The 115,343-nt window shown below is 57.3% G+C and carries 94 protein-coding genes, 3 tRNA genes and 1 other RNA gene (2 of these 98 only partly in view); 44 read left to right on the top strand and 54 right to left on the bottom strand.

Annotation, left to right across the window (positions count from 1 at the left end):
• On the top strand, positions 1–15 hold the 3' end of the coding sequence (locus JMN36_RS06730; RefSeq protein WP_221924061.1) for a GNAT family N-acetyltransferase. The gene continues 597 nt to the left of window position 1, outside the view; 15 of the gene's 612 nt are visible here — the last part of the coding sequence; its start codon lies off the left edge, out of view; it ends in the stop codon at positions 13–15.
• Positions 16–31: 16 nt separating this feature from the next.
• Here the strand turns inward: JMN36_RS06730 and JMN36_RS06725 are convergent, their stop codons facing one another.
• A complete protein-coding gene (locus JMN36_RS06725; RefSeq protein WP_236883013.1) occupies positions 32–1,051 on the bottom strand; it encodes a methylenetetrahydrofolate reductase in 1,020 nt (339 codons plus the stop codon).
• A 235-nt stretch (positions 1,052–1,286) separates the two neighbouring features.
• Here JMN36_RS06725 and JMN36_RS06720 point away from each other — a divergent pair, with 235 nt between their 5' ends.
• The 3 genes from JMN36_RS06720 to JMN36_RS06710 are packed head-to-tail and all read left to right on the top strand — an operon-like array spanning position 1,287 to position 5,625.
• Positions 1,287–2,372, top strand: a complete 1,086-nt coding sequence (locus JMN36_RS06720) for a polyprenyl synthetase family protein (RefSeq protein WP_221924060.1) — start codon at positions 1,287–1,289, stop codon at positions 2,370–2,372.
• Positions 2,369–4,105 carry a phytoene desaturase family protein gene (crtI, locus tag JMN36_RS06715; protein ID WP_221924059.1) on the top strand — a complete coding sequence of 579 codons (1,737 nt, stop codon included), beginning with the start codon at positions 2,369–2,371 and terminating at the stop codon, positions 4,103–4,105. The genes JMN36_RS06720 and crtI overlap by 4 nt, the downstream gene beginning before the upstream one ends.
• Positions 4,102–5,625: an alpha-(1->6)-mannopyranosyltransferase A gene (locus tag JMN36_RS06710; protein ID WP_204088330.1), complete on the top strand. Its 1,524-nt coding sequence runs from the start codon at positions 4,102–4,104 to the stop codon at positions 5,623–5,625. Before crtI ends, JMN36_RS06710 begins: the two co-directional genes overlap by 4 nt.
• Here the strand turns inward: JMN36_RS06710 and JMN36_RS06705 are convergent.
• Complete coding sequence (locus JMN36_RS06705) at positions 5,581–5,982, bottom strand: Rv2175c family DNA-binding protein (RefSeq protein ID WP_204088329.1); 402 nt, start codon at positions 5,980–5,982, stop codon at positions 5,581–5,583. The two genes, JMN36_RS06710 and JMN36_RS06705, sit on opposite strands and share 45 nt — an antisense overlap.
• 88 nt (positions 5,983–6,070) lie before the next feature.
• Here JMN36_RS06705 and JMN36_RS06700 point away from each other — a divergent pair, with 88 nt between their 5' ends.
• Both JMN36_RS06700 and JMN36_RS06695 read left to right on the top strand, forming a co-directional pair.
• Positions 6,071–8,233, top strand: a complete 2,163-nt coding sequence (locus tag JMN36_RS06700) for a protein kinase domain-containing protein (RefSeq protein ID WP_236881642.1) — start codon at positions 6,071–6,073, stop codon at positions 8,231–8,233.
• Positions 8,234–8,354: 121 nt separating this feature from the next.
• Positions 8,355–11,441 (top strand): glycosyltransferase family 87 protein, encoded by a 3,087-nt coding sequence (locus tag JMN36_RS06695; RefSeq protein WP_204088328.1) that lies wholly within the window; start codon positions 8,355–8,357, stop codon positions 11,439–11,441.
• Positions 11,442–11,511: 70 nt separating this feature from the next.
• Here JMN36_RS06695 and JMN36_RS06690 read toward each other — a convergent pair whose 3' ends face one another.
• Together JMN36_RS06690 and JMN36_RS06685 are read right to left on the bottom strand one after the other, a co-directional pair.
• On the bottom strand, positions 11,512–12,939 hold the full coding sequence (locus JMN36_RS06690) for a class II 3-deoxy-7-phosphoheptulonate synthase (RefSeq protein ID WP_204088327.1): 1,428 nt from the start codon (positions 12,937–12,939) through the stop codon (positions 11,512–11,514).
• A 93-nt stretch (positions 12,940–13,032) separates the two neighbouring features.
• Positions 13,033–13,536: a polyadenylate-specific 3'-exoribonuclease AS gene (locus JMN36_RS06685; protein ID WP_046203013.1), complete on the bottom strand. Its 504-nt coding sequence runs from the start codon at positions 13,534–13,536 to the stop codon at positions 13,033–13,035.
• Positions 13,537–13,763: 227 nt separating this feature from the next.
• Between JMN36_RS06685 and JMN36_RS06680 the strand changes: the two genes are divergently transcribed.
• From JMN36_RS06680 to JMN36_RS06670, 3 genes are read left to right on the top strand one after another with little or no spacing between them, the layout of a single operon-like run.
• On the top strand, positions 13,764–15,068 hold the full coding sequence (locus JMN36_RS06680) for a glycosyltransferase 87 family protein (protein WP_221924058.1): 1,305 nt from the start codon (positions 13,764–13,766) through the stop codon (positions 15,066–15,068).
• Between the two features lie 6 nt (positions 15,069–15,074).
• Complete coding sequence (locus tag JMN36_RS06675; protein WP_221924057.1) at positions 15,075–16,676, top strand: glycosyltransferase 87 family protein; 1,602 nt, start codon at positions 15,075–15,077, stop codon at positions 16,674–16,676.
• A complete protein-coding gene (locus JMN36_RS06670) occupies positions 16,658–17,959 on the top strand; it encodes an acyltransferase family protein (RefSeq protein WP_204088324.1) in 1,302 nt (433 codons plus the stop codon). The genes JMN36_RS06675 and JMN36_RS06670 overlap by 19 nt, the downstream gene beginning before the upstream one ends.
• An 89-nt stretch (positions 17,960–18,048) precedes the next feature.
• Here JMN36_RS06670 and JMN36_RS06665 read toward each other — a convergent pair whose 3' ends face one another.
• The 5 genes from JMN36_RS06665 to JMN36_RS06645 form a co-directional block, all read right to left on the bottom strand.
• A complete protein-coding gene (locus JMN36_RS06665) occupies positions 18,049–18,774 on the bottom strand; it encodes a lysophospholipid acyltransferase family protein (RefSeq protein WP_204088323.1) in 726 nt (241 codons plus the stop codon).
• On the bottom strand, positions 18,767–19,747 hold the full coding sequence (locus JMN36_RS06660; protein ID WP_204088322.1) for an ROK family protein: 981 nt from the start codon (positions 19,745–19,747) through the stop codon (positions 18,767–18,769). Before JMN36_RS06660 ends, JMN36_RS06665 begins: the two co-directional genes overlap by 8 nt.
• A gap of 96 nt (positions 19,748–19,843) precedes the next feature.
• The gene (locus JMN36_RS06655) at positions 19,844–20,992 is read right to left on the bottom strand and encodes a glycosyltransferase family 4 protein (protein WP_221924056.1); all 1,149 of its coding nucleotides are present in this window, start codon (positions 20,990–20,992) and stop codon (positions 19,844–19,846) included.
• Positions 20,993–21,021: 29 nt separating this feature from the next.
• On the bottom strand, positions 21,022–22,056 hold the full coding sequence (locus JMN36_RS06650) for an NlpC/P60 family protein (RefSeq protein ID WP_221924055.1): 1,035 nt from the start codon (positions 22,054–22,056) through the stop codon (positions 21,022–21,024).
• A 313-nt stretch (positions 22,057–22,369) separates the two neighbouring features.
• The gene (locus tag JMN36_RS06645; RefSeq protein ID WP_204088319.1) at positions 22,370–23,020 is read right to left on the bottom strand and encodes a C40 family peptidase; all 651 of its coding nucleotides are present in this window, start codon (positions 23,018–23,020) and stop codon (positions 22,370–22,372) included.
• Between the two features lie 505 nt (positions 23,021–23,525).
• On the opposite strand from JMN36_RS06645, the gene JMN36_RS06640 reads away from it, so the two are divergent.
• Entirely contained in the window at positions 23,526–25,376 is a 1,851-nt protein-coding gene (locus JMN36_RS06640; protein ID WP_204088318.1) for a DEDD exonuclease domain-containing protein, read from the top strand.
• A gap of 155 nt (positions 25,377–25,531) precedes the next feature.
• On the opposite strand, the gene qcrB is transcribed toward JMN36_RS06640, so the two are convergent.
• From qcrB to ctaE, 4 genes are all read right to left on the bottom strand, one after another.
• A complete protein-coding gene (qcrB, locus tag JMN36_RS06635; protein ID WP_012731362.1) occupies positions 25,532–27,169 on the bottom strand; it encodes a cytochrome bc1 complex cytochrome b subunit in 1,638 nt (545 codons plus the stop codon).
• On the bottom strand, positions 27,166–28,401 hold the full coding sequence (gene qcrA / locus JMN36_RS06630) for a cytochrome bc1 complex Rieske iron-sulfur subunit (RefSeq protein WP_221924054.1): 1,236 nt from the start codon (positions 28,399–28,401) through the stop codon (positions 27,166–27,168). The genes qcrB and qcrA overlap by 4 nt, the downstream gene beginning before the upstream one ends.
• Entirely contained in the window at positions 28,398–29,309 is a 912-nt protein-coding gene (qcrC, locus tag JMN36_RS06625; protein WP_082089890.1) for a cytochrome bc1 complex diheme cytochrome c subunit, read from the bottom strand. The genes qcrA and qcrC overlap by 4 nt, the downstream gene beginning before the upstream one ends.
• A 62-nt stretch (positions 29,310–29,371) precedes the next feature.
• Positions 29,372–29,983, bottom strand: a complete 612-nt coding sequence (gene ctaE, locus JMN36_RS06620; protein ID WP_041628783.1) for an aa3-type cytochrome oxidase subunit III — start codon at positions 29,981–29,983, stop codon at positions 29,372–29,374.
• A 314-nt stretch (positions 29,984–30,297) separates the two neighbouring features.
• Here ctaE and trpD point away from each other — a divergent pair, with 314 nt between their 5' ends.
• Positions 30,298–31,389 carry an anthranilate phosphoribosyltransferase gene (trpD, locus tag JMN36_RS06615; protein ID WP_204088316.1) on the top strand — a complete coding sequence of 364 codons (1,092 nt, stop codon included), beginning with the start codon at positions 30,298–30,300 and terminating at the stop codon, positions 31,387–31,389.
• Positions 31,390–31,533: 144 nt separating this feature from the next.
• Here trpD and ctaF read toward each other — a convergent pair whose 3' ends face one another.
• Positions 31,534–31,965 carry an aa3-type cytochrome oxidase subunit IV gene (gene ctaF / locus JMN36_RS06610; RefSeq protein ID WP_012731357.1) on the bottom strand — a complete coding sequence of 144 codons (432 nt, stop codon included), beginning with the start codon at positions 31,963–31,965 and terminating at the stop codon, positions 31,534–31,536.
• Positions 31,966–31,983: 18 nt separating this feature from the next.
• Positions 31,984–33,099, bottom strand: coding sequence for an aa3-type cytochrome oxidase subunit II (ctaC, locus tag JMN36_RS06605; RefSeq protein ID WP_204088315.1), 1,116 nt, complete (start codon positions 33,097–33,099; stop codon positions 31,984–31,986).
• A gap of 526 nt (positions 33,100–33,625) precedes the next feature.
• Here ctaC and asnB point away from each other — a divergent pair.
• Positions 33,626–35,563 carry an asparagine synthase (glutamine-hydrolyzing) gene (gene asnB, locus JMN36_RS06600; RefSeq protein ID WP_221924053.1) on the top strand — a complete coding sequence of 646 codons (1,938 nt, stop codon included), beginning with the start codon at positions 33,626–33,628 and terminating at the stop codon, positions 35,561–35,563.
• A 94-nt stretch (positions 35,564–35,657) separates the two neighbouring features.
• Here the strand turns inward: asnB and erpA are convergent, their stop codons facing one another.
• The gene (gene erpA, locus JMN36_RS06595; RefSeq protein ID WP_012731354.1) at positions 35,658–36,002 is read right to left on the bottom strand and encodes an iron-sulfur cluster insertion protein ErpA; all 345 of its coding nucleotides are present in this window, start codon (positions 36,000–36,002) and stop codon (positions 35,658–35,660) included.
• A gap of 221 nt (positions 36,003–36,223) precedes the next feature.
• On the opposite strand from erpA, the gene JMN36_RS06590 reads away from it, so the two are divergent.
• The 4 genes from JMN36_RS06590 to JMN36_RS06575 are packed head-to-tail and all read left to right on the top strand — an operon-like array spanning position 36,224 to position 39,743.
• Entirely contained in the window at positions 36,224–37,048 is an 825-nt protein-coding gene (locus JMN36_RS06590; protein WP_204088668.1) for a DUF3043 domain-containing protein, read from the top strand.
• A 51-nt stretch (positions 37,049–37,099) separates the two neighbouring features.
• Positions 37,100–37,705 carry a bifunctional adenosylcobinamide kinase/adenosylcobinamide-phosphate guanylyltransferase gene (locus tag JMN36_RS06585; RefSeq protein WP_221924052.1) on the top strand — a complete coding sequence of 202 codons (606 nt, stop codon included), beginning with the start codon at positions 37,100–37,102 and terminating at the stop codon, positions 37,703–37,705.
• 50 nt (positions 37,706–37,755) lie between these two features.
• The gene (gene cobT, locus JMN36_RS06580) at positions 37,756–38,865 is read left to right on the top strand and encodes a nicotinate-nucleotide--dimethylbenzimidazole phosphoribosyltransferase (RefSeq protein WP_221924051.1); all 1,110 of its coding nucleotides are present in this window, start codon (positions 37,756–37,758) and stop codon (positions 38,863–38,865) included.
• Entirely contained in the window at positions 38,865–39,743 is an 879-nt protein-coding gene (locus JMN36_RS06575) for an adenosylcobinamide-GDP ribazoletransferase (RefSeq protein ID WP_221924050.1), read from the top strand. The genes cobT and JMN36_RS06575 overlap by 1 nt, the downstream gene beginning before the upstream one ends.
• A gap of 99 nt (positions 39,744–39,842) precedes the next feature.
• Here JMN36_RS06575 and JMN36_RS06570 read toward each other — a convergent pair whose 3' ends face one another.
• Positions 39,843–40,946, bottom strand: a complete 1,104-nt coding sequence (locus JMN36_RS06570; RefSeq protein WP_046203027.1) for a branched-chain amino acid aminotransferase — start codon at positions 40,944–40,946, stop codon at positions 39,843–39,845.
• 203 nt (positions 40,947–41,149) lie between these two features.
• Here JMN36_RS06570 and sucB point away from each other — a divergent pair, with 203 nt between their 5' ends.
• The 4 genes from sucB (at position 41,150) to JMN36_RS06550 (ending at position 45,758) form a co-directional block, all read left to right on the top strand.
• Complete coding sequence (gene sucB / locus JMN36_RS06565) at positions 41,150–42,967, top strand: 2-oxoglutarate dehydrogenase, E2 component, dihydrolipoamide succinyltransferase (RefSeq protein ID WP_221924049.1); 1,818 nt, start codon at positions 41,150–41,152, stop codon at positions 42,965–42,967.
• A 122-nt stretch (positions 42,968–43,089) separates the two neighbouring features.
• On the top strand, positions 43,090–43,857 hold the full coding sequence (lipB, locus tag JMN36_RS06560; RefSeq protein WP_046203029.1) for a lipoyl(octanoyl) transferase LipB: 768 nt from the start codon (positions 43,090–43,092) through the stop codon (positions 43,855–43,857).
• 39 nt (positions 43,858–43,896) lie between these two features.
• On the top strand, positions 43,897–44,940 hold the full coding sequence (gene lipA, locus JMN36_RS06555; protein ID WP_221924048.1) for a lipoyl synthase: 1,044 nt from the start codon (positions 43,897–43,899) through the stop codon (positions 44,938–44,940).
• A gap of 47 nt (positions 44,941–44,987) precedes the next feature.
• A complete protein-coding gene (locus JMN36_RS06550) occupies positions 44,988–45,758 on the top strand; it encodes a DUF4191 domain-containing protein (protein ID WP_046203031.1) in 771 nt (256 codons plus the stop codon).
• A 3-nt stretch (positions 45,759–45,761) separates the two neighbouring features.
• Here JMN36_RS06550 and JMN36_RS06545 read toward each other — a convergent pair whose 3' ends face one another.
• On the bottom strand, positions 45,762–46,307 hold the full coding sequence (locus tag JMN36_RS06545) for an RDD family protein (protein WP_221924047.1): 546 nt from the start codon (positions 46,305–46,307) through the stop codon (positions 45,762–45,764).
• A 255-nt stretch (positions 46,308–46,562) separates the two neighbouring features.
• Between JMN36_RS06545 and glnA (JMN36_RS06540) the strand changes: the two genes are divergently transcribed.
• Positions 46,563–47,999, top strand: coding sequence for a type I glutamate--ammonia ligase (gene glnA / locus JMN36_RS06540; protein ID WP_046203033.1), 1,437 nt, complete (start codon positions 46,563–46,565; stop codon positions 47,997–47,999).
• Between the two features lie 122 nt (positions 48,000–48,121).
• On the opposite strand, the gene thrC is transcribed toward glnA (JMN36_RS06540), so the two are convergent.
• Together thrC and JMN36_RS06530 are read right to left on the bottom strand one after the other, a co-directional pair.
• A complete protein-coding gene (thrC, locus tag JMN36_RS06535) occupies positions 48,122–49,570 on the bottom strand; it encodes a threonine synthase (protein WP_221924046.1) in 1,449 nt (482 codons plus the stop codon).
• A gap of 87 nt (positions 49,571–49,657) precedes the next feature.
• A complete protein-coding gene (locus JMN36_RS06530) occupies positions 49,658–51,415 on the bottom strand; it encodes a pyruvate dehydrogenase (RefSeq protein ID WP_012731341.1) in 1,758 nt (585 codons plus the stop codon).
• Between the two features lie 360 nt (positions 51,416–51,775).
• Between JMN36_RS06530 and JMN36_RS06525 the strand changes: the two genes are divergently transcribed.
• A complete protein-coding gene (locus JMN36_RS06525; protein ID WP_221924045.1) occupies positions 51,776–52,291 on the top strand; it encodes a MarR family winged helix-turn-helix transcriptional regulator in 516 nt (171 codons plus the stop codon).
• Here the strand turns inward: JMN36_RS06525 and JMN36_RS06520 are convergent.
• From JMN36_RS06520 to glnA (JMN36_RS06510), 3 genes are all read right to left on the bottom strand, one after another.
• A complete protein-coding gene (locus tag JMN36_RS06520; protein ID WP_046203035.1) occupies positions 52,288–52,899 on the bottom strand; it encodes a GtrA family protein in 612 nt (203 codons plus the stop codon). The genes JMN36_RS06525 and JMN36_RS06520 overlap by 4 nt on opposite strands.
• A gap of 144 nt (positions 52,900–53,043) precedes the next feature.
• Positions 53,044–56,424, bottom strand: a complete 3,381-nt coding sequence (locus JMN36_RS06515) for a bifunctional [glutamine synthetase] adenylyltransferase/[glutamine synthetase]-adenylyl-L-tyrosine phosphorylase (protein WP_221924044.1) — start codon at positions 56,422–56,424, stop codon at positions 53,044–53,046.
• 36 nt (positions 56,425–56,460) lie between these two features.
• Positions 56,461–57,798, bottom strand: coding sequence for a type I glutamate--ammonia ligase (glnA, locus tag JMN36_RS06510; protein ID WP_204088303.1), 1,338 nt, complete (start codon positions 57,796–57,798; stop codon positions 56,461–56,463).
• Positions 57,799–57,977: 179 nt separating this feature from the next.
• Between glnA (JMN36_RS06510) and panB the strand changes: the two genes are divergently transcribed.
• Positions 57,978–58,835, top strand: a complete 858-nt coding sequence (gene panB / locus JMN36_RS06505) for a 3-methyl-2-oxobutanoate hydroxymethyltransferase (RefSeq protein WP_204088302.1) — start codon at positions 57,978–57,980, stop codon at positions 58,833–58,835.
• Between the two features lie 28 nt (positions 58,836–58,863).
• Positions 58,864–59,607 carry a CYTH domain-containing protein gene (locus JMN36_RS06500; protein WP_221924043.1) on the top strand — a complete coding sequence of 248 codons (744 nt, stop codon included), beginning with the start codon at positions 58,864–58,866 and terminating at the stop codon, positions 59,605–59,607.
• 33 nt (positions 59,608–59,640) lie between these two features.
• Here the strand turns inward: JMN36_RS06500 and JMN36_RS06495 are convergent, their stop codons facing one another.
• Positions 59,641–59,835 carry a hypothetical protein gene (locus tag JMN36_RS06495; RefSeq protein WP_046203038.1) on the bottom strand — a complete coding sequence of 65 codons (195 nt, stop codon included), beginning with the start codon at positions 59,833–59,835 and terminating at the stop codon, positions 59,641–59,643.
• A 181-nt stretch (positions 59,836–60,016) separates the two neighbouring features.
• Here JMN36_RS06495 and JMN36_RS06490 point away from each other — a divergent pair, with 181 nt between their 5' ends.
• Entirely contained in the window at positions 60,017–61,327 is a 1,311-nt protein-coding gene (locus JMN36_RS06490) for a hypothetical protein (protein WP_221924042.1), read from the top strand.
• 58 nt (positions 61,328–61,385) lie between these two features.
• Here JMN36_RS06490 and rnpB read toward each other — a convergent pair.
• The 5 genes from rnpB to cobC form a co-directional block, all read right to left on the bottom strand.
• Positions 61,386–61,845: RNase P RNA component class A (gene rnpB, locus JMN36_RS06485), an RNA gene on the bottom strand.
• An 11-nt stretch (positions 61,846–61,856) separates the two neighbouring features.
• Positions 61,857–62,534, bottom strand: a complete 678-nt coding sequence (locus JMN36_RS06480; protein ID WP_221924041.1) for a histidine phosphatase family protein — start codon at positions 62,532–62,534, stop codon at positions 61,857–61,859.
• A complete protein-coding gene (locus tag JMN36_RS06475) occupies positions 62,534–63,283 on the bottom strand; it encodes a zinc ribbon domain-containing protein (RefSeq protein WP_204088297.1) in 750 nt (249 codons plus the stop codon). Before JMN36_RS06475 ends, JMN36_RS06480 begins: the two co-directional genes overlap by 1 nt.
• Positions 63,284–63,440: 157 nt before the next feature.
• A complete protein-coding gene (locus JMN36_RS06470; protein WP_221924040.1) occupies positions 63,441–64,559 on the bottom strand; it encodes a Nif3-like dinuclear metal center hexameric protein in 1,119 nt (372 codons plus the stop codon).
• Positions 64,560–64,633: 74 nt separating this feature from the next.
• Positions 64,634–65,806: a pyridoxal phosphate-dependent aminotransferase gene (gene cobC / locus JMN36_RS06465; RefSeq protein WP_236881641.1), complete on the bottom strand. Its 1,173-nt coding sequence runs from the start codon at positions 65,804–65,806 to the stop codon at positions 64,634–64,636.
• A 222-nt stretch (positions 65,807–66,028) separates the two neighbouring features.
• On the opposite strand from cobC, the gene JMN36_RS06460 reads away from it, so the two are divergent.
• Together JMN36_RS06460 and JMN36_RS06455 are read left to right on the top strand one after the other, a co-directional pair.
• Complete coding sequence (locus JMN36_RS06460) at positions 66,029–66,526, top strand: low molecular weight protein-tyrosine-phosphatase (RefSeq protein WP_221924039.1); 498 nt, start codon at positions 66,029–66,031, stop codon at positions 66,524–66,526.
• 2 nt (positions 66,527–66,528) lie between these two features.
• Complete coding sequence (locus tag JMN36_RS06455; RefSeq protein WP_221924038.1) at positions 66,529–67,653, top strand: SURF1 family cytochrome oxidase biogenesis protein; 1,125 nt, start codon at positions 66,529–66,531, stop codon at positions 67,651–67,653.
• A 17-nt stretch (positions 67,654–67,670) separates the two neighbouring features.
• On the opposite strand, the gene JMN36_RS06450 is transcribed toward JMN36_RS06455, so the two are convergent.
• The 5 genes from JMN36_RS06450 to JMN36_RS06430 form a co-directional block, all read right to left on the bottom strand.
• Positions 67,671–68,624, bottom strand: coding sequence for a CobD/CbiB family cobalamin biosynthesis protein (locus JMN36_RS06450; protein WP_221924037.1), 954 nt, complete (start codon positions 68,622–68,624; stop codon positions 67,671–67,673).
• Positions 68,618–69,595 (bottom strand): hypothetical protein, encoded by a 978-nt coding sequence (locus tag JMN36_RS06445; RefSeq protein WP_221924036.1) that lies wholly within the window; start codon positions 69,593–69,595, stop codon positions 68,618–68,620. Before JMN36_RS06445 ends, JMN36_RS06450 begins: the two co-directional genes overlap by 7 nt.
• A gap of 32 nt (positions 69,596–69,627) precedes the next feature.
• Positions 69,628–70,626 carry a hypothetical protein gene (locus JMN36_RS06440; RefSeq protein ID WP_221924035.1) on the bottom strand — a complete coding sequence of 333 codons (999 nt, stop codon included), beginning with the start codon at positions 70,624–70,626 and terminating at the stop codon, positions 69,628–69,630.
• Between the two features lie 200 nt (positions 70,627–70,826).
• A tRNA-Val gene (locus tag JMN36_RS06435) sits at positions 70,827–70,899 on the bottom strand.
• Positions 70,900–71,098: 199 nt separating this feature from the next.
• Entirely contained in the window at positions 71,099–71,479 is a 381-nt protein-coding gene (locus tag JMN36_RS06430; protein ID WP_082089925.1) for a DUF3052 domain-containing protein, read from the bottom strand.
• Between the two features lie 303 nt (positions 71,480–71,782).
• Here JMN36_RS06430 and aceE point away from each other — a divergent pair, with 303 nt between their 5' ends.
• Entirely contained in the window at positions 71,783–74,503 is a 2,721-nt protein-coding gene (gene aceE, locus JMN36_RS06425; protein WP_204088291.1) for a pyruvate dehydrogenase (acetyl-transferring), homodimeric type, read from the top strand.
• Positions 74,504–74,618: 115 nt separating this feature from the next.
• The gene (locus JMN36_RS06420; RefSeq protein ID WP_046203045.1) at positions 74,619–74,846 is read left to right on the top strand and encodes an acyl carrier protein; all 228 of its coding nucleotides are present in this window, start codon (positions 74,619–74,621) and stop codon (positions 74,844–74,846) included.
• A gap of 44 nt (positions 74,847–74,890) precedes the next feature.
• On the opposite strand, the gene JMN36_RS06415 is transcribed toward JMN36_RS06420, so the two are convergent.
• The 5 genes from JMN36_RS06415 to JMN36_RS06395 form a co-directional block, all read right to left on the bottom strand.
• The gene (locus JMN36_RS06415; protein ID WP_221924034.1) at positions 74,891–75,379 is read right to left on the bottom strand and encodes a DUF3145 family protein; all 489 of its coding nucleotides are present in this window, start codon (positions 75,377–75,379) and stop codon (positions 74,891–74,893) included.
• Between the two features lie 115 nt (positions 75,380–75,494).
• On the bottom strand, positions 75,495–76,289 hold the full coding sequence (locus tag JMN36_RS06410; protein ID WP_221924033.1) for a serine hydrolase domain-containing protein: 795 nt from the start codon (positions 76,287–76,289) through the stop codon (positions 75,495–75,497).
• Complete coding sequence (locus JMN36_RS06405; protein ID WP_221924032.1) at positions 76,213–76,971, bottom strand: trimeric intracellular cation channel family protein; 759 nt, start codon at positions 76,969–76,971, stop codon at positions 76,213–76,215. The genes JMN36_RS06410 and JMN36_RS06405 overlap by 77 nt, the downstream gene beginning before the upstream one ends.
• 70 nt (positions 76,972–77,041) lie before the next feature.
• Positions 77,042–77,115: transfer RNA gene (locus JMN36_RS06400), tRNA-Ile, on the bottom strand.
• Between the two features lie 148 nt (positions 77,116–77,263).
• Positions 77,264–77,336 (bottom strand) — tRNA-Asn (locus JMN36_RS06395).
• Positions 77,337–77,546: 210 nt separating this feature from the next.
• Here JMN36_RS06395 and JMN36_RS06390 point away from each other — a divergent pair.
• Both JMN36_RS06390 and JMN36_RS06385 read left to right on the top strand, forming a co-directional pair.
• Positions 77,547–78,254 (top strand): hypothetical protein, encoded by a 708-nt coding sequence (locus tag JMN36_RS06390; RefSeq protein ID WP_204581985.1) that lies wholly within the window; start codon positions 77,547–77,549, stop codon positions 78,252–78,254.
• 156 nt (positions 78,255–78,410) lie between these two features.
• A complete protein-coding gene (locus tag JMN36_RS06385) occupies positions 78,411–78,818 on the top strand; it encodes a hypothetical protein (protein ID WP_204581986.1) in 408 nt (135 codons plus the stop codon).
• 520 nt (positions 78,819–79,338) lie between these two features.
• Here JMN36_RS06385 and JMN36_RS06380 read toward each other — a convergent pair.
• Both JMN36_RS06380 and JMN36_RS06375 read right to left on the bottom strand, forming a co-directional pair.
• The gene (locus JMN36_RS06380; RefSeq protein ID WP_221924031.1) at positions 79,339–80,382 is read right to left on the bottom strand and encodes a hypothetical protein; all 1,044 of its coding nucleotides are present in this window, start codon (positions 80,380–80,382) and stop codon (positions 79,339–79,341) included.
• Between the two features lie 156 nt (positions 80,383–80,538).
• Positions 80,539–82,995, bottom strand: a complete 2,457-nt coding sequence (locus JMN36_RS06375; RefSeq protein ID WP_236881637.1) for an MFS transporter — start codon at positions 82,993–82,995, stop codon at positions 80,539–80,541.
• A 357-nt stretch (positions 82,996–83,352) separates the two neighbouring features.
• On the opposite strand from JMN36_RS06375, the gene JMN36_RS06370 reads away from it, so the two are divergent.
• Both JMN36_RS06370 and JMN36_RS06365 read left to right on the top strand, forming a co-directional pair.
• A complete protein-coding gene (locus JMN36_RS06370) occupies positions 83,353–84,225 on the top strand; it encodes an aldo/keto reductase (protein WP_236881636.1) in 873 nt (290 codons plus the stop codon).
• 39 nt (positions 84,226–84,264) lie between these two features.
• Entirely contained in the window at positions 84,265–84,522 is a 258-nt protein-coding gene (locus JMN36_RS06365; RefSeq protein WP_204583077.1) for a hypothetical protein, read from the top strand.
• An 82-nt stretch (positions 84,523–84,604) separates the two neighbouring features.
• On the opposite strand, the gene dnaG is transcribed toward JMN36_RS06365, so the two are convergent.
• Positions 84,605–86,542 carry a DNA primase gene (dnaG, locus tag JMN36_RS06360; protein WP_204581988.1) on the bottom strand — a complete coding sequence of 646 codons (1,938 nt, stop codon included), beginning with the start codon at positions 86,540–86,542 and terminating at the stop codon, positions 84,605–84,607.
• 75 nt (positions 86,543–86,617) lie between these two features.
• Between dnaG and JMN36_RS06355 the strand changes: the two genes are divergently transcribed.
• Positions 86,618–87,178, top strand: a complete 561-nt coding sequence (locus JMN36_RS06355; protein ID WP_204581989.1) for a guanyl-specific ribonuclease — start codon at positions 86,618–86,620, stop codon at positions 87,176–87,178.
• A 7-nt stretch (positions 87,179–87,185) separates the two neighbouring features.
• On the opposite strand, the gene JMN36_RS06350 is transcribed toward JMN36_RS06355, so the two are convergent.
• Positions 87,186–88,496 carry a deoxyguanosinetriphosphate triphosphohydrolase gene (locus tag JMN36_RS06350; protein WP_204583078.1) on the bottom strand — a complete coding sequence of 437 codons (1,311 nt, stop codon included), beginning with the start codon at positions 88,494–88,496 and terminating at the stop codon, positions 87,186–87,188.
• 60 nt (positions 88,497–88,556) lie between these two features.
• Complete coding sequence (locus tag JMN36_RS06345) at positions 88,557–89,207, bottom strand: YdcF family protein (RefSeq protein WP_204581990.1); 651 nt, start codon at positions 89,205–89,207, stop codon at positions 88,557–88,559.
• A 98-nt stretch (positions 89,208–89,305) separates the two neighbouring features.
• On the opposite strand from JMN36_RS06345, the gene JMN36_RS06340 reads away from it, so the two are divergent.
• Positions 89,306–91,600, top strand: a complete 2,295-nt coding sequence (locus tag JMN36_RS06340) for a TPM domain-containing protein (RefSeq protein ID WP_221924030.1) — start codon at positions 89,306–89,308, stop codon at positions 91,598–91,600.
• Positions 91,601–91,668: 68 nt separating this feature from the next.
• Here the strand turns inward: JMN36_RS06340 and JMN36_RS06335 are convergent, their stop codons facing one another.
• Both JMN36_RS06335 and JMN36_RS06330 read right to left on the bottom strand, forming a co-directional pair.
• The gene (locus JMN36_RS06335; protein ID WP_221924029.1) at positions 91,669–92,364 is read right to left on the bottom strand and encodes a hypothetical protein; all 696 of its coding nucleotides are present in this window, start codon (positions 92,362–92,364) and stop codon (positions 91,669–91,671) included.
• Positions 92,365–93,747 (bottom strand): glycine--tRNA ligase, encoded by a 1,383-nt coding sequence (locus JMN36_RS06330; protein WP_204583079.1) that lies wholly within the window; start codon positions 93,745–93,747, stop codon positions 92,365–92,367.
• A gap of 203 nt (positions 93,748–93,950) precedes the next feature.
• Between JMN36_RS06330 and JMN36_RS06325 the strand changes: the two genes are divergently transcribed.
• The 3 genes from JMN36_RS06325 to JMN36_RS06315 all read left to right on the top strand — a co-directional run bounded on the left by JMN36_RS06325 (position 93,951) and on the right by JMN36_RS06315 (position 102,958).
• Positions 93,951–94,844, top strand: a complete 894-nt coding sequence (locus JMN36_RS06325; protein WP_221924028.1) for a hypothetical protein — start codon at positions 93,951–93,953, stop codon at positions 94,842–94,844.
• A gap of 215 nt (positions 94,845–95,059) precedes the next feature.
• On the top strand, positions 95,060–98,923 hold the full coding sequence (locus tag JMN36_RS06320) for an ABC transporter ATP-binding protein (protein ID WP_412728571.1): 3,864 nt from the start codon (positions 95,060–95,062) through the stop codon (positions 98,921–98,923).
• A 180-nt stretch (positions 98,924–99,103) separates the two neighbouring features.
• Positions 99,104–102,958, top strand: a complete 3,855-nt coding sequence (locus tag JMN36_RS06315; RefSeq protein WP_412728570.1) for a multifunctional oxoglutarate decarboxylase/oxoglutarate dehydrogenase thiamine pyrophosphate-binding subunit/dihydrolipoyllysine-residue succinyltransferase subunit — start codon at positions 99,104–99,106, stop codon at positions 102,956–102,958.
• Positions 102,959–103,089: 131 nt separating this feature from the next.
• Here the strand turns inward: JMN36_RS06315 and JMN36_RS06310 are convergent, their stop codons facing one another.
• Positions 103,090–103,872 (bottom strand): type 1 glutamine amidotransferase family protein, encoded by a 783-nt coding sequence (locus JMN36_RS06310; protein ID WP_204088278.1) that lies wholly within the window; start codon positions 103,870–103,872, stop codon positions 103,090–103,092.
• A gap of 19 nt (positions 103,873–103,891) precedes the next feature.
• Positions 103,892–104,221, bottom strand: a complete 330-nt coding sequence (locus JMN36_RS06305; protein ID WP_012731301.1) for a hypothetical protein — start codon at positions 104,219–104,221, stop codon at positions 103,892–103,894.
• A 132-nt stretch (positions 104,222–104,353) separates the two neighbouring features.
• Here JMN36_RS06305 and JMN36_RS06300 point away from each other — a divergent pair, with 132 nt between their 5' ends.
• A complete protein-coding gene (locus tag JMN36_RS06300) occupies positions 104,354–105,526 on the top strand; it encodes a magnesium and cobalt transport protein CorA (protein ID WP_204088277.1) in 1,173 nt (390 codons plus the stop codon).
• Positions 105,527–105,543: 17 nt separating this feature from the next.
• On the opposite strand, the gene JMN36_RS06295 is transcribed toward JMN36_RS06300, so the two are convergent.
• Positions 105,544–106,065, bottom strand: a complete 522-nt coding sequence (locus JMN36_RS06295) for a general stress protein (RefSeq protein ID WP_204088276.1) — start codon at positions 106,063–106,065, stop codon at positions 105,544–105,546.
• A 55-nt stretch (positions 106,066–106,120) separates the two neighbouring features.
• Here JMN36_RS06295 and JMN36_RS06290 point away from each other — a divergent pair, with 55 nt between their 5' ends.
• From JMN36_RS06290 to JMN36_RS06280, 3 genes are read left to right on the top strand one after another with little or no spacing between them, the layout of a single operon-like run.
• Positions 106,121–107,581, top strand: a complete 1,461-nt coding sequence (locus JMN36_RS06290; RefSeq protein ID WP_236881632.1) for a magnesium transporter MgtE N-terminal domain-containing protein — start codon at positions 106,121–106,123, stop codon at positions 107,579–107,581.
• A 21-nt stretch (positions 107,582–107,602) separates the two neighbouring features.
• The gene (locus JMN36_RS06285) at positions 107,603–108,190 is read left to right on the top strand and encodes a DUF1003 domain-containing protein (RefSeq protein ID WP_204088275.1); all 588 of its coding nucleotides are present in this window, start codon (positions 107,603–107,605) and stop codon (positions 108,188–108,190) included.
• A 12-nt stretch (positions 108,191–108,202) separates the two neighbouring features.
• Positions 108,203–109,339: an Mrp/NBP35 family ATP-binding protein gene (locus JMN36_RS06280; protein WP_204088274.1), complete on the top strand. Its 1,137-nt coding sequence runs from the start codon at positions 108,203–108,205 to the stop codon at positions 109,337–109,339.
• Between the two features lie 40 nt (positions 109,340–109,379).
• Here JMN36_RS06280 and JMN36_RS06275 read toward each other — a convergent pair whose 3' ends face one another.
• The 3 genes from JMN36_RS06275 to sigE all read right to left on the bottom strand — a co-directional run bounded on the left by JMN36_RS06275 (position 109,380) and on the right by sigE (position 111,398).
• Entirely contained in the window at positions 109,380–110,057 is a 678-nt protein-coding gene (locus JMN36_RS06275; RefSeq protein WP_204088273.1) for a twin-arginine translocase TatA/TatE family subunit, read from the bottom strand.
• A gap of 81 nt (positions 110,058–110,138) precedes the next feature.
• Positions 110,139–110,696: an anti-sigma factor family protein gene (locus JMN36_RS06270; protein ID WP_204088272.1), complete on the bottom strand. Its 558-nt coding sequence runs from the start codon at positions 110,694–110,696 to the stop codon at positions 110,139–110,141.
• 117 nt (positions 110,697–110,813) lie between these two features.
• Positions 110,814–111,398, bottom strand: a complete 585-nt coding sequence (gene sigE, locus JMN36_RS06265; RefSeq protein WP_204088271.1) for an RNA polymerase sigma factor SigE — start codon at positions 111,396–111,398, stop codon at positions 110,814–110,816.
• A 313-nt stretch (positions 111,399–111,711) separates the two neighbouring features.
• On the opposite strand from sigE, the gene JMN36_RS06260 reads away from it, so the two are divergent.
• A complete protein-coding gene (locus JMN36_RS06260) occupies positions 111,712–112,368 on the top strand; it encodes an O-methyltransferase (RefSeq protein WP_204088270.1) in 657 nt (218 codons plus the stop codon).
• A gap of 9 nt (positions 112,369–112,377) precedes the next feature.
• Here JMN36_RS06260 and glgC read toward each other — a convergent pair whose 3' ends face one another.
• On the bottom strand, positions 112,378–113,613 hold the full coding sequence (gene glgC, locus JMN36_RS06255; protein ID WP_012731291.1) for a glucose-1-phosphate adenylyltransferase: 1,236 nt from the start codon (positions 113,611–113,613) through the stop codon (positions 112,378–112,380).
• Positions 113,614–113,726: 113 nt separating this feature from the next.
• On the opposite strand from glgC, the gene glgA reads away from it, so the two are divergent.
• Complete coding sequence (gene glgA / locus JMN36_RS06250; protein ID WP_204088269.1) at positions 113,727–114,905, top strand: glycogen synthase; 1,179 nt, start codon at positions 113,727–113,729, stop codon at positions 114,903–114,905.
• A 107-nt stretch (positions 114,906–115,012) separates the two neighbouring features.
• Here glgA and JMN36_RS06245 read toward each other — a convergent pair whose 3' ends face one another.
• On the bottom strand, positions 115,013–115,343 hold the 3' portion of the coding sequence (locus JMN36_RS06245; protein WP_204088268.1) for a MarR family winged helix-turn-helix transcriptional regulator. 569 nt of this gene lie beyond the right edge of the window; only the last 331 of its 900 coding nucleotides appear in the window; its start codon lies beyond the right edge, outside the window; the stop codon is at positions 115,013–115,015.

Raw genomic sequence — 115,343 nt, 5'->3', positions numbered from 1 at the left:
TCATCACTGATTTAATGACGCACTGTAGCGGTCATCGGACCGCATCATGTCCGTGATCAGTCCCCCACGCCGGCGCCATCCCTAAATTGTGCAGCACTTCCTGCGTCGCACGCGCAAAGTTCAACGTCATAAAATGCAGGTCAGGCGCACCTTCACTGATCAGACGCTCCGCCATCGCCGTCGTATGAGCAATCCCGATCTTCCGAATTTCCTGGCGGACGCGCGGATCAGAGGGATCACCAGTGGCAGTAGCTTTTTCCAGACGTTCCTCAAGATCTGCCGGAACACGGCACCCCGCCAACTCACGCTGCCTGCGAAGAGACTTCAGCGAGGTGATGGGCATGAGCCCGGGAATCACGGGTTTGGCTCCATGGACCGGATCTGCTGCCGCCAGTCGATCACGGAGACGCAGGTAATACTCAACATCGAAGAACATTTGAGTAATGGAATAGCTCGCGCCGGCCCGGAGTTTCGCGATCGTGTAGGCGGTATCCGAATCCAGATCGGTGGCACGATAGTGCTTATCAGGAAATGACGCGATACCGATCTCAAATTGTCGCTGTGTATCGCACTCTTGGATGAGCTTGATCAGGTCGATGGCATGTTCCAAACCACCCGGCGTGGAGACCCATTCACCCGTGGGATCGCCTGGTGGATCGCCACGCAACGCCAAAATATTCGTTAGCCCACATTCCTGGTAGCTTGCGATAATCTCCTTCAGCTCATCCACCGTGTGCTGCACCAACGTCAAGTGAACCAGCGTCGTCAAAGGCGTATGTGCCAGCTCCTGGCCGATTCGAATAGTACGGCTACGGCTCGAGCCGCCTGCTCCATAGGTCACCGAGACAAAGCTCGCACCAAGATCATGAAATGTCGCCGCAGCGTCATTGAGGCAACGTTCCGCAGCGTCATCACGCGGGGGCATAAATTCCACGGAAAACGGCACAGGACCCGGCGTCGGCAAGGAAATAGCCTGGGAAACCGGGACTTGCTGATAAATAGGCCGAGGTGGACGATTCGTGGGCGTATGCGCCGAGTTGGGCGAGGACATAAATAGGTATCTTAGAAAAAGAAAGGTGCGACAACCAGTAAAACTGTCAGCTAATGGCGCGACAAATACGTCGGTGTTGGATCCATGGTGCTGGTCATGGTGATCAACCGGGTTAGCTCGGCGCGTCCATGGTGCCGTGTAGTTTTACCTTTATGCTCCTCAACCGCCCATATCCCATACGTGAATCGTGAGTGAGTTCGCTATCGTGACTGATCAAATAGGTGCTACACCATCTATGCCGCGTTCTATTGACGACGTACCCCGCTGTGTCGTCGCGCACCTTAATGAGTTCTTCATGGCACGTCAGTCAGCCATGAAAGCCATTTCCCCCGTGGCAGACGAAGCAATGACCGCCCTCACCGATTTCACGGTCAACGGCGGCAAACGTATCCGACCAACATTTGCCTGGTTGGGGTGGATGGGTTCCTTGCAGTTGACGTTCCCGGAGGCAGCGGACCATCCGGACGCCGACGCTGTCATGCATGCGGTGTCCTCATTGGAACTATTACAGTCCTGTGCCCTGATTCATGACGACATCATTGATTCATCGGCAACACGACGCGGAATGCCCACCGTTCATGAGCACTTCAAGCAGTCTCATTCAGCTCAAGCGTGGCATGGCCGGGGAGAAAACTACGGGAATGCGGTCGCGATCCTCATCGGAGATCTGGCCTTGAGCTGGGCAGATGACATGTTTATGGAAGCCGCATTACCTCCAGCCCAGCGCGATCGTGCGTGGCAGCCCTGGCAAGACATGCGCACGGAAGTGGTCTGCGGCCAAATCATGGATGTCACTGCCGAGGCCCGGGGAGACGGGTCGTTACGTACAGCAGAGCGGGTCAACCGATATAAGACGGCGGCATACACCGTGGAGCGTCCACTCCATATCGGGGCCGCTCTGGCGGGGGCACCACAGGACACGGCGACAGCGCTGCGCACTTTTGGACGTGACATCGGTGTGGCGTTCCAGTTACGCGATGACCAGCTGGGTGTTTTCGGCGATCCTGAGGTCACTGGGAAACCTTCCGGAGATGACCTGCGCGAAGGAAAGCGCACCACCTTACTGGCTCTCACGCTGGACAATGTCTCGGAGTCGGATCGCGAGACGGTGGAATCTAGTTTGGGCCAGCCCTTAAGTGAGCAGGACGTTGATCATCTACGCGCGATTATCAAAAAATCCGGCGCCTATGACCGCGTTGAAAAGCAGATCGATAGCTTAGTGACATCCGCCGTCCACGCGCTCGCCGACGCGCGTTTATCTGACGACGCACACCGCGCATTGAGGTCGATGGCTATTTCCTCGACGGAGCGCCGTCGATGAGCACATCGTTTCTTTCTCATTACTTGTCGACGCCCCGGCGCGCGGTATCAGGCCGAACCGACCGCGTGGTCGTAGTGGGGGCTGGCCTGTCTGGCCTGGCTGCGGCGGTATTGTTGGCCGGTTCTGGCCGTTCAGTGACGGTGGTGGAGAGAGAGGACCACGTGGGCGGTCGCGCCGCGACCGAGACGATTTCTACTCCCCTGGGAGATGTCCGCATCGACACGGGCGCAACCGTGGTGACGATGCCGTGGCTCGTCGATGAGATTCTGGCATCAGTGGGGCTACCGACGGGTGACCTCACGCCTGATTTTTCATATCAGCGTTTGTCTCCGGCGTATCATGCATTGTTTTCGTCGGGCCGGTATCTGGACGTATTCGCTGAGGGAGCTGGTGAGGAGGACGCTCAGGAGGCTACTGCTCGGGGCGGTAGCCGGCTAGACAATGAGATCCGTCGGTTCGCCCGGGAGAAGTTCGACGACGTACCCCACCGCAAGGGCGACGCGCCCCGCGATGAGTTCGCCGAATCCCGTGTTACGGGTGTACGGGGTTATCGCCTGTGGGCGCAATCAATGTTCGACGCGTGCTTTTCGCACTTGATGAACGCTGATTTCGATTCCGTGTGGGACCTTGTTCGCACCCGCGAATCGGCGCGGAGCTTGGCGCGAGTTGCGCGTCGCGGGGGTTTCGGCTCCTTGGGCCGGGCAGCAGAGCACTATATCTCCGATGATGAGTTTCGGAAGGTTTTTTCGTTCCAGGCTCTGTACGCGGGGGTTCCGCCCAAGAAGGCCCGCGCTGTGTACGCAACGATTTCCCATATGGATACCGGGATGGGGGTCTTCTATCCCACTCGTGGGCCACATGGTTCCGGGGTCGGCGCCCTGTGCGACATTCTCGCAGCGGCACTCAAGCAATCCGGCGGTGAGCTCATGCTCAACACACGGGTCACCTCATTGAGCCATGCCTCTCACGGAGCCGGATCCTCCACAACTCATTCCGACAGAATTCATGTGGTCGAGACAACTCAAGGAACGTTGCCTGCCGATGTCGTTATTACGACATGTGACATCCCTGAGCTCGATGCCATCTCGGGCCGACAGAGCCGTCGGACTACGAGGTGGTCCCCCTCCGCATTTGTGATGCACGGAGCAATTCCCCGTGAGGTCGCACGCCACTGGCCTGGTGGGCATCACACCATCTCATTCGGAAAGGAGTGGGATCGTACATTTTCGGAGATCACGGCTCCTCACGGTCGTGGACGCCTCATGTCCGATCCGTCGCTCTTGGTTACTCGTCCTGCCTGTTCAGCACCGGATTTAGTATCGACGTCGACGACGTCGCCTCGTGTTCCTATTGAACCGGTCAGTGTTTTGGCACCGTGCCCCAACACTGAATCAGCCCACATCAGTTGGTCGTCATTGGCGGCCTCCTATCAAGAGGATCTCCTATCCGTCCTGGAAGACCGCGGGTTCGAGGGCATCCGTGAGTCATTCGCCGTCGGGAAAGTGGATACACCCGATACCTGGTCTGCACTCGGGTTGGGCGCAGGAACTCCTTTTGCCCCCGCTCATCTTTTTCGACAGACGGGACCATTCCGGTTCCGCAATTTCCCCGTGCGTTCGTTCTCGAACCTGATTCACGCTGGTTCAAGTACGACACCTGGCGTCGGGGTCCCCACTGTTATCCTTTCAGGAGCGCTTGCAGCTGCTCGGATAACGCGAGGTGATCATCCATGAGCACCCCTTCACGCACGAACCCACTGCGTCGACCACTGTGGTTGGGGACGGTCGCGTCGATACTTCTGATGGTGTCGTCATGGAGTTCCGGGGCTCAGCGCACCCGCGGGGGAATCGTCCGGATGCTCAATCTGGACTGGATCATGTATGGCCATGTCAAGAACATTGGCTTCATCTTGTCCTGGGTCGCGCTGGGACTGCTGCTGTACTGCTGGTGCCTGTGGGGCCGGATTGTCTATCACGACAACATCCCCATCCGCGAATCGGTAAAGACGCTGGTGGGGTGGATAGTTCCGCTCCTGTTCGCGTCCCCGATGTACTCACGCGATGTCTATTCCTACCTGGTCCAGGGCGCAATGGTCCGCGATGGATTCGATCCCTACAAAGATGGAGCTGCCGTCAATCCCGGCCCGATGCTGCTAGAAGTCAGCCCAGATTGGAGAAACACCACCACCCCCTATGGGCCACTTCATTTATGGATCGGCGACGGAATAACAAGCCTGGTCGGATCGAATATCACCATCGGCGTTTTTCTCTACAAATTCATCTCCGTCGCTGGATACGCCGCCATTGCGTGGGCGGTGATATCAATTGCTCGGCATATCGGTGGGAATCCCGCGGTGGCCCTCTGGCTTGGTGTTGCCAATCCAGTTGTCTTCCTCCATCTGGTGGGAGGCATGCACAATGAATCGGTCATGGTTGCCTTTTCCTGCCTCGGGCTGGTTCTGGCTTTACGACGCCACCCACTGTGGGGTGCACTGTTCATCGGCATCGGGTTTTCCCTGAAGGCGACGGCCCTCGTAACCCTCCCCTTCCTCATCTGGATTGCGATGCGGCAACGAGGAATTGCCCCCTCCACATGGTCACTCCACGACCCCCGGCGAACGTTGGCGTCGCTGAAGAAAGCCATTCCCGCCTTCGTGTTCTACGGAATCACGACTGTCCTGATCGTCTGCACGGTACTGACCGCCATCACCTATGCGTCGGGGAGCTCGTGGGGCTGGGTGTCTCAGCTCAGCGGGAATACGAAGGTCATCAACCTCTTGGCGCTCCCCAGCTTCCTGGCCCAGTTCACGGCCGCTTTCGCAGCCTCGTTCTTCCCCGGCGCGACATTTAACTCGGTGCTGTCGATCTACCGGAGTATCTCGATGATCATCATGGTTGTACTCCTGGTCGTAGTCTGGTGGCGTTTCCGCCAGACTCCGCGCCGGGCCATTGAGGGCGCGGCCTGGGCGTACTTAATTACGTGCATCTTTAATGCCGTTACGCTGCCGTGGTATTACGCTGCTGGCGTCGTTCTCGTCGGTACTTTCCGGCCATCACCACGGGTTACGCACTTCACTGTTATCGCGTCGCTCATCGTGGCGGGATCCTTCACAGGGTCTGGCAACAATTGGTTGTACAGATGGTCCTGGATGTGGATCGTGATAACGGTCGCCTTCGTTCTTTATTTCGCCGTGTTCCGAGGGGACGAATCAAAATCCCATCGCCTGGGCACGACGCATAACCTCACGAGCTAGGTGACCATGAAGTGCGTCGATGGGGCGCCCCGGCAGGGTGTCGTCGTCGGTAAACAGGTAGTTCAGTATCTCGTCATTGGAGTATCCGCCGTCAGACATGAGAGCAATCAGACCCGGGACGTGCTTATTGATGGTCACGCGCTCACCGGACTCGGGGTGGCCCTCGTCGTTAAGCCCGTTAAAGAAGCGTGCTGGGATTTGCCGCTGGTGATCACGATCAATCGCGATAAGCTGTCCTTTATTAATAAGATCCCGAACCCGGCTGACGGGCTGGTGGAGATAGTCCGCAACCTCTGCGATCGGGAGGACGATTTCGCTGGCGGATAGGACATCGGGAGTTCTTGAGTTACTCTTCACGGTTTATACCGTAGCTGACAATCCCTAGTAATTTGGTGAGTGGACAGCATCGGGCCGACACAACGGGCTAAGAGAGGACAACGACCACGTGCCTACATTGAGCCATGGAGATCTGGTTGACCGCCGTTATCGCGTGCAGTCACTTATCGCTCGTGGCGGGATGGCCGCGATTTATCGAGGCATTGATGAACGTCTCGATCGACCAGTGGCGCTCAAAATTCTTGATGATCGTTTTGCCCATAATGAACAATTCCGCACCCGTTTTGAGCGGGAAGCGCGAGCTGCGGCACGGTTGTCCCATCCATCGCTCGTTAATGTGTTTGACCAGGGTGATGATGGCACGAGTGTGTTCCTTGCCATGGAGTTGGTCGACGGTGGGACGTTGCGTGAACTCTTGCGTGAGCGTGGTCCGATGCCCCCTCATGCGGCGACAGCCGTCATGGAACCGGTGTTGACTGCCCTCGGGTTAGCGCATTCTGCGGGGCTAATTCACCGGGATGTGAAGCCCGAAAATATCCTGATTAGCGACGATCACCAGGTGAAACTGGCTGATTTTGGGCTGGTTCGGGCGACAGCTGAATCCTCCTTGACAACGACGTCGGTGATGATGGGAACAGTGGCCTATTTGTCCCCGGAACAAGTGCGGGGCGGGAGTGTCGATGGCCGAAGCGATGTCTATTCGACGGGTATTGTCCTGTACGAACTGCTGACGGGGACGACACCTTTCCATGGCGATACGTCGCTGGCCACGGCCTATATGCGGCTTGATCACCCTGTGCCACCTGCCTCCGAGGCCATTGATGGTGTTCCGGCGGAGTTTGACCAGCTAATATCCCGGGCAACTGCTCTAGACCCTCAGGATCGTTTTGCTGATGGATCGGAGTTTCGCACGGCGGTTATGCAGGTTGCCGACGAACTCCGGCTCCCTTTGTCCTCGTTCCGTGTTCCGGTTCCGATTGATTCTGCGTCGCATCGATCTCGGGACGCGGCCCGGGAGGCTGAATCAGCGCAAACACCCGACGGTGGGGATAGTGTCGCGCGGCAGGATATCCCTCAGAGCGCCCCTGACGACCAGGGGGAAACGGCCGTCGTCGGAAATGCAGGAAATGCCGCCCCGCCGAAAAATACGGTTGACCACGATGGTTATGTGGGCACCGATGGCTCGACGGCGGTGTTGTTCCCCGATTACGACCCCAACCGGTCAACTGGTGATATGGCCTCCACACGGATTGATTTCCCGGAGCGTCAGCCGGCGGAACCGGAACCTGCACATGTGGCGTCATCGTCGGGAGGAACTGCGACGACTCCGGGGTCAACTGCTAGTCACCGCACGTCCGTGGCGAATGACAAACCACAGGTGGGGAACCATTCACGCCTCGGGTGTGCTTTGTGGACCATTGTCGCGCTTATCCTCGTCGGCGCGGTCAGTCTCGGAGCGTGGTGGTTGGGTTCCGGCCGGTATGGGGAGATTCCGTCGGTGACCGGCTCTGACGTTTCAACCGCCCATCACGACATCACTGAGGCGGGTTTTGAGGTCACTGAAAAGACGGAATACTCCAATACCGTTCCCTCGAAGACGGTTGCGGCGTCGTCACCTCAGGCCGGCAAACGGGTGACAAAGGGAACAACGGTGACATTGACCGTCTCTGCGGGTCGTCCGACGGTTCCGGCGATTCCAGCAGACCGGTCGGTGGAGGCCTACACGCGAACCCTTTCTGAGCGGACGTTGTCTACGAAGACAACGAAGTCGGATTATTCTTCCGACGTCCCGGAGGGGCAACTTCTTTCCGTCTCCCCCGCTCCGGGGAGCACGGTCGGTGTGCGTTCCTCAGTCACACTCACCGTCAGTAAAGGCCCTAAGCCTGTTTCCATCCCCGATGTCTCAGGAAAATCCGAAGATGATGCCCGGCATGAACTAGAAAAGGCCGGCCTTCACGTCGGTGACGTGTCGACGGACGACTCAGCAACCGACCTCCGCCAGCGGGGCAAGGTAACTCGCACCGATCCTGGTGAAGGAACGGAAGTCAACGAAGGCTCGACGGTCAACCTCTTTGTTGCCCCGGATGTTGCGGTTCCACAATTGATCGGTTCGACGGTCAAAGAAGCTCGTGCGAAGGCAGAGAAAGCTGGGCTGAAGATCGACGCTGGCGATGCGAAGAGCAATGACCGCGTCCTCGTCCAAAATCCCCTGCCCGGTTTTTCTGCCGAACGCGACTCGGTGGTCACTGTCAAAACTGTGAAGACTCTCTAGTCAGATGAGCTCGAGCTTGTCCCTGTTCTCGAGTACTATATCCACGTCCTCGTGATCATTTTCAGCGCAGCACAACGCGTGCCTGCGCATTATAGCTTCTTGTCATGAAAAGGGCTTTCGTGTGTCCCACCATTTAGACTCCGCTTCGACGTCGGCACGTTCTGGGTTTTCCGCGTCTTCCGAAGAAGACCAGCGATCACTGTCGACGCAGACAGACCCTGCTGAGGCCGCCGCGCCGACTTCGCCGTTAAGCGACGTAGATACCGACGACGGTACCTCTTCGGACACGGTTGCAGCCAACGGTAGTACGAGAGTTACAGCGGCAACGGAGTCTGGCGAGGGGTCACGTCGTAAGTGGGACCGGAAAGCTCTCATCATCGCCGGAGCCCTAACTGCTGCATTTGTGATAACTCGGGCCGTGATGTGGTGGCTCGACCACCACATCGGTGACTACTGGATGATCGACACTCCGGTGGATTATTACTTCAAAGGCCTCGACGACCCAGGTTCCGGGGCCATGCAAGAGTACCCCGTACCGGTCATGTGGATGGTCGCCGTCTTGAAGTGGCTGACCATGATCTTCTCCTCCGCCGACAAAATCACGGTATCCATCTGGATGTTATTAGTCGTTGACGTCGGATTTTTTGTCTGGCTTACTGCCAGCCGACGCTGGTGGGGCGCCGGGTTCTGGGTTCTCTTCGGGGTGTTCTTCGGACCTCTGCTATGGACCCGCTGGGATATCGTCCCCGCTGTGCTCGTAGCCGCCACACTGGTCACACTTGTTCGGCACCCGAAGGTCTCAGGCATCCTCTTGGGGTGCGCGACCATGATCAAACTGTGGCCGGCCATCATCGGCACGGCGCTCGTCGGCTGGTGGAAGAGCCGACAGACGTGGCAGCGTATCGCGTCATTCGCAGCCACGTGCGTCGTCATTGCAGCACTATCCGTATGGGGGCACGGCTTCCACCGCATCACGTCGGTGTTCAATTACCAAGGGGATCGCGGTCTTCAGATTGAATCCATCCCCGCAACTGGTGTGATGTGGGCTGCCCACCACGGCGAAGACGCACTGAGCATTTCGTATGCTGCATCGCAATCGTTTGAAGTATTCGGCCCTTCGGTGTCTCGATGGGAGACGTTCTCGACGATCCTGACCGTCATTATGGTCCTCGTCTGTGTCTACCTGTGCGTCTCCGCGTTGATCGGAGCAGATGGTTTCCGACGCATGTTCCCGCGGGCCGCGGACGGCGCATTGACACCGCCCCAACAACGCATGCTTGTCATTGAGAAGACGACGGACAATGGCTGGTCGGCGCGTCGATCGGCATGGTTGGCGCTGATCATCATTGGGGCTGTGCTGATCTCAAACAAGGTGATGTCCACGCAATACGTTGTGTGGTGGGCCGCTCCCCTCGCAGTGTGCCTTGACTCAGTTCATGGCAGTCCGGCGTCGGCAAGCAAACAATCAGCATGGAGTCTGCGGATAGCTGGTGGTCTCATGCTGGTCATCGGTGGTTTGTCGCAGTGGATTTATCCCGTTGCCTATGACTCGATAATCAGCAATGACGACAACCCTTCGGTCATGATTCTGGTTGTCCGTAATCTGCTGATCATTGCGATTTTCCTCATGCTGGTGGTTGGTTTCGCTAAAGAGCCTTCGGTCCGTCTTGTGCGTCTCCGCGATATTTCGGACATGATTCACCGACGGTACACCCGCGGACAGTGGCGGAACATCACCATCGAACGCACGCCTATGTCCAGGCGCTATCACGGGAAACATCGCCTCCGTCGGCTGGTTATCACTTCCCGTAAACCCAACCAGGTTGAATCGGACGACGACGAGGCAGCACTCGTTGAGTCCGACGACTCGGCACAAAGTGCTCATGAGAATGTGAGCGCAGATACGTCGACGGCTGAAGCTACCGATGCAGATACGACGGAGCACCTGGACGAAGGAGAATGTGATATGTCTTCGCCGGACGAAGACACCCAAGACGAAGAAGGGGCCGCTGAAGAAGAAACGGCTTCTGTCGAAGACGAAGGGGAATCGGAGAAATCATCGCGGCCGCGTGCGTGGCAGGGTGTTGGCCAGCGTATTCTCAGTTCCGAGCTCACAGGTGTGTGCCTGATTGCGGTGGGCGTCTATGCCCTAGTGCAGACCATCGTGGGTATCGCTCTGGCCTACAATGCAAAGCTCTTTAATTCGTCTTTCTCGGACCAGATTCAGTCGTGGGATGCCCAATGGTTCACCAGAATTGCTGAATTCGGTTACCGCGGAGGCGAGGCGATTGACGGGAATCCCCCCGAATTCCGCACAGTTGCTTTTCTCCCAGGAACACCGTGGTTACTACGAGCCACCCATGCCATAACCGGATTGGACTGGGCCGCGGCTGGATTGCTGATGAACGCCATCATCGGCGCCATTGCCACATGTCTACTCGCCGCTATCATCCGTAAGTTCACCAGCTCACTACTTGCAGTGGTGCTCGCTGTGGCGGTATTCGCTGGGTTCCCGATGTCCGTGACGTACTTGATGGCCTACTCGGAGGCCCTCTTCGCACTCTGCACGTTCCTGTTCATCCTCGGCTACCTGAACAAGGACTTCCCCCTCGCTGCCACAGGGGTTTTCATGGCCTGCCTTGTCAGAATGACCGGGTATGACCTTGCTATAGCATTCGCAATCGGGGTTTTGCTGCATCATCGCCGCAACGTGCGCGCATGGATTTGTGTTGCTGCCGCTCCCCTGGGCGGAGCTATTTATATGCTGTGGGCAGGCCATCTTGCGCGGGACGCAGGCGGCTACTTTGCCGTTCAAAAAGACGGCTGGGGAACACAATTCGATTTCGGTAAGACCACACTTCACGATCTGCCGAGGCAGATTTTCGCCCTCGAGGGTGTTGTCCCACTGTGGTGTTCGCTAGCCATCCTGGGCACGCTCACCCTCATCATTGTGGGGATTATCAGGCGTTTCCCCTTCATGATGTGGCTCTGTGGCACAGGGATCGGCCTTAACGTGATTCTGTCGTCGGGGTACTTCCACTCGCGCCCCCGCCTGTTGCTCATGGCGGGCGTACTGCTGACTATTTGCATGATTGTGACGACGGTTCGGCGATGGCCGATCCTGACCACGGCCTACACCATCGTTATCGTCTGGGTCGGAGTGTGGTTATCCGAATACATGCTGACGCAGTGGGCCTACGCCATTTAATGCCAGACGCGTAGGACAAGCGGGCGGGTGGCCGAGCGGCCTTACCACTGCGCCACACGCCGAACGAGCCTTAATTACGCAGCATTTCTGCAACGAGGAAGGCTAGCTCCAACGATTGCTGCGTGTTCAACCGTGGATCACATGCCGAAGCATAGCGGCCAGGCAAGTCCACATCAGTGAGGTCTTGCGCGCCACCGACACACTCAGTGACATCCTCACCGGTGAGCTCAATGTGGATACCGCCGGGGTGCGAACCGATCGCCCGGTGGACCTCGAAGAACCCTTGGACTTCGTCGATAACTCGGTCGAAGTCGCGCGTCTTGTACCCGTTTGAGCTCGTGAATGTATTGCCGTGCATGGGGTCACACTGCCAAATCACTTTATGGCCAGTAGCTTCCACAGCCTCGACGATCGGCGGCAGCACTGTCCGGATCTGGTCGTATCCCATCCGAGACACCAAGGTAAGCCGTCCTGGCCGTCCCTTGTATCCCTTCACATGGCCCGGCGCGTCGTCCGCCACATCAGGGTCGAGCTTCTCCACATAAGCAACCGCTTCCTCAGGCGTCGTCGAGGGCCCAATCTTGAGCCCCACTGGGTTGGAGATCAAGGCAGCGAGGTTGACGTGGAAATCGTCGATACCCCGGGTGCGCTCACCAATCCATACTTCGTGTGCGGAGAGATCGTAGAGGGCGGTTTCCCCAGCTGGATCCTGGCCCAGGCGCAACATGGCGCGCTCATAATCGACGACGAGGGCTTCGTGGGAACAGTAGATATCGGCCGTGTGCAAATTCGAGTCCGAGACCTTACATGCCTCCATGAAGCGCAGGCCATGATCAATTTCTGATGCCAAGGCTTCATAGCGCGCACCCGCCGGGGAGGTCTGCACGAATTCGCGGTTCCATTCGTGGAGTTTGTGCAAATCCGCGGTCCCGGATGCCGTCAAGGACCGAACGAGGTTCATGGCCGCAGCAGCATTCGCGTAGGCGCGAACCATCCGAGCGGGGTCGTGACGACGCGCCTCTTCCGTGGCCTCGACGCCGTTGACTAAGTCACCTCGGTAATTCAGCAAACCCTGGCTGTCGTAATCAGAGCTCCGGGGCTTGGCGTATTGCCCCGCGATCCTCGCCATTTTGACGACTGGCATTGACGCACCATAGGTCAACACAACAGCCATCTGCAGCAGGGTTTTTATATTGGCTCGAATGTGCGGTTCGGTGTTGGATTCGAATGTCTCTGCACAGTCCCCACCTTGCAATAAAAAGGCTTCGCCGAGCGCAACATGTTGCATCTGCTCTTGGAGTTTACGGATTTCCGCAACCACGACAATCGGGGGTACGGACTCCAAAATCTTCCGTACGTTGGAGGCGTCCCGCTCATTCCAGGTGGGTTGCTGGAAGGCGGGGCGGGAGATCACATCTTGGAATTGTTCTTCTAAAGCGCCAGGTAAAGGCGGTAAATCAGGGAGGTCATTAACCGGTAAATCTATTGTCCAGCTCACAGGGGCAAAGTCTAGCGTAGCTTTGCGTTATGTACTGAAAAGCCAGTGAGTTACCCCAGAATGGTGATGGCTCTCCCTTGATTCCCGCCCCCCCTACTTCAATTCCATTCCCGTTTTTTCTTTAAACACTCGCGCACACACTTTGAACTTGGCGACGTTGTGCCGCGCATCGGCTAAAGCATCATGTGCGTTTTCCGGCACCGGAGGAAGAGCCGGCCGGCCAACGAAGACCCACGCGTGCTTCATCTCTCGGGTAAACCTGGGGATATTCCTCGGCAGATCCTGCATGATGCCCCACAGCTGAACCAAGCAGATGTGGTCATACGCCCCCACCCACGCCCACAACCGAACGTGGTCGTCGTCGCCAAAGAATTCTTCTAAATCGTGACGGATTGTCGATCTGTTTTTCCACAGTGGCGACGACGGGTTCGGCAGATGAGGTAACACGTGTTTCTTCACCCACGGATTGGCGCGGGAGAGATCGGCGTCGGTAGATACTGCGTAATATTCACGGCCGTCACTGGCAACAATGCCAATAGAGACGAGATCTATGGTCTGGCCATCTTCAATAAATTCGGTGTCATAAAAATAATCCATATGACAAGGCTAGTACGTCATGGATAACGTGTTCAGGTTGTTCTGTGTCTGAACGACGGTGGCCATCGTCGGCAACGAACATCAACAACGAAAAAGACCGACCGCGGGTGCCGATCAGTGAGGTTCCGCCACAATAGGGATGCCAGGTAGACTGTGAGGCCATGCGTGTCCGCGGTAGTTGTGAACGAATCGTACATTTTTTATCTGAGACATGGGTGGGCCGGCTCGTGGTCACCGCCGTTCTCGGGCTCGTTCTGTACTACCACTTCTTCGACGTGTTTGGCGACGGAGAATTTCGCTACCACATCGACCTCGATGTGTATCGGTCGGGCGGCCAGGCTTTTGTCCGCGGTTTCGGGCTTTATGACCGCGATTACCCTGTGCGGGGCATTAATCTTCCGTTCACCTACCCTCCCCTGGCGGCCATTCTTTTTAGTACTCTGACCTGGTTTTCACTCACAACTGACACCCTGTTAATGGTTTTCACCACGGCGGCGATGACCTGGTGGTGTGGTGCGGTTCTGATTAACCACTTCACGGACCCTGTGCACACGTCGAGTGCCGACGATAAATCGGCTCTACCGGCCACGACCAGCTCATTTAAACGGGCGGGGTGGCTGTCCTACATGATTCTTCCGCTGGTTCTCCTGGGCGAACCATTCACGCATACATTAAGTTTTGGCCAGATCAACGTTTTCCTTATGGCCCTCGTGTTGCTGGATACCGCCGTGAAACGCACTCGCTGGCCTCGGGGGATTTTCATCGGATTAGCAGCCGCAATAAAATTAACGCCCGCCGTGTTTGGACTCTTCTTCCTCGTTAAAAGAGATTGGAAATCAGCCATCACCTGCGCCGCCTCTGGGGTTGCGTGGACCGCGTTAGGTTGGGCAATTCTCCCCCACGATTCAAAAGATTATTGGACCGTCGAAATACACAATCCTGATCGGATCGGAGGGTTGGCCTATGCCGGCAACCAGTCTCTACGAGGAATGATCGCCCGCTTTACTAATGACTACACTCTCCAATCCCGATGGTGGGTTGTCCTCAGTGTGCTGACATTCGGGCTCATCCTCACCGCCATGGTGCGTCTGATACGCACCGCATCGAACCTTCAATCCGGTCCCGGCGCGGACAATAGAGTTTCTGCTACCGGACCTCACTATGAAGGACAGAGCTTCACCATTGCATTAGTGGCTGCCACGAGCCTTGTTGCTCTCCTGCTCTCCCCTGTCTCGTGGTCTCACCACTGGGTCTGGTTCTTGCCATTCGTCATTGTGACCATGAATGTGGCTTGGAATTCGCGACACATTATTCCTCGATGGCAGAACAATGTGCTGTGGGGTGTTGCGGTAGTGGGCTTGATGATCTCCACAGTCACGCCATTCCATTGGTTCTTCCCCAACTCGGAAAACCAGGAGCTTCAGTGGTCTTTGATTCAAAAGATTGTGGGAAGCGACTATGTTCTGTGGGGCTTCCTCTTCCTGATTGCGATGGCATTATTCCCACGAGCTTTTACCACTGAGAAAAGCTAGTAACCTGTGGCTTTCTCATTCACAGGGTTCCGGCGTCCACCACGCCCGGCCGACACAGCCAAGGGACACCAAGAAAACTCGACACACGCCGATGGTCGACGAGTGACGCAGGGGTCGGGCCAAAAGCCTAGCCCAACTGTGTGGGGTTGGGGCCTCGTCGGCGGATTGTCATGTGTATCGCTGTTCTTCACGTTGTGGACGCTACGTTTCACACGTGATCCTGATAGCTCCACCTATTCCGATGGCAGCAGATACCGTCTCCACCTCGGCGGCTCATCGGGAATAGTGTTCATCCCGCGGAATCTGGTTGACCTCGAGGTTTACCGAGCGGGTGCCCGTGCGATTGTTCATCATCACGCGCTGTATGACGGCACTTTCACAACCAGCGAGCGTAATCTCCCTTTCACGTATCCCCCTTTCGCCACGTGCGTGATGGTGGGGCTACTTGTTCTGCCTACCGTCGTCGGGATTGTGGTCCATTCGGTCTTATCCCTTGGTGCGCTTCTTCTCGCGACATCGATCCTCACGCGAGGGTGGCGAAACCAGTGGCGGTATCTCACAGCCGCGGCGGTTGTCATATCGGAACCAGCCCGTGCGACGCTGTCTTTCGGGCAGATCAATTCAGTGCTGTTGCTCATGGCCGTGGTTGATTGGTGGATTCTTTCCGAATCTCCACCAGGGTCCCGACGTCGCGCAGTGGCAGGTGTGCTGACAGGGTGTGCCGCTGCCATCAAGCTAACTCCTGCCGTATTCATCCTGGTCCCGCTCCTCCGGCGCGATGTTTCGTCGACAGCGCGCTGCGCGGTCTCTGCGATAGTGGCAACCGGTATAGGGGCGTTGATCGCGCCTCATGACACCTGGGTTTACTTCCGTCACGTGTTGTGGGCGACGGATCGGATAGGTGACCCGACGATCATTTCCAATCAATCGATTAAAGGAGCCTTGGGACGGCTTGCCGCGTCAGTGGCTGATTCTCATGCGTCTGCAGTTACCTCCCGGCCGATGACCATCGTATGGGCCCTGATTGTGCTCGCTCTGGCCGCACTCCTCATCACAAGGAACTGTCGTCGGCACAATGACGTCCTAAGCCCAGGCCAGATCAATACTGGTCGGGCTATTCTTCCTTCGGCGGTAGGGCTCTTCGGACTTCTCGCCTCACCGGTAAGTTGGACGCATCACTGGGTGTGGGCGCTACCAGCCATAATCACCCTGTTCACGATCACCGTTAGCAGTAATCGTTCCGCCGCAAAAGATTCTGGCGCGGTGGACTCTCCTTACAAGCAGTCGCGTCGCCGGACTCGTCAAGCCAAATGGTATGCAATACTAGCCGGTATCGGTTCCGGCGTTTTCCTCATGGGAACTGTATGGTGGTCACCTCTGATGTCACGGCGGGTGGATGCCCTCACACCAGAGGCTTACGCCCAGATGCTCTCCCATGGTGGGCTCGTCGGTCATGCCGTGGACACATTCTTTTCGGTGTTCATCGGGTTTCTGGAAAATAGCTATGTGGTGTGGGCTGGATTCGCATTTGTCACCTTGGCTTCTGTAGCCTGGTCACCGGCCCAACGACGGAGGAGAAACACACGTACATGTCAGCTTCATCGGTGACACGTCTGTCTCGTTCGCGTCGCAGCACACTCGCTACCCGTGGTGCGTGGAGCAGCACGGCAGACTCAACGTCAGCACCTCAAGACGGTACAGAACCTCCTTCTACTGGTGCGTCGCCACGACCTGAGTCCGAGGTTGCACCACAAAGTTCGGATAGCGCAGTGACCGCGTCGACAACTGGCACGACGGAAACACCCGCACCGCGCAAGAAACAGAGACTCCTCTGGCCGGACATCGGCAAAGGCATCTCTATCTTGGGTGTGTGTTTTCTCCATGCCACTATTTACACTCCCGACGGCGTGTACACCGCCGCAAACGCGGTCAACGACTGGCTAGGTCCTGTTCGCCTGCCAATGTTCTTCATGGTGTCAGGGCTGTTTTCGTATAAGGTCCGACGCCAAACGCTCGGAGAACTCTGGCACTCGCGTCTCCGGTTTTTGCTGATTCCTTACCTCGTGTGGGCACCCCTGGAGCTCTGGTCCAAAATGTGGGCCAACAATTTTGAGATAGATACTCACGAAATTGTCACGTCAGTTATTCACGGTGAATGTGGGCTCTGGTTCCTCCATTGCTTGGTTCTTTTCACCTTGGCCGTCTGGGTAACAAAATGGCTGCCCGATCATTGGGCACTGGCAGTCAGCGTTCTTCCCTGGTTGTGGCAGATGTACAACCCTGTCACGCCGACGCAGTCGCACATTTTCAATTACATGCCGGTCTATTTCGTCGGCGTCTTTATGCGGCCGGCATTGCTGGCGCTCGCGCGAAAATGGCGGTCTCCCTGGTGGTGGGCAGGAAGCTTCGCTCTATTCTGGTGCACGAAGGTGGCTTATTCGCATTTCGGTGACAGCTACGATCACCTCGTCGAGATGGGAATTGCTCACAACGACGCTGGCCAGCTCGATGTTCTGTTCTCGTCCATCCGAGCACTGGGGGCACTTCCGTTATCGATCTTGGTCTGTGCGCTCGTGGCGCAGATCCCCCTTTTAGCGCGCCCCTTGCAATACATTGGGCAGCGGACTTTGGTCATTTATCTCTTCCACATGACCGCGATGAACCTGACGTGGGATCGCGCGCTCTATGTCTATGGCATCCGCGAGGACGTGACCAACGCCAGTGACAACGTCCGAATGGTGTGTATCATCGGACTATTCATTCTCTGCCTGGCGTCGGGTTGGGTCGTCGAGCAATGTAAACGCTTGCCCGTCGTCGGCTGGACGATTCGGCCCTCAATTCCGTTTTTCCAGTTCCGCCTCTGGGAGCGCAAAGCAGCATCGGCATCGTAAACCACTGCCGACGTTGAAGTGACCGCGGGCCAATCGCATCGCGGGGCAGTCAACGTCGCCAGGCTAGTTACCCCGCAAGCACGAGGGTCTTACTTGGGCTCGCTCCCCCGCAAGTACCCTTTCCCCTCATTCAAGGCAGCTTTCACATCCGCTGCATAAAAGTCATGGACATACTCCTGGCCACCGAGCTCATGGAGGGACTCCATAATGTCGTCAGTAAATGTCCTGAGGCGCTCGTATTCGTCCTCAATATGCATGTAGTTCAAGGGGTCGAGTGGCTCTCCCACAGAGACTCCGACGCGAACGGGCCGCGGGAACAGGGAGCCAATCGGGTTAGCTTTCCGCGTATTGATCATCGCGACGGGATAGACTTTCTGCCCCGACTCGAATGCCAACCGAGCGATCCCTGTCTTTCCGCGGTATAGACGGCCATCAGGCGACCGGGTTCCTTCCGGGTACATGCCCATCAGGTCCCCACGGCCAACCACCTTCAGTCCCGCGTTCAATGCGTCCTGAGCGGCTTGACCAGATGAGCGGTCGATCGGGTACTGCCCTACCGACGAGAAAAACCAGGCCTGGATCCGGCCGACGAGCCCCGGCGTCGTGAAATACTCGCTCTTAGCAAGAAAAGTGATTTGACGCGGGCACAGCAGCGGAAGATAAAACGAATCCATCACCGAGAGGTGATTGCTAGCCAAGATCGCTGGCCCCTCCGATGGGATCCGGTCGATGTTCTTCGTAAACGGCCTGTTCCATACCCGAAGAAAAGGACCGAAGAGAATGTATTTAAATGTCCAATACCAGCGATTATGCATGACTTTCCTTGAAGCTATCTCGCGCCAAATCAGCGACCCCAATCATACCGGCTTCCGCCCCTAATGTTGCCGTTTTGATCTCCGCGAGTGGCCGATGCCCTGCCCCCACCACGTTATCCGCATAAGCCCGAAGAGCACGGGGCATAAAAAGATCAGAATCAGTGGAAACGCCACCACCGATGACGATCAAGGACGGGTCGAAAAAGTCCTGGACCATGGCCAAACCTCGGCCCAACCATAGGCCAAAGTCATCGACCACGAGCTTCGCTAGAGGATCCCCTTCCCGGGCAGCAAGAGAAACATGCCGGCCGGTGATTTCATCCGGACGCGTCCGGTAATCGCGAAGTAAGTCAGAATCCAAGCCTGTATGGGAACCGATCATTTCGCGCGCGGTCGTCGCCATTGCCGTCCCGGAACAGTAGCGTTCCAGGCACCCCCGCTTACCGCACGAGCATTGACGGCCATCAGGTACTACACAGATATGACCAAACTCGGGCGCGGTACCGTGCGCTCCCCGGTAGATTTCGCCATTCACCATCAATGTGCCGCCAATACCGGTTCCGATGGCAAATAGCACCCAATTGTTCTCGTCGTAGGCGCTGCCGTAGCGATACTCCCCCCATGCGGCAGAGTTAGCGTCGTGCTCCAAGCGGACGGGGAGACGAAGCCGTTCCTCCAAACGGTCGACTACTTTCGCGTCGCGCCATGGGAGGTGGGGTGCGTAGCGCACTGTTCGACAGTCCGGCGTCAAGAATCCGGCGACCGCCATCCCTACTGCAGCGATGTTGTGCCGGCGTTGTAAGTGTCGGACAATCTGCACCACACCGTCTTCCAGCGCATGTGATGAAGCCGGAGTCGGGATTTGCTCCGAATCGATGATTGTCCCCTCGTCGGTAACAACCGCACCACGCAGGTTCGTACCACCAATATCAAAGCCGACAGTAAGCGGCCGGACAGAAGCGTGATCGGACATCAATACCTTTCGTTGAGGACCGCCGAAGAAAGAATCGTCTCAGCCAGTGGATAATGGCCTACTTCCGACGACGTAACTGGCGAATGGCTAACTTATTCAATCTAGCCCGTCGAATAAAACCTGGGCCAATTGCGGCCCCCTCACGGACCACGACCACTCCTTTTCGATGTACTCACGGCCCTTCTGTCCCATCGCCAAAGCGCGTTCAGGGTCAGCGAGTAGCCCCGCGACCGCATCCACAATCTCGTCGGCGCGTCGGCCATTAACAACGATCCCCGTTTCCGAGGGAAGGACGGTCTCAGGAGCTCCGCCACCGTCTCCTGCGACGACGGGCACGCCACATGCTTGGGCTTCAAGAAGGACGATGCCCAATCCCTCAACGTCCAATCCGCCGCCCAGCGTGCGGACCGGCATCGCGAAGACATCCGCGCAACGATAAAAATCGGGTAAGGCATCGAAGGGAACGGAGCCCGTCGTGATGAGAGAATCACTGACACCTAAGGCCGATGCACGATCGATGAGTGACTTTCTGCCTTTACCCGGGCCAACGATGAGAAGTTTTGCTGTGGAAATACGCTTCCGGATGCCCGGGAGAGCTTCCACAAGCATGTCTTGCCCTTTTCGAGGCACAATCCGCGAAATACATACGACGAGGGGGCCGTCACCCACCCCATATTGCCGACGAACACGGTCACCCGCCTCCTTATTCGGCGAGAAACGGGTGATATCCACCCCGGGTTGAAGCGATGACCACGCTGGGTGAGGTCCGAAAGCACGACGTGTTCGCATCTGGGCATATCTAGACACGTACGTCAGCATGTCAACACGCGAACCGATCAGGCGAAGGACTTGCCGCGCCCCTGGGATCATCGACCAACCGATTTCGTGGCCGTGCGTCGAGGCCACGACCCTTCGGGCACCCGCTCGACGAGCAGCTGAGGCCATGAGCGCAAGTGGCGTGCTCGCACCGAACCACACGGTGTCAATTGACCAGGCGCGAATGATCTCTTGCATCCGTCGAGCGGTCATGGGAGTGGGCAGCATAACGCGACGTGGCCACCGAATGATGGCGAACGGAGCGTCGCGGTCGAACTCCTGGGTTGCGTTCTCGTCCTGGGTTGAGGCGAAAACGATCAGTTGGTCGGGGTCGAGAGTCTGAACAAACTCGTGAAGGTACGTCTGAATCCCACCGACTGTCGGTGGGAAATCATTGGTGACGAGCAAGACCCGACGAGAATGAACCATGGACTCACATTCTATGAAACATCGCCGCGCTAGTAGCGACGAGCCCCATACACAGGCATAGAGTTCACTCCAACAACCTGCACTGGGATACCGTAATCGGCGGCATGGACGACCTTGCCATTGCCGATATAGAGACCGACATGGGTGGCTCCTGGATAGTATCCAATGACGTCACCGGGTTGAAGATCGTTCATGGATACTGGCGTTCCACCAGCCATCTGAGCGCCGGATGTGCGAGGGATGGTCTTCCCCATTTGGCGGTATGACCAGTACACCAGGCCCGAACAGTCGAACTCATTCGGGCCCGCTGCGCCCCATGAGTACGGAGCACCGAGCTTCGATAGGGCCGCGTTGACAGCAGCATTCGCCGATTGCTGGGCAGCCTTGATTTGGTCCTTACCCATGCGAATCGGGTTGTTCTTATCTTGCCAGCGCCGACGCTCTTCAGCAGAGAGGTTATCGATTGCAGCCTTAATCCGAGCAGTCTGAGCTTTGAGCTCGTCCTGCTTGGCGAGCAACTCCTTTTCCTGCTTATTTAACTCATCGGAGGCGTACTGAGCAGCGTCTTTCGCTTTGGCAGCGACATCTCGTTCTTTGTCTGCCGCACTCGACTCACGTCGGTACTGATCGAGCGTATTCTGCCGCCCAGTGGCAAGAGCACTGATGTACGATGCCCGGTCGATAGCGTCCTGCGGGTTCGCCGCACCAATATAGGCAGTGGTCGGGTCGATACTGACTTGCCGGTAGCGAGACAACGCAATCTGATCCACTTTGGAGCGAATAGCGTTAGCCTTATCCGACGCCGTCCGTGCCGCGTCCGACTTACTGTCGACGTCGTGCTGAGCTTCTTTCAGCGTTTGATCAGCGCCTTTAATCTTTTCTTCGAGCTCTTTAATTTTTTCCGACGTCTGCTCGGCTTCGCGCGAAACCTCAGACATCTGCGCGAAAAGATCATCTTTATTCGCCGGTGTCGCTGCCGAGGGGGCAGGGTCGGCATGAGCGGGAGTCTGGCCGACTACCGGAATAGCAAGAAAGGCTGGGAGGGAGGCCGCAGCTACCACCATTCGAGTACACCGCGACGGCAAAACCATAGTGAGACGCACGGTGATACTTTTACCAGTTCCGCGTCAAAAAATCACCTTGACCAGTCAAAATGTTAATAAAGTTAACCGTGTGACCAATGCGGTTAGCGTACATCGAGGTTAGCCGCCCCTACCGGCGTCGCCCATGCCGCGCAAAGCAGCACCGAGCCCGGCAGATCTCGTCAGTTCTATATATAACAAAAAGCGCCCAGATCACCTGGGCGCTTATATCCTCAGCTGTGCTTAAGTAGCTGGAAGGTGTTGAGCCGCTACAACCGGCCATGCTCAATAAGCTCTAGGCGTAACGAGCAGCCGAGTAAGCCTGCATGGAGCTCAGCGGAACGACAGACACGGTCTGCCCTTCCTGCGGAGCGTGAACAACGTTGCCGCCACCGACGTAGACGCCGACATGGTTTCCGCCATAGAAGCCGACGATGTCACCGGGCTGCAGCGCGTTGAGCGCAACAGGGGCACCGCCCGCCAGCTGAGAGTTCGAGGTCCGAGGGATGGCGATGCCAACTTGCTCGTAGGCCCACTTCACGAGACCCGAGCAGTCGAACGCGGCGGGGCCAGTCCCACCCCATGCGTAAGGGGATCCCTGCTTCGATTGAGCGGCGTCGGCAATCTTCTGACCAACGCTGCGCAGCGTCTCGATCGGATCGATGGCCGGAGCTTCAGCCGGTGCGCCCCCAATGTTTGCGGAGGTAGCGTCGGCGTTCGGGATGTTTGCCTGCGACATGTAGTCGTGGATCTGCTTGTTCAGCGCGTCCTGTGCCTGCTGAATCTGGTCCGGAACAGTGACCGTGTACTGAGTGTTAGGAATCTGAACCTCAGCAGCAGATGCGTTGGCAGCGCCTGCGATTGCGGTAGTCGCGCTCAAACCCACAGCAGAAACTGCAGCAATTTTGCGGCCGGTGGAAGCGCTCAAGCGGCTACGGTTAGCCATTCGTGTTTCTCCGATGCGTGTCGACGGTCAGATCTCAGGCGGCACCCGCCGCTCTGTAATGTCTCGAAAAGGTTACGAAATGGATACGGTCTATGTCCAACTCGAAAACCACACTGGGGGTTCATTCACCCCAACCGCCATTCTGTAACCGAAACGTTATTTTTGGGCCACCTTCTACAGCGTCATGGTCACCTTTACCTAGAAGTATCTGTTGCGCTGGGCAAATTTCGTCAAATAAGAGCGACCAAGGATCATTACATGTCCTGAAATCTCGACCCCAGCAACCTGAAATGTGATATCTATCATAGTTTTGTGATGAAACCTCATCTATCCCACAGAACTCACGCGTTTCAGCCTTCGATGGGCCACATTGCACCTACATTTCATCACTACCCGAACTTTGCTCCTCCCCGTCTCTGCCACGTGCATGTGTGTCCCATGCACGTTGTACCCTCTCACTGTGAACCGCGCCCGCACATCACTCGCCCCAGACCATGGGGACTCCGTGACTTCAGAACACCCGTCATCTGATGCGCAGGCGCATCTCCCCGTTTCTCCGACCTTCAACCGGGACATCGCAGATTCCCTGATCGTCAACACAACTTTTGTCGTCGTGGACCTTGAGACCACGGGTTTATCCGCACACGACGACCGCATCATCGAAATCGGCGCGGTAAAAATTCAAGGCGGTGAAGAAATCTCCCGCTTTTCGACCTTCGTCGATCCGGGACGGCTTATCCCCTCGCTCATCACGAACATCACCGGAATCAGTGACGACGATGTCAATGGAGCACCAGAAGAAGCGCAGGCAGTCAAGGATTTCCTCCAGTTTTCACGCGGGACAGTTCTTGTCGCCCATAACGCCCGCTTCGATATTGGTTTCCTCCAAGCTGCATCGATGCGCGCGCACATCACATGGCCACAACCAACACACCTGTGCACCTTGGTCCTCGCGCGAACAATGCTGGACCGCTCTGCCGTCGGATCTTTTAAGCTTTCGTCTCTCGCGCGACATTTTCACGCCACGACGACACCCACGCACCGCGCGCTCGATGATGCGCTCGCCACAGTTACTGTGTTCCACGGTCTTCTCGAGGAGCTAGGGTCTCAGGACATCATTCATGTCGGGGATATCCCCACCCGGCCCGCTCGAGGGGCCACTGGTGCGTCGGTCTCCCAGGTACCGACCCCCGACGCCACGTCGATTTCGCCGTCTCCCAACCGCTACCGCCACCTCATTGAGGACGTCCCCTCCAGCCCAGGCGTCTATATTTTCCGTTCACACTCTGGTGAACCGTTGTATATAGGTACGGCAGTGAACCTCCGCCGTCGGCTCAGACAATATATAAATGGCAATGACAAGCGACGCCTGATCCCGCATCTTCTCCCCCAGACGCGGAATATCGACACGATCGAATGTGCTCACGGCTTTGAGGCTGAGGTTCGCGAAGCGACGCTGATCGCTAAGTTTCGCCCACCGTTTAACCGACGTTCTAAGGAACCGCGACAGTATTGGTGGATTTCCGGGGCCCGTCCGCGTTCACACGACGTTTCTCGGGCCACTATTTCGCGCGATCCCCGTTCTCCTAACGCTCTCGGCCCCTTTCGGACGCGTCAAAAAGCGACGACCGCGGCACGGTTGCTCGGCATTGGAGCTCCGACAGCATCCGGACTCCCTGTCGACCAGGCGATCAATTGGCCTCCGTCGCTATCGACCGCAGAGGAACGGATCGCTGCCTTCTTAAACCCTGACGGAGCCTTATATCCCGACGAGGTGGGCACCTCCGTCCCGGCTACCGCATGCAATGACATCCCAACTGACGGGCATTCCTACACTCTTCAGAACCTGGAAGAGACCCGGCGGAGTCAAAGGGATAGACCTGACTACTACCAGCAATTGATCAATGTGGTCACCGACTTGGCGTCGGATGGTCGTTTTCAACGCGCAGCTCTCACGCGGGATGCCGTGGCAGCCTTATTATCGACGACGGCTACCGCGCAGGCTTACCGAGCTCTCGCCGAGACTCCCGAGATGAGGTTGACAGCGCCTGACGGCGAAGGCGGGTGGAACCTTGCGGTCGTACGTTACGGCCGGCTGGCGAGCGCGGGGCATGTTGCCAAAGGGGGCGCTCATGGGAATGCGGTCGATTTACTCCTCGCCCATGCCACGCACGTTGAGCCTGACTCTTCCCCGCTTGGAGGTGCGAGCATAGAGCAACTACGTGTGATACGTCGGTGGATGGAAAAGCCCGGAGTGCGACCAGGTCCTGGTTGTGAGGGATGGTCCATGCCGATCCAGGGTGCTGGGCGATTTGCCGCCTGGATTGATAAGGCCCAGAAGGCCACTGAGAGCTAACGGTTTAGCCATACTGTGAAAGCCATACGCGAAACCCCGCTTCCCTGTTAAGGAAAGCGGGGCGAGTGACGTGCGCGTGAAATTACCTTTGCACACCGCGGTGCGGGGCCGGGACTCACTGCTCGGCGGACCCACTCCGTGGAATGCCCGGGTTGTTACTTATCGTCGTCCTTATACTGCTCGCGGTTACGCGCCTGCAGCTCTTCGAGCATCTCTTTCTGTTCGCGCTCGTTCTCGTGCTCGATCTCTTCCGCACGATCCGCGATGTCTTGCGAATCCGGGGTGAAGAACGTGCCGCGACCCGGGTGGCCGGAGTAACCAAGCTGGTTCATCTGCTTCGGAACCGGAGCACCTTCATATTCAAGTGGTACAGCGTGGCCGTGCTCATCAACCGGGCCTAGCGGCTGGTGAACTTCAATGAACCCACCCGAAGGCAGAACTTCGATCGTGCCGGTTGCCACACCATGCTCCAGGACCTCACGGTCAGAGCGCTGCAAGCCGAGGCAAATACGGTACGTGCAGTAGTACACGATCGGCGGAACGATAACGAGACCGATACGTCCAACCCACGTCATAGCATTCAGTGAGATCTGGAAGTGGTAAGCGATCAGGTCGTTCATACCAGAGATGGTCAACAGGAAGTAGAAGCTGATGGCCATCATGCCGAGCGACGTACGAACCGGAACATCGCGGGGGCGCTGCAACAGGTTGTGGTGTAGGTCGTCACCAGTGAGCTTTTGCTCGATGAAAGGGTACGTAACCAGCAGAACAACCAGCACGAGCAGCATGATCGCTACCCAGAAGATAGCTGGGATTGTGTACCGACCGATGTACAACTCCCACGCAGGCATGACACGTGCAGCACCATCTGTCCACAGCATGTAAATATCAGGCTGAGAACCTGCTGACACCTGAGCCGGGTTGTATGGACCCAAGTTCCAGATCGCGTTGATCTGGAAGATACCACCGAGCAAGGCCAGAACACCGAAGGTGATGAGGCCGAAGCCGATACTCTTGACGGCGAAGACGGGGAGAATTCGCACGCCCACGACGTTGTTCTCCGTACGTCCAGGTCCGGGGAACTGCGTGTGCTTCTGGTACCAGACCAGGGCAAGGTGCGCAGCAATCAATGCCAGCAAGATACCCGGAATGATGAGCACGTGGGCAATGTACAGACGGTCAATGATGATGTCGCCCGGGTAGTCACCGTTGAACATCATCCAGTGCAGCCAGGTACCGATGATCGGGAGACCAAGGATGATGGCCGACATAATGCGGAGGCCAACACCTGACAGCAGGTCATCCGGCAGCGAGTAGCCCATGAAGCCCTCAGCCACGGACAGGAGCAGAAGCACACAACCAATAACCCAGTTGGCTTCGCGTGGCTTACGGAATGCTCCGGTGAAGAAGATACGGAACATGTGCACCGTAATAGACACGGCGAACATCAAGGCTGCCCAGTGGTGGATCTGTCGGATGAACAGACCACCGCGGACCTCGAAGGAGAGGTTAAGGGCTGTCTCGTAGGCGCGGGACATTTCCACGCCGTTGAGCGGTGCGTAGGCACCGTCGTAAATGACCTTGCTCATCGACGGGTCGAAGAACAGGGTCAGGTAGGTACCGGAAAGGAGGAGGATGACGAAAGAGTACAGAGCAATTTCGCCAAGCATAAACGACCAGTGGGTCGGAAATACTTTGTTGATCTGGCGCCGAACCCCGGAGGACATGGTGTAGCGGTCATCCATGTTCCGCGCGGCTTGCGCCATGTGCGATGGATAAGTCTTAGTGGTCATGAACGACGCTCCCAGAAGGCCGGGCCGACGGATTCAACGAAGTTACCCTTTGCATAAAGGAATCCCTCGTCATCCACAGCAATGGGCAGTTGCGGAAGAGGACGTGCAGCTGGGCCGAAGACTGGCTTGCCGTAGTGCAACGCGTCGAACTGTGACTGGTGGCACGGGCAAAGAATTCGGTTGGTTTGCTGCTCGTACAGCGATGTCGGGCAGCCAATGTGCGTGCAGATCTTCGAGTAGGCGTAGTAATCGCCGAAGTGGAAGTCTTCCTGCCCTTTACGCTGAATGGCGCGCTTGGCGTCACTGTGGCGCAGACGGATCAACATGACGGAGTTACGCGAACCGTGGATGGATTCCATGTGCGCCTCGTACACATCGGCGTTCTTGTCGTATTTGTCGTGATCGTTGACGACATCCTCGAGAAGCGGGAAGACCGTTTCCATGGCCCCGGCGTTCAGATCCTCAGGGCGAAGTCGCACCAAGCGGGTAACCCCGCGAGTCTCGTATGTCTCACCAGTAGCCTCATAGCCACCTTCGTGCTTTTCAGCTGTGACGCCGGTGTCGCGGCCTAGGTAAACTTTCTTGCCCTTCTCCGTGAGGGTCCATCCCGTCGTCCACAGGGTGCCGTCACCCTGGACGTCCATGCCTTTAGCCTTGGGCTTCCAGGGGTTCTTGATCATCCCGCCGATCGGGAAGATTAATGCGAGCCCTGCGGCAACGGCGCCGGTTCCCATGATGCCTTTAAGCACCTTGCGGCGACCAAGGGTGGATGTTTCCCAGGAATCGTTGAGCAGCGCCACGAGGGTCTTCTGATCAACTTCATCCGACGGGCCGTCGTGACGACGCTGAACGGAAATTTCCTCGGGGATGAATTTCTTGGTGAACTTGACCGCTCCGATGCCGAGGCAGAGGATCGCCAAGCCCATGCACGCCCCGAATAGCGGAGTGTAGAGGGAGTAGAGCCACAGGCCGTCCTCCCCTAGCCCCTTATACTTCCAGGGCCAGAACAGGTAAACAGCGATAAACGCAATGGCGAAGACTGCGCCTAGGAGGAACCACAACCCGACGCTGGGCGCGGCGCGTTTCTCCTCAGGGTCGTTGTCCATGGGGAAACGCTGTTTACGGTAAGCAACGGTAACGTCGTCAAGCTCGGTCCCGAGGCGGGCGAGCTCGTCATTGCTCATGGCGGCTAGCTCTTCGGACGTGTATTTCTTCGTTATCTTGTCACTCATGACCGCGTTCCAATCCATAGTGCCGCGCAGACCATAACGGTGACGCCGCCGATCCACATCAACAAACCTTCAGTGACTGGACCAATACCGCCCAGACCGTATCCGCCCTGCGTCGGGGTGTCCTGCTGAGACTTAATGAAGGCAATAATGTCCTTCTTCTGGTCTGAGGTCAGTTGGCGATCGGAGAACTTCGGCATGTTCTGAGGGCCGGTCAACATCGCCTGGTAGATCTCTTGCTCATTCGCAGGATCAAGATCAGGTGCGTATTTACCACCGGAGAGCGCGCCGCCCTTACCGGTGAAGTTGTGGCACGATGCACAGTTCAAACGGAACAAATCAGAACCGCGAGCGACGTCCTCAGCTTTGATGTTTCCGTCGTAGTGTTCGCCACGGAGAGACTCCATAGCGATGTTCCCGTCCTGGTCGTGAACGATGTCCGGTCCACCACCGCGGGACTGCACGTAAGCTGCCAAAGCCAGCGTCTCTTCTTCTGAGTAACGGGCTTTCTTACGCTCAACCTGGGCTTCGTTGCGGGTCATCGGCATGCGGCCGGAGTGCACCTGGAAGTACACAGCGCCTGCACCAACACCGGTGAGTGCTGGGCCACGGTCTTTGACGCCCTGGAGATTGGCGCCGTGGCAGGTGATACATGCAACGTCGTAAATATCTTTACCCTGCGAGACGAGGGCTGCCTGGTCTTTATCAGCGTTGGCAGTCTGAGCGTCAGGGGTTAGGGCATCAGCGAGAAAACCTGCGCCAGTAAGGCCGAGGGCTAAAGCTGCCGTACTAGCAAAAGTACGACGTAACTTTCGGCGGCCACGGACCTTCTTGGCGTGGCGCACGGTGTCGGTTCCGGTCTCCACCGCGGAGCCCGACAACGTGCCGGAATTGTTGGAGTTAACCATCATTTTCCCTTTATGTCGTCATGGAAAGTGAGGGCGGTGTGGTGGCCAATAAGGCCAGGCCCGGCCTACTGAATGAAGTAGATAGTGATGAACAGCCCAATCCACACAACGTCAACGAAGTGCCAGTAGTAAGACACCACGATGGACGCTGTCGCCTGGGCGGGAGTGAACTTGGCTTTGTAGGTACGCAAGAGCACGATCCCGAAGGCCAGGATCCCGGCGAAAACGTGGACAGCGTGGAAGCCGGTCGTGATGTAGAAACACGAACCGTACACACTGTGTTGGATCGTTGTTCCGTCAAGGACGAGGTGCGTGTATTCGTTGACCTGACCAGCCAAGAACACGAGTCCCATAACGGCAGAAAGGGCGTACCAGCGGCGAAGGGCGAAAACATCACCTCGCTCTGCCGCGAACACGCCCCACTGCGCCGTAAACGACGACGCAACCAGGATGATCGTAAAGAACAAAGCCAGGGGCACGTTCAATTCGACATCCGCCGGGGGCCAATCTCCGCCGGAATTTGCGCGCGACACAAAGTACATCGCGAACAGACCAGCGAAGAACATCAATTCCTGAGACAGGAACACAACAGTTCCGACACTGACCATGTTGGGTCGGTTCAGTGTCGCAACACGCTGTGGTGCTGCCATACCTGAGTTTCCTACTGCGCTCGTCACGCATGTAATTATGACTGACAGCCCCCTCCAAGGTCACTTTTATACTTCGGCAAGTATCGGGAACTCTTAAAATCCCAGTTCAGAACCATGATGAAATTAGGGGGGAACCCTTATTGGGGGTAACGGGAACTTTAACCCGCTTATTACCGACGGCCCCTTTTGCGGACACCTGTCTCATGGTGCAGTTCAACCAAAACCGACGGAGACAACCGTCGGAGATAACCCCTTTGGAGACGACGCCCTCGGAGAAACAGCGCTCCGGTATCGTCATAGAAAACGTATTAAACATATCAGTACACGAGCATGGAGCACACATGACGACGAATTGGGTTGACCTTCTCAACCACATAGCCGACGGGCGCGATCTGCCTCCCGATGAAGTCTCAGCCGCGATGCACTCCATCATGAGCGGTGAAGCATCGCCCGCGAAGATCGCTAGCTTTATCTACGGAATCAGGGTGAAGGGAATCACCCCGACAGAGCTCGAGGCGGCCGCGTCGACAATGCTGGACTTTGCCCAGCCGGTTAAATTACCGCCCTCCCCCAATGATGATCGTGGGCCTGCTGTCGACATTGTCGGTACCGGCGGGGATGGAGCCCACACGGTCAACGTTTCGACGATGGCGTCGCTTCTGATTGCCTCGATGGGTATCGACGTAATCAAGCACGGAAATCGCGCGGCGTCGTCGCGGTCTGGCGGAGCAGACATGTTGGAAGCTCTCGGCCTCCCGATTGACCTCTCCCCCGACGATGTGACACACATGCTGAGCCACCACCACTTTGCCTTCATTTTTGCGCGCACCTACCACCCAGCAATGAAGTATGCGGCACCGGTGCGCTCGGATATCAAGGTGCCTACGCTGTTTAACCTTCTCGGCCCCATGACGAACCCAGCCCGGCCGACCGCGGGCCTAATCGGGTGTGCGTTCCCGGAGATGACCTCCGTCATGGCAGATGCGTTCGCGCGGCGCGGTGACACGGTGCTCGTCGTTCACGGGCAAGACGGATTAGATGAGTTTTCCGTCTCCGGACCCACCGACGTGTACGTCACACACGACGGTGGCGCAGAACGCTACGAGTTTGATCCTCGCGATTATGGATTCTCCTACTACCCGGTGAGCGCAATCCGGGGTGGCGACGCGGACACCAACGCTCGTGTGGCTCGTCAATTGTTCTCACTTGACCCCGTTGCCGATACGCCGACAACCCCGCTCCCTTGCGATATGAGCGCTGTAGAAAACGCCGTGCTTTTCAGCGCTGCTGGGGCACTAGTTTCCGCACAAGGGGGCGACAAGGAATCATTCCGCGATGCCATGGGTCATGCACTCGACCGTGCCAAGGCGGCATTACATGATGAGGGAACTAAGGATCGTATCCAGCACCTCGTTTCAGAGAAACGCCCTTAGCAGAGCACTCCACACGCAACGACGGCTAGCTCGGGGCTAGCCGCACCGTCTGAAACAGCAAAAAGCACCCGTGCCAGGAAGGACGCACGGGCGCTTTTTGTGGATGGAAATTAGCTGCGGGGCGCTAACCCCACTGAGTACGGACTAGTGCTTTTCCACTGGTGTTCCGTACTGCAGGTTCAGTTTGACTGTTGCCCAGACGGTGATCACGGCACCGATGCCGATCATCCAGTAGGCCAGGAAGACCACGCCATAGCCGAGCACTGCGATGCCGCAGGTCATGGCGAAGGGCCAGATAGAGTTCGGGCTGAAGAAACCGAATTCTCCGGAGCCATCAACCTGCTCTGCTTCCTCCCAGTCCATCGGCAGAACATCCGAGTGGCGTTCTGTGATGTGCAGGTACACGCCGAGCATCAGCGTCATCAAGGCACCGAGCAATAGTCCGGCCGATCCTGCCCATTCGATACCGCTGATGTAGCCGTTATCGTTGATGAACTTAGTGGCCAAGACGTAGATCACAGTCATGATCACAAGAAAGACTGTGATCGCGTAAAACAGTCGCGATGAGGATTTCATAACGGTGTACTCCTAGTTCTATGACTGCTCGGCTTGGTTGTTGTCGACGTAGTTGTCGTTCGCTTCGCGCGTATCCTCACGCCCAGGCAGGAACGGGTGGGTTGAGGTTGCGTACGGTTGCTCGCCGATCGCCTTCAATGCGTCTGCATTCGACGCGCTCGGGTTGTCTTTACGGAAGTTCATGTAGTCACGGAACTTATCCGGGCTGACAACGCGGATCTCGAAGTTCATCATGGCGTGGTACGTACCGCACATCTCGGCACAACGTCCGACAAACGCACCTTCCTTGTCGATCTTCTCGATTTGGAACTTGCGGTTGGACTTGTTCGCTTCGGGGTGCGGGAAAGCATCACGCTTGAACAAGAACTCGGGAACCCAGAAAGAGTGAATGACGTCAGCTGACGCAAGGTCGAACTGAATAGCTGTCTGAGATGGCAAGACCAAGACAGGAACCTCGTCAGTAGTTCCCACGGTCTCGATCTTGTCAAAGTTCAGGTAGGACAGATCGCTCTTTGAATTGCCATGAATCGGGTTCGATGCGCCCTCCTCACCACGGCTGCTGCTTTCGATCTTCTTCGTGCCATCAGCAGCGGCCTGAGCGGAATCGTCTCTACCCTCGTAGGTGTTTCCACCCATCAAGGAGCCATCGACCTCGTTATAACCAAATTTCCAGTTCCACTGGAACGCGGTGACATCGACCTTAACCTTCGGGTCTTTATCCATCGCTGTGACCTTATCTTCGGTCTGCACAGTGAAGAAGAAGATGACCATCACGATGATGATCGGGACTGTGGTCAAAACAAGTTCAAGCGGGATGTTGTACTGCGTCTGCCGCGGGAACTCTTTTTCGCCCTTTTTCTCTTTCCGCTTCGCACGGAATGCGAAGGACGAGTAGAACATCAAGCCCCACATGATGATGCCCACGATCCAAGCTGCTACCCAGATCCACACCCAGAAGTTCCCAATTTCCTTGGCTTCAGGGGTGATGCCGTCGGGTACGCCGAATCGCAGGAGCTTAAAGAAGCCGTTATCGGGCGGCGCTACGCTACATCCGGACAGCAAGTAGCCACCGGCTGCCAAAATGCCGGCTAGTCCTAGCTTGCGCGACCAATTGCGCATTTTTCGCTGTTCCACGTGTGTTTGCCTTCCTGATCCACACCAGGTTGAAAAAACGCTGGGATTCATTCCTCTTTTAGCTAGGGTAATCCATAAAGAGGAATAAACCATCATGGATGGGCGTCAAGAGTTCCCACCAGACTGGAAAAAGCTGCCGGTTTTACCCCCGGGACTGGCCGACGTCGGCAAGCATTGAATCGTAGCTTTGTTCCCTACCGATCGTCGTTAACGATTTACGCTGGTATTTTCCTGTCAGAATTGTCAGCATCCTCACAGCTTTCCTGTCGCGTGCGTTACATCGTTAGAAAAATGTTATTCGCATCACAATTCCCCTACATTGGGTAAGCCCTCTGTCCACTGGATGAACAAATACAGGGCCGTCGCCGAAGCAGCTCGCACTTTCCCGCTCCACACGACTAGAGTCGAGGAGAATTCCGTCGCTAACACTGTCTGCCCAGAAGAAGTCACATAACGGACTGTTCGGATCGGACTGCTCAGCATTGTGCGGATATATAAAAGGTATAGAACAGAAAGGCCTTATTGAATGTGCGGTTTGCTCGGACTCATCGCCGCTAGCGGAAATGCGGAGGATTTTGTTCAAGCCACTGGTTCATCACTGACCTGTATGCGTCACCGTGGCCCGGATGAGGATGGCACCTGGAATGACGCCGACGTGGTCTACGGATTCAATCGGCTCTCCATCATTGACCTCGCACATTCCCATCAGCCTTTACAGTGGGGTCCGGAAGACCAGCCCAACCGGTACGCGCTGACCTTCAACGGCGAAATCTACAACTACAAAGAGCTGCGCTCCGAACTGAAGGACAAGGGATATACCTTTGCTACTGACGGGGACAGCGAAACGATCGTCGTCGGTTATCACCACTGGGGACGGGACGTGGTTCACCATCTTCGTGGAATGTTTGCGTTTGCTGTGTGGGACTCGGTCGACAAGACGATGTACCTCGCTCGTGACCAGTTCGGCATCAAACCCCTCTACTGGGCAACTACCGACAGAGGCACACTCTTTGCCTCTGAGAAGAAATGCCTGCTCTCCATGGCCGACAAAGCCGACATCGATCTCTCGCTGGATAAGCGCGCAATCGAGCATTACATGGACTTGCAGTATGTCCCCGAACCTGAGTCCCTGCACACCGGGATTCGCCGCCTGGAGTCCGGTTGCTGCGCGACAGTGAAGCCCGGTGAAAAGCCGGAGGTACATCGCTGGTTTACTCCTCGCTTCCCCGAAACATCGGTGAACAAGGAAAATATCGATTCCGAGATTTCAAAGATCGAGCATGCCCTCGAGGATTCCGTTGCTAAGCACATGCGTGCCGACGTCACCGTCGGATCCTTCCTGTCTGGGGGAATCGACTCGACGGCCATTGCGGCACTCGCGAAACGCCACAACCCGAACTTGCTGACCTTCACCACCGGTTTCGAACGCGAGGGGTATTCGGAAGTCGACGTTGCCGCGGAATCCGCGGAAGCGATCGGCGTCGAGCACATCGTGAAGGTGGTCTCCCCCGAGGAATTTGCCGAGGCGGTCCCCCGCATCATCTGGTATTTGGACGATCCGGTAGCAGACCCTGCCCTCGTCCCCCTGTATTTCGTCGCAGCGGAAGCCAGGAAGCACGTCAAAGTTGTCCTCTCCGGCGAGGGCGCCGACGAGCTCTTCGGTGGATACAACATCTACCATGAGCCACTTTCTCTTACCCCGTTCGAGAAGATCCCGTCATTCGCCAAGAAGGGTCTGCGAACCCTCGCGCAACGCCTACCCGACGGGGTGCGAGGCAAGTCATTGTTAGAGCGAGGTACCACTCCTCTTGAAGAGCGGTACTACGGTAACGCCCGGTCTTTCTCCTTCGACCAGCTCCGGCGCGTCATTCCGTGGGCCAAGAAAGAGTGGAACCATACGGATGTCACGACTCCGATTTACGAAAAGTCGCAGGGTTGGGATCCGGTAGCCAGGATGCAGCACCTTGACCTGTTCACCTGGTTGCGTGGCGACATCCTGGTCAAGGCTGACAAGATGACCATGGCGAATTCCCTCGAGCTCCGTGTGCCGTTCCTCGACAAAGAGGTCTTCAATGTCGCACAATCATTGCCGACGAGCATGAAGCTGACTCATGGCACATCGAAGTGGGCATTGCGCCAGGCGATGGAACGCATCGTTCCCCCGCACGTTCTTAACCGGCGGAAGCTTGGATTCCCTGTCCCGATCCGGCACTGGTTGGCTGGCGACGAGCTCTACGGCTGGGCAGAGGACATCATCACCTCATCGGAGGCTGGGGAGATTGTCGACCTCGGAGCCACCCGCTCCATGCTCGAAGAACACCGTTCTTCTATGACCAGCGGATCTGGCCCTGACCATTCCCGACGCCTGTGGACTGTGTTGGCATTCTTAATCTGGTACGGAATTTTCGTGGATAAGTCGATTACCCCGGATATCCCAGAGCCGACGTATCCGGTCGAGATGTAAAGCGGCGCCCGCTTACATATGCGAAAACGCCGGCCACAACTCATTGTGTGGTCGGCGTTAAGCATTAACTACGAGCAGACTGTTCAGCCTCGTATCAGTTGAACGAGTCTCCGCACGCACAGGACCCCTTAGCATTGGGGTTATCAATGGTGAAGCCCTGCTGTTCGATGGTGTCCGCGAAGTCGATCGTCGCGCCGGTCAAATATGGTGCACTCATGCGGTCAACAACCAGGTTCACGCCGTCATAGTCATCGACGAGATCACCATCTAAGGTCCGATCGTCGAAGAAGAGCTGGTAGCGCAGGCCAGCACAACCACCTGGCTGCACTGCGATGCGCAGGGCTAACTCGTCGTTTTGTTCTTGGCTCAGCAGAGACTTTGCCTTAGCTGCAGCGGCATCAGTCAAAATAACGCCAGTTGTCTTCTCCGGTGCAGTCATGCACTTCTCCTAACACCAAACAGGATGCTCTCTGAAGCTACCTCAAATGATTAGTGGACACTACCGTACTCCACATCACAGCAGAACGCACTGTACAGCTAAATTATTTCACAAGGCATAAGAACCCCCGGTAGTCGCGCACATCTGACACCTTGGGCACACCTACCCTCGCCTTATTCACAGGCTCGAACCCCTTTTCTTATATCCTTGATCGCGTGAAGATGCCATGGACAACGTCGAAAGAAAACCAGTCGAACGATGGCTCTGCGTCAGAATCATCGACGACGAAGTCATCGCGGTGGAACCGTAAGCGTAAAGGGTCAGTCAGTGTCACTGCCGGTGGTAGCAAGCCCGCCTCAACCAGCAGCAGTGCAGCAGACGGGAAGTCCTCCGATGGCGATAGCAGCGGTAGCCAGTCGCAGGATCGCTCCACCCCCAAGGGATATACGCCACCGAAAGGCCACGCGACACCTAAGCGCAATGACGTCGAACGCCAAAAGGGTGTGCGCAAAACGGCCTATAAGGCGCCTGAGACCGCTGCGGAAGCGCGTAAACAGCGCAAAGAGTTGAAGAACTCAATGAGCAAGGAAGAGTACAAGGCACTCAAGCGCAAGCAACGCGACGAACGCGCACGGGAACGCGAGCGGAACCGTGAACGCATGATGAGTGGCGATGAACGCTACCTCATGGACAGAGACCGCGGCCCCGAACGACGGTTGATCCGTGACTGGGTCGATTCCCGCCGTCTCTTTGCCAACACGTTCATGCCCATCGTGGTCGTGCTGCTTATTCTGATGTTTGTCACGACCGCGACCCGCAGTTATCTGCTCAATAATCTGCTCTCCATGGTGGGGATGATTCTGCTCATCCTGATCGTCCTCGACGGTGTTTTGTCGGGTCGTCGAGTGTCTCGTTTCGTCCGTGAACGTCACCCGGATACTGCTCTATCGACCTGGTCAATGGGCTTCTATGCCTTCTCCCGCGCGTCGATGATCCGACGGTTCCGTACCCCGCGCCCGCAGGTCAACATCGGCGATAGCATTTAACGCCCACTTATAAAACGCACGCACTGCATAGAATCGTAAGCACTGCCCAAGATGAAAACTTTGGTTCTTGGTGGAGCCCGGTCAGGTAAATCTGAGTGGGCGGAGCACCTGGTGACACCCCCAGACTCCGCGGCGTCTCCCGACGATGTCCATGTCACTTACGTCGCGACTGCACGGCCTTGGGGTTCCACTTTCGACGCCGACTTCGCTCGCCGGATCGAGCGCCATCGTGCACGCCGTCCATCTTGGTGGCACACCGAGGATTCACGCGATCTCGTCGACGTCCTCACTGAATCATCGGACCAGGCAGCCGCCCGTCAGACTACGATCCTTGTCGACGATCTTGGCACGTGGTTGACCCACGAACTTGCTGAGGTAGGCATGTGGGATGCGGAGTTCGGATCGGACGACTGGAACAAAGGATTACACGCCATCGGCGCCCGGCGCGACCGACTGATCACCGCTTTGCGTTGCGTTCCGGCACATGGCCCTAATCTTGTTGTTGTTAGCCCCGAGGTTGGAATGGGCATTGTCCCCAGTTATCCATCTGGCGGTGTCTTCCGGGACGAGCTCGGACGGCTCAATGCCGATGTTGCATCGGTATGCGATCGAGTTGTTCTAGTGATCGCTGGGTGTGCTCTCGACCTCCGGCCCTGAACAGTCCAATGGCAATGCTTAACACCGACAATAAGTAGAGAGAAGCAACAGTGAGCGATTCCTCTTTTCCCCTCATCTCTCCTCCCGACGAACACGTGTATGTACGGGCTCGCCAGCGGCAGGCAGAACTGACCAAACCGGCAGGCTCGCTGGGGCGATTAGAAGACTTGAGCTGCTGGATTGCCGCTTGCCAGGGGCAGTGTCCACCCACACCGCTTAACGCCGTCGCCACAGTGGTTTTCGCCGGCGATCACGGAATAGCCACCCACGGAGTCAGCGCTTATCCCACTGATGTGAGTGTGCAGATGGCGTCGAATATTGAGTCCGGGGGTGCAGCGGTGTCCGTTCTCGCGAAGCGGGCGGGCGCCTCGGTCCGCGTGATTGACGTCAGTCTGAATAGCGGTTCTGAAGCCGACACCCATATCCGTGACGGCAGTGGGTCGATTGACCGGGAAGACGCTATGACCCGCGATGAGTATCGACGCGCACTTCAGGTTGGGATCGATGCTGCTGATCGCGAGATTGACTCCGGGGTTGATCTGCTTATTGCCGGCGATTTAGGCATCGGAAATACGACGCCCGCCGCAGCGTTGATTGGCGCCCTAACCAACACCGAGCCCGTCGTCGTCGTTGGGCGTGGCACCGGAATTGATGACAACGGCTGGAAACGGAAAACTGCAGCGATTCGGGATGCGATGTATCGCGTCCACAACATTCACGACGAACCAGCCAGCGTTCTCCAATTCATTAGCTCGCCCGACATAACAGCGATGGTTGGCTTCCTTGCGCAGGCAGCTGTTCGCCGCACACCGGTCATTCTCGACGGGATCGTCGTGTGTGCAGCGGCCCTTTTCGCCGAAAAACTTGCGCCGGGCGCGAAGCAATGGTGGGTCGCCGGCCACCGGAGTGTTGAGCCCGCCCAGGAGATTGCGCTGCGCGAGCTGGAATTAACTCCGGTCGTTGATTTGGGGATGCGGCTCGGCGAGGGTTCGGGGGCAGTCGTTACGCTCATGATCGTCAACGCAGCCGTGGACATCATCCGCAACATGGCGACGTTCGACGAAGCCGGTGTGTCGACGGCCTCAGACGCTGAAACATCCCGCACTGGAGACTCCGGCGCTGAAGCCTCCCATGCCGAAGACCCCGGCACCGAAGAATAATGTCTGGTAAAGCAGGGTTTTCGAGTGAGCAGCCCGACAACCCCACCCACGGCCACGCTATCCCCGAAGGAATATCGACAGCATTTAGTTGGCTAACGGTGCTGCCTTTCCGTGGTTCCCGCGTATTCGACCGCACGACGGGCCGTCGGGCAATGCTGGCGATGCCGCTGGTAGGACTGTTCCACGGACTCGTCGCGGGGTGCGTGTTCACACTGACCTGGCTGCTCCAAGTGAACTTCGGGCACACCCTGGACCTCTGGGTCGTCGCATTCGGAATCGTCTCCTTGGGGGAATTCAGCACCCGGCTCATGCATATCGACGGTTTGAGCGACGTTGCCGACGCGCTCGGCAGCTACGCCCCACCGCCGAAAGCTCGGGGCATCCTTGCCGACACGAACGCGGGCCCGATGGGCGTTGCCGCGATCGTGTTTTCCGTGGCAGCCCAGATCATCGGTGTTCACGCCATCATGCAGGGGGCGGGATCAACGACTCTCAGCGACGTCGGCCACTTCCCCGCTTCTGACTTCCCTGTTTCCACCGTCATCGGACTTATTCTCGTGCCGACGGTCGCCCGGATCAGCGCTTTGATCCTCTGCACAGAGGGATACCGTCCAGCAAATCCCACGGGTTTCGGCGCGCTCGTCATCGGAACCGTACCGAAGCTCGGTGCAGCCGCATGGGTTACCGCAGCAGCCATCGCCGCATTCGTCGGCGGAGGAATCCTCTGGACGCTGATGACACTGGCAGTCATCGCATTGACGATACCGTGGGCACTTCATTGCAGCCGGCGGTTCGACGGCCTGGCCGGAGATTGCCTCGGGGCGACGATCGAAATCGCGACCGCAGCAACCGTCGTTCTCTTCAGCCTGACTGCCTAATCAGCCTGACCGTTTGATCAATATGCATCAAGCCCCGCTCACTCACACGTGGGCGGGGCTAACGCTTAAAACGCAAATCGGTTTTACTTCACCGGGTTTTTACTTCACCAGGGTGTAGCGCCAACCGTGGGAATCGTCGACGGAGCCGTGCTGGATCCCCGTCAAGGTTTCGCGCAGCTCCATCGAGATCGGACCTGCTTGTCCACCGTTGATAGTGAATTCCCCTTCATTGGACTTCACTGTTCCCACTGGGGTGATAACAGCGGCGGTACCGCAGGCGAACGCCTCGCTCATCTCTCCGGACTTCGCGGCTTCACGCCACTCGGCCGTCGAGATCTTCCGCTCCTCCACGGCCATTCCGCGATCTTCGGCCAGCTTCAGCAATGAGTCGCGGGTCACACCGGGCAGCAAGGAACCGGACAGTGCGGGAGTGACCAGCTTCGCGTCGTTTCCAGTGCCGTAGATAAAGGCAAGGTTCATTCCGCCCATTTCTTCGACATAGTTGCGCTCGATGGCGTCCAACCAGACAACCTGGTCGCAGCCCTTTTCCTCTGCTTGCGACTGGGCAGCCAAGGAGGCCGCGTAGTTACCCGCAAACTTTGCAGCTCCCGTACCGCCGGGGCAGGCACGGACGTAGTCCTCACACAGCCAAACTGTCACCGGTTTGATGCCGCCACTGAAGTACGACCCAGCCGGCGATGCGATCAAATAAAAACGGTACGTCGACGACGGGTGAACGCCCAGCCCCTTCTCGGTCGCGATCATAAACGGGCGCAGGTACAGCGCTGCTTCGCTTCCCGCTTCAGGAACCCAGTCTGCGTCGATCTCCACCAACTGATGGAGCGATTCCATAAATAATTCTTCCGGCAGTCCGGGCATTGCCAGCCGCTTGGCCGAATTCTGCATCCGTCGGCAATTCTGGTCTGGACGGAATGTGGCTATAGAACCATCTGGCTGACGGTATGCTTTGAGTCCCTCGAAGATCTCCTGACCATAGTGGAACAGCGTTGTTGCTGGATCCAGGGTGATCGGGCCGTAGGGGACGACGCGAGGATCATGCCATCCTTGCTCCCCGTCCCAGTCGATAATCACCATGTGGTCGGTAAAGTTCGCTCCGAAGCCTGGGTTCGCGAGCACCTTGGCGATGGCCTCGGGGGATGTCGGGTGTGGATTTTTTTCTACAGTGAAAGTCTTATCAGCCATGGTTCCTACTGTAGACCCTCCCCCATATCCAGGTAACTTTAGCCAGATTTTGACGGCCAAGGCGCGTCTGAGGAGAAGCCACGGTATTGTGGGAGCACGTAAAGTCATGCCGTAATCAGATCCTCATGACACGTTTCAACGATCAGCGTCACAGATCTGCGTTGACTTCTTAACTATCGCTTATTTTAGAGGAGACTTCCACCATGGCGTTCTCTGTTGAGATGCCCGAACTCGGCGAATCCGTCACCGAAGGCACGGTCACCACGTGGCTCAAACAAGTAGGTGACACCGTCGCTGTCGACGAACCACTTCTGGAGGTTTCGACCGACAAGGTCGACACCGAGATTCCTTCACCCGTTGCTGGTGTGTTGACAAAAATTATTGCCGACGAAGACGACACGGTCGAGGTCGGCGAGGTCATCGCAGAGATCGGTGAAGAGGGCGACGACACCAGCAGCGACGACAGTGGTGCGTCGGAGTCGTCCGATTCTGGCTCTGGTGATTCCGGCGCTGAGGAGAAGCGCTCTTCGGAGGGCGAGCAGTCGCAGAAGTCCTCTAGCTCCGGTTCGAGCGGTTCCGGTTCGGGTGAAGCTACCGACGTTGAAATGCCCGAGCTCGGCGAGTCCGTCACCGAAGGAACCATTACCCAGTGGCTCAAGAGCGTCGGCGACGAAGTTGAAGTCGACGAACCGCTGTTGGAGGTCTCCACCGACAAAGTCGACACCGAAATCCCCTCCCCTGTGGCCGGTACCCTCGTCGAGGTCCTTGCCGAGGAAGACGACACCGTCGACGTCGGATCCGTCATCGCCCGCATCGGCGACGCCAACGCCGCTTCCAGCAGCTCTGACGACAAGGCTGACAAGAAGTCTGAGGAAACCAAGCCTGAGGACAAGTCCGAGCCTGAGCCCTCTAAGAGCGAGAAGACTGATGAGGCCAAGGACACCTCGGACTCCGCCACCAGCTCCGAAACGGCATCGCCTAAGGCATCGTCCGCCAGCGCGCCCGATCGGGAGGAGCCCGCTACTCGCCCGTCGACCAAGGTCAACACGGGTGGCAAGCTCCCGTACGTGACCCCGCTGGTACGAAAGCTGGCGGAGAAGCACGGCGTTGATCTCACCACAGTTGAAGGCTCCGGAGTCGGTGGACGGATCCGCAAGCAGGACGTTCTTGCCGCCGCCGAGAAGGCGAAGGCCGCACCGGACACGTCGTCGACAAGCGGAAATGCAGACGAGAAGCCGGCGCAGGACGGTCCGCGTGCAGCATGGTCCACCAAGCGCGTCGATCCAAAGAAGGCAGAGTTGATCGGCACGACCCAAAAGGTCAACCGTATTCGCTCGCTGACCGCATCGAAGACGCTGGAATCCCTCCACTCGTCCGCGCAGTTAACGCAGGTCCACGAGGTCGATATGACCGACGTCGCTGCACTACGCAAGGCGTCGAAGCCAGCGTTCAAGGAGAAGTACGGCGTCAACCTCACCTACCTCCCCTTCTTCGCGAAGGCCGTTGTCGAAGCGCTCATTTCCCACCCGAATGTCAATGCATCCTACAACGCTGAGACCAAGGAAATGACCTACCACGACAAGGTCAACCTGGGAATCGCCGTCGATACGGAAGCTGGCCTGCTCTCACCGGTCATTCACAACGCTCAGGACATGACGTTGCCAGAACTGGCTGCAGCAATCGCCGACATCGCCGACCGGGCACGGACCAACAAGCTGAAGCCAAACGACCTCACCGGCGGCACCTTCACCATCACCAACATTGGTTCAGAAGGCGCACTGACAGACACCCCGATCCTGGTACCGCCACAGGCAGCCATGATGGGGACCGGCGCGATCGTGAAGCGGCCGTCCGTCGTCCCGACATCCGACGGTTCTGAAGCGATTGCCATCCGTCAGATGGTGCTGCTGCCTCTGACCTACGATCACCAGATCGTCGACGGTGCAGACGCAGGGCGGTTCATGACCACCGTTCGCGATCGCCTCGAGACAGCTAATTTCGAGGGTGATCTTGACCTCTAAATCCCGAATGCTGCGACACGCGGGTCCGCTCTAAATCTGCGCGACACCGTGTGACCAGCACGTCAGCGTCAACATGTGGCCGGCCTCATTTGGGGGCCGGCCACACGCGTACGATGAACCACATGGGTTATCAGCAAGGATCCATTCGAGCTGTTGACACCGACTACGACGTCGAATGGCTCGGACAAGTTGACTATATGGAGATGTGGCATCGGCAAGCCGAATACGCTCAACAACGGGCTGATGCGGCTGGCGCCACACGTGACGAACCCGACCGTGGCATCGACAAGTTGTTGTTCCTCGAACACCCCGCGACGTACACAGCGGGGAAACGGACACAACCGGAAGATCTCCCTGACAATGACGACACGCCGCTCATCCGTATTGACCGAGGTGGGCGCATCACGTGGCACGGACCGGGACAGCTGGTGGGATACCCAATCATTCGGTTAGCCCAACCCCTCGATGTCGTCGATTATGTACGGCGCCTGGAAGAAGCCCTCATCACCACGTGCCACACCCTGGGTGTGACCAGCGCTGGGCGCGTTGAAGGGCGGTCAGGGGTGTGGCTGCCCACCGACGTCGTCCGCGGAGAACTGCGTCCGGAGCGGAAAATAGCGGCCATAGGGTTACGAGTGACGCGCGGAGTTACCATGCACGGTTTCGCTCTCAATTGCGATAACTCGCTAGACCCCTTTAACCACATCGTCCCGTGTGGCATCAGTGACGCCGGGGTAACAACCCTGACAGAAGAACTCGGACGCGATATCCGCCCCCGTGACATCGTCGGTCTCGTACGGGACTCTCTTATCGCGGCGCTGGACGGAACACAACCGCTCACTACCAGCACAATTCCTGACGATGGACATAAGCGCATCAAAGTTCAGTAGGATGTGTACGACGACACACTCAAAAATAAGGTAGAAGACATGGCAGTTGCACCGAACGGACGACGACTTCTCCGCATCGAAGCACGGAACGCCCAAACCCCCATTGAAGCGAAACCGCGGTGGATCCGGACTACCGCAACCATGGGCCCCGAATTCCGCGACATGAAGAAACGCGTCAAAGGCGCTGGCCTTCACACCGTCTGCCAGGAAGCAGGATGCCCCAACATCCACGAGTGCTGGGAAGACCGTGAGGCCACCTTCCTCATTGGTGGCGATACCTGTTCCCGCCGTTGCGACTTCTGCGACATTAAATCTGGCCGTCCCGAGCCACTAGATGAGGACGAACCTCGTCGCGTCGCAGAAAATGTCCGTGAGATTGGGTTGCGCTACTCCACCATCACCGGGGTTACGCGTGATGATCTGCCCGACGAGGGTGCGTGGTTATACGCCGAGGTTGTCCGGCAAATCCACAAACTCAACCCCAACACCGGCGTCGAGAACCTTACCCCCGATTTTTCGGGTAAGCCCGATCTTCTTCAGACCGTGTTTGAGGCTCGGCCGGAAGTGTTTGCCCACAACTTGGAGACTGTGCCCCGCATTTTTAAGCGTATCCGCCCTGCGTTCCGTTATGAACGAAGCCTGGATGTCATCCGTCAGGCGCGTGATTTCGGCTTGGTCACCAAATCAAACTTGATCCTTGGGATGGGCGAAACGGTTGACGAGGTGAAATCCGCCATGCGTGACCTTCGCGATGCCGGTTGCGACATCTTGACGGTGACCCAGTACCTCCGCCCGTCGAACCTGCACCACCCCATCGAGAGGTGGGTGAAACCCGAAGAGTTCGTTATGTACCGCGATTATGGGCATGACCTTGGGTTTGCTGGTGTGATGGCTGGGCCGTTGGTGCGGTCCTCCTACCGTGCGGGCCGGCTGTATGCGCAGGCGATCAAGGCACGCGGCGAAGAGCTCCCCGCTAATCTACGGCACCTGGGCGAGGGCATCGACGATACTGCTTCTCAGGAAGCCTCCACCCTGCTGTCCAAGTACGGAGCCAGCCGCGAGACACCAGTTGGCGCTCGTTAACGCTCACTGATTCCACCGACCGGACATCCATCGCCTATCCTGAACGTATGGCGAAGAACGACCGCGCAAAGGAAGAAAAGAAGGCCCAGCGCTCCGCTAAACGGGCACAGCGTAAACAAACACGCAGCCAGATGTGGCAGGCTTTCAACATCCAGCGCAAGCAGGACAATAAGCTCATCCCCTACATGCTGCTGGCTCTCCTGCTGCCTGCTGTCCTACTTTTCCTGCTCGGTTTCGTGTGGGGCAACAAGTGGCTGTGGTTAATCATCGGCCTTATTCTCGGCGCCACTCTTGCGATGCTTGTTTTCAGCCGGCGATTGCAACGGTCGGTTTACGATCGCGCATCTGGACAAGCCGGTGCTGCCGGATGGGCGCTGGACAACATGCGTGACGGCGTCGGCATGAAATGGGTCACCAAACAGGGTGTCCAAGTCAACAACCACATGGATCTTGTTCACCGTGTTGTCGGCACACCCGGTGTTGTCCTCGTCGGTGAAGGAGAAAAACAGCGGATCAAGCCCATGATGGATAAGGAGCGCCGTCGCCTTGCCCGCATCGTCGGCGATACCCCCATCTACGAGGTGGTGTCAGGCGAGGGTGAGGACGAAGTCCCCATCAAGAAGCTGCAGCGCCACTTGATGAGGCTGCCTCGCAACATTAAGAAGCAAGAAGTGGACTCATTGGCCAGCCGAATCGAGTCCCTGGACAATGTCCGCGGCAACATGGGAATGCCGAAGGGCCCCATCCCGAACCAAGCCAAGGTGCAAAAGGGAATGAACCGCCGGGCGCGTCGGGCTGCACAGCGAAACAAGCACTAAGTGCTACGCCCTGATCACCACAGTCCCGGTTGCACGGTCATGCATGCCCCGTAGGTCTGAGTCGCAGATCGCTGCCGGGAGAATAAAGATCGTCAAGAGGGTGCGGACAACTGCGCGCCACAAGCCGACGCGGGCATCACGCTGATCTACTCGCGCAACCCCCATCCCGAGCATCAGCTGGCCCGGGGTGCGCGCGAAAAGCCAGACAGAGACGATCCCGACAACGACGTAAACGATGATGTTCGTCGTGGCAGCAAAATTGCCCCACACCAGTTCGGTTTGTTTTCCGTCGCTCGACGTGGGCCCCACGATGTAAAACAGGATTCCTGTGATGGCCATGGACACGAGCCAATCCAGGACCACTCCCCCGCACCGTCGCATAATCGACGCTTGCGACCCCGAGCCTGACTTTGTCAGCCCCAGTTTTTCACCTGGCCATCGAGACTGAACAAGCCCATCGTTTTCGCCGGGAATTTGTGGCCCTTCAAGCCAACTCGTGCGCTCTGATCGCTGATTGTTCTTCCGCTCGCGTGCCCGATCCTTTGCCATAGGACGCACTTTACCTGTCGCACATTCTCAACGGCACCTGGCTTGTCGTAAGTTCGCCGTTACCGGCACCCTCACTATCGCCCCCACTGTGCCAGCACCCCCACTTTTGTGGAGGAGAACACGTCTGTCCAGGACGTAACATTAACGAAACATATCTTTATCCCCAGAGCAACACCTTTACTTTAAAGTGGAAAGTAATGCTCGGTCACTTACAGATATTCCCGACCGACCGAGAGAAATCTGCGAGGAGTCACAGTGGCTTTCACTAATGCTGAAGATGTCACCACATACATCAAAGATAACGACGTCGAGTTCGTCGACATTCGCTTCACGGATGTCCCCGGCGTCGAGCAGCACTTCACCATTCCAGCCGATGCTTTCGATGAAGACGTCATCAACGAAGGACTCGCTTTCGATGGTTCATCCGTCCGAGGATTCACCACTATCGACGAATCCGACATGGCCCTCATGCCAGACCTGGCAACGGCCCAGCTAGATCCGTTCCGCAAAGCGAAGACGCTGAACATGAAGTTCTTCGTCCACGATCCGCTGACTGGCGAAGCCTTCTCCCGTGACCCACGTAACGTTGCCCGCAAGGCAGAAGAGTACCTCGCCTCCACCGGCATCGCTGACACCTGCTTCTTCGGCGCTGAAGCTGAATTCTATATCTTCGATTCCGTCCGGTACAGCACCGACATCAACAACGCTTTCTACGAAGTTGATTCCGTCGAGGGCTGGTGGAACCGAGGCGCGGAAGAAGAGCGTGACGGGTCCGAGAACCTCGGCTACAAGACCCGCATCAAGGGTGGCTACTTCCCCGTCGCTCCGTACGATCACTTCCAGGATCTCCGCGACGACATGTCCCGCAACCTGATCAACGCTGGTTTTGAGCTTGAGCGCGCTCACCACGAGGTCGGTACCGGTGGACAGCAGGAAATCAACTACAAGTTCAACACCCTGCTCCACGCTGCCGATGACCTGCAGACATTCAAGTACATCATCAAGAACACCGCATGGCAGGAAGGCAAGTCCGCCACCTTCATGGCGAAGCCCCTCGCCGGCGACAACGGTTCGGGCATGCACGCTCACCAGTCACTCTGGAAGGACGGCTCGCCGCTGTTCTACGACGAGGCCGGCTACGGCGGACTGTCCGACACCGCCCGCTACTACATCGGCGGCATCCTGAAGCACGCTGGCTCAGTGTTGGCATTCACCAACCCCACGCTGAACTCCTACCACCGCCTGGTTCCCGGCTTCGAGGCCCCCATCAACTTGGTGTACTCGCAGCGTAACCGCTCGGCAGCGATCCGTATTCCGATCTCCGGATCCAACCCGAAGGCAAAGCGCGTCGAATTCCGTGCACCGGACCCGACGGGTAACCCCTACTTCGGTTTCGCCGCGATGATGATGGCCGGCTTGGACGGCATCAAGAACCGCATCGAGCCGCACGCTCCGGTTGACAAAGACCTCTACGAGCTTCCGCCCGAGGAGGCCGCTGACATTCCTCAGGCTCCGACCAGCCTCGAGGCAGCTCTGGCCTCCCTGGAGAAGGACCACGACTTCCTCACCGAGGGCGACGTCTTCACCGAAGACCTGCTGGATACGTACCTCAAGTACAAGTTCGATAACGAGATCTCGCCGGTACGCTTGCGTCCGACCCCGCAAGAGTTCGAAATGTACTACGACTGCTAAACGGCCAGGGTACAGCCAGCTAGCAGCAGCTAGCACGCGAAAAACCCGTTGTCCTCGCATATCAACGAGGGCAACGGGTTTTCTATGTCTTCCAGGGGATCATCTAATCCCCAGCCGTGAGGCTAATTCGTCACATCAGACTTGGCTATGGACTCGCGAATGAAGCCCTTCACCGCGTTAGCGTCATTCGGCAGATCAGCTACATGCCGGCCACCCTGCATGATGTCAGCAAAGCGCTCTGGCGTTTCCGGCTCCTCACCTAAAGCCTCCCGCATCGTGTCAGCAAACTTCACCGGTAACGCTGTCTCCAGGCAGACAATCGGCGTGTGGACCGCCTCTCTCTGCTGCCACGCCACGGTCACGCCATCAGCGGTGTGCGGGTCAATATCGACGCCATACTCATCATGCACGCGTTTGATCGTCGCTAAGCGGTCAGCATGGGTCGACTTCCCGGAGCGGAAACCAAATTTATCCGCCACCGATGGGAAAGCCGAGTCATCTGAGAGATCAAAACCGCCCTCACGAACTCTCTTGCCGAACAGGTCCGCGGTGCAGGCAACGTCGCGCCCCAGAACGTCGAAAATAAATCGCTCGAAGTTGGACGCACGAGAAATATCCATCGAGGGGCTCGACGTCGCTAAAGTCTCACGCGCGGACCGCACACGGTAACTACCCGTGCGGAAGAACTCATCCAAAACATCGTTTTCATTTGTTGCGACAATGAGTTGGTCGATGGGCAGCCCCATGCTCCGCGCGATATGCCCGGCACAAATGTCCCCGAAATTGCCGGTAGGCACGCAGAAGCTGACTTTGCTCTCATTCGACTCGGTGGCGCGAATCCAACAGGCCACATAGTAGACAACCTGCGCCATGAGCCTGGCCCAGTTAATCGAATTAACGGCTCCGATATGGAATTCGGCCTTGAAATCAGCATCTGATGAAATCTCTTTCACCACATCCTGGCAATCGTCGAATACACCATCTAAAGCAATGTTAAAGATGTTGGGATCATCCAAGCTAAACATTTGCGCTTGCTGGAATGGCGTCATCCGCCCACGCGGAGTCAACATAAACACACGAATTCCACGACGACCACGCATCGCATATTCCGCCGACGAACCTGTATCACCCGAGGTCGCGCCAACAATATTCAAAGTGCTGGAGCGTCGCGATAATTCATATTCAAACAGCTCACCCAAAAGCTGCATGGCCATGTCCTTAAACGCGGCAGTTGGGCCTTCAGACAAATGGCCGATGAACAGGCCGTCCTCCAGCTCACTGACCGGCACAATATCCGGGTCCGCGAACCGAGGGACTTGATAAGCCCGCTGAGTCATCTGCTCGATATCCTCACGCGGAATATCGTCGACAAAATAGGAAATAATTTCCGCAGCTAAGGATGGGTACCCCTGGTCGTTAAGAAGTGACCGGAATCGGGATAAATCGGATGAATTCCACTGCGGGTAGGACTCGGGGACATAAAGGCCCCCATCAGGTGCAAGACCGCGGAGCAGAATATCGGAAAACGCCACAGGCGACTGGTGTGGATCACGGGTGGAGATGTATTTCACCCGATCCAGCCTAGCCGACTGTGGCGTTAAACCATGCCCCGATGCAGATTCATCGGGAAATTAAACGAAATGTAGCCAATTTCGTGACTAGCCAATTCCCTTAAATCCGGAAGGACGAGGAATATTACGCAGGTTGGAGTTCGCGATGTTAATCATCTTGCCGACCCCACCGTCGAGCACAGTGCGAACAGCAGCCTTGGTGAAGCCGCTCACCTGCTCCAGGGAGATGTCCGGCGGGATCGACAGCGCGTTCGGATCGGTCTGGACATCAATCAACACTGGGCCTGGGTGAGCCAGCGCCTCTTGGAGTGTCGAGCGGACGTCCTTCGGGTCCTCCACACGGTAGGACTTGATTCCCACCGCGCGAGCAATGTCAGCGTAATTGAACTTCGCGTGGTCGGTTCCGAAATCGGGGATACCCTGGACCATCATCTCGAGCTTGACCATGCCCAGCGTGGAGTTGTTGAAGACCACCATCTTGATGGGCAGTTGGTGAAGCTTCACCGTCAACAGCTCACCCATCAGCATGGAGAGCCCACCATCACCGGACATCGAAATGACCTGGCGCTTACGATCCGCAGCCTGTGCGCCGATCGCCTGTGGCAAGGCGTTCGCCATCGTTCCGTGGCGGTACGACGCCAGCAGCCGACGGTTCGGGCCGGCCATGATGTAGCGTGCGTGCCACACGTTGCACATACCGGTGTCGGCAGTGAAGATGGCATCGTCGTCGGCCAAGTCGTCCAGGTTGTACGCCAGGAATTCGGGGTGAATCGGCGTGTGCTTGGACACGTTCTTGGTGTACGCAGAAATGACGTGCTTCAGGTTCCGCTGCTGCTTCTTCAGCATGGAATCGAGGAAGCTGCGGTCGGTCTTTTCCTTCAACAGCGGGAGCAGCTCCGCCATGGTGGACTTCACGTCGCCAACAACCGGGTACTCGACATGGGTGCGTCGACCAATGTGAGCACCGTTAATGTCAATCTGCGCGGTGGGCGTCGTCGGCAAGAAGTCGGTGTAGGGGAAGTCGGTACCGACCAAGATCAGAAGGTCAGCATTGTCGAATGCTGCAGTACATGCACCGTAACCAAGGAGGCCGGACATGCCGACGTCATACGGGTTGTCGTAGTGCAGAACTTCCTTGCCGGCATACGAGTGCCCGACAGGCGACTTAATCTTCTCCGCGACGGCGAACAGCTCATCGCGAGCACCGGCACAACCGATACCGCCGAACATCGTCACCTTGTCAGCCTTGTTGATGGCATCGGCAAGGTCGCGGAGCTGCTTCCGGCTGGGGTGCACTTCCCCGTTCTGAACCGAGAAATTACCTTCCAGCGACGGGGTCTCCACAGCCTCCTGCATGGAGATGTCACCGGGGAAGGACACCACGGACACACCGTGGCCAGCCAACGTCGACTGGATAGCAGCGTGAATACAGCGACCCGCCTGAGCAGCTGAGTTCACCAATTCGCAGTACCCAGAGCATTCTTCGAAAAGCTTCTCAGGGTGCGTCTCCTGGAAGAAACCGGAACCGATTTCCTTCGACGGGATCTGGCTAGCAAGGGCCAAGACCTTCCCACCGTTGCGGTGAGCGTCGTACAGCCCCTGAATCATGTGTGTGTTACCCGGACCACACGATCCAGCACACACGGAGAGCTCACCGGTAACAACAGAGTGAGCACCGGCCGCGAAAGCAGCAGACTCCTCGTTATAGCAGTGAACCCACTCAATCGAACTTTGCCGGATAGCGTCAACAATCGGGTTAAGACTGTCGCCCACCAAGCCGAACACTCTGCTAACGCCCTGCTTTTCTAGGGCATCTACTAGCTGTTCTGCGACATTACGTGCCATTAATTACCTTCCTAAGGTTCTTAACACTTTCTGAGGTACCACAAGCTTGAGGTCTCCAAGGATCTCCACAGGTCTCCATGGAGGATGCATCAAAAGATCAGCCCGGGTAAACCGTTCGCGATACTGTGTCTACTCCCCTTGCCACATAGAGAGCAACGCGCTTCACCGCGCGTACACACCGCTATTTATGATACATCAACTAACAAAGGTGCATTTTACCTATCTACCTGCGCGAATAACATTCAATTGAGACCTACCTAACATGGCTATATTCAATGTGACTTTCACCGAGAGGCATCGCGCGGACCCTAGCCCAGACTTACACAGCGAACGCCACCTACTACACCGTATGATGACAACATGTCCGATTCTTCCGCGATCTGGCTGAGCCCGCAGCAACAACACGTCTGGCGATCGTTCTTACGATTTCATGATGAACTCAACACGGTGATCGCCCGACAACTCCATAACGAGGGCGATCTGTCCCTCGCAGATTTTGAGGTCCTCGTCAATTTAAGCGAAGCCCCCGACGGGGAACTCCGCGTCACACTTCTGGCCGACCGTATGCTGTGGGAGCGCAGCCGACTGTCACATCAGGTCAGCAGGATGCAGAAACGTGGTCTCGTTATTCGTAACGACGATCCCCACGACGGTCGCGCTTCTGTCGTCTCTGTCACCGATAAGGGCCGAAAAGCTATTGAACACGTCGCTCCCGGTCACGTCGACACGGTGCGCAGGAACCTTTTCGCGCAATTAGAGGATGGCGACGTCGACTATCTCTCGGGTGTTTTCGATCGGCTCCTGAACGTTATCCACACCAACAATCCCGAGATACCCACGTGTGCATGCCCGCCAGCGGAGACTACGCGGACTTAGCCTTTGCGGGATAGCTCCCGGTCACGGAGTTGTTTTTCGGTCAACAATTCATACTTGTCGGGCACGCGGGAGACGCGGACAGCTTTGAATGTCCACAGTTTGTTGACCACAAAGTTCACGGGCATGGCCACAAAAATACCGATCAGGTTGGCCCAATACAGTTGGTTTCGGAGCCCGGTGGAGCTGTCGAAAATTCGGGGAGAAAGTTCCAGCGGGGACGTCGGGTTCATCAGTAGGGTCATCACGATTTGCGAGACCACCCAGCTCAGCAGGCCGACAGCGAAGAAGGCCAGGAATTCACGGAGCCAGCGGCCGTGGCCATGAGACTTGAACGTCCACCAGCGGTTGATTTGGAAGTTCCAGGTGTTTGCCACGACGAACGCGATGGTTGCGAAAATGTGGTACCAGCGCAGGTGGAAGCGGGTTCCTAGAAGGTTGAGCACGGTGTCATGTGGTGTGACATCAAACCCCCAGCCGAAGAGCTTGTTCGCGATCACCAAAGCCACCATGTTCACGATGACTCCCGAGCCGCCGACCAGCCCAAACTTGATGAACTGGATAAGTGTGTTCCCGTACCGGGAAATCACGATCGATGATCGCTCGCCCACATTAACTCCGTACTATTTTGTCACTCATGTCCTGCATGCGCCGGCCAGGCCCGGCCAGACATGGATACTCTAACGAATCCGCGACACCTGTCGACAACTCCACGCCGTGACATTTATCGCTCTTACGATTCCTCTGACGGGGACTCAGCGATGCATAAACTCATCCTCCCCCCAGAAGACCCGATCGATTACTTTCCTCGCTTGGCGGGTAACTTTCAAGTAGTTGTCCAAAAACTCCTGGTAGTGCTCGGGTTCCCACCCTGCGGCACCCGCTGTGTGCGCCAGCGCAGCACCCGGCTCGGGTAGCTGATCGGTCCGCTTTCCGCGCACCAAGACAAGGGCGTTGCGCGCTTTCGTCGCTGTTTGCCATGCGGTCCGCAGAGTTTCACAGTCCTCAGGCTCGAGGAGCCCGACGTTTTCGATAGCTCGGAGGGTCGCCATCGTGGACGTGTTGTGCAGCTCCGGGTACTCGTGCGCGTGTTGGAGGGTCAGCAACTGCACTGTCCATTCAATGTCGGTCAATGCACCGCGGCCCAGTTTCGTGTGGGTGTTGCGGTTGGCCCCACGGGGAAGGCGCTCTTCATCGACGCGGGCTTTCATGCGGCGGACTTCCCTTACCATCGCATCGCTCACACCGCCCTCCGGATAGCGGAACTTGTCGATCATATGGAGGAAACGACGACCTAAGTCTTCATCGCCGGCGATCCACGTCGCACGCAGCAGCGCCTGCACTTCCCAGGTTTCGCCCCACCGTTCGTAGTACGCGCGGTACGAGTTCAGGGTCCGCACGGTCGGGCCGTTACGTCCCTCGGGGCGAAGGTCAAGATCAACATCCAACCTCGGATCCTGCGAGGGCTTCGCTAGCCGACGTCGCACAGCGTCGCCGATGCCGATGGCCCATTTCACGGCGTCTGCCTCGCTCACGTCATCGTGGGCGGGTTCGCAGACAAATAGCACGTCGGCATCGGATCCGTAACCCAACTCGCCCCCACCGAGGCGCCCCATGCCTATCACGGTCATGGTCGCCGGGATTGGTTCGTCGGGGTGTGTGGCCGTCCACCCGTGGATCTCCGCGTAGAGGGCCGCTTCCAGCACCGCGTCCCACACGAGGGACAAGCTGTGGCACACATCGGCCAGGGACATCATTCCTAACAGATCGGCACACGCGATGCGGGCTAGTTCTTTTCGACGTAGCGACCGGGCGGCGGCAATCGCTTTGTCGGGGTCTTTGTGCCTGCTCGCAGTGGTGACGAGGGATCGCGTCACCGTGGACGCGCTGACCTCCGTGAGCTTCGGACCGTTGGCGCCGTCGCCAAGAAGTTTGACGACGTTCGGCGCGGCCAGAATTAGGTCCGTGGCGTAGGGGGACGTCCCCAAGATGTGCATGAGGCGACGGCCGACGATCCCCTCGTCCCGGAGCATCCTCAGGAACCACGGGTCGTGGTACAGCACGTCGGAGAGTTTGCGATACGCCAAGAGCCCCGCATCGGGGTCGGAGGTGTCGCCCAACCACTCCATGAGGGTGGGAAGCAGCATCGCTTGGATGCGATCCTTCCGGGTTGTCCCCGACGCGAGCGCTTTGAGGTGCTCATACGCGCGGTCCGGGAACTGGTACCCCAGCACCGCCAGCTGGCGACGGGCGGCGTCGGGAGACAGTCGCGCGGTTTCGTCGTCGATAAGAGCGACGGCATTGAGCAGTGGCCGGAAGAAGAGTTTGTTGTGCAGACTGTGAATTTGGCGCGATGCTCGCCAAATGAGCTTCTTGAGCGATTCGCTGCTCGTCATGGAGGAGGTCGAGCCGATGCCGCACGACCGCGCGAGCCACCGGAGCGCGTCCTCGTCATCGGGCTCGGGCAGCATGTGTGTGCGTTTGATCCGCTGCAGCTGAAGCCTGTGCTCCAGTAAACGCACGAACTCATAGCAGGCGATGAGCTGCGAACCATCTTCCCGTCCGACGTACCCTCCGCGGATGAGGGCCTGAAGAGCGCTGATTGTCGATCGGACGCGTAGATCGGGGTCGATCCGGCCGTGAACCATCTGCAGCATTTGAACTGCGAATTCAACATCCCTCAGACCGCCGACGCCGAGTTTGAGTTCCCGCTCTTGTTGTTCCTTGGGGATATTGTCGATGACTCGGCGCCGCATATGTTGAGTGTCGTCAACAAATGAGTCGCGTTGGGAGGCTTGCCACACGTGCGGCTGAATTGCTTGGACATAGGCTTTGCCTAAATCCATGACGCCAGTCATGGGGCGGGCCTTGAGTTGCGCCTGAAATTCCCAGGTATCGGCCCATCGTTCGTAATAACTCAGGTGGCTATCGAGCGTGCGGACGAGTGCTCCGCTTTTCCCTTCGGGACGAAGGGCTGCATCCACTTCGAAGAAACATCGGGAGCCGACTTTGATGAATTCGCTGGCTACGCGGGTTGTTTTCGCATCGGCGGTCTCGCCTACGAAGATGACGTCGACGTCGGAGATGTAGTTGAGTTCGCGCGCACCACACTTCCCCATCGCGATGACCGCTAGCCGGGCATCCACGGGGTTGTTGTCCGGGTACACCGTGGCGACGGCTACCGCGAGTGCCGCTGTGAGTGCTGCGTCGGCGAGATCGGATAACGCGGCTGAGACCTCGACGAATCCCATGGGGTGAGCCATGGCGCGCTTTTCGTTGGGCGACGTCGAGGCTGTGCCTTCGTTGCCGTCCTCTCCCCCGTGTGCCGCTGAACTGCCGCCTCGCGCTGAGCCACGTCGGTCATCATCGTCTGACTGGGAATGGTGGAAAACCCCGGACGGGATGGTGCTTGCCAAATCGGAGGCGGCGATGCGCATCAACAGCGTCCGGTACGTCATCTTGAGCTGGGTATATGCCGCGGTACCGGTTATTCCTGCGCGGTACATCCCGGCCTGGGAAATCCGGGGATCGACTGATCCTTCTCGGGCAGAACCTTCACTTTGCTGCGACGATGTCGTGGACGATGGCGTGCTGGTTGAGGCCCCCGCTTCGTTCTTCCCTTCGTCACTGCCTTCAGCCAAATCCGACGTCTCGGACGCCTCCGACTCCTCGGCTCCTGGTGTCGCAATCGGTTCCGCCTCGACCGACGACAGCATCGCTGCCATCATTTCTTCCCTGTGCGGGATGGGGTCAGCGAATGATGTCCACAGGTGGGGGTTCGCAACCAGGTGATCCCCGAGCGCAGTAGAGCCCCCGACCAGCGCCAGCACACGCGACCGCACAACCTCGTTGTTCAGCATCGCGTCAAGAAACGCACTGGCCTCGTCGGAACTCGGCTTGAGATTTTCGTTCAGCCGGTAAAGGGTGTTGAGAGCCAATTCCGGGTCGCCGACATTGGCCAGGAGGTACAGGAGGCCAAGCGACTCCTGGTTATCCCACCCCAGTTTTTCCAGGTCGGACGCTGCGTGAGGGCTGGTCAAACCCAAGGTGGACGGTGATGGCACGGCAGATCGTGTTCCGCGTGCCGTCCGGAGTCGTGGTTCGGGGGGGCGGTGGGGAGCGGGGAAGAAAGTCATAAGATCACGTGCTTTCGTGTCTGATCAGACTTGGCTTTAGTAGTCCAGCGTGGTGTCCAACTCCCATGGCGTGACCTGGCTTTGGTAATCATGCCATTCCTGCCATTTGTTGCGGAGGAAATACTCAAAGACGTGCTCACCGAGGGTGTCCGCAACAAGTTCTGAGCGCTCCATTTCACGGAGTGCTTCGTCTAACGACGTCGGAAGGTCGCGGTAGCCGAGCGCGCGACGTTCCCTGCGTGTCAGGGACGATATATCGTCCTCAGCCTGTGGCGGGAGGTCGTACCCTTCGCGCACGCCTTTCAATCCCGCCGCGAGGAGCACCGAGAATGCCAGATAGGGGTTACATGCGCAGTCGGGGCTTCTCACTTCGACGCGACGTGATGAGGCCTTTGTCGAGGTGTATCGGGGTACACGAACCAACGCCGATCGGTTAGACAAGCCCCACGTTGCCGACGTCGGCGCCTCATCCCCAAAGACCACGCGCTTATACGAGTTGACCCACTGGTTCGTCACGGCTGAAATCTCGTTGGCGTGCTCCAAGATTCCGGCAACAAAGGACCGCGCGGTGGCCGACAAATTGAATTCGTCATCGGGATCGTGGAATGCGTTGGTGTCGCCTTCAAAGAGGGACATGTGGGTGTGCATGGCGGAGCCCGCTCTATTAGCGAATGGCTTGGGCATGAACGTCGCCCGAACCCCGCTTTGCAAAGCAACCTGCTTAATGAGGAAGCGGAAGGTCATAATGTTGTCCGCCATGGAGAGCACATCGTCATAGCGGAGGTCGATTTCTTGCTGGCCCGGCGCGGTTTCATGGTGCGAAAACTCGACGGATATGCCCATCGACTCGAGGGCTGTGATGGCATCCCGTCGGAAGCCCGGGGCTTCATCGTGAACGGCCTGGTCAAAGTATCCGCCATTATCGGTCGGGGTCGGTTCTTTGCCTTCCGTCATGAGGCTTCTGACGAGGAAGAACTCAATTTCGGGGTGGACGTAGGAGGTGAATCCGTCGTCGGCTGCTCTGTTTAATTGCCGACGTAGGACTTGGCGGGGGTCGGCGTAGGAGGGTTGACCGTCCGGCAGGGTGATATCGCAGAACATTCGTGCGGACGTGAGTTGGCCGTCGTACGGGAAGGGCAGCATTTGGAATGTGGATGGGTCCGGCCGGGCGATGGTGTCGGACTCCGAGACGCGGGAGAAGCCCTCGATGGCTGACCCGTCGAATCCGATGCCTTCGGCGAATGCGCCTTCGAGCTCGGCGGGGGCGATGGCCACGGATTTTAAGTATCCCTGAACATCGGTGAACCAGAGGCGCACAAAGCGGATGTCGCGTTCGTCAAGGGTTCGGAGGACAAATTCTTGTTGCCGATTCATACCTACAGGGTAGTCGGTGGGTGGGACATGGGCGCGTGTTAGCCACAGAGCGCGTGTATGTGAATAGAGTTTTATGCGTGGGAAAGCCCCCACCCCCTGGCACATACGGTGGTCACACCAGTAGAAATACCCAGAGAAAAACCCGAAAACCCTGTTTATTTGAGAGAGGAATCTAGCCTATGTCTGCCCACCCCGACGCTCCGCAACAGTCAGAAAAGCCGAGGCGGAAAACTCGGATTCATCACCTCGATCAGTTCAAGCGCGAGGGTAAACGCTGGGCAATGCTGACTGCCTATGATTTCACGACGGCTCGCATTTTTGACGACGCCGACATCCCCGTGCTTCTGGTCGGTGATTCCGCGGCCAACGTCGTTTATGGGTATTCATCGACGACGGCGATCACGATGGAGGAGCTCATCCCTCTGGCTGCAGCTGTGGTGAGGGGCGCTCCCCACGCACTCGTCGTCGCGGATCTGCCGTTCGGCGCCTACGAGCAATCGGATGAGCACGCCGTCGCTAATGCTGTGCGGATGGTTCACGGTTCTGGTGCCGACATGGTGAAAATCGAAGGTGGCGAGCGAATCGCGCCACGTATTCGGGCGATTACTCAGGCCGGGATTGCCGTGATGGCGCATATTGGGTTTACGCCTCAGTCGGTGTCTTCGCTGGGTGGTTTCCGGGTGCAAGGGCGTGGCAGCGGTGCTGAGCAGCTGAGCCGCGACGCGAAGGCCGTGTGTGAGGCCGGCGCGTCTGCCGTCGTTCTTGAAATGGTGCCGGAGGACATTGCCCGGGAGATCACGAAGGAGCTTCCTATCCCCACTATCGGCATTGGTGCTGGCGCTGGCACTGACGGCCAAGTACTCGTGTGGCAGGATATGGCGGCGATGCCAGCGGGTCGACGCACCCCGTCGTTCGTCGAGGAATTCGGGCAGATCGGCCAGGAATTACGCGACGCTGCTCAGCGGTATCGGGAACGAGTAGCCGAAGGCACTTTCCCCGACGCTGACCATGCTTTCTCGGACAACCCGAAGGCTTAAACGGCGGCGCGCACCTACACTTAGCGTCATGAGTTCTACTGATCAGCTGGAAGTCGAAGTTAAGTTTTCCGTGGACGACGCCACCCCGGTGCCTGATTTTTCCTCGGTGGAGGGAGTCTCTGGGGTTGGGGCTGAACAGCGGTTTACGCTCTCGGCGACGTACTACGACACGCCAGACCTCCAGTTGACCAGGAATAAGATCACGTTGCGACGTCGCAGCGGGGGCCCCGACGAAGGATGGCATCTCAAACTTCCGGGAACGCGCGGGCGTCGCGAAGTCCATGCCCCATTGGACGCGGGGGACACAACGGATTCCCACCATGTTCGTCCGCCTCGTGCGCTCCTTGAGACACTTCATGAGGCACTGCCTGCTGCACCGGCGGACGATGACTCGGCGGACTTTATCGCCATCGCACAAGTTGACAATGAGCGGCACGTGACCGACATGATGGTGGACTCCCCTAGCTCGCGCGGAGATGCTGAATCAGGCAAAAGTGCTATCTCATACAAGGGAGCTGAATTCTGCGATGACCACGTCTCATCGCGCGGGCTCCTCGAAGGCGGACAAGCCCAGCACTGGCGGGAATGGGAAATTGAGCTCAGCCCCGAGATCCTCGACGATCGCAACGATGGTGACGGCCAACGCGATAATCATAGCTTTGCTGATGACTTCTTAGACCGACTCTCTCAGCGCGCTCTGGCAGAGGGAGCAAAGAAATCGTCGAGCCCGTCCAAGCTCGTCATGGCTATGGGCGACACCATGCCCGACTAGGCGTCGATAAGACCTCGGCCGCGGAGCCGTCGGCTAGTCCTCCTCGTCTTCCCACTCTTCATCGGCTTCGTCGGCCTCTTGATTGCGCTCGTGAGCTCGCTCAAGCGCGTGCTCGGCTTCTTCTTTGGAGTCGTACGGCCCCATGCGGTTGAGCCAGCTTGACTTCTTCCCCTGCGAAACTTCCTTAGTTTCTGAATTGAAGTACCACTTTTGATCGTCGGTGGCCATGGTGAGTGCCCTTTCTGCAGTATGTGGAAACCGTCACCGCGCAAAAATCGCAGTTTTTTCACAGGCGCATAACAAGTTTATTTCACTCTCGCCTACATCGCCCGCAATAGACCATTATCTACCTACCATTGTTCGTAGGCCTCAGCGTCTCAGAAAACAGTCTCACAGCAGAAAGGATTTCATGTCCGGTTCACCCTCCCCTGCTTTGCTTACCGATGCGCATACTCGGGCATGGGGTGTTGATCCGACATGGATTGTTTCTGCACCCGGAACACTGGCCTGGCTGGGCGAATATGTCGCGCCCATTGGTGGAACCACGATCGCGCAGACGATCGAGCCATCGGTTCAGGTCGCGATCAGTCTCACAACGACACCACCTCAGGGCAACCACGATCAGCTAAACCCATCTGAAACCGGTATGTCCTTCGGTGTTCATTCGGCCGGTCCTTACCCCATTGCCGACGCTGACGACGTGGTGCGCACCGTGCTGGACACTGTGGCACACCAGCAAAGTGGGCTTCGACGGTCGATTCTCCTCTACGTGACGATCATGTCCTCTATTCCACCCGGTGAAGGTTTCGGTGAACACGCTGCGGCCACTGCCGCGATAACCATGGCACTAGCGACGGCGCTCTCCGGCAAGGATGACCCACCGTGCCCGCCCGCGCTGGCCACACTCACGGCGAAGACACTCCGACAGTCCGCGTACTCCCCCACATCGTGGTGGCGGCCGTCGGTCATTTTCCGCAGTCAGCCCGGAACGCTCACTCATCTCACACAGTTCGACGACGCCGTCACCGCGCTGCCTTTTACTGACGAACGGGAGCCTCTCCACCCGGTAATGCTCTCTGCTACGCCTACCGACGAAGACCTCGATCACGCACAGGGATGGGCATCGAAAACCCAACGTAACGATGCTTTCTTGTGGCGCGCATGTTCCACCTTCGGCGTCGAAACGCTATGGGACTTGCCGTCTGCTCCGCAGCGTGTTCTGGAGTGGCTTGATATTTCCCGGCGCGACACGACTGCTGATGAACAGCAGCCGGACTATCCGTCCGTCATGGAGGCGCGCCGGTGGCTGCAGTTATGCGGGCGGGATAGTTCACGTGCGCGCCACGCGGCGATGGACGTGAAATCGCGACGCACGACTCGGGTGGCCTCGACGCTCACGGCGTCAGGCCGCGAACTGATCGAGCTGGTTTCTGCTGCAACGCCCACCCAGCAGCGAATACTGAGAGACATTGCAACGCCGGCTGGCTGTGACGTTATCGGGGAAATTCCCGGCCAGAGGATTGTTGCTGCACGGCCTGTTCCCGGGGCGTCCACGTCGGTACTCGCGTTGGTGAAGCCGAAGAAGGATGAGCCTCAACCGCAAACTGCCGCCAAGATGCGGAGCGACGGGCCACGGAGCGAAAACGCGAGAAACAGCGGAATAACAGTCACGGAACTATCTTTCGCCGAGCCGGCACACATACAGCTCCCACTCACGTAGCCAACAAAGCCGCAGCCCCCACACATGTAGCCAACAACCCTGCACTCCCGCACAAAAACGAATGAGCCGGCCTATAAGCCGGATTTTGTCTGCCATGCGGGGTCTCCCCTGGCATGGGAGGTAATCATCTATCTCGGGCTGCCATCGCTAACAGCCTCACGCGGCTTACCCGCGGACTTGGACGAGCAGCCCTCAAACGCCCGCGCCGGCGCACCAAAGCAGCGGTGCGCCATCATGCCTTGCTCCCGGAAGGGTTTACCTAGCCACCACAGTCACCTGCAGTGCTGGTGCGCTCTTACCGCACCCTTTCACCCTTACCTGCAGATGTTGCGTCTGCAGGCGGTCTACTTTCTGTTGCACGTGCCCTCAGGTCGCCCTGGGTTGCTGTTAGCAACATCCGTGCTCTGTGGAGTCCGGACTTTCCTCGACGACGGTCTGCGCAGCATCAGGCACGGTCTCTGCAATCAGAGATCTCGCTCTGCTGTCGATTCCGCCCCCGCGATTACCCGGCCGGCTCAATCGCGAGGCTTCACTCTACCCCATCAACAAGGTGCGCGGTGGAATTGATAGCCTGCACGCAGATCGGGCCGTCGCTATAAAAATCAACGATGCTGATTGACGACGTATCCAGGTGAAGCCGAACAAAGAAGTCAGAGTCGGCACACAAAGCGCGACGCAGAACCGACTTGATGGGGGTCACATGGCTAACAAGGAGCAGGTTGTCTCCCCAGTGCTGGTCAACGAGTTCCGTCACCGCCTTGTGAACCCGCTGATCAACAGCCTGAACACTTTCTCCACCCGGTACGGGCATGGTCCAATCCGTGAACCACTTTTCTTGTGTTTCGCCGAAATGGTCATGAACGTCCTTGAACGTCCGCCCGTCCCATTCGCCGAAATCAAGTTCGATGAGGTTATCGACGACGTCGACCGGCAACTCCGCGGGCTGGCCCGCCCCAGGGACTAATTCGTCTGTGAGGTCATCAAGGGTTTGACGGCAACGCAACGCTGGCGATGTCACCGCGGCGGTTAAGTCGGCGTCGCGCAGCCATCGGCCAGCTCGACGTGCCTGGCGGTGTCCTTCATCGGTGAGAGGTATGTCGTCGCGGCCCGCGTACTTACCTTGTGTGGAGTACGGCGTTTGCCCATGACGGAGCAACACTAACCGGCAGCGCTGCGTCTCGGATGATCCCGGTAGCCAGGCAGCCATCAGACCGCTCCTTCCAGTTCGGGGTTGTACCGAATGAGGTACGTATTGCACTCCGGGCATTGGAGGAGCTCGTCGGCGGGGGCCTTGCGAAATGCCGTTAACGTGGCATTATCCAGCGACATGTGGCACCCCTGGCACACGCGGTCTATCAGCTGAGCGGCTCCGACTCCGTGATCCTCACGCTGTATGTCGTAGGCCTCGACAATCTCGTCGGGCAACTCGTGTTTAATAACCTGAACTTTTCGATGCTTTTCGTCTATCCGCCGACGCACCGCCATGATCGAGTCATCCAATGCGCGACGAGCGGCTGCAACGGAATCACCTGAGTCAATTGTTTCCGGCGGCTGGTCCTGACCCTCAGGGCTTTTGAGGTGCTGGTCACGCTGGGTTTCGACGTCATCCCGTCGAGATTCTAACCGTGCTCGGATCCGCTGGGCAGCGTTAATGTCGTGGTTAAGGTCGCGTCGTCGCTCTCGGTCTGAGGTCACGGTGAGCCGTTGACGATCATCGGCCTCTCGGCGACGAAGCTTGGCAATATCACTATTGAGCTTGAATAATTCAGCATCCATCTCTGAGAGCGTGACCGAAGCCGCGACAGTGCGGGACCGTGCCAAGGCTTTCTGCCTCAGGACTTCATCAAGCCGCTGTTTTTCTGGCAGGTTGACTGCCCGCGCTTCCAGAACCTCAATGTCGTTGTGGAGCCGGGACATATCAAGAAGCCTCTTTTGATTCCGCACTGAGCATTTCATGCTGTCCTCCTCCATCGTGACGGTTGAAGCGCCTGGTGCGCCAGCACTAGCAGTTATATCTCTAGAACACTGATCTCTAGTAAACCAGCAAACCGGCCGTCCGTGTGGCACTTAATGCCGCGCATCTCGGCAGGCCGTTGAGCTATTCGGACTCGTCCTACCGCTTCTTGGTGGCGTGGACTGTCCAGGGATCCGTCCTCACCTCAATCACCTCGGCGGGCAGACCCAACTGCTCACGCATCATGGTGGCGACGGATGCACACCACGGGAACTCGCTGGCCCAGTGCGCTGTATCCACCAAAACAGGCGTTCCGCGGCGAAGGTGCTCGTCGGCAGGATGGTGGCGGAGGTCCGAGGTCACATACACATCGGCACCCATCGCCCGCGCTTGATCCAAGAAACTGTCACCCGCTCCCGAGCACAACGCCACTGTTTCAATGCGCGTATCGGGATCGCCAGCTGCTCTGATTCCCTCCACGGTTTCCGGTAGCGCGTCCGCAACCCTCTGGGCGAATTCCTTCAGCGTCGTCGGGCTAGCGAGTTTCCCGACGCGGCCAATCCCACCGATCACACCACCGCTCATGGTGACGCAATCAAAAGCGGGTTCTTCATATGGATGAGCGCGAGCAATAGCGTCGATAATGTCGTTGTCGAGATTTGGACGAGCAACAAATTCCACTCTTACCTCGGTGGCATGCTCGATCTTGCCGACGCTACCTAACGCCGGGTGGGAACCGTCCTCCGGCAAAAACTGGCCTGTGCCCTCGGTCTCGAAGCTGCAGTGGGAGTACTGGCCGATCTTTCCCGCCCCCACGGCGAATACCGCGTCCTTCACCTTCTCAACATGGTCGACGGGGACCATTACGCCCCACTTGTGCAGCGTCGACTTAATAGGGTTGAGCGGCTTTGTCTCTGTCACGCCTAGGAGGTTTGCCAAGATATCGTTGACGCCGCCCTGAGCAGCGTCGGCATTGGTGTGGGCGGCGAATAACGCGCAGTCGTTTTTAATCAACCGGTGCAGTAACCGGCCTTTCGGATCATCCGTCGCCACGGAATGAGTGCCCCTCAACAACAAAGGGTGGTGGACAATGAGCATGTCCGCGTCCTGGTCGATGGCGTGATCGACGACGGCATCCGTGGCCTCTAACGCGACGGCGACTCGGGAAACACTCGCGGATGGATCCCCGCAGATGAGGCCCACGCGATCCCACTCTTCTGCCAGGGGCGGGGGGAAGGCGGCATCCATGGTCTGACGAATATCAGCGACTGTAGTCATAGACCTATTGTGACATGAGGCTAGGACACGACTGAGGCAATAACGCTTCGTGGGTGTGCGCGACGGCCACGTGGCTATGCCCGACGGCTACTTTGAATGTGCTGCACAGCGTCAATGAGTTGTTCCACGTCACTCGGGGGCCGCACAGCTAGTCGGAGTGCGCTGCCGTCGAGTCCGGGGAACGTGTCTGTACGCCGAACCGCAATGCTGTGTGCAGCGAGTTCCTGAGTCAGACGACGCGTCGATTCCGGCGATGCCGGGCCATCGTTTTCCGGAGGAATGACCAGCATAAATGGCGCTGCAGAGGGGTAAACATTCCAGCCCGCCGCAGTTAAGGCCTCCGCCATCGCCGCCCGGTTGCGCACCATCTCTTCTTTATCGCGTCGGGACCACTCGATGCCGCGGGGACTCACCGCTTGACGCATCGCTTCCAATGCCAACGTTCCCACAGACCAGGGCGGGCGTCCGTGGCTAAGTCTCTCGATCACGTCCGCGTCACCGACGAAATATCCGCACCGCAGCCCAGCCACCGAGAATGTCTTCGTCAACGATCGTGCTACCACCACCCCGGTCGGCCGATGAGGCACAAGCGACTCGGGGCACTCACTCTGGTTCGCAGACTGGTTTTCAGAACACACACCAACACTGCAATCAGTGTTATCAGTAGGCCCTGACGTGGCCATATCGATAAACGCCTCATCCACCAGAACGATCCGTCCCGGTTTCAGCGCCCGCTCAATATCCTCCCGGCGGTGAAGAACTCCTGTCGGATTCGTCGGATTACCAATCACCACGAGATTCGCATCGGCAGGAATCACGCCGGGCCAATCTTCGTCGGTAAGAGACCACCGAATAACACGCGTGACCGGAATATTAGCGCTGGTCAGCGCAAGATCGGGCTCGGTGAAGGAAGGATGCAGAAGAGCCGCTCGAACGCCATCCCCCCGTCGGCTAGCGGGACTCCCTGTGGCAGCAACTCGGCCTCCACCAAAAATCTGGGGAAGCAACGAAAAGCCCTCAGCCACACCATTAAGAAGCATGATTTCCGACGGATCACACCCATGAAAATCGGCGATGACCTCACACGTTTCCTGCTCTTCCCACGGATACGCGCCGAGATCACCCAAGCGATGTGCCAAGGCCTCCTGCAGCCACGCCGGGGGCACAGGGTGCCGAACATTCACTGCGAAATCAAGGTCCGCCCCCCGCGCGGCTTGATCCCCATGAATCTTCATCACGTCATTCACAGTGAACACAGTACCCACGGGGCACGGCCCCCCATCCCAACAGCACCCAGAGGTCACGGTCCCCATCCCAAGCGCGGCTCATCCCAATCCCTGCTGATCCCATGCCGCACTTCAGCGAGTCCCACGCCACCACTACGATAGATAGTCGCGTCGGCAATAGGCTCTGCCTGCACCGTGGATATCCCCATTGTTGGCGTCAACACCACCACGAAAGGATCACCTGTGACGGGTACCGAAACCTTAAAAATTGTCTTCGTATGCACGGGTAATATTTGCCGTTCGGCGATGGCTGACGTGATGGCGCGTGATGCCCTCGAGCGCGAAGGACTCCTCAGCCAAGTGCGCGTGGAATCGTGCGGGCTTGGTGGCTGGCATGTGGGACAAGGCGCCGACAATCGTGCCGTCGAAACCCTCCGCGAGCACGGGCTCGATGGGACTGAGCACCGCGCAAAACAATATGGTCCCCAATTTGCCGACGCGAACTTGTTCATCGTCATGGACGACGGCCATCGACGTGCCCTCCGGAATGATGGTGTCCCGTCGCACAAGATCCGTTTCCTTCGCTCCTTCGATCCCGCTGGTGGGCGCCATGAACCACTGCAGGATCCCTACTACGGGACGAAAGAGGATTTCACTGATGTTTATCACTTCATCGAAGCTGCGCTGCCGGGGCTATTGTCGTGGGTGACACGTGAATTAGAGGATCGATCGGACCGATAAGAATGGCTCAACGGGGTTGGCGAACATTCCTCAAACCAGGATGGGTAATTACCGCAATCCTGGTGATCGCGTTCGCCTATGTGGCGTTCACAGTCCTAGCACCGTGGCAACTCGGGAAAAATTCACGGACGCAGGCGACCAATCACAGGTTGGAAAAAGCGTTCCATGCGGACCCCGTACCTTTGTCGAAGGTCATCACGAAGACGGCGTCGGCACCAACCGGTACCATCGACGAATCGAATGAATGGAAGCGCGTCAAACTCCAAGGTTCTTTTCTTGCCGACGAGGAGCTGGTGCTGCGCAATCGCCCGGTCAATTCTGATGCCGCGTACCAGATTCTGACGCCGTTCCGTGCCGACGATGGCACGGTCATCATGGTGAACCGCGGCTATGTGAGGCCTGAATCCGGAAGCAGGATTCCGTCCTTTGCTCCGCCACCCAGCGGGAAAGTGACGATCCAAGGCTATACTCGGTTGGACGAGCCCGCCCCCGAAGAGCCGAAAACAACTCATGACGATGGCTACACAGAGATCACGAACCTATCGTCATCCTGGTATAAGAAAGAGATTCCCCAGGAAAATTTTGTTAAAGGTTATGTCCAGCTTGAAGAGAATCAGCCGGGGACGCTCAACGCTATTCCGCTTCCTCAGTTGGATTCTGGCCCCTACCTGTCCTACGGCATCCAGTGGATTACGTTCGGGATTTTAGCTCCTCTGGGGCTGGGATATTTTGCGTGGGCTGAGATTCGGGAACGCCGCAAAGCCCGCGAAGAAGAGCAAGAATACGGTGCACTGGGTGAGGAAGACATCACCTCAGATGGCACGCCAACAGCCGACGAGACAGCTGCCGATGATCGGGATGCTGGAGAGAGTGCAACGATTTCCGGCGAGGATGCTAGCTCGGTTAAGCGCGTGGACTCCGAGGAAGGCCAAGGACCGACGTCGGAGCACGTGCCCTCAGACCAGCGAAGTCAGGACAAACCATCCAGTGCCGACGAGGACACCACCGACCGCGGCTCACAACCGGAGCCGACGTATCAGCAGGATTTGTACGATAACCGCTACGGGGGAACTAAACGCCGTAACGCTTTCGCCCAGCGTTTTAAGAAGGACGAAGAGCGGTTCTAGTTGGAGACTGGTTATAGTTATCGCCGGTCCATGCATCGCTGAAGAACAAGCGCGATCCCCAAGGCCGCGTATTGAACACCGCGTGACAGCGTGACCGCGCGTCGGACGTCGGCAATAGTTGGCGCGGGGCCCTCCCCCATGACTGGGCGCATTTCAACTCCGTAGGAGTACTGCGTGGCGCCACCCAATTGCACGCCTAAAGCACCGGCGGCGGTAGATTCCACAACTCCCGCATTAGGGCTGGGATGGTTTTGTTTCCGCCACGCCGTGATCGATCGTCGCCCGCCAACGGCGGAGTGAATGAGCGCTGTCACCCGCGCGACCGGCCAATTTGCCAGGTCGTCCAGCTTGGCAGCAGCCCACCCGAAATTCATATATCGGTCGCTCTTGTAGCCCACCATCGCGTCGAGGATGTTAATGCAGCGGTGCGCCACGACTCCGGGAGCTCCCGCCAGCGCTCCCCAGATCAGGGTTCCGACGCTGGCATCGGAGGTATTTTCGGCCAGGGACTCGACCGCAGCGCGGGCAATGCCATCGGCATCGAGTGAGTTAGGGTCGCGGGAACACAGCCACGGAACCCACTGGCGTGGCTCGTCGATAGTAGTCATGCCGGATTGGTACTGCTCCAGTGCCGTGGCAACCCGGCCTCCTGTCCGAGCAAGGCTTGTCCCGCCGAGGCTAAAGAATGTGACGACGCCGAGCACAACCGCGTGTCGTGTGGTGCGACGAGGGCCGGCGAGCGCTGTGGTGACAAGTACGGGGATACCGACTGACAACGCTTCGAAAGCGACGCCGCGTGGACGGGAATCTGCATAAATCCGCTTTTCCAGGGCTTGTGCCGCGCGCCCAAATAATGCCACGGGGTGATAGGACGCTGGGTCTCCGAGGATAGCGTCGGCAAGAAAGCCCCCGGCTAGCCCATATTGTTCCGGAGCGAGATGAAGGAAGCGATGCGCACCACGGCTTAGCATGGCGATGAATAACTATCGTCATTGTTGAGCCGACGGGGGAAAGCACCACTTGTCCTTGAAGCGGCCTCGCATACAGCATCAAGATCGTTCCCATAATCGACTAACACGGGATAGACCAGGTTGCCGCTGGAATCCTTCTTCCGCAATGACGGGCAGGCACCGGGGTAGGTGTAATAGGCGTCAGAGTTGCTCGCCAACGCTGACCGCAACTTCCCTTTCGTGTCCCCACCCGGTTGGTCGATGACGGATTGCACGATCAAGACATAATCACCGTCACACCTGACATTGCGAATGGAGCGGGTGCTTCCATTAACCGACACCGAGGTGATAGTTCCGTCGCTGTTGTTATTGTTGGAATGTTTTTCTTCTGTCCATTCAGGCACGCACCGACCAAACCGGGTCTGAAGGTTTTTAGGAACACCATCGCGCTGCATTCTTTCATCGCTGTAGCATCGGCCACCTAGATGCGAATTGGGGTTATCTTTGTCTGGCATATACGCTTCCCATTTGGACCCCGTCCAATGAAGCGGAAAAAGCCAATCCGTACCGTGCTGGTTTGCTATCGCCCAGGTGCCGTCGCACTCTAATACATCATTAAGATCGTCGTAGATCGCACCGGTTTCGTGCATATAATCAATGGTGCACCGCTCGCTTACTGACGGGCCACTTTTGCTGTCGTTATCGTCAGCCGCTTCTGCAGAGCTGGTTGTCTGATTCTCTTCAGCCGGCGAGGTCGTGGATTCTGAGGACGCCGCACCACCGTCGGCAGAAGTGTTGTTATTGGCACGGTTGTTAATGAATTGCACCGTAACTACAACGACCGCGGCGATCACAATCAGCGCCAGAATGGTCCACAAGAGGGGGATGCCACGTGAGCGTTTTTTCGGCTGCTGGGGAACCTGCTGGTTCGGGGCACCACCGTCAGCACCCCATTGATCGTTTCCGCCGTTCCATTGATTGTTTCCACTCATCGTTTTATCCTTGGTGGGCTATCACAGTGTGACTAGCACGGGGAGCTAAAGTCACCACGATCATTGAGGGGTCGTGGATACCAGTTACTTCTCGACCCCGCTTCTTGGCACATGGCGCTTCTGTCGGAGCCGAAATCTTCGTAGACGGGATAAATGTCATCGCCATTGAGCTGTCCACGTAATGACGAGCAATGCCCCGGCGTCATAAATTCAGAACCAGGGTTGGCTGCGAGTGCCCGTGAAATATCCCCGGCTGTGGCGTCTTTATTCGTATCAACGATTGAATTCTTGATAACAATATTTCTTCCGTCACACTCCGGCGACGAGGCACGCACTGTCCGGCCCGAGACGGTTACCGACGAAATATAGCCATTAGAATCGGTGTTGCTGGACGAATCTGACTGATTGCTCTTCGCGGTGTCATCGGGGCCGCATTCGGTGAATCGTGATCGTATCTCTGATGGCACCTGATCAGCATCTAACCGTGAGCTAAGGTAACAACCATATCCGCTGATTCCGGAAACTCCGTCCCGTTCATATTTGGACCAGTGGCCATTGGCCCAGTGGTAGTAACTCACGTCGTCAGTTCGGGGAACTCCGAACAACAACCAGTCCCCGTAGCAATACACCACTTCATGTTCGCCGGTCATCTGCGGAATATTTTTGCGCAAGTAGGATTCAGAGCAACGATCAGTCGCAGTTGCACCTTCATCATCAGACGCAGATTGAGATGAGGGGTTGGCGGAAGCCAACTGGTGCGGTGACTCTGACTGGCTTTCCAGTGTTCCACTACTGGCCGCTGCGACGGATTCATCCTGGCCGTTGTTCTTATCGGCATTCTTCAATGCAATCCAAATGATTGAAGCCCCAATGACAAGAGCGACCGTTATGACGGCTGCGATGCCAATGGGCATGAGGTTCCGCTTTTTTGGAGTCCCGGGCTCGTTATTTGGGGGGGTATAAAAGGATCCCCATTCGCCATCAGTTCCAGAAGTCGAATTCTCCAAACGTCGACCGGGCTCGTGATTCATGGAGAATACCCCTTTATAAAAAGTCAGCGCGTGAGCAATGGAAGGCAGTTGGTCACAAGCAGTGTACCCAGACGACCACAGCGACATAGAGTCCGGTACATGTATCAGCCAGGCTCTCTACCCCAGCCTGAGGGTGAAAATGGGGGTCTATATGACAAAAACCTCCATCCGCTGTGCGAATAGAGGTTTTTATTTTGCTGTGCGCCCTGACGGGTTCGAACCGCCGACCTGCTGGGTGTAAACCAGCTGCTCTTCCAGCTGAGCTAAAGGCGCTTAAGTGCTCATGGCTCAAGGCCTGACTGCTCTTAAGCCGTAGACAAAGCTAGCATATGCCGTACTGGAAAGAGAAAACCGCTGAAAACCGGACTTTCCGCACCGGCGAAAATCGCAAGCGAGCGCAAAAAACCAACACCGGCCTTACGTCGCAAGGCCAGCACCTGCTCTAGCTTGGGAGCCTGCGTTAATTCCCGCTTTAGTTCCGACGCACCCCACGCTGAACCAGGCAGGAACCTTGCCAGTCCCCCAGCCGCAATGCGGAGGTCTGCACCAGCCCGGCCAATTGAGCGTTCTCAGCGATATCTCCCGGCGGAACGGTGCCTGCTTGCCCTGCTCCTGGGGTCACCAACCAGATTTGGCCGTCTTCCGCTAGTGCACGTGTGGCATCTACGAGTCCATCAACGAGGTCTCCGTCGTCGTCTCGCCACCATAACAAGACGACGTCGACGATTTCGTCGGTGTCGGGGTCATCCAAGAGAGGTTCGCCTATGGCATCTTCAAGTGATTCGCTTACTGCTGAATCGCAGTCGTCATCCCACCCGAGTTCCAGGATGATGTTTCCTTTTGTCACGCCCATGCGATCAGCAAAGTCTTTGTCGCGCGTGGCCGCCTCGCCCACGGTTTGGTGCCTCCTTGACAATATGGATTGAATTATTAGCGAGGTTACCGTTTTTACGTGAAATTATCTCATCGACTCTCCCACGAAGTCCCCCAGAATCCCCCAGAATGACGCCCCTGGGATCAATAATGCTGTCACCCCCACCCAAATTGATTGGTTTCTGCTGGAAAGAGTGCTGCTGCGTAGAATCGATTCAGATAAAGATTTTGGCCATTATCCAAGAATCTTGGCCACATTCCACAAGTTCAGGAGTACACGTCGATGACTGATACCTCGCCCGATTCGTCGCGCGACAGCAATTTCGCCCTCATTCGTGATGGCGTCGCGTCCTACCTCAATGACAGCGACCCCGAAGAAACTCGTGAATGGCTTGAGTCCCTGGACGGGATGCTGGAGAACGCAGATAGTGATCGTGCGCGCTACATCATGTTGCGCATGATTGAGCGCGCAACGGCGAAACGCGTTTCCCTCCCGTCACTCACATCGACCGACTATGTCAACACTATTCCGACGACGATGGAGCCCGAGTTCCCCGGCGACGAGGACATCGAGAAGCGCTATCGCCGCTGGATCCGGTGGAATGCGGCGATCATGGTTCACCGCGCTCAGCGCCCAGGTATTGGAGTCGGGGGACACATTTCCACCTATGCCGGCGCTGCCCCCCTCTACGAAGTTGGGTTTAACCACTTCTTCAAAGGCAAGGATCATCCGGGCGGCGGGGACCAGGTATTTTTCCAGGGACATGCTTCGCCCGGAATGTACGCCCGTGCATTCCTTGAGGGCCGACTAAGCGAAGAAGACATGGACGGCTTCCGCCAGGAAGTCTCCCGCGAACACCGTGGCCTCCCCTCCTATCCTCACCCGCATGGGATGCCCAACTTCTGGGAGTTCCCGACGGTGTCCATGGGACTCGGCCCCATGGAAGCAATCTTCCAGGCGCGGTTCAACCGCTACCTCCTTAACCGTGGCATTAAGGACACATCACAGCAGCACGTGTGGGCGTTCCTCGGCGATGGCGAGATGGATGAGCCAGAATCGCGTGGCCTCCTGCAGATCGCGTCGCTCAACAACCTGGACAACCTCACCTTCGTCGTGAACTGTAACCTACAGCGTCTCGACGGCCCTGTCCGCGGTAACACGAAGATCATCCAGGAATTGGAATCCTTCTTCCGCGGAGCCGGCTGGTCCGTCATCAAGGTCGTGTGGGGACGTGAGTGGGACAAGCTCTTTGCCGCCGACAAAGAAGGCGCCCTGGTCGACCTCATGAACAACACGCATGACGGCGATTTCCAGACCTTCAAGGCCAACGACGGTGCCTACATCCGCGAGCACTTCTTCGGCCGCGATCCCCGCACCGCGAAACTCGTCGAAAATATGTCGGATGAGGACATTTGGCATCTTCGCCGCGGTGGCCACGACTACCGCAAGATTTTCGCCGCCTACCAGCGTGCTTTGGCGACGAAGGACCGGCCGACCGTCATTCTGGCCCACACGATTAAGGGCTACGGCCTGGGCCACAACTTCGAGGGCCGCAACGCCACTCACCAGATGAAGAAGCTGACCCTCGATGACCTCAAGCTCTTCCGGACGAAGCAGGACATTCCGATCTCTGATGAGGAATTAGAGAAGGATCCAAAGCTGCCTCCGTACTACAACCCCGGCCCCGACGCCCCCGAAATCAAGTACATGCTGGAGCGCAGGAAAGAGCTGGGCGGTTTCCTGCCGGAGCGACGCAACACGTTCACGCCGCTCTCGGTTCCTGGCGTGGACAAGCTCAAGCAGATGCGTAAGGATTCCGGCAAGCAGGAAGTGGCTACCACGATGGCCATTGTCCGCATCATGAAAGCGCTGATGCGTGACAAGGAAATCAAACGTCGCGTGGTGCCGATTGTTCCGGATGAGGCTCGTACATTTGGTTTGGATTCCTGGTTCCCGACGAACAAGATTTACAACCCGCATGGTCAGCGGTACACGGCTGTGGATCATGACCTGATGCTGTCTTACACCGAGGCGACCGACGGACAGATGATGCATGAGGGCATCGATGAGGCCGGATCGGTGGCGGAGTTCCAGGCGGCGGGTACGTCGTATGCCACCCATGGCGAACCGATGATTCCGCTGTACATCTTCTACTCCATGTTTGGGTTCCAGCGCACTGGTGATTCGATCTGGGCAGCCGGCGACCAAATGGCACGTGGATTCCTCATCGGGGCCACAGCCGGACGGACCACCTTGACCGGCGAAGGCCTCCAGCACATGGACGGCAACAGCTTGACACTCGCCACGACCAACCCGTCCGTCGTCTCCTACGACTGCGCGTTCTCCTACGAGTTGGCGCACATTATTCCTCGCGGAATTGAACGCATGTACGGGGATTGCCCTGGTGAAAACGTCATCTACTACCTCACCTGCTACAACGAGCCGATACACCAGCCCGCTGAGCCGGAGAACCTCGACGTCGAGGGCGTTCACAAGGGCATTTACCAGTACCAGGATGGTAAGGATGCGACCATCATGGCGTCGGGCATCGGTATGCAGGCTGCTCTGAAGGCCCGCGATATTCTTGCCGACAAGTTCGACGTCGATGCGGCTATCTACTCGGTGACGTCGTGGACGGAATTGGCTCGTGATGGTGTCCGCCATGATCGCGAACAGTTGCGTCATCCGTCGAAGGATGTGGGCACGGCCTTCCTGGAGAAGCAGCTGAGCGGCGCCCACGGGCCGTTTGTTGCTGCGTCCGATTTTGATACGACGATTGGTGAAACAATCCGCAAGTGGGTGCCCGGTGATTACACCGTGCTCGGCTGCGACGGTTTCGGGTTCTCCGATACTCGTGCCGCTGCCCGCCGGTACTTCAACACCGACGCGGAGTCGATTGTCGTCGCCGTCTTAGCTGGGTTGGCCCGGGAAGGGAAGATCGACGTCTCGGTGGCTGATCAAGCTGCGAAGGACTTCCACATCGACGACCCCACTAAGGCATAACAACCTGGGCCGGCTCTGGGTACGGCGCCGACCCGCGGGGCCCACCCGCGACACACCAATTTGTTGACAGTCCACGGGGCACGGCATCAGGCTTCACGCCTGGTAGCCTGGCCTCGTGGACGTTTTTCATGAGGTCAAAAGCATTGTGGCGAAATATGGACACGTTGACCCGGACGACATCACCCTCGACTCCACCGTGGACAGCCTTGGCCTGGATTCGCTGTCGGTGATCGATATCGGCGTGGGTATTGAGGAGCACTCAGGGCGCCAAGTGGACCAAGAACAGATCGATTCGTTCACGTCGATTAGGGACATGGTCGACTTCATGGAGCAGGATTCCTAACCGCCACGGTGTCACCCGCATCCCCGCGCAGCATCACAGGCTTGTCATGTTTGACGCACGAGCGTCGCGTCGTAGTCGTGGTCTAGATCCACGCCCGCACCGTCGTCGGCGGCGGGCACGAGTTCTGGAGCATAGTCCCAGGCCTCACCTAATGCGCTGCGGATGGCAGCGTCGATGTCCTGACGGGTTGTTGCCTCGGCAAGAATTGCGCGAAGCCGGTGCTCCGTCAGGACGACATTTCCTAATTCATCAATATCTGCAACGTGCAGCCCTAGGCTTGGCGTAAACCTCCACATGCTTTTTCCGTGTTCAATAACGCAAAAGGGCTCCCCGGTACGCAAAAGTTGGCGCACCAATTCGGCCCCACCGTTGTCGACGTAAATCATCACCGTTCTCCTTAGGTTGTCACCAAGAAGCGCGGTGAGCTGGCTTCCCCTCCAGCTCCGACAGCTTGCTTTCTCCCATATTCCGGAACAAATTCCCGACGTCGCAACCTCAAGTAGGGCTTTATCCCCCGTGTGGGTTTGCTGCATAAGCGCAGGTCATAACGCATGTTGCGCATGTTAACTAGTGTGACCGATGGTACTAGTCGGCGAGTCCCTCGTTAGCGGTCCACTCCCCTGCTCATGGCCAGTAACAACCGGTGAGTTACGCACCGTATCCGAGTTCACGGGCCTTTTCATCGTTCCATTCGCTCCACAACGGTTTAGCCCAGTCGCCGAAGTCCCGGTCGGTGAGGACCACAGCGTAGTGCTCACCTGGGACGGTCCACAGGAATGTTCCGCTTTGCCCGAAATGGCCAACGGTGTGTGAGGGCAATACGGTGCCGGTCCAGTGTTCACGGCCCGACCCTCCCCGTTCGCGCGGGAGTCCTTTCTTCCCCTTCACTTCAGGCCCCAGAGCCCACGGGCACGGTTTGAACATGCCGTAGCCGGGGACGACGCCGGCCAGATCCGGGTACCACACTTCATAGTGAGGGTCCGCCACCAGTTGGGGATTAATCATTTCCTGGGCGAACAAATCCATGTCGTGCAGTGTGGATCGCGCGCCGTGACCAGCCGATCCATAGAGTTCAGTCTGGGTCATTCCCAGGGGCTGGCACACCGCTTCTTGCAGATACTCCGGGAAGGGAATCTCGGTTTCTTTTTCGATGTAGTCCGCGAGGATATCGTAACCGGCTGACGAGTAGATGCGTCGAGTTTCCGGGGCCTTTTCAGGTTCGGTCGTGGCAAACCCGACGCCGCTAGCGTGGGCGAGCAGGTGCGCCACCGTCGCTGGGCCTACCGGTGTTGTCAGGTCGCAAACTCCCTCTTCCACGGCGACCAGCACAGCGCGGGAAGTCAGGAGTTTGGTGACGCTAGCGAGCTCAAACACTCGGGTGGGGTCCCCCGTCATCTTTCCGTCGACGGAGCTTGCGGCGTTGTTTACGGGCCAATCGTTCATCAGGTTCAACCATAGCGCGCGTGAGCATGAGCCGTCGGAGTTGACCTGCTGTCATGGTGACTGGTGCCCAATCGGGGTTATTGGGCAGCCCCCACCCTTTGAAATAGGCGACGATGGACAAGATGGAAGCAAACGACGCCGAGACCACCATGCCCACGGTTTGGAGTTGGAAGCTATTGAAGAGCACCATCATTCCGCTACCGAGAAGTGCCGACGTGGCATAGAGGGTGTTACCGCCAAAAATGGCGGGAACAACGCCGATGGTGATATCGCGGATCATCCCGCCGCCGACTGCTGTGATCATGCCAAGGAGCATTGCAGAGGGCCACAATAACCCGGCATTGAGGGCTTTTATTGTTCCGGTTACTGCCCAAACGCCAAGAACGATGCCATCACCAATTTTGAGAAGTCTGTTCCATTGTTCTCGCTCTAGCGACACTGTCATGGCGACGAGTCCGCCTGATAATGCGACGCCGAGGTAGATGGGCTCCTTTAATGCAGCAGGGAGGCCATTTTGCAGGAGCGTATCTCGGAGTAAACCGCCACCGAGGCCCGATAAGATCGCGAGGAGGCCGAATCCGATAGCGTCGAATTTTCGACGACGCGCAATGGCGCCTCCCAGGATGCCGTTGATGAAGACACCGGTTAAGTCGATAATGCGGTAGACGGAGACAATGTCCATGGTTTTTCACCAATCTGAACCATGTGAATGCGAAAAATCCCTTGCCTACGAGAATAGACAAGGGATGATGTGGGGCCAGCGGGGCTCGAACCCGCGACCAACGGATTATGAGTCCGTGGCTCTAACCTACTGAGCTATAGCCCCGTGAGGATGATAGCAAACGATCTGGAGAATACCGCTATCGCTTCACCCGTTTTCCTGCCCTACATTAGCGACACAATGAACTAACCAGGTCACGGGTAAAAATAAAAACACGGGTCATGACAAGCACAGACCCGTGGATGTGAAAAAGCTCCCCCAACTGGACTCGAACCAGTAACCCTTCGATTAACAGTCGAATGCTCTGCCAATTGAGCTATGGGGGAATCTGCGGATGACGTCCGCAACGAGATAGAACTGTACAGAGAGACCACAGCAGAGGCAAATCACTGGATTGAGCTGCGCTTATTCACGCAAACCGCTAAGCACGGTTCCATAAAGTTGCCGCCTCATCCATCCATACGACGCCCACCATAATGCGGGTACCATACCCTAAAGCCATAGAACGAAGTTAGCAAAAGTGATAAGAATAGAGTATGTCTGATCTCAACGTTTCTTTGCGCCCCAACGAAAATGGCGTCCACCTTACTAAGGTTCCATCGAGGCTGATTACCTTCTGGCAGAAAACCACGTTAGCGGTTACCGATCAGCGCATTGCTATTAACCGGCCCCGTTTACTGTTCGGTTTAATCCCCACCGGTAATCGACTCAATAACATCGAGTTGAAATCGGTATCTCATACCGAGACGAAGAAAACGTTTGATCTCACCTACTTAATTACGTCGGCGTTCCTTTTTGCCCTTAGCTTGATCTGGTTTATCAGCTCTTTTCATGCGAAGAAGCCAGGAATCGACGAATACTACAGTGATTACCCGGAGGGAAAAGTCAGTCCGCTGATTATGACTCTCTCGGTGATCTGCATGCTTATATCACTCGCTCTGGTCGCTAATTCGTATCGGTCGCGGCTTGTAGTCATCGATAACTTTGACGGTCAGGATGAAGTCGATGTCTCCGCTCTGGCGCATACAGAAGTGACTAACTTCTCCAATGGTTTCAACGAGTACGTCGGTTACAACCCACAAAACCAAGCCCCGCAGTCACAGTTCAGCGTGCCGGGACAGGGAAGGAACCAGCAACAGAACCCATCCAATTATCAGAATCCTGGAGTTGCTAACGGATACAACCAGCCGCAACAGACGCAGGGAAATTACTCAAACAACCCGGAAAATAACCAACCACGTTAGACCTAAAACTCACGTAGCATAGGTTCGGTTAGGTGCCGCTAGCTTTGTCGCAAATCTGTTAAGAAAGATTAATAAGATTTTTTAACGGCAAGTGGTCGAAGTCCAAAATCGCGAACACTACGCTATCAGGCTTCTACTGAAGGACATGTAGTTCAAATGCGGAAAAGGATTCTCCCCCTCGTCAGTGTTTCCCTGGCAGGCATAATAGCTCTCTCCGGGTGTTCATCAAACGACAAGCTCTCAAATGGGAAGTGGGAGTTTGAAACCCCTGACGACCTCGAGGACACAATAGATGCTAGTTCGATGATCCTCGACGTCAGCGACCAAAACTTCACTCTTCGAAGTGTTGATAGGTACGGCGATGTCAACGAAGACGATACAGCAACGGGTAGGGTAAATCGCCCTAAGCGAGCACTAGAAGCACATAACTATAACGGCTCCGAAGCTTTCACCGAAGCAGAAAAAGACAATGCTGGTAGCGAGAATGTTGTCGAGTATAAGTTTAAAGGAGGTACGCTCATTATCCGGTTTCTCGGGGAAGATTGGAAGGGAAAGAAAAAGTGATCTCTATTCACGCTTTGACTCGGAACACTGAGAATACTCTTCAGGCTCGTCAACATGCATGTTTTCTGTTTACGAGAAGTGTAATGCCTCACTAAGATGCGGAATTAAAGAAAACAGGTATAAAGAGTTCTCGTTAATGAAATTACACTGAGCCTGGCTACGTTTTCACCTCATAAAATTGGTGTGAGATTTTCACCTCGCAGCTGAGGGTGGAAACAATATAGGCGCTCTAGCGCCTAGTTCTTAGAATTGAAGGTGGCCACATCTTGGTCTAAACCGACAATTCGCGGGAAGGCTAGCTTTTTCGCGAAATACTAACCAACTCGAACCGTGGCGTATCAACTAGGCAATGCAACTGCACGTTTAGTTTTTCAGTTCAACCCACGGCCGCTGCGACCATATTAAATAGATCATGAGCGGCGCCAAAATCTGGCGTCGCTCATTAGACACTCTTCACCGAATTACACCGATTAGCCAAGAACACCGCACAATGTACCGATAGTCCCCCTTAAATAATCAACTAGTCGTGGGATGAATCCTTCTTTTCAGATTCGTTGGTATACCTCGAACTGAGATTCGAGTCACCATCTTCGGGGTGTTCATTCGTAAGAGTCGATTCAGATTCCTCTGAAACGGAATGGCTAGAACTCGTGCTCGAACTACTTTGTGGTGAAGATTGTCCCCATTGGTTAGGGTTACTGAATTGACCAGATCCGGCCTGCTGGTTGGCACTCTGTTCACCTCGGTTTCCACCGAAAGACTGCCCAGCATTGAACGACTGAGAACCATTCGAGTTCTGCGCACTCTGGTTGCTTGTCGAGAAACCTTGTTGCGAGCCGCCGAAGCCCTGTTGCTGACCACCGAAACCCTGCGAGGAATTAAATCCCCGCTGCTGGTTGCCGAACTGCTGAGGCTGACCACCGAAACCCTGCGAGGAATTAAATTCCCGCTGCTGGTTGCCAAACTGCTGAGGCTGACCATCAAACCCCTGAGGAGCGTTAAATCCCTGCGGCTGCCCTCCGTCGAATTGCGACTGCCCGAAGCCTGTTCCATCGGGATGAGGATGAATGTAATCGGTAAGTCGATCACTAAATTCTTTTAGTAAAGACTTCTGTATTGGAGTGATAGTAAAACAAGTCTTTTCTCCGTAATTTTCAATAAAATATATTCCTGATCGTAAGGAATTAATAATTAGTACAATAGATACCCAATAAACAAGGGCCCAAACCCCAGCACCTGCTCCGGTTAAAACAAAAGACTCAGTCGGATCAACGGACAAATAATATAGACCCGTCTCGATGAACCATATAAACCCAAAGAGTAAAAACTGTGGGAAATAAATTTTCCACGAAGCGGTAACTTCAGAAATAGAACTCAATGGAATTGATTCTTCCCGACCACCGAGAGGAATAAATCCTAAAAATGTTTTATGGTCCCTAACCACTACACGATGATTTGTCACAATCATCGTTGTGGGAAGCCAAAACAAAAGCAGGCTTGATCGGAATTTACGAGAAAAGACACGTTGCTCACCGGGGGTCAGGATTATATCACTATCAACCATATGACTAAGTATACCAACATCAGATCACGGCCACAATCATAAAAAGATAATTTCCAGATTCGTTATTGAAATGTAACGAAAATTACCCTAAAAAGGAGGTTCGTGTCTGATAAAGCTTGCTAAATCCCTACGTCTGGCAGAATGTGACGTGGTTCTTCAGAACTCCTTTTGGATTCGAATTTCATAACGATCTTTATCGCGAATAAAGATCAGTGCGACAAGAGCACCGACAGCAGCCAGAACCGCGGCAATAATCAGCACGTTATGTAACCCGTTGATGTAGGATTCCAGAGCTTTGTCGACAAACATTGGGGCATGCTGGCGAATAATCGAGAATTGCCCACTCGACGCTAAATCTACAATCTTTTGCGGAGCATCCATCGTGATAGTCGATTTATCCGGCGACAATACCGCTCCCGGTGGCAACTGAGGCACGGGCGCTGAGGCTCCCGGTGGCATCTGCTGTGCTGCACCCGCTTGCGTGTTCATCACCGATGCCGTCGGAAAGGACACCGCTTTCAACCCTGAGGACGTTGCCGCTGTAATAATCGCACCATAAATAGCCACGCCGAAACTAGTCCCCAAGGGAAAAGCTGTGTTGGCAATACCGGTAGCGGTACCTGTTTTACGCGGAGCAACAACAGAGACCGCAACGTCCATCAAGTGCGGAAGCATCAATCCGGTACCAATGCCGACCACGATGTACATCGGAATGATGTCAACCCAGCCGGAGTTAGAGTTCAACTTCAAGCCAAGGAGCAGGCCAGCTGCAATGATGATCATTCCCAAGGCCTGAATGGCAGAAACTTTGATCCTCTTACCCAGCTGTATCGCCACAGGTGAGAACAGAATAATCGGGATAGCTAGTGCCGTCGTCACGTAACCAACCTCTAAAGAGGTTAAACCGACTGCTCCCGACAGCCAGAGAATGATGTACGGCATCATCCCGAAACTAAACAATCGGGCCGCGAACGCAACGATGGTCACCGCAGAAAAGGAGGGGATAGTAAACATGCGGACATCGATCATGGCCTTGTCCCCCTTGGCCAATTGCATCCACACCAAAATAACTAACCCCGCCAGGCTTACACCAAAGCCTATAAAGACTTTGCCATCGGTCCACCCATCATCAGGGCCGGTAAGGAGAGCGTAATTCAAAGCAAAGAGGAACACAGACGCGACAATCAGGGTTAACCATGAGATCGGCGGAACCGACTCCTCAACCTCCCGGTTTTCGAGCTTCTCTACCTCCTCGGCATACCCCTCAGCCAACAGATGCGCTTTTCTCTCTTCCAAAGCCTGCTGACGCCACTGCTGTGCATCCTTCGGCACGCCGAACAACGTTCCACCAATGATCAGTAATCCAATTGGAATGTTGATCGCGAAGATCCACCGCCAGTCAAAGAATTCAATAATGGCACCACCGACAAGTGGTCCCAATGCCACTGCAGCGGCACCAGCCGCCATGAAAACAGCCACCGCACTCGTTCGCTGTTTCTCCTCACCAGGGCCGAAAACATCGGAAAGAAGGGGCAAACTGGATCCGAAGACCATGGCACCCCCAGCCCCCTGGATGGCGCGAGCCACAATCATCCAATTTTCAGCATCGGCCGTCATACATCCGACCGACGCCGCGACAAATATCAGCTGCCCCACGATGAAGATGCCTCGGCGTCCTACGAGGTCAGACAGGCTACCAACGCCCAACAACAACGCCGCGAAAGCCAGAGTGTACGCGTTGACGATCCACTGCGAGCCCGACAACGACAACTTGAGGCTTTCGCCAATGTCCGGCAATGCCACCAGGACGATCGTCATATCAAGCGTCATCATGAGCGAGGCAACAGACCCCGCTACCGTGGACCAAAACTTCGCATGAGGGTAACGACGACCAGTCGGTTTCTTCCCCGATTCGGCCTGCTTCGTTTTCGCTGCGGAGAATTTAGCCTTCGCCGTGGAGGGGTTTATTGTCTTTGCTGCGGCAGGCTTTGTCTTCACTGCAGAGGACTGTGGCCCTGTTACGTCGGCGACAGACACGTCATCACTATCGACGCCTCCGCTCACAAGGTCATCGGGGCGGGCGTCCGCGCCCCCAACTCCAGGACGTTCGAACGTATCTTCCGAGGGATGGGTATATAGGTCCTGGCCATCTGGAGTGTTATCCTCTCGGCCCGGCGCGTCGCCTGCCGCCTCGTCGCTGCCGACAACTTCGCCTTCAAGGATTTCGCCGCCATAGCCCGACGCATCCGCCGGCGATGAGGGAAACCCTGGGTACCCCGCGCCCGAGGGCACCGACTCATCCTGCCACGGGCGTTGTCCGCCACCAGTCAGCGGATGCCCCATGAAAGAAACCTCGTCTTCGGGGCGGAGAACATCGACTTCACGGCGCCGATGGCGACCACCCGACGAGGTCAATTCCTTTAAACTTGGATCGAACGTGAGAAACGGAAACGCCGGCGCGTTACGTTCTTCCGACGCGTTACGTTCTTCCGGCGTCGACACGTCATCCACGCCTGACGGATCACCCTTCAGCGGGTCATACGCACTGTCCGCACTACCAGCTCGGCCAGCAAAGCGGCTGTCCGACGCAGACGATGGCTCCTTAGAGTCCACGAAGTCCTCCCAGCGGGTAAAGCCGTCCCAGCTCTACGCAAACACAGCGCGACCACAACACACTGCTACCCCGCCACCCTCATGGCCACGAGGCAAGCGTCGCCACTAAAGAAGAGCAACCACCGCGGGTTCGCACGTGGCGACACGGAAAACGTAGAACAGAAACGCATTTAAGTTCGCTATCAACACTAGCTGCTCCTTGTTCCCCATAAATAACCGGACAACGTGTTAAACAAACATCGTGCCGACTATGGCAAGGCTTCCGAGCGGACGGTAGCCCGAGAGAGACTCGGCTGTGGCACGGAATCCCCCGCTATCCCATGGCCGGTCATCAGCGAGCGTGGTTACACTAGCCCTATGACCGATTCCTCCGCGACAAATAACCAACAATCAATTCCAACTCTGTCCACCGAGCGGTACACCCTTCCTGCGCTGGGATTTGGTACGTACCGGCTCTGGGGAAAAAGCGGTGCGCAGTCCACTGAGACTGCGCTCACGATGGGCTATCGGCTCATCGACTCTGCCTACAACTACGAAAATGAAGGCACCATCGGCGCGGGGATTCGCGCGGCCATTGATAAAGGAATTGTCTCGCGCGGCGACGTCACCGTGACCAGTAAACTTCCCGGCCGATACCACGAACATGACCAGGCACTGAGCGCCATTGAGGAATCCCTATATCGCACTGGGCTGGATTACATCGACCTGTACCTCATCCACTGGCCAAATCCGAAGCAGGGCAAATACGTTGAGGCGTGGAAAGCATTAATGGAAGCCCGGGACCGCGGACTTATCCGCAACATCGGTGTATGCAACTTCACACCGGAGCACCTGGACACCCTCGAACGGGAAACCGGCGAACTTCCCGTCATTAACCAAGTCGAGCTACACCCGTACTTCAACCAGGCTGAAACCCGCGCCTATGACGCGGAACACGGAATCATCACAGAGGCGTGGAGCCCCCTCGCCCGAGGCGCCGTCTTTGAAGAAGACACCATTGTTTCCATCGCGAAGAACCATGACGCTTCCGTCGGCCAGGTTGTTCTTGCATGGCATCGGGCAATCGGGAGCCTCGCCATTCCGAAATCCGCGTCGGAAAAACGTCAAAAAGAAAACCTCGATTCCCTACATGTCACGCTGACGAGCGATGAGATCGAGGCGATCAATGCTCTCACGAAGCCCGACGGCCGTGAGAAGGACCAAGACCCCGACGAGTACGAAGAGTTCTAATTCCAACCGAAGACACCACACGAAAGAAAACACATGCGTTTGACTACGTTCATCGCCGGTGCCACAGCGGGCTACGTCATGGGCACGAAGGCAGGTCGGAAGCGTTACGACCAGATTCGACGAGGCTATGAGGCAGCGATCAACTCCCCCGTCGCCAAATCGGCCGTCCACGCGGGGAGGAAAGCATTAGCCAACGCTCTTGACCCAGAACCGCGGATGCGTGAACTCCGGGCGCGGAACATCAGAACCCGGCACCACGACGAGGACACCACCATCTACGTCCCCGACGAGGACTGACACGACGGCGGGACACACCGCGCAGGTAACACAGGGTGGGGCGTGTACGAAATACGGTCGCAACAGATGCGTCCAGCTGGCCTCATAGAGGCCGCTGCGTCGCCTGCTTAATTAAACCGGTCCTATATTGCTCTAGTGCCACCAAATCGCCAAACAAGTTGTTGTACTCATCGTCGCTAGGCCGCAGCCGTTCCAGCGTCGACTTGAGTTCGGCAATCTGGTTGCCCACCCACACTGCCTGAAGACGGACCATCGTGCTCCGCACGAACCACTCCATGTTTTCACCCTCATAGTGGATAGGCTCCACCATGAGCTCAGTCACCATCGACTCCCCCATCGGCTGCGGAAGATTCTCAATAACCTTCGTCACCCACGAGTTCCCGCCGGACTCGACATCCGCGGCTGCGGCACACCCCCCGGCGCGACGGATCCCTTCGGATACTTCCCGATAGGTCGGGTGCCGGAAGCTCTCGGCGGGAAGAACATCAAACAGTTCAGCGGCGACAGCTGGTTCTTGCAGGGCGATCTTGAGGGCTTCGCGTTCGCCAGCGAGTTCACCATTGCGTGGATTCGGTCTGGTAAAGCGCGGCTGGTGAGAATCCTGTGGGCCCTTCGCGGCCGCGGATTTCACACTCCAGGTATTCCGCTGCTGTCGTGCCCGTCCACGCTTCATTCCCGACGCCTGTGGCTTGCGGGCAGCTCGTCGCACAGCCGCTTCGACGTCGCTCACGTCATCCCAACCAAGCCACCCAGACAGCTTCCGGGCGTACGCCTTCTGCAACGTGGTGTCTTTGACGCTCGCGACCGCGGGCGCAACAGCTTCCATGGCCTGTAAACGCCCTTCCGGTGTGTGAAGGTCAAACGAGGCAAGCGTCGTACGCACGACAAACTCCACCATCGGAATCCGGGACATCACCAAATCCCGAACTGCGGCATCACCGCCGGACAAGCGCAAGTCGCATGGGTCCTGACCATTCGGCGCGACCGAGACGAAACTTTTACCCAGAAACTCTTGATTTCCCTCGAAGGCGCGCATAGCGGCTTTCTGCCCGGCTTCATCACCGTCAAAGGTATAAATCATCTCGCCGCGAAAATGGGAATCATCCAACATGAGACGCCGCACCATCTGCAAGTGTTCCGCCCCAAATGCTGTTCCACACGCGGCGACGGCTGTGGTCACCCCAGCGGCATGCATAGCCATCACATCGGTGTAGCCCTCAACAATGACCGCCTGGTGGCGCTCGGCAATGTTCTTCTTCGCCTGGTCAATCCCGAACAGTACCTTCGACTTCTTGTACAACAAGGTCTCTGGGGTGTTCATATATTTCCCCAGCTTGTCGTCGTCGAAGAGTTTGCGAGCGCCGAAGCCAATCACATCATTCGCAGTGTTACGAATCGGCCACGTTAGGCGTCGATGAAAACGGTCGATCGGCCCACGACGTCCCTGAGAAGTTACCCCAGCGGCCTCCAACTCTTTGACATCGAAGCCCTTGCGAAGCAGGAACTTTGTCAACGTATCCCATCCGCCTGGCGCGTAGCCGCACCCGAATTGCTCCGCATGTTCCTGAGAGAACCCACGATCAAGTAAGAATTGCCGTGCCGGCGCGGCTTCATCAGTGTCCAGGTGTTCACGGTAAAACTCCTGGGTGGCTTTGTTAATCGCGACGAGCCGCTGACGAGTCCCAGGCTCCTCCCGACGCCCCGGTCCGCCACCCTGATAGTTAATGGTGTAGCCAATACGCTCCGCACACTGCTCCACAGCCTCGGGAAACGACACCTGCTCCATTTCCATGAGGAAGCTGAAAACGTCGCCACCCTTCCCCGTCGAAAAGCAGTGGTAATAGCCCTTGTTCGGGCGGACATGAAAACTGGGGGTCTTTTCGTCCTTAAAGGGCGATAGCCCCTTGAGCGAATCTGAGCCGGCGGGCTTCAGCTGCACATATTCGCCCACGACCTCCTCAATGGGCGTGCGCTCACGGATCGCATCAATGTCACTCTCCGGGATTCGTCCTCTGGCCATGGCAACTATGCTACGTCGTCATGTCAAGCCCGAGGAGTGCCGTGACCTTCGCCAGATTATGACACAATATCGACCATGCCGGATGCACCTCAGAAGAACACACAAGGCGGATCACAGAACGCTCGACGAGGGCGTCACGTGTTGTCCCTTCGTACGTTGACGTCGATTCTTGGTGCTGTAGTGGCAGGTGCAGTCGGCCTATGGGGATGGGACTCTGTCAACAACCCCAGCCACAATGGAACACAAAGCAGTGAGTCATCGAGCGGGTCGTCGAGTAGTGGCTCGTCGCATAGTCGAGGATCAAACGACTCGTCGCAAAAGGGTTCCTCACACGGTATCCCAGCGTGCAACGCGAAACAGTTGCCTGATCAGGCGCGCGTGGTCGTCGACGATATTAAGTCCGGTGGTCCATTTGATTACCCGCAGAAGGATGGATCCCACTTCGGAAATTACGAGAACACACTCCCCCATAAGAAGAGTAACTACTACCGCGAATACACCGTCGACGAGGATAAAACGGATCACAGTCGTGGGCCTGCCAGGATCATTACGGGTGGTTCGACCGCCACGCACCCCGATGTGTGGTACTACACCAGCGACCACTACTCATCATTCTGTGAGATGCAAGAAAACTGACTCCGCGTTAACTCCACCCTGCTGACCAATCCCGAGCCGATCTATCCAATCGCTCAAGCCGCGATTCCGTCATCGAAGCCAACTGGTCAACAACGACGCGCAACCGCTCAGCATCCGTCGAGGCGTCACGCCACCAGCCCTGATACAGAGGATCCAAGCTTGTCGGCGCACCGGCATACAGGTAATCCTTCACACGGAATAGCCGATCACGCTGACGCTCCTGATTCTTCTGATGCAAAGACTGATCCATCACATAGAGCACCGCCACCGACTTCAACAACGTGATTTCTGCCACAATATCGGGTGGCACAACCAAATCGTTGGAAAACCTCCCCGCCGCCATCTCCTCTGTCCACGCCGACTCGTTCCCGTTCGTTATCTCACGTCGAGTAGCAGCGACCGTCGCAGAAATATAGCGGCCCACCAGCTGCGATGTCATCGCCTTCAAAGACACCGACGCGGCCAATGTTCCGTCATAATCGGCAGCTTCGGCAATCACCGGCAGCTGGCGCAACCGATCAGCAGCATCGACGAGCTCATCGGGATCGCCACCAAAAACCCCCGCACCCTCATCCGCCAACTCCGCAATCTCAACCAAATCCCACAACACGTTGAGGCTGACGCGGCCGGACAACACGGCGTCCTCCACGTCATGTACCGAGTACGCGATGTCGTCGCTGACATCCATAATCTGGGCTTCCAGGCACTTCCTGCCCTCGGGAGCACCACGACGGATCCACTCCAACAATGGAGCATCCTCGTCATAGGCCGAATACTTCTTCCTCGCCACCCCTTGAGGGCTCGATGCCGTCCACGGATACTTACACGTCGCATCCAACGACGCACGCGTCAAATTCAACCCAACACTCACCGGATGACCGTCGCGAACATCGCATACTTTCGCTTCCAGACGGCTCAAAATACGCAATGTCTGAGCATTCCCCTCAAACCCTCCACAATCCTGCGCTAGCTCATCCAAAGCCCGCTCCCCGTTGTGACCATAGGGCGGATGGCCAATGTCATGACTAAGCCCCGCTAACTCGGCTAAATCAGTATCCACCCCCAGCCCGGCCGCAATACCCCGACTGATCTGAGCCACCTCAAGACTGTGGGTCAAACGGGTCCGCGGCGTATCCCCCGTCTGCGGAGTGACCACCTGCGTCTTATCCGCTAACCGACGCAACGCAGCGGAATGCAGCACCCGGGCACGATCCCGATCGAAATCGTCCCGCATTTCCGGCGTCGAACCCGCCAGTTGGGCCCCCTTCGGCCCCTCCACCACACGACGCTCATGATCCTGCTCTGAATACGGGTACACCATCCGCAATCTCATACCCGCTATTGTCGCACTACACGCCGCAAAAAATTAGAGGCGCGCCTACCTCAACAAATCCTCAACATTCTGCTCCGAGATCACATTGGACCGATGCGTCGCCTGATAAAAAATCAAACCACCGGTCTCATGCAGAATCCCCGAAAACTGCGCGTCGCGCGACCACACCGACGGCCCGTGACGAGTCGACACAGAATGCGTCGTAAACCCTTGATCCCGAACCATCGTGCGCGCACGCAACGCGTGCCACGGATCGGTCACCACCACGGCCGAAGACCAATGACGATTCTCATTGTGCGAATAGGCCGCAAGTGCCCGCGCCGATGTCAACGTATCCGAGCCATCGCTAATGGGAACAATTGCCGACGACGGCACACCCAGCCCCTCTAGGTACTTCTTGCCAGCCTCAGCCTCGGTGTATTGGTCCCCCTCCTGCTTACCACCCAAGGTCGCGATCACGGGAGCAGTGCCCTCCTGATACATGGTGGCAGCTTTGTCTAGGCGCGCAGCAAACCATTCACTCGGCGTCCCGTTATACTGTGCCGCCCCCATCACCACGATCACATCAGAGGGAGTGTCGTCATCATGACGGGCAAACTGCCAAATCCTCAACGCTGTGCCACAGACCAACACAGCGGTGATCAATACGGCACCAACCACCACACGCCAGAGAGTCCGGCCCAACCAACGCCCCACACGTCCTCCATCCACGACCGTCAGGTACAGCCCGCTAACCTACACCCATACACACGCGTGTAGGCAAACACTCCACAGTTTTCTCTATTCTTTAGATCATGGCAGTCATCCGGAACGACCACGACACCACTGAGCACACCACACCAGGCGCCCATTCGGCGAAGGCCACGCACAGACGTGGTGTGCGGCTCACTGCAACTGCAGCTGCGCTCACACTCACGGGAGGGGTACTCCTGAGCAGCGCACCCCTGCCCGCAGCCTCAGCTCAGGCGGCACATACCGCGCAGACCAGCGTCGTCGCCCAAAGTGGCTCCACAGGGTCAAACACTGACACTAGCGGTTCCAGTGTGGCCACACGCGAACGCATCAATGACAGCGTCGGAGCTCTCACCGACAGCCAGAAGAAAGACCTGACCGACAAAATCAAGAAGCTACAAGTCGACGATGACATCGCCATGACTGTCTACATCGTCAACAGCTTCGGCACTATGTCTGGGAAAGAATGGGCGCACGACCGCTACCAAGAAAACCCGCAGTCCAATGTGCTTATCGTGGCTTTTGACGTCACTAAGCGCACGCAAGGGGTGTACGGGGGGCGCAACGTCGGTAATTCTGTGACAAAGAAAACGTATGAGGCCGCCAAGGAACCCCTCGCTGAGGATAATCCGGACTGGAATACCGTCATCACCGACAAGATCGACGCCGCGAAGGACGCGAATGATAATTCGGCGGCGCTCTTTTGGCTGGGTGGTGGTGCTATCGCCATCATCGCAGCAGGGGGTGGTGTGTGGTACATGAACCGGCGGCGCACCAAGAAGCAGCAGGAAACGATGGTCAAAGATGCTCAAACCATTAATCCGGATGACACGACGTCGCTCAACGAATTGCCGTATTCCGTGCTCGAAGAACGCGCACAGGAAGAACTCACGAGTACGGACGCGTCGATTCGAACAGCCGATGATGAACTCCGGCTGGCCATTGCGGAATTCGGAGAAGACCGGGCACGGCCCTTCATGCGAGCCATGGATCACTCAAAGCGGACCCTGGAAAGGGCGTTCCAGCTGCGCAGCAAAATTGATTCAGGAACGGTGCGTTCCGAAGAAGAGCGCAAGGCCATGCTTGTAGATATCGTGAGCTCATGTGGGCAAGCTGACCGTGGCCTTGATAAGCAATCGGACGAGTTCGCTCGCCTTCGCGGACTGCTCATCGATTCAGACCGACGGCTCGACGAACTTACCCAGCGCATTGTGTCTCTTCGTGCCCGGCTTCCCCAGGCGTCATCAACGCTGAGCGAGCTGCGCACAAAGTACGCGTCCGATGCCTTGGCATCCATCGCTGACAATGTCGATATTGCCACCGAGCACCTGGATAACGCCGAGCGAGCCGTCGATAACGGCCGGGCCCTCACCCACCAGCCCGCTGGTGAACAGGGCGGGCTCGTGGAGTATATCCGCACCGCAGAAATGACCACCGGCCAAGCCGACGACCTCCTCACAGATATCGAGCAGGCCGACGAGCGCATCGCCGAGGCCCGAAGCAATATTCGCTCCCTCATTGACGAGATCACTGACGAACTCACCGAGGCTGGAAAACTTCGCGCGCGGGCAAGCACTCAAGGGTCACAGTTCGACTTCGACGAGATGGACGCCATTGCGACCGAAGCGTGGGATGCAGTCGAAGAAGCGCGCGCTATCGAGGCGCCGAAGAGCACGTCATCGACGTTACAGGGCGCGTCGACAACGGCGCCCGCTACGACAGATAAGGATGACACCGAAAGCGGATCAACCAGCGCTCAGGACAAAGAGCTAACACGTCCCGGTGATGACCCTCTGGCGATGTACAAACGGTTGCTGGAGGCGGATGAAAAACTCGACGCGCTGCTTGAACAAGCGCGTGACTCCGATCGCGACCGCAACCGGGCACTTCGTGTGTTCGACCGAACCCGCGATGATGCCGTCGCACAAATTGAGGCAGCGGATAGCTTGATCTCGACCCGCGGTCAGGCTGTCGGCTCACAGGCACGGACTCTGCTCTCTGACGCGCAACGACAATTAAGCCACGCCCAGTCTCTGCGGACCACTGACACGCGGCGTGCGATCTCAGAGGCGCGCCACGCTGGCGAATTAGGCAGGCGAGCCGAACAAGCAGCCCGAAATGACATCGACGACTTCACCCGACGCAATCAGAGTTACTTCGGCGGAGGCGGCAACGGTGGCGCCTTCATCGCCGGAATGTTGATCTCATCCCTCTTCCACGGCGGTGGCCACTACGGAGGGTACGGAAACTACGGCGGCGGATTCGGCGATGGGTTCGGCGACGACTTTGGTGGCTTCGGCGGATTCGGCGACGGTGGCTTCAGCGACGGAGGCAGTGGATTCGACGGAACATTCTAACGCGCCCGGCGATTCTCGGTGGCCACCGCTCCCCCGATTAACCCCGACCAAAAGCTGCCCGAATGTTGCTATAGCAAGAACACCAACAACATAAACGGCAAAAGCACAATCAACAGCACCGTCCACATCCAGGTGCTCGCAACTAACCGTGACTCCAACTGCATCCTGGCAACCCACGCTAGAAATACTTGCTGCTCGGTTGTCATGGCAGCCTCCTGACCAGGCTCTAGCTCAACAACCACGTGCCGGACACCACGATTACCGCCGGTGAACTGCCCTAATTTGGTCTCATCGGGCGTCTCAAATACGAAGTCCAGTTTGCCGCAGTTGACGATATTAACCGCGGGTATGCCCTCCGACGTATTACTAGATTCGGATACGCCAGCACTGGCCGAGGCCTGATCGGACGATGACGCCTCGGCGATGCCCATGTCGAGAGCAACGCGCTTCGCACGCCCGATCTGCCCTTCTTTCCCTTCGCGCTGTGATTGCGGATCAGCATGGAAATTCTGCCCATCTGGTCCTGATGCGGATAATCTCCCCTTCGTGTGTGGGACAAATGTCCACTCGGGCCACGACTCTGGGTTCGCACTCGATTGAGGGGATGGCTGGTGAGCTCCTCCCGCCACAGCGCCGGATGGCTTCACTCGCGCCGATGTCAGTTCCCTCGACTGCGAAAACTGCGCAATTAATTCGTCGTCACGGAAAAGGTCAAGATGGGCAACGCCACCGTCTTCTTTACGAGGACCCCAGGATAGTTTCATTTAGCACCCTGCCAACCGCTCAGCCAGGTAACCCTGCAACTTATCAATGCTGACGCGCTCCTGCTCCATCGTGTCGCGCTCGCGGACGGTCACCGCGTGATCATCCAGCGTGTCGAAATCGACGGTCACGCAGAACGGCGTACCGATCTCATCTTGGCGACGATAGCGGCGGCCAATCGCACCTGAAATGTCATAATCAACATTCCATAAACCGCGCAGATCCTGCGCCACTTTCTCCGCCGTCGGTGTCAACGTGTCTTTCTTCGACAGCGGGAGAACCGCCACTTTCACCGGGGCCAGGCGACGATCCAGACGCAGCACCGTGCGCTTATCCACACCGCCCTTGGCGTTCGGAGCTTCATCCTCGTGGTAAGCGTCGATAAGGAAAGCCATCAACGATCGCGTCAGACCAAACGACGGCTCAATGACATAGGGAACATAGCGCTCCCCCGTCGGCTGATCAAAGAAGCTGAGGTCCTCACCCGAGCCTTTAATGTGGCTCTGCAGGTCAAAGTCGGTGCGGTTCGCAATACCCATGAGCTCACCCCAGCCTGAGCCCGCGAAACCGAACTGATACTCCAGGTCAATCGTGCGATCGGAATAGTGAGCGCGCTCATTTTCTGGAACATCGAACTTCCGCAAGTGATCAGGATCAATGCCCAGGTCCGTAAACCAGTTCCAACAATCCTCAACCCAGCGATCAAAGTGCTGTGCGGCATCAGCAGGCGGAACGAAATACTCGATCTCCATCTGCTCAAACTCGCGGGTACGGAAAATGAAGTTCCCCGGGGTGATCTCATTGCGGAACGCTTTGCCCAGCTGACCAATACCGAATGGCGGCTTCTTGCGGGACGTCGTCTGAACATTCTTGAAGTTCACGAAAATGCCCTGGGCCGTCTCCGGGCGGAGGTAGTGCAACCCCTCTTCATTGTCGACGGGACCAAGATAGGTCTTCATCAAGCCGGAGAACATTTGTGGCTCAGTCCACTTCCCCGGCTGCCCGGTCTCTGGATCGGGAACATCCGCAAGTCCATTAGCCGGCGGGTGACCATGCTTAGCCTCATAAGCTTCGAGAAGATGATCAGCCCGGTACCGCTTGTGCGTGTGCAAGGACTCCACCAGCGGATCGGTGAAAGTCTTCACGTGGCCCGAAGACACCCAGACTTCACGCGGGAGAATAATGGACGAATCAAGGCCCACCATGTCCCCGCGGGACTGAACAAATGTCCGCCACCACTGCTTCTTGATGTTTTCCTTCAGTTCAACGCCGAGCGGACCGTAATCCCACGCCGACCGAGTTCCCCCGTAGATTTCACCACTCGGATACACCAAGCCCCTGCGTTTACACAGGTTCACCACAGTGTCAATTACCGATGCAGCCACGCAAATCTCCTTGTACTTCACACGACGCGGTACGCCGAACGACGCGTTCTTCACTTCCGGTACATGCTGCGTCATGCGCCCGACGACAAGCCGTCGACGCACCACACATAATCGCGTCCACCAGCCTAGCCCACAGGCACGACACGTCCATAGACGGACACAGGAGAACCCGCCCCTCACGGACTCCTAATAGAATTGTCTTTATGGCTTCATTACTTAACGTTGTACCCGACGCGATAAAAGACCGTTTCCCATCAAAAAAGCACTCTGACAAACACTCTGACAAGCCCTCTAACGACGAGCTCGACCGCAGCGGCAACATCGAAAATAAAGAGCAACCGTCGCGGATCCTTTCCGCAGTCGAGCGCGCCGCAGAAATCCAGGTGAGACCCATTGCGCGTTATGTCGACATGGTGAAATCCAAGCACGAAGGCGAAAGCCCCGCCCACGTCCAAGAAGTCATTAATAAGCACTTCCGACGCCTCGCGACGACGACAGGGGTGGGTGCCGGAGCGTCGGCTGCCGTTCCCGGCGTTGGCACACTCGCATCCTTAGGTGTTTCGACGGGTGATGCGTTCTTATTCCTCGAGCTCACCACGTGGTACACCCTGTCCTCGGCGTATCTTCGCGGAATCGATATTTCGCGTCACAAGGACCGCACCGCCCTCGTCTTGCTCGCGATCAATGGGTCGTCGGCAAACGAAGCCATCGCAACAGTCTTGGGTAGCGGAAGCATTTTCCGGTTAAAGTCTTTGAGCCAACCCGCTGTGGGACAAGTCAATAACCAACTAGCCTCGATGGCTCTCAAGAAGATCCGTAAACGGGCTGCCACCAGCATGGTTGCCAAGGCTCTTCCGCTGGGAATTGGCGCTCTCATGGGCGGTACCCTCAATAGGAAAATCGCATCGAAAGCCATAGAGCACGTCAGTGCAACGCTAGGCGACCCGCCACTCGTGTGGCCCGACACTACCCGTGCCCTGGAGCAAGGTGACTCCGGAACATCCGACGCTGCCACGGCGTTAGAAAACGCATGGGAAAAGATGGCGCAGAGCAGTGGTGACAAGAACACCAGTGACAGCGACACGGACAAAGAGTAATAGTCGGAGCGCTGAGGGCTCTGATCTAATAGCCCCACTACTCTAACCAGCCATTAAAAACCAGCATCTCGCAGAAGCAACCCTCACAATTGTTGGAAGCAAGGAACACGACAACGACGAACACCAAGGACAACTTCACTGGCGCCGTCGCCAGTGAGAAGACTGATGCCGAAGCCCCACGGAATCATGATCTGCGTGGCCTTTTCCATGTGTGCATGATCCACCCGTACTACACGTGGGGAGCGATGGTGGCCACATTGGCCGTCACCATCGCAGAAATCTTAATTCCGCTTGTCACTGCACGGGCCGTCGATACAGCAACAGAACAAGCGCGTCCCACCGCCTTGTGGTCGTGGATAACCGCATCGACCGGGTGGACACCACTCACCGCTGTGGTTGTTGTCATGGTGGTTATCGCGCTCTTGAGATACGCGTTCCAGTTCTCGCGACGCTACCTAGCAGGACAAATGAGCCAATGGGCACAACATGAGCTCAGGATTCGTGTCCTCGGCAGCCTTGTCCGTCTCGGCGGTAAAGATCAAGACGAAATACGCACGGGACAAGTTGTCTCCCGATCTATTTCCGATCTCAACATGGTTCAGGGCCTCCTCGCAATGTTTCCTCTCGCTGCAGGGAGCGTCGTTAAGTTTGTCATCATTCTTGCGGTGATGTTCACTCTGTCATGGCAGATGTCGCTGGCTGCGGTGATTGTGACGCCCATCCTGGTCGTCGTCGGGTTATGGAGTAAACGCTCAATCTTCGCGTCGACCTGGACAGCCCAGCAGCAGGCCGCGAATGTTGCTACTCATGTTGAGCAAACCGTGACGGGTGTGCGAGTGGTTAAGGGATTCGCGCAAGAGGAACGCGAGATTACCACTCTGGACAAACTTGGCCGGACACTGTACGCGCTGCAAATGCGCGCTGCTCACCAACAAGCCAAATTCCTACCGACGCTCGCTGAGCTGCCGAACCTCGCTTTGGTTGCCAATGTGGCAATCGGCGGTTGGCTCGCGTTGAACGGGCATATCACCATCGGTATTTTCCTCGCCTTTTCCACGTATTTGACGACGCTCACCGGCATTTGCCGCATGTTGTCCAATATGGCTATCTCGATGCAGATGGCTCTGTCATCCGTTTCCCGCGTCTTCGATGTTGTCGATCTGGACGCGGATTCTGATCCTGCGTCCCCCTCACGTATACCCGACGGGCCGCTTGGGATTTCCTTTGATAACGTGTCCTTCTCCCAGCCGCAGAAGGACGTTGATAATGATCCGGTGAACTCGTCGAAAACCACCGGCGACCGCATTCTCAATCACTTCTCCCTTGACGTTGCTCCAGGCGAGACGACTGTGCTGGTAGGCCCACCCGGCGCGGGTAAAAGTATGCTCGTCCAGCTAGCCGAAGGGTTTTACCCCTCCTCAGAGGGAACAATTCGATTAACAACTTCAAGGCACCCCTCTCCTACTCACGACGGCACCAGCGACGGCTCGGGCGTCGGCACACACGAACTTCCCACCGACGGATCTGCCTCCGACCATGAGTCCGTCGATATTACGGATATCCGGAAATGCGACCTACGGCACGCGGTTTCCGCTGTCTTCGATGAGCCCTTCCTCTATTCGCGGTCTGTGCGCGAAAACATTGCGCTGGCGAACCCGCGGGCGACGGATGAGGACATCATCTCCGCAGCTAAGGATGCCAGTGCCCATGACTTCATCATGGAGCTGGAGGATGGCTACGACACTGTCGCTGGGGAACGTGGCCTGACACTATCGGGTGGGCAGCGCCAGCGTATTGCATTAGCGCGCGCCTTAGTCTCCGGCGCCCGCGTGCTTATTTTGGATGACGCGACCTCGGCTATCGACGCCACGACCGAGGCTGCCATCATCGGGGCGTTGAAGGCGCGGAAAGGATCCGTCACTCTGCTCCTTATCGCGCACCGCCATTCCACTCTTGCGTTGGCAGACCACATTGCGCTCATCGAGGCTGGCACCGTTACCGCGTACGGAACTCTGGAGGAGCTCCAGGAGTCAAGCCCGCACTTTTCCCAGCTCATGGCCTTGCCACGCCACGATGATGACGCACCCCTTCCCTTCGACGACGGAGATGAACCGGACGTCGCGACGCTCTGGCCAGCGGATCAAGACATGGATGAGCCCGGCGCGGCAGCCGCCGCAGGAGATGCCCTGTCGGAGTCGGGGGCGGCACTAGCTGGCAGTGGCCTAGGTGCTGGCCTGGGCCAAGGAAGCTCAACCTCCGGGATGCCCGCTACACCTGAGGTACTGGCGATGGTCGAAAAACTTCCTCCGGCTACGGAGAAACCCAAGGTCGATGCGGAATCATTCCGACATGACTCAACCCCATTCAGTTTGCGTGGGTTACTCGGCACGGTGAAGTGGCTGCTAATAGCTATCATTCTCACGTTGTTTGTGTCCGTTACTGCCGACGTCGTCTTCCCCTCCCTCGTGCGCCATGCCATTGACGACGGCGTCGGCAATAAAGATACGGGCGCTCTGGTCACCGCAACCGTGTTGGGGCTGGTTATCGTGGTGGCAGCATGGATTGCCAGCACGATCAACACTATTTTGACGTCGCGGGCGGGCGAACGCCTGCTCTATGGGCTCCGTTTACGGTCCTTTGCCCATGTTCAGCGCCTCGGGCTTGATTACTTCGAAACTACTCAATCCGGGCGGATTATGACCCGCATGACCACCGATATCGACTCCCTGTCGAAGTTCCTTCAAGCGGGTTTGGCCCAGGCCATCGTTTCGGGGGCTACCTTAATCGGTGTCAGTATCATGCTGCTTGTGACAGCCCCTCGCCTGGCTTTGGTGGCGCTGACATCGTTGCCCATTGTCATTGTGGCCACTGTGGTCTTCCGGCGGATTTCGTCGCGGTTGTATTCGGAGGCTCGCGGCCAAATTTCGACGGTGAATGCGGATTTTCAGGAACTTGTCAATGGTATCCGCACCTCGCAGGTGTATAACCAGCAGGACTCGGATGTTGAGCGTTTCACACATAGCGCGCTGGAGTATCGACGGCTGCGTATGCAGGCGCAAACCGCAGTCTCCATTTATTTCCCTGGCATCAATGCGCTCTCCGAATTGGCCTCCGCTGCCGTCGTGGGAGTGGGTGCAGTCATGGTGCTCAATGGCACGGTGACGGCTGGTGTGCTTGTGGCCTTCATGATCTACATGAACCTCCTCTTCGCACCCATCCAGCAGCTATCTCAGGTTTTCGACATGTATCAGCAGGCCGAGGTTGGATTGCGACGTATTAGTGATTTGTTGTCTCAGTCGACGTCAGTTCCTGATACTGGGCAGGAAACCCACGTTCCGGAGGGCTCCTTGTCATTAGACGACGTCACCTTCGCGTATTCGAACGGTGTGGACGTCCTCCACGATGTTTCAGAGACTATCGACGAGGGCTCCACGGTGGCGGTCGTTGGAGCGACGGGCGCGGGTAAATCGACCATCGTGAAGTTGTTGGCGCGGTTTTATGACCCGACGGCTGGCGCGGTGCGAGCAGTGGATACAGATATCCGCGATATCACCTTGACAGCATGGCGTGGATCGCTCGGATTCGTCCCGCAGGAATCACACCTTTTTGCAGGGACTATCGCGTCAAATATCGCCTATGGCAAGCCCAACGCGACACCGAATGACGTCATCCATGCTGCGCGATGCATTGGGGCCCTACGCGCCATCGCCGCAATCCCCGGGGGCTTCCTTGCGCCGGTGGGTGAAGATGGGCGCGGGCTATCCTCCGGCCAGCGTCAACTCATCGCGCTAGCGCGCGCAGAACTGGTAAAACCGCAGATCATGCTTCTTGACGAGGCCACATCGACGCTTGATCCGGCCACGGAAAAAACCATTCTTTCCGCTAGTACGAGGTTGATGTCGAATCGAACGAGCGTGATCGTAGCCCACCGTTTGGCTACCGCTGCTCAAGCGGATCGCATTCTCGTGATGGACGGGGGGCGAATCGTCGAGACTGGGAATCACGATGAACTTCTCGCCTGCCAGGGAATCTACGCTGACCTGTGGAAACATTCTACCTCCGGAGGGAGCGACACCTAGTTCACACCAACGGGGGCACCCTCTTGTGCGGAAAAGACCTCCAAAAGGGTCCCGTTTTGGGCGACAAAAGGGATAAGCGGTTACTCTGTAGAGAAGTGAGTCACAATCGACGAAATGAGGCGAGCACCCGCTGTGAACAGCGATAATTCCTTCGGCCAGAACCAGTGGCTGGTCGACGACATGTACCAGCAGTTCACGAAGGACCCGGAGTCAGTGGATAAGGAATGGCGCGAGTTCTTTGAGAAAAATGGCGCCCCCGAATCGTCGGCTGGCACCGAACCCTCCGGAGCTCACAAAGGTACCAATAGCAATACTGCTGCAAAGAAATCTGATAACGCTTCTTCCTCATCTGACGAAGCAAAAACTATTAAGGGCAAGCGCGCTGAACACAAAGCCGCAGAGAAGAAACCCTCTCAACAAAACGTGGCCGAAAAGACGGCCGACCGAACAGTGTCACACATTGAGGAGCCTTCAGCCCACGCCCGGAACACGAACCAAGCATCGGCACCTGCCGCGGCGAAGCCCGCCCGTCACGACGCACCGAAGGTTCATAAACGCGCACAAGTTCAGCGCGAATTACGGGCCAAGAAAGAGGCGCCCTCCCAGAAGCGTGACCACGTCGATATTCCTTCGTCCTTGCCTGAGGCTGGTTCGAAGAAGATACGTGGGCCGCAAAAGGCCATTGCAAGGAATATGGACATCTCGCTAGAGATTCCGACTGCAACGTCGGTTCGCGATATGCCTGCGCGGCTCATGTTCGAAAACCGCGCGATGATTAATGAGCAGCTCAAGCGCACGCGTGGTGGGAAGATTTCCTTCACCCATATTATTGGGTACGCGCTGGTCAAAGCTGTTTTAGCTCACCCGTCGATGAACAATCGCTACGAGGTTGTCGACGGCAAACCCACCATCGTCACACCAGAGCACATCAATTTGGGCCTGGCCATCGACATGACGAATAAGGATGGCAGCCGCAATTTGGTTGTTGCGTCCATCCCGGCTGCAGAGACGTTGTCATTCTCAGAGTTTGTCGACGCCTACCAAGACATTGTCGTCCGTGCCCGCAATGGCAAACTGACGATGAAAGATTTCCAGGGCGTCACCATCTCGCTGACCAACCCGGGTGGCATCGGTACTCGCCACTCGATTCCCCGGTTGACAAAGGGACAGGGAACGATCGTCGGCGTCGGATCCATGGATTACCCAGCGGAGTTCCAAGGTGCGTCAGAGGACCGCCTGGCGGAATTAGGCGTCGGCAAGCTAGTTACTATTACGTCGACTTATGACCACCGGATTATTCAGGGTGCGGAGTCCGGAGAATTCCTCCGTGAGCTCGGCCGTCTCCTGATTAACGACGAATTCTGGGATGACATTTTCAAGTCCCTGAAGATCCCGTATGTCCCCTTCCGGTGGGAGCAGGATCTGCCCAACATTGGGGTGGATAAAAATACCCGCGTGATGCAGCTGATTGAAGCGTATCGGTCACGTGGTCACTTGATCGCGGATACTGATCCGCTGCAGTGGCACCAGCCGGGGCTTCCTATCCCCGACCACCGCGATCTTGATTTCGCCACGCATGGGCTGACCTTGTGGGATCTGGACCGACGCTTCCATGTTGGTGGATTCGCTGGGCAAGAGGTTATGACGCTTCGCGAAGTGCTGAGCACCTTGCGGTCTGCCTACACCCTGAAAGTCGGTTACGAATACAACCACATCCTGGACCGCGACGAGCGCCTCTGGTTGGAAGAGCGCATCGAGGCCGGCCAACCCAAGCCGTCACGCGCTGAGCAAAAGTACATTCTGCAGAAGCTCAACGCTGCTGAGGCCTTTGAGAACTTCCTCCAGACGAAGTACGTCGGGCAGAAGCGGTTCTCCCTCGAAGGTGCGGAGTCTCTCATTCCGCTCATGGATGCCGCCATTGACACCGCCGCTGCTCAGGGGCTCGACGAAGTTGTCATCGGCATGGCTCACCGCGGGCGGCTGAACGTCCTGGCGAATGTCGTCGGCAAGCCTTTCTCGCAGATCTTCACCGAGTTCGAGGGCAATATCGACCCCGCCTCCCCCGGTGGGTCCGGTGACGTGAAGTACCACTTGGGTGAAACCGGCCACTTCATTTCCATGTTCAATGACGGTGAAGTGGATGTCACGCTCACGGCGAACCCGTCTCACCTGGAGGCTGTGAACCCCGTCGCGGAGGGCATTGCCCGAGCCAAGCAGGACATTCTGGACCGCGGCAATGAAGGCTTCTCTGTGATGCCGATCCTGGTCCACGGTGACGCTGCGATGACGGGCCTGGGCATCATGCAGGAAACCGTCAACCTGTCGCAGCTGCGCGGCTACACCGTCGGCGGAACTGTCCACATCGCGGTGAATAACCAGATCGGATTCACGACGACCCCGGATTCGGGCCGGTCCAGCCAATACGCGACGGACCTGGCGAAGGCATTCGGGTGCCCCGTGTTCCACGTCAACGGGAATGACCCCGAAGCTGTGGTGTGGGTTGCCAAGTTGGCCGTCGAGTACCGACGCCAGTTCGGCAAAGATGTGTTCATTGACCTGATCTGCTACCGACGCCGTGGCCACAACGAAGCTGACGATCCGTCGATGACGCAGCCCGAGATGTACCAGATCATCGATAACAAGCCGACCGTCCGCGACATTTACACCCGCAGCCTGGTCGGGCGTGGTGATCTCTCTGAGGATGAGGTCGAGATCGTTAAGCGCGACTTCCGCGAGCAACTGGAAACCGTGTTTAATGACGTCCGTGCTGCCGAGAAGGGTGGCAAGCCTGCCGAACAATCGGGTATTACCTCGGCACAAGAGCTGCCTCGCGGGCTAGATACCTCGATTACGGAAGAAGAAGTTGCCGCTATCGGCGACGTCTTTACCAACCCGCCCGAAGGGTTCCATCTCCACCCGCGCGTCGCTCCGCTGGCGAAGAAACGTGGCGAGATGTCGCGTAACGGCAAGATCGACTGGGGATTCGGCGAGCTTCTCGCCCTCGGTTCGTTAGCGCATGAAGGCAAACTCGTTCGCCTGGCCGGTGAGGACACTCGCCGCGGTACGTTCACCCAGCGCCACGCGGTCTACATCGATGCGGAAAACTCCGACGAGTACAACCCGCTGCAAAAGTTGGCGCAGGACGGCGACAACGGTGGCCGTTTCCTGGTCTACAACTCCGCGCTGACGGAGTTCGCCGGGATGGGATTTGAATACGGCTATTCCGTCGGCAATCCCCATGCTGTCGTCGCGTGGGAAGCACAGTTCGGTGACTTCGCCAATGGTGCGCAAACAATTATCGACGAGTATGTGTCGTCGGGTGAGGCCAAGTGGGGCCAGCAATCGAGCCTGATCCTCCTGCTGCCGCACGGCTATGAGGGCATGGGCCCGGATCACTCCTCCATGCGTATCGAGCGCTACCTGCAGCTGTGTGCTGAGGGCTCGATGACTGTGGCTCAGCCGTCCACACCGGCGAACTACTTCCACCTTCTCCGGCGTCATGCTTTGGGTGATCTTCGCCGTCCGCTGATCGTGGCGACGCCGAAGTCGATGTTGCGTAACAAGATGGCGACCTCCTCGGTGGAGGACTTCACCACGGTCAAGCGCTTCCACTCGGTGATTAATGACCCGAACTTCGTCGATGCCGACGGCAACGCCACCGGAGATACGTCGAAGGTCAAGAAGATCCTTCTGGTGTCCGGCAAGCTGTACTGGGATTTGGAGAAGCGGCGTCAGAAGGATGGCCGTGATGACCTGGCCATTATCCGTCTGGAAATGCTGCACCCGGTACCGTTCCGTCGCTTGAAGGAAGCGTTCGATATGTACCCGAACGCCACCGAGATTCGGTTCTGCCAGGATGAGCCTGCCAACCAGGGACCGTGGCCATTCCTCGCGCTGCATCTGCCTGAGCTAGTGCCCGACATGCTTCCCATGAGGCGCGTGTCCCGACGTGCTCAGTCCTCGACGGCGACCGGTGTATCGAAGGTGCACCAGATCGAGGAGAAGCAGCTGATCGAAGAAGCTTTCGCGGACTAGGGCACAGACCTCTACTCCACGAAAGCAGTGGCCCGTCACGTACTCACGTGGCGGGCCTTTCGTGTGTTCCGATGCGGAATGCGCACTCCCCTACCAGCTGCGCGGGAAGCGCCTACCAGCTGCGGAAGCGCTTAGTCTTCTTTGGAAAATGCCAGCCCTTGTGATTGCAGATAGTTCTTCGCCACACGGTCAGCGGGCGCAGATTCCGCTTTCTTGTAGAGCTTATCCAGGTCGCGGGTCGAACCAAGGTTACCTGATACCCACGTAAGAGAACGCCGATCTTCCGTGCTCATCGTGGGCTTGAGATACACCGGCACGATGTTCTGCGGGAGCGTGACCTCGTCCTCGGGGGTATCACTACTGGCGTTCCGCGTCTCCGTCTCCGTGGAACACTGCGCATTCGACGCATCCGTCACGCTGATATCAGACGGCAGAGATTCCGCAATTTTCTCCCACACCTTGCCTATCGTATTGCCCGGGGCTTTGCCCTGCCGGACATTCTTCTTCATCTGGTCGAGGACCTTGCTGGCCGCATTCTTATCCAGATAGTTCAGCAAATCACCCGCGCACACCAGGACGAGCGTATTTTTCCCGGCGCGCACGGACTCAATCGCGTCCTGCACATTATCTTCCGACGCCTGCGTTTTGGCTTTTCGCGGCGTTGGGCGCCCAGCGTTGGTTGTGTCGAACACCTGGTCATAAAGCGCGGCGGTAATGTCGTCGTATTTCCCGACGGCTGCCGAGATCAGCACGGGGTCGGTGTCGGTGTAGGGCAGCTTTTGCACAGTGGAGACCGCGGTTGACGAACTCCCTGAGTGACCATCGTCGTCGCCAAAATCTGCCGTGACATGGCATGATGTCAGGCCGCTGAGCGCAAGGGCTGCCACCACACTGGCGGTAACGCTCTTTGTCATTCTGGTGACTCTTTTCATGCTATGACCACCACATCCACCACAGAACAATTGCAATAATGACCAGCGCTCCCACCGACCAGAGCGCCGCCCCAAGACTCCTCGAGCGGTCCGCGCGGTGAACCATGAGAACGGACACGACCGCGCTCACAGCATGGGCAACGACCATTTGTCCCCCATGTGTTGTCCAATCAGTGCTCGGCACCAGCTGGACCACGATTAAGACCACCGTAGCCAGCACCATTCCCGACGCCAACCCTGCGGCTATGCCGCGAATCAACGACACGAGAGGGGTGACCCGAGTTTTCTGATACCACTGCCGCGTTTCCGCAACGTCATACTGTCCGACCATCGTCTCGAGTTTAGCCAACCCGGCCGCTAAACCAACCTACGGCTCGTCTTGGGCCCGCAACCCCTCGAGTGACGACCCGCACGAGACAAGGTGGTGAGGTTTTCTCACCGGCGCTCGGTAGCATAAGTAACTATGCCTCGGAATGATGACTACCCCGACACCGGTGAGCTAGTTCGGGCTGTGGAACATGAAGCCGTGATGAACGCGCCGGACTGGATTATCAACACCACCGACGCCACTCATTCCCCCGAGCCCTCGCACCATCCCGTGGCGCGGTGCGCGGTTTTCGTTGAGGGACGCAAAGTCGATGGTCCCTTCACCATTGCGTCGGCTCTGGACCGTGTTCACCAGGAAAACCAGCACGGTTCATCCGATCCCCACACCTCACACTCCGAGGAGGAACCTACCCCACGGGCGTTCGTCTGGGTATCGCTGGTCTCTCCCACCATGGAGCATATGGAGCCGATTGCGCGTCTGTTCCACCTCCATTCCTTGACGGTGGAGGACATCGTGAAAGCCCGCCAGCGCCCGAAGCTCGAGATCCTGGGCGATTATGTTTTCATCGTCGCGCGCACGGTTCATTACGACCCCTCCCCCGTCGATAGTACGAACGAGTTCATTGAGACCAATGAGCTACACATCATCCGGGGCAAGGATTTCGTCCTCACTATCCGACACGGCGACGAGCCTATTCCCGACAATGTTCGGCAACGCCTTGAGCGTTCGCCTCAGCTGACGTCGGTCGGGCCGGCGTCGGTGGCGTATGCCCATTTGGACTGGCTTGTCGACGATTACCTCCACATTGCGGAGGAACTCGAGGAGAAGGTTGACACCATGGAAGACCAGGTGTTTATCCCGGATTCGCCCGTGCATATTGAGCCGATTTACATGCTCAAGCGAGAGAACCTTGAGATGCGGCATGCCCTCGACCCCATGACCGCAGTTCTCAAAACGCTGACGGTGACCAAAGGGACCGCGGGCAAGAGTGTTCGGTCGTTGTATGGGGACATCCTGGATCACCACACCATTGCGGCCGATCGGATCATTAGTTACGACGAACGCCTGTCGACGCTGCTCGATTCCGCCGTCGCCAAGGTGTCGCTGCAGCAGAATACGGATATGAGGAAGATATCGGCGTGGGCTGCGATGGCGGCGGTTCCGACGTTGATCGCCGGTATTTACGGCATGAACTTTGACAACATGCCGGAGACACATTGGGCCGACGGGTACTTTATCGTGCTCATTGTCATGTTCTCCGCGTGTGTCGGTTTGTGGCTCATTTTCCGACGAAACAAGTGGCTGTGAGGGCTACGCCACACCTCTTACTTCCTGCTTGACCAGTTTTTGCGCGACAAAATCTCGCGGCCACGTTGCGCTGACCGGGGTTTACTCAGAACGTCGTATCGGCCCGCGACGATCTGCGTCGTCGACGCAAAATCTCGGCGTCCCTTCATCGCACCATACGGAATAGCGACAGAAATCAGGCCGAAGAGGGCACCCATTGCTGCACCCAACGCCAGGGGACCAAGAAACTCGTTGGTAAATAATCCGACGAGGAGGCCGAAGAAAACACCCATCCACGCGCCTGAGATCGCACCGCCAGAGAGCACCTTGCCCCATGACAAGCGTGATGTGACACGTTCAACCTGCATCAAGTTCACGCCGACGATGGTGATGTCATCCACCGGGAAATCTTCCTCATCAGAGAGAGAATCCACCGCGTGTTGTGCAGATTCGTAATCCTCGAAGCTACCGATGGGCCATCCTTCGGGGCGTTGCGGTAGCCCTTGGGAACCTTGTGCGCCCATGGTGGCACCGAAACCTGAGGCAGAGGGTGTAGTCATGCCCTTAGCCTACTGAAATACGGCTATGAGGTAAACACCCAGTACACTGTCGGACGTGAGTGCCGTGAATCGAGTTTTTGCTGGTCGCCTAGCGGGAATGGTTGTCCTTGGCCCCGATGGTGAATCGATTGGTCGCGTACGCGATATCGTCGTCACCATCCGGCCCCGTGGCATGGCTTCCCGCACGATTGGCCTAGTTGTTCAAGTTGCTGCGCAAAACAGACAGATCTTCGTCCCTATGCTTCGCGTCGCGTCAATCGATCCGCGGGAAATCACCCTTGTTTCAGGTTCTGTCAACCTTCGACCGTACCAATCCCGCGCCGGTGAATTGCGCGTCATGTCCGAGTTAGTGGGCTCCAAGATCCACATCGACGATCCTGAGCATGAGGATCTGCATGGTCGCCCGGTGGATATCGCGGATGTGGAGATCGAGAAGTCGCGTACCCGTGACTGGATTATCAGCCGCGTGGCGGTGTCTAAGGAGCGCAACCGTTTCGGCCGTCGGCCACCTCTGTCAGTAGTGGAGTGGAACCATGTTCATGGTTTATCCGTCTCCGGTGCGGGTCCTGCTGATGCAACGGCGGAAATCCTCGCGGAATTCGACGACATGCGCCCCGCCGACATTGCTCAAATCCTGCATGACCTTCCCAGCACCACACGGAATAATGTGGCCTCTGAGCTGGAAGATGCCCGCCTGGCCGATATCCTCCAGGAGCTTCCTGAGGACGAGCAAATGGGGGTCTTGGAAACGTTCGACATCGAGCGTGCCGCCGACGTGTTAGAAGAGATGGATCCCGATGACGCCGCGGACCTCCTGGGCGAGATGCCTGATGATAAGGCTGATGTCCTCCTTGAGCTGATGGATCCGGAGGAATCAGAGCCTGTCCGCCGACTGATGAGTTTCTCCCCAGAGACCGTGGGTGGCTTGATGACATCGGAGCCGATCATTTTGACTCCGCAGGCCACAGTGGCTGAAGCTCTTGCTCATGCTCGTAACCCTGATTTGTCGACGTCGTTAAGCTCGATGGTGTACGTGGTGCGCCCTCCGAAGGCAACGCCGACGGGTAAGTACCTGGGCACGGTTCACATCCAGAAGCTCTTGCGTGAAGCGCCGTCGACCTTGGTCTCCAGTATTTTGGACCCGGATCTTCCCCCACTTTTTGCCGACGACACCCACGAGACGGCTGCCCGATACTTTGCTACCTACAACCTGGTGTGTGGTCCGGTCCTGGACGAGGACAATCACCTGCTCGGTGCCGTTGCAGTGGACGATTTGCTGGATCACCTCCTCCCCGAGGGGTGGCGTGAGCAGGAAATCCGCCCTGAGGCGGGATCATCGGGCCACCAGGCTGGCACGTTGGGGCGCGCTGCTGGAGCCCACGGTGCCCCCGCCCGTAGTTCCCGTGCTCAGAAGGCGGGGTCGGTCATCGTGAAGAAAGCCGGTGAGCGGCGACGGGACCGCCAACAGGGATCCACTCCGCAGGGTCCGTCGGCAGGGAATTCTCACTCAAACTAACCCACGAGAGGGGCTTATTATATGGCTGATTCGTTTGCTCGAACTGACCTGGACACTCCGGTCTGCGCTAAGCGCCGCTCGTTACTGTCGATGGATGGTGATGCGGTCGGTGTTGCTGCAGAAAAGGTTGCTCGTTTCCTCGGGACCGGTAAATATTTAGGCTGGCAGACCATCATCGTGACGGCCTGGATCCTCCTAAACATTGGTGGAATGTGGTGGAACTGGGACCCGTACCCATTCATCCTGCTCAACCTCGCCTTTTCCACGCAGGCGGCCTACGCAGCTCCCCTGATTTTGTTGGCGCAGAACCGCCAGGATGACCGCGACCGCGTCACGCTGAATGAGGACCGACGCCGTGCTGCTCAAACCAAGGCGGACACGGAATTCTTGGCACGCGAGCTCGCCGGGGTTCGTATCGCCCTGGGAGAAACGGTGACCCGCGACTACCTGCGCCACGAGCTCGAGGACCTCACCACCGTTCTGCAGCGCATTGAGGGCCGCCTGGATGACGCTGCCGCGGATGCGCCGGTGGACCTGGAATACATGGGTGATGATGAGCGTCGCGCGGGACTGGACAGCCCTAGCGGCCAACACAATGAGTCGTCGTAGGATGGTGGCGTTATGGCATCTGAATCTACTATCACCGAATCCACTGTTCGCGACGCATTAGCCCAGGTCAAAGACCCCGATATCGGCATGCCGCTCACCGATTTAGGCATGGTGAAATCGGTAGCCGTCGACGGCGCTGATGTTTCGGCGGAGATTTATCTCACCATCGCCGGTTGCCCCATGAAAAATAAGCTTGTCGACGACTCTCGCGCGGCGATCGAGGGCATCGAGGGTGTCGGCAACGTCACCGTCACCACGGATGTCATGAACGACGAGCAACGCCACGAGTTGAGGAAAAAGGCCCGCGGTGGCGTCGACGAGCCGGAAATTCCGTTTAGCAAGCCTGATTGCCACACGCGTGTGTACGCTGTGGCCTCTGGCAAGGGTGGCGTCGGTAAGTCGTCGATGACTGTCAATATTGCCACTGCGCTGGCCGCGAAGGGGCTGAATGTCGGGGTGCTTGATGCCGATATTTACGGCCACTCGATCCCCGGAATGTTGGGCTCCGACGACCGCCCCTACCAGGTGGACGACATGATCATGCCGCCGCAGGCACATGGCATCAAGATGATCTCCATCGGCCACTTTATTGAAGGCAACTCCCCTATCGTGTGGCGCGGCCCCATGCTGCACCGCGCTATCCAGCAGTTCCTTGCCGACGTTTTTTGGGGCGATCTTGATGTTCTGCTTCTCGATCTGCCCCCCGGCACCGGCGATATTGCGATTACCGTTGCCCAGCTCATTCCGAATGCCGAACTCCTCATTGTGACGACGCCACAGATGGCCGCGGCTGAAGTCGCTGAGCGGGCAGGGTCCATCTCGCAGCAAACTCAACAGCGCATCGCCGGTGTTATCGAAAACATGAGCTACTTCGTGATGCCTGATGGCTCACACAACGAGATCTTCGGCGAAGGCGGCGGCGAGATTGTCGCTGACCGGCTGTCCCGGATTACGGGGACTGAAGTGCCGCTGATGGGGCAGGTTCCTCTTGATCCCGCGTTGCGCGAGGGTGGCGACGGTGGCGAACCGATCGCCATTTCGTCACCCGATTCTGAAACTGGTGCGGCGCTGAACGCCATCGCAGACCAGCTCACTCACCGTCGGACGTCTTTGGCGGGTAAGTCGCTGGGCCTCGGAGTGACGCCGTAGCGAGGTGCTGGGGCCCGGTGCTCCGGAGTGTTAAGAAAAACTAGAGGACCTCGTCAAACCCACTCCAGGAGCCGTACACCGGCTTCTTAGCGTCATTGGATTGTGTCTGCGATTCTTCGTGAGCGGGTTCAGCGGAGGATGTTCCCGGCTCCGCTGTTGTCGTACCTTGGCTACCCTCACGACTCTGCGAACCCGAGTGGGAACTCGCTACGTCACTACCGGCACTACCCTGGTTTTGGTTTTCCCCTGAGGTACCCGATGCTCGGGATCCCGCGCCAGGCTTCGCCGTCGACGTGTTGTCGTCAGCAGTCTTCGTCGAGGAGGGCTTGTCAGCGGCGAAATAGTCTTGGATAGCCCGCTGCGGGGTGGTCGTCCTCATGGTCTGCAAGGGCTTATCGATCGCGTCTTTCGTCGCATCAAGATCGGTGGTGTCGTCGTCGAAGAGGGTTTTGGCGATGAATCCCTTCGCCCCCATTGATCGGTACGAATTGAATTGCCGGAGGGGTTCGCTAAATTCTTTGATCGGCTCGCTGAATTCTCGGAGATCCTCGCCTAGTTCACCGTCGATTTGTTTCCGCGCATCTGCGACGGCGTTTTTAATGGCCAGCCGGACCGCACGGATTTCCTTCATAACGCCTGGTAAACGGTCGGGACCGATGATGAGGAAGCCCACCACCACAATGATGATGACTTCCATCCAACCGATACTTGAGAACACGTCAGATATTGTACAGAGCTTGGCAAATGGGACGGCGGATTGACGACGAGACCCCTGCCGGCCTGTCAGGTTGGTGATCCGTCAGCGTTTTGGTGAATTACTGCGATCTTTCCATGCGCATCGTAACTGGTCAGCGTATTCACCGACCGTGTCCATGGCGCTCATCGCCCCGTTCTCGACGGTGCGCATCACCCCAAAGGCAGCACTTTTCGCCGCGCTCAACGCATTGTCGTGCCGTAGGTCGCTCAGTTCGTCGCCTTCCCCATATCCATCGGAGCGGTGGGAATCGGCATTGTCATGATCGCCGCTTGTGGCCTGAGCTTTCTTTCCCTGGCGCTGGTGTCCGGCTTTCGCTGGCGACCCGCTGGGATTCTGCGGGTCACAGTTGGTCGGGATTGCAGCCAGCTTGTGCAGGAGTTCCGTCGACATGTGGACGGGTTCGTTAGCTGCTTCCCTCATGCGCTGGGCGGCATCGCGCTGGGCTTTGACATCGCGTCGACATTCCTCACAATGTACGAGGTGGCGGAGAACTCGACGTTGGGCACGCGGGGGCATTTCGCCGTCGACAAATGCGGCCACAGCTTCTTCTGAAAGATGCTCAATCGAAGAGAATTGTCGTGGCTTTGACGAACGGCCCATTGGACATCACCCCTTGCACACTACAATTCGCCCGGCCAGGCTCAGCACGCGAATTATCGACGAAGCACTGACACCGTCAGGGTATGTTCCGACGATGGATGCGTCGATGATCTCTTTCTACCCAACGTAGTGCAAAATGCCTTCGGATGACTGCAAACTCTTCCTCAGCTGGGCACGACCGCGGTGAATGCGGCTACGCACGGTTCCCATTTTGATCCCTAAGGTGTCTGCTATTTCGTCGTAGCTCATGCCGACAACGTCACAAAGCACGACGGCAACGCGGTAATCGGTCGGCAACGAGTCCAAGGCTTTTTGCAATTCCGGATCAATATTGGCGTCGATATAGGACTGCTCGGGGTCATTCCGTGTCCCCGGCACTGCATCATAGTTCTCGGGCAGTGCTTCCATTCGGATTGTCTGACGCCGACGCACCATGTCCAGGAACAAATTGGTTGTGATCCGGTGGAGCCAGCCCTCGAATGTTCCCGGTTTGTACCGTTTGAGCGACCGGAAAACCCTCATAAACGTTTCCTGGGTCAGATCCTCAGCGTCATGAGTATTACCACTCAGACGAAGAGCGAGGCGGTACACACCATCCGCGTGCTCCGAAACAAGCTCACTCCAGCTAGGCATTTCCCCTGATCCAGCATCAAATGCTGCGGTACCAGTGCGAGGTTCGCTCCCCACAGGGTGGTTAGCCATTACATCATCGCCTTTATGTGGGTCGATTGTGGAAGCTGAGGTCGTGCGAGTAGGTGTATTCGGTTCGGAACGGTGAAAAGCGCCTGCCGCCAGTGTCATGATTTAACCGTCACATGCATTCGTTTCCGAAGCATGAATTCCGCCTGGGAAATTCCTGTGAAGGTGAAACCACTGAAATCACGAACCCGCGGGGCATGTCACGAGGGGAATTGTAAATCATTTCCGCAGGAAAAGCCACGAATGTCTGCTTCATTGTCGCAGTTATGGGCGAGCCACACCCTTTACTCTGTCTCTATCACTAGCATGAATAACCGTGACCGATTCTGCTCTTGACCTGATGACTGACTTTATTAACGCCACCACCGACGAATCCGACGCGATGGGCTTTGCGCGCGATGCCGCCGACGAGCTCGGCCTCACCGCTCCCGACGAACTCACGGCGTCGTTTTTAACGACGATTAGTTCCTCGTACTGCAGGGATAAATCGGCAGTTGTTGTCTCCCCCTCCGCGTGCGTGTCAGGCTTAGCCATCCTCGCGGGAATGGGCCCGAGCGGTCATGTGACCTGCATTGACACGGAAGCAATCCACCAGCGTGTTGCCCGCCAAGCATTCACCGCGGCCAACATTCGCTCCAACCAATACCGTTTCCTCCCCTCGCGCCCACTCGAGGTCATGACCCGGCTGGCAGCGCGCTCATACAGCCTGATCTACGCCGAAATTGCCCCGGCCGACGCATCAACCCTCGTCGACGAGGCTCTAGAACTTCTCGAACCAGGCGGGCTGATTATCCTCGCGGATATTCTTCTCGACGGCACGATCGCGAATCCTGCGCGAAAGGACCGCGATACCGCCGCGGCCCGCCGTCTCGACGAGTCGCTCCGCGACCGCGAGGACATTTACTTCTCCCGGCTACCGCTGGGTGCCGGGATGGTTTTGATCTCGCGGAACGAAGCCGCACCGGCGAGCTAGCGTCGGCTGTTAATCCTCGTCAGCGCCGTGGAGTTCGTAATTCTTCGGGACACACACGACACCGCCCTGGGACAGTGTGAACCGTTCAGAATCGCGAGCACGATCCACGCCAATGAGCGCGTTATCTCCGACGCGGACGTTCTTGTCCAAAATGGCGTGGCGAACCACAGCACCTTTGCCGATGCGTACGCCATCCATCAGGACACAGCCCTCGACGCTGGCGCCTTCTTCGACAACAACGCCCGGCCCAAGAACTGAATTACGCACGGTTCCAGCGGAAATAATGCACCCTGCAGCCACGATGGAGGACTGCGCAATTCCGCCTTTGACGAATTTCGCCGGCGGCAAGTTGCTGTCGTCAGACGTGTGAATCGGCCACTTGCGGTTATACAGGTTAAAGACAGGGTACACGCTGATGAGGTCCATATGGGCTTCATAGAAAGCGTCGACAGTACCGACGTCGCGCCAGTAACCGTGGTCACGATCGGTTTCCCCGGGCACAACATTGCGGGAAAAGTCGTGAACGTGCGCCTCGCCCCGGTTCACGAAATACGGGATGATGTTGCCGCCCATGTCATGCGCTGAGTTTTCGTCTTCAGAATCCTCTTTCAGGGCATCGATTAACGCCTGGGTTGTGAAGACGTAGTTGCCCATGGAGGCGAAGGTCACGTCGGGGTCATCTGGGGTCGCCGGCGGATCGGCTGGCTTCTCCAGGAACTCCGTAATCGTGCCGTCGTCGTCGGCTTGAATGCAGCCGAATGCGGTTGCTTCTTTGCGCGGCACACGGATGCCGGCGACGGAACACGCCGCTCCTGACTCGATATGTTCCTTCACCATCTGTTCGGGATCCATGCGGTACACGTGGTCCGCGCCGAACACGATGATGTATTCAGGATCTTCGTCGTAAATGAGGTTGAGCGATTGCAAAATGGCGTCTGCTGAACCCGTGAACCACCGTTTCCCGAGCCGCTGCTGGGCGGGCACTGGGGTGATGTATTCACCCGCTAATCCGGAGAGTTGCCACGATTGCGAAATGTGCCGGTCAAGTGAGTGAGATTTGTATTGGGTTAAGACGCAAACCTTCATATACCCGGCGTTGACCAAGTTCGATAAGACAAAGTCAATTAAACGATATGAACCCCCAAAAGGAACAGCTGGCTTGGCACGGTCGGCCGTGAAGGGGAAGAGTCGCTTCCCTTCGCCGCCCGCGAGGACAATGGATAGGACGTGTGGTTGGCTCCTCATGGGTACTAATTTATTCAGTCCTCGCTATTTATGCTGGACAAGTACCCCTGTTCTCTCCCCCGTTGCCTTTGCCGGAAGGCAGTGTGTCACCCCGACCGACTAGGCTCACAGTCATGCGCGTAGCGATGATGACTCGAGAATATCCCCCGGAAATCTACGGTGGCGCCGGTGTCCACGTGGCCGAGCTCACCCGGCATTTGCGCGAGCTGTGCGATGTCGACGTTCACTGCATGGGTGGGCCGCGTGACGAAGCCGATGTGTACGTGTCCAACTCCGACGATGCTCTTGCCGACGCTAACCCTGCCCTCAAAACCTTGTCGACGGGGCTACGGATGGCGAACCTGGCGTCAGCATCAGATATTGATGTTGTCCATTCACACACGTGGTACGCGGGGCTTGGTGGGCATCTGACCGGGCTGCTCAAGGGTATTCCCCATGTGGCGACGGCACACTCCCTGGAGCCGCACCGGCCGTGGAAACGTGAGCAGCTGGGCGGCGGCTATGACGTGTCATCGTGGTCAGAGAAGAACGCGATGGAAAACGCCGATGGGCTGATCGCCGTTTCGCGGAAAATGAAGGACGCCATCCTGGATGCGTATCCGCGTATCGATCCGGACCGCATTCACGTTGTTCTCAACGGTATCGACACGAAGCTGTGGCGTCCTCGCCCGACGTTTGCCGAAGCGGAGCACTCGATATTGGCTGAGCTGGGCGTTGCCGAAGATAAGCCCATCGTCGCTTTCGTGGGACGAATCACACGGCAGAAGGGTGTGGCCCACCTGGTGAAGGCCGCGCACAACTTCGACGAGGACATTCAGCTCGTGTTGTGTGCAGGTGCACCGGATACTCCGGAAATTGAGGCTGAGATCGCCAACCTGGTCGAGGAGTTGAAGTCCACTCGCGACGGTGTGTTCTGGGTGCGCGACATGCTCCCCCATGACTCACTGCAGGAGATCCTCAGCGCCGCCTCGGTTTTCGTGTGCCCGTCCATTTATGAGCCTCTGGGAATCGTGAACCTGGAGGCCATGGCGTGCGATACCGCCGTCGTCGCCTCTGATGTGGGAGGTATCCCTGAGGTTGTGAATGACGGTGAGACGGGTGAACTGGTCCACTACGATGCCGACGATATCGGCGCGTTCGAAGAAGGGCTGGCCAGTGCGGTCAATCGCATCGCCGGCGACTCTGACCTTGCGAGCCGAATGGCGAAGGCAGGTCGTGAGAGGGCCGTCACGACATTTAGCTGGTCGACGATCGCACAGCAGACACTCGATGTGTACCGGTCATTGATGTAGGATCCCCCGAACTACACCATGTGGACCCGCGCCACGTGGAACAGCACCACGTGGGCCCGGTACCTGAGGGCGGGCCCTAGGCAAGGGCCGGGGCGCTCACGCTAGGGTTAGCGCTCGCCTTCGCTGACGAGCTTGCGCATCACGGGGAGCGCTTCAGCCAGGACTGTCAGTTCGTCGAGCGACAGTGACGCGAAATCTTCCGCCACAGCTTCGCCCAAGCGATCCTGCCACTCATTGCACAAGTTGCGCCCCTTAGGCGTCACCGTCAGAAGCGACTGGCGTGCGTCGGAAGTATCTTTTTCCTTATTGACCAGACCCTGCTTGACCAGGCGATTGACCAGTGTGGACACTGTCGCCATCGTCGACCGCTCGCGGCGGGCAACGTCGGAAATTCTGACTGGGCCATTGTTCTGAATGAAGCGGACCACTCTCCACGTA

It is taken from the genome of Corynebacterium pseudokroppenstedtii, assembly GCF_019754945.1.
Classification (GTDB): domain Bacteria; phylum Actinomycetota; class Actinomycetes; order Mycobacteriales; family Mycobacteriaceae; genus Corynebacterium; species Corynebacterium pseudokroppenstedtii.
The sequence above is the reverse complement of the archived record's forward strand: the minus strand, read 5'-3'. Positions and strand labels throughout refer to the sequence as shown.

Coding starts and splice junctions, on each gene's coding strand:
- JMN36_RS06410 (WP_221924033.1), bottom strand. CDS start 76,289: ATGAACGATTGGCCCGTAAACAACGCCGCAAGCTCCGTCGACGGAAAG.
- JMN36_RS06315 (WP_412728570.1), top strand. CDS start 99,104: ATGTACCAGCAGTTCACGAAGGACCCGGAGTCAGTGGATAAGGAATGG.
- glgC (WP_012731291.1), bottom strand. CDS start 113,613: ATGAGGAGCCAACCACACGTCCTATCCATTGTCCTCGCGGGCGGCGAA.
- JMN36_RS06340 (WP_221924030.1), top strand. CDS start 89,306: ATGGCAGTCATCCGGAACGACCACGACACCACTGAGCACACCACACCA.
- erpA (WP_012731354.1), bottom strand. CDS start 36,002: ATGACTGCACCGGAGAAGACAACTGGCGTTATTTTGACTGATGCCGCT.
- JMN36_RS06655 (WP_221924056.1), bottom strand. CDS start 20,992: ATGGTTCATTCTCGTCGGGTCTTGCTCGTCACCAATGATTTCCCACCG.
- qcrC (WP_082089890.1), bottom strand. CDS start 29,309: ATGATGGTTAACTCCAACAATTCCGGCACGTTGTCGGGCTCCGCGGTG.
- JMN36_RS06490 (WP_221924042.1), top strand. CDS start 60,017: ATGTCCGGTTCACCCTCCCCTGCTTTGCTTACCGATGCGCATACTCGG.
- panB (WP_204088302.1), top strand. CDS start 57,978: ATGTCTGCCCACCCCGACGCTCCGCAACAGTCAGAAAAGCCGAGGCGG.
- JMN36_RS06455 (WP_221924038.1), top strand. CDS start 66,529: ATGGCTCAACGGGGTTGGCGAACATTCCTCAAACCAGGATGGGTAATT.
- JMN36_RS06665 (WP_204088323.1), bottom strand. CDS start 18,774: ATGCATAATCGCTGGTATTGGACATTTAAATACATTCTCTTCGGTCCT.
- JMN36_RS06355 (WP_204581989.1), top strand. CDS start 86,618: ATGCCGGATGCACCTCAGAAGAACACACAAGGCGGATCACAGAACGCT.
- JMN36_RS06430 (WP_082089925.1), bottom strand. CDS start 71,479: ATGGGCGTGACAAAAGGAAACATCATCCTGGAACTCGGGTGGGATGAC.
- JMN36_RS06385 (WP_204581986.1), top strand. CDS start 78,411: ATGCGGAAAAGGATTCTCCCCCTCGTCAGTGTTTCCCTGGCAGGCATA.
- JMN36_RS06525 (WP_221924045.1), top strand. CDS start 51,776: ATGTCCGATTCTTCCGCGATCTGGCTGAGCCCGCAGCAACAACACGTC.
- glnA (WP_204088303.1), bottom strand. CDS start 57,798: ATGAATCGGCAACAAGAATTTGTCCTCCGAACCCTTGACGAACGCGAC.
- JMN36_RS06335 (WP_221924029.1), bottom strand. CDS start 92,364: ATGAAACTATCCTGGGGTCCTCGTAAAGAAGACGGTGGCGTTGCCCAT.
- JMN36_RS06320 (WP_412728571.1), top strand. CDS start 95,060: ATGATCCACCCGTACTACACGTGGGGAGCGATGGTGGCCACATTGGCC.
- aceE (WP_204088291.1), top strand. CDS start 71,783: ATGACTGATACCTCGCCCGATTCGTCGCGCGACAGCAATTTCGCCCTC.
- JMN36_RS06685 (WP_046203013.1), bottom strand. CDS start 13,536: ATGGATTATTTTTATGACACCGAATTTATTGAAGATGGCCAGACCATA.
- JMN36_RS06450 (WP_221924037.1), bottom strand. CDS start 68,624: ATGCTAAGCCGTGGTGCGCATCGCTTCCTTCATCTCGCTCCGGAACAA.
- JMN36_RS06575 (WP_221924050.1), top strand. CDS start 38,865: ATGTCTGGTAAAGCAGGGTTTTCGAGTGAGCAGCCCGACAACCCCACC.
- sigE (WP_204088271.1), bottom strand. CDS start 111,398: ATGGCTAACCACCCTGTGGGGAGCGAACCTCGCACTGGTACCGCAGCA.
- JMN36_RS06550 (WP_046203031.1), top strand. CDS start 44,988: ATGGCGAAGAACGACCGCGCAAAGGAAGAAAAGAAGGCCCAGCGCTCC.
- JMN36_RS06720 (WP_221924060.1), top strand. CDS start 1,287: ATGCCGCGTTCTATTGACGACGTACCCCGCTGTGTCGTCGCGCACCTT.
- JMN36_RS06295 (WP_204088276.1), bottom strand. CDS start 106,065: ATGACTACACCCTCTGCCTCAGGTTTCGGTGCCACCATGGGCGCACAA.
- JMN36_RS06270 (WP_204088272.1), bottom strand. CDS start 110,696: ATGGGCCGTTCGTCAAAGCCACGACAATTCTCTTCGATTGAGCATCTT.
- sucB (WP_221924049.1), top strand. CDS start 41,150: ATGGCGTTCTCTGTTGAGATGCCCGAACTCGGCGAATCCGTCACCGAA.
- JMN36_RS06470 (WP_221924040.1), bottom strand. CDS start 64,559: ATGACTACAGTCGCTGATATTCGTCAGACCATGGATGCCGCCTTCCCC.
- JMN36_RS06515 (WP_221924044.1), bottom strand. CDS start 56,424: ATGACTTTCTTCCCCGCTCCCCACCGCCCCCCCGAACCACGACTCCGG.
- JMN36_RS06570 (WP_046203027.1), bottom strand. CDS start 40,946: ATGGCTGATAAGACTTTCACTGTAGAAAAAAATCCACACCCGACATCC.
- JMN36_RS06300 (WP_204088277.1), top strand. CDS start 104,354: ATGCCTCGGAATGATGACTACCCCGACACCGGTGAGCTAGTTCGGGCT.
- glgA (WP_204088269.1), top strand. CDS start 113,727: ATGCGCGTAGCGATGATGACTCGAGAATATCCCCCGGAAATCTACGGT.
- JMN36_RS06380 (WP_221924031.1), bottom strand. CDS start 80,382: ATGGTTGATAGTGATATAATCCTGACCCCCGGTGAGCAACGTGTCTTT.
- JMN36_RS06370 (WP_236881636.1), top strand. CDS start 83,353: ATGACCGATTCCTCCGCGACAAATAACCAACAATCAATTCCAACTCTG.
- JMN36_RS06440 (WP_221924035.1), bottom strand. CDS start 70,626: ATGAATCACGAGCCCGGTCGACGTTTGGAGAATTCGACTTCTGGAACT.
- JMN36_RS06530 (WP_012731341.1), bottom strand. CDS start 51,415: ATGGCACGTAATGTCGCAGAACAGCTAGTAGATGCCCTAGAAAAGCAG.
- JMN36_RS06650 (WP_221924055.1), bottom strand. CDS start 22,056: ATGGTGGTAGCTGCGGCCTCCCTCCCAGCCTTTCTTGCTATTCCGGTA.
- JMN36_RS06280 (WP_204088274.1), top strand. CDS start 108,203: ATGGCATCTGAATCTACTATCACCGAATCCACTGTTCGCGACGCATTA.
- crtI (WP_221924059.1), top strand. CDS start 2,369: ATGAGCACATCGTTTCTTTCTCATTACTTGTCGACGCCCCGGCGCGCG.
- qcrB (WP_012731362.1), bottom strand. CDS start 27,169: ATGACCACTAAGACTTATCCATCGCACATGGCGCAAGCCGCGCGGAAC.
- lipA (WP_221924048.1), top strand. CDS start 43,897: ATGGCAGTTGCACCGAACGGACGACGACTTCTCCGCATCGAAGCACGG.
- JMN36_RS06305 (WP_012731301.1), bottom strand. CDS start 104,221: ATGGTCGGACAGTATGACGTTGCGGAAACGCGGCAGTGGTATCAGAAA.
- JMN36_RS06500 (WP_221924043.1), top strand. CDS start 58,864: ATGAGTTCTACTGATCAGCTGGAAGTCGAAGTTAAGTTTTCCGTGGAC.
- JMN36_RS06710 (WP_204088330.1), top strand. CDS start 4,102: ATGAGCACCCCTTCACGCACGAACCCACTGCGTCGACCACTGTGGTTG.
- JMN36_RS06495 (WP_046203038.1), bottom strand. CDS start 59,835: ATGGCCACCGACGATCAAAAGTGGTACTTCAATTCAGAAACTAAGGAA.
- ctaF (WP_012731357.1), bottom strand. CDS start 31,965: ATGAAATCCTCATCGCGACTGTTTTACGCGATCACAGTCTTTCTTGTG.
- JMN36_RS06670 (WP_204088324.1), top strand. CDS start 16,658: ATGTCAGCTTCATCGGTGACACGTCTGTCTCGTTCGCGTCGCAGCACA.
- JMN36_RS06725 (WP_236883013.1), bottom strand. CDS start 1,051: ATGTCCTCGCCCAACTCGGCGCATACGCCCACGAATCGTCCACCTCGG.
- dnaG (WP_204581988.1), bottom strand. CDS start 86,542: ATGGCCAGAGGACGAATCCCGGAGAGTGACATTGATGCGATCCGTGAG.
- JMN36_RS06585 (WP_221924052.1), top strand. CDS start 37,100: ATGAAAACTTTGGTTCTTGGTGGAGCCCGGTCAGGTAAATCTGAGTGG.
- JMN36_RS06480 (WP_221924041.1), bottom strand. CDS start 62,534: ATGGCTGCCTGGCTACCGGGATCATCCGAGACGCAGCGCTGCCGGTTA.
- qcrA (WP_221924054.1), bottom strand. CDS start 28,401: ATGAGTGACAAGATAACGAAGAAATACACGTCCGAAGAGCTAGCCGCC.
- JMN36_RS06590 (WP_204088668.1), top strand. CDS start 36,224: ATGCCATGGACAACGTCGAAAGAAAACCAGTCGAACGATGGCTCTGCG.
- lipB (WP_046203029.1), top strand. CDS start 43,090: ATGGGTTATCAGCAAGGATCCATTCGAGCTGTTGACACCGACTACGAC.
- trpD (WP_204088316.1), top strand. CDS start 30,298: ATGACGACGAATTGGGTTGACCTTCTCAACCACATAGCCGACGGGCGC.
- JMN36_RS06415 (WP_221924034.1), bottom strand. CDS start 75,379: ATGCAGCAAACCCACACGGGGGATAAAGCCCTACTTGAGGTTGCGACG.
- JMN36_RS06445 (WP_221924036.1), bottom strand. CDS start 69,595: ATGAGTGGAAACAATCAATGGAACGGCGGAAACGATCAATGGGGTGCT.
- asnB (WP_221924053.1), top strand. CDS start 33,626: ATGTGCGGTTTGCTCGGACTCATCGCCGCTAGCGGAAATGCGGAGGAT.
- JMN36_RS06325 (WP_221924028.1), top strand. CDS start 93,951: ATGGCTTCATTACTTAACGTTGTACCCGACGCGATAAAAGACCGTTTC.
- JMN36_RS06390 (WP_204581985.1), top strand. CDS start 77,547: ATGTCTGATCTCAACGTTTCTTTGCGCCCCAACGAAAATGGCGTCCAC.
- JMN36_RS06475 (WP_204088297.1), bottom strand. CDS start 63,283: ATGAAATGCTCAGTGCGGAATCAAAAGAGGCTTCTTGATATGTCCCGG.
- JMN36_RS06645 (WP_204088319.1), bottom strand. CDS start 23,020: ATGGCTAACCGTAGCCGCTTGAGCGCTTCCACCGGCCGCAAAATTGCT.
- JMN36_RS06405 (WP_221924032.1), bottom strand. CDS start 76,971: ATGGACATTGTCTCCGTCTACCGCATTATCGACTTAACCGGTGTCTTC.
- JMN36_RS06545 (WP_221924047.1), bottom strand. CDS start 46,307: ATGGCAAAGGATCGGGCACGCGAGCGGAAGAACAATCAGCGATCAGAG.
- JMN36_RS06660 (WP_204088322.1), bottom strand. CDS start 19,747: ATGTCCGATCACGCTTCTGTCCGGCCGCTTACTGTCGGCTTTGATATT.
- JMN36_RS06285 (WP_204088275.1), top strand. CDS start 107,603: ATGGCTGATTCGTTTGCTCGAACTGACCTGGACACTCCGGTCTGCGCT.
- JMN36_RS06310 (WP_204088278.1), bottom strand. CDS start 103,872: ATGACAAAGAGCGTTACCGCCAGTGTGGTGGCAGCCCTTGCGCTCAGC.